The sequence below is a fragment of the Pseudomonas sp. EL_65y_Pfl1_R83 genome, assembly GCF_963970695.1.
GTDB classification, from domain to species: Bacteria; Pseudomonadota; Gammaproteobacteria; order Pseudomonadales; family Pseudomonadaceae; genus Aquipseudomonas; species Aquipseudomonas tritici.
In genome coordinates this window covers 1-113,651 of sequence record NZ_CAXAQI010000003.1, presented here as the reverse complement: position 1 = coordinate 113,651, position 113,651 = coordinate 1, and the positions used below count along the sequence as shown (strand labels likewise).

Below are 113,651 nucleotides of genomic sequence, written 5' to 3'. Positions count from 1 at the left end.
GCACATGCCGAGGATCATCGCCGCCTTGCCGGCTTCGCGTTCGGCCTGGGCGAACTTGCGTCGCGCCAGGAACGTAGCAATGCCCATGCCGATGGGCGGCACCATGCCGGCGGCCATGGTCGCGGCCATCGGTGCACCGCTGGACGCCGCCAGCAAGCCGACCGAGAACGCATACGCCGCCTTGTTGATCGGCCCGCCGAGGTCGACGCACATCATGCCGCCCAGCAGGATGCCCAGCAGCACCGCATTGGTGGTGCCCATGGTGCTGAGGAAGTCAGTAAGGCCCGTGAGCAGACGCGCCACCGGCGGGCCCACCAGGTAGATCATCGCCAGGCCGGTGAACAGGCTTGCCAGCAACGGGATGATCAGGATCGGCTTGAGCGCTTCCAGACTCTGCGGCAATTGCACCGCACGCGAGATGAACTTGACGCAGTAGCCTGCCAGGAAACCGGCGAGGATGCCGCCGATAAAACCCGCGCCCAAGGTGCCCGCCAACAGGCCGCCGATCATCCCCGGCGCAATGCCAGGACGGTCGGCAATCGAGTAGGCGATGTAGCCCGCCAGCAGCGGCACCATCAGCATGAAAGCGCGATCGCCAACGGTTTTCAGCGCAGCGGCGAGCGTGCCCTCTTGTTCAAACGCGTGAATACCGAAGACGAACGACAACGCAATCAACAACCCGCCCGCCACCACCATCGGCAACATGAACGACACGCCGGTCAGCAGGTGTTTGTACACACCGGTTTTTTCTTTCTTGGCCACCGCGCCGCTGGCGGCGCTTTCCACGGCACCTTCGGCGAGGGCCTTGTTGAGGGTGGCTTCGGACTGCTTGAGGGCAATACCGGTGCCGCAGCGGTAGATTTTCTTGCCGGCGAAGCGCTCGGTGGCCACTTCAATATCGGCCGCCAGCAGCACCACGTCGGCATTCGCAATCGCTTGCGGACTCAATGGCGTGCGTGCGCCGACCGAACCCTGGGTTTCGACCTGCAAGTCATAGCCCAAACGCTTGGCCGTCTGCTGCAAGGCTTCGGCGGCCATGAAGGTGTGGGCGACGCCCGTTGGGCAGGCCGTAATCGCGACGATGCGCGGTGTATCTTTGGCTACAGCTGCAGCCGCGACGTAGACCTGCGCCTCTTCGGCGCCGCGACGCAACACGGCGTCGACATCCGCCAGCGCCTGGGCCGGGGTGCTCTGGAACACGCGTTTGCCGACAAACCGTTGCATGTCGACGGGGGTGCTGCTGACCAGCAACACCCACTCAGCGTCATCAATCGTGGCCTGGGACAACTGGCGTTCCGGGCGCTGTACGTCCACCACCTCAACGCTGGTGCTCCAGCCCTGGCGCTGCGCGGCAGCGTCCAACAAGCGAGCGCACAGCACACTGGTGACCATACCGTTCGGGCAGGCAGTAACAATGGCTAATTTCATCACAAACCCTCTTATTGTTCTGTCAGCGGGCGTACGTGTACACCGCTTTCGAGACGCGCCAACTGCGCGTCATCGCTGATGCCGAAACCAATCTGCGTGACGGCCATGGCGGCAATCGCCGTGGCCCGGCGCAGGGTGTGCTCCGGCGCATTGCCACTGAGCACACCGTGCAGCATCCCGGCCAGCAGCGAGTCGCCGGCGCCGACGGTACTGGCGACCGTCACCTGTGGCGGCGTGGCATGCAGTGCCCCGGCCGGGCTGTACCAGCTCACGCCGGCGGCACCGTCGGAAACCACCACATGCTCCACGCCCTGCTGATGCAACTGACTGATCGCGTCCGTGGCATTTCCCAAGGCTTCGGCCAGCTCTTCGGTGTTGGGTTTGACCATCCACGGGCCAGCCTTCAAGCCGGCGCGCAGCGCTTCGCCACTGGTGTCCAGGGCGACTTTCAAACCGAGCGCCTTGAGTTCCTCGAGCAAGCCCTGAAACCACTGCGGGCTGACGCCGCGCGGTAAGCTGCCGGCCACCACCACCGCATCGAATTCAGGGCCGATCATCGCAATCCTCTTGAGCAGTTCTCGTTGCGCCTGCTCACTGACCACAGGCCCCGGCGCATTGATGTCGGTAACCCGGCCGTCTTGTTCGGCAATCTTGATGTTGCTCCGGGTTTCGCCCGGCACGCGAATGAACGCGTCGCCAAATCCACGACTGGCAATCAGTGCATCAAACGCCTCGGGGTTTGCCGCACCGAGAAAACCACCCACGCTCACGTGATGGCCCAAATCCGCCAGCACCTGCGCCACATTCACGCCCTTGCCGGCGGCATGGGTGAGCACGGCTTCGCTGCGGTTCACTTCACCCGGTTCCAGGCGCGCCAGGCGCACCGTGAGGTCCAACGCCGGGTTCAGCGTCAGGGTCAGAATCCTTGCCATCTACACGGCCTCCACTAGGGCACGCACTTCGGCGGGCGAGCCCACCGCGAGTGCTTTTTGCGCCAGGCCCTGGGCCTCGCTCAGACTGAATTCGCGCACCCGCGCCTTCACTTCAGGAATGCTGCGGGCCGACACACTCAACTCATCCACCCCCAGGCCGATCAGCACCGGCACTGCCAGCGGGTCCGCCGCCAATTCGCCGCACACCCCTACCCATTTGCCATGGGCATGGGCGGCGCGCACGGTGATGTCGATCAGTTGCAACACCGCCGGGTGCAGGCCATCAGCCTGGGCCGACAAGGTCGGGTGGCCGCGGTCGATGGCCAGGGTGTACTGGGTCAGGTCGTTGGTGCCGACGCTGAAGAAGTCGACTTCCTTGGCCAATACCGGCGCAAGCAAAGCGGCCGATGGCACTTCGATCATGATGCCCAATTGCAGGTCGGCCACCGGGATTTCCAGGCGCAGGCGCTCGGTCATGTCGCGGGCCGCGCGCCATTCGTCGACGCTGCCGACCATGGGGAACATGATGCGCAATGGGCGGTTGTCCGCCGAGCGCAGCAGCGCGCGCAGTTGCGCCTCCATAATCTGCGGGCGTTGCAAGGTGAGACGAATCCCGCGCACGCCGAGGAAGGGGTTTTCTTCCTGGGCAATCGGCCAATACGGCAGCGGCTTGTCACCACCGACATCAAGGGTACGAACGACCAATGGGCGACCACCGAGGCCATCGAGTACGCGGCGGTACTCGGCTTCCTGGGTGGTTTCGTCCGGCGCTTGCGGGTGGGCCATGAAAATCAGTTCGGTACGCAGCAAACCGATGCCTTCGGCACCCTGCTCTACTGCGCTGGCGACACCGGCGCTTTCGCCGATGTTGGCAAACACTTCTACGGCGTGGCCGTCACGGGTCAATGCAGGTTCATGACGCTGCGCGGAAGCGGCTTGCAGGCGTTGTTCACGGGTGTCGCGCTCAACCGTGGCGCGCTGCAGGGTGGCAGCGTCAGCGTCGACATGCAGGCGACCGCGCTGGCCATCCAGCAGCAACGGCGTACCGGAGGCCAGCAGCAATACGGCGGGCCCTGCACCGACCAGCGCTGGAATACCGAGGGCACGGGCGACAATGGCGCTGTGGGCGGTCGCGCCACCACGGGCGGTGAGGATGCCGGCGACGCGCGAGGGATCAAGCCGTGCAACGTCGGACGGGCCGACTTCGTCCATGACCAGAATGTAAGGTTCGCTTGGCGCCTGAACCGTTTCAACCCCGCACAGTTGAGCCAGCACGCGTCGGCCGACATCACGAAGGTCAGCCGCACGCTCGGCGAGCAAAGCGTCCTGCAAAGACTCCTGCTGCTTGGCGGCGGCTTCGATCACGCTCATCCACGCCGCTTCGGCGCTCTCGCCTTGCTTGAGGCGGGTGTCGACTTCGTCGGTCAGTTCCGGGTCGTCGAGCATTTCCTGGTGAGTGATGAAAATCTCGCGGATAGCCTTGGATTGGCTGCGTTCGATCAGGCCGTTGATATCACCGCGCACCTCGGCCAGTGCGCTTTGCAGGCGCTGGCGCTCAATGGCCGAGGATTCGCCGCGCAGCGGGTAATCGAACGTCTGCTGAACCTGGATATGCGCAGGGCCGATGGCAATGCCTGGCGCGGCGGCGATGGCCTGGATCTGGCTGCCGGCCAGCGGCGCGCTGAGCACCGGCTCGATGTCGAGGATTTCGGGCTGGGCACTCAGGGTCGGCAGCGGCTCGACGTCTTCGCCGAGGCCTTCTTGCACCGCCGCCAACAGCGCGGGCAGTGCATCACCGGCAATCGTCGGCTCGGCGACAAACTCCAGCACCTGACCGCGACGCGCGCCGAGGCTGAGCAGCTTGCTCAGGCTTTTCACCGACACGGCGCCCACCGGGCCATCGACGATGCGCACGCGAATGTCGCCTTCAAAACTTTTCGCCAACTGCGCGAGGATCTTTGCCGGGCGCGCATGCAGGCCGTGGGCATTGGCCAGGGTGATGCGCGCGCTGGGCCAGTCTGGCGGCAGTTCGCCGCCGAGCACTTCAAGCACCGCGCGGCTGCTGGTGGCGCGGCCAAGTTCCTGGCCGCGACCTTCAATCAGCAAGGCACATAAGCGTTCAAGCAGCGTTTGGTGGGCCTCACCCAGGCTCGCCAGGCAGAACAGGCCATTGAGCGGCTGGCCGAGGTAACGCATGGGTTTATCCGGAGTGACAAACGCCAGGCCCGGGCGCTTGACCGTTTGCTCGCTGTGCAACCACCACAGGCCATCGCCCAGGGGCAGTGCGTCGACCTGCTGCAGGACGGCGGCGAAACCGTTGCTGACACAATCGGCCTGGCGCAACAGGCGTGCGCCGCGCCACACCAACTCTTCGAAATCATCGACGGACACGCCGAGGCCGATCATCTGCGCATCCAGTGCCAACTCCTGCGGCGCACCTTGCAGCAGCTTCAGCAACGCTTCGGCAGTGCCGGCACGGCGCAGCGCCTGGCCCAGGTCGGTTTCGCCGAGGGCCCGGGTGAGCAGTTGCAACAGGCGCAGGTGTTCGTCGGATTTAGCGGCAATGCCGATCGCCAAGTACACGATCTGGCCGTCACCCCAGTCCACCCCTTCGGGGAACTGGAGCAGGCGCACACCGGTAGAAAATACGTGGTCACGGGTTTCAGGGGTGCCATGGGGGATGGCAATACCTTGGCCGAGGAAGGTCGAGCCCTGGGCTTCACGGGCTTGCAAACCGCTGAGGTAACCCTCGGCGACCAGGCCGTCGGCCACCAGTTTCTCAGCGAGCAGGTGCAAGGCAGCAGATTTATCCACAGCCACCTGGCCCATGGAAATCTGCTCTACAGTGAGCTCAAGCATGCCGTTCTCCTAGTTAGTGCGGTGGCGCACTAGGTATTGTTTTAAACAAACAGTGTAAGGGTTGTTTATGAACACTGACCGAGCAGTCAATTGGCAGTAGCTACTCAGACGCGATCTTCGTAAAAATACGCTGGCTGAAACGTTTAATCTAGACTTTATGGAAGACTACGCGTTAATTACTCATCCTTGAAGAACCGCTCGGCGCTTGAGCCAGGACATTGGTCGTGTACAGGAATCGGTTACGATTGGACAAAATGTCGGGGCAAGCTCCAAAAAACAAGGAAATCCCGGTTTGAAACTCAGTGATATCGCACGTCTCGCCGGTGTGTCCGTGACCACCGCCAGCTACGTCATCAATGGCAAGGCCGAACAGCAACGCATCAGCAACGCCACCGTCGAACGGGTGCGCGCTGTCGTCGAAGCCCATGGCTTTACCCCCAACCCCCAGGCCGCCGGGCTGCGCAGTCGGCACACGCGCACCTTGGGTTTTATCCTGCCCGACCTGGAAAACCCAAGTTACGCACGCATCGCCAAGCTCCTGGAGCAAGGCGCACGGGCGCGTGGCTATCAGTTGCTGATCGCCAGCTCCGACGATGACGCCGACAGCGAGCGCCAATTACTGCAACTGTTCCGCGCCCGCCGTTGTGATGCGTTGTTTGTGGCCAGTTGCCTGCCGGCCAGCGATGACAGTTATCGCGAGCTGCAAGTCAAGGGTTTGCCGGTGATTGCCATCGACCGGGTAATGGGCGCGGATCAATTCTGCTCAGTGGTCAGCGACGACCGCCAGGCGTGCCAGCAATTAACCAGCAGCCTGCTGCAACCATTGCCCAAGCAGATCGTGCTGATCGGCGCACGGCCCGAGCTGAGCATCAGCCAGGAACGTGCCGCTGGTTTCCGTGAAGCGCTCGAAGGCTTTACCGGTGAGGTGATCGTCGAACACGGCGATGCGTTCAGCCGCGACTGCGGCCGGCAGTTGATGGAGCAACTTCTGGGTCAACTGGGGCATTTGCCTGACGCGCTGGTGACCACGTCCTACGTGCTGCTGCAAGGCGTGTTCGATGCGTTGCATGACTTTCCGCTCAAATCACGCCCGCTGCGCCTGGGCACGTTTGGTGACACCCAGTTGCTGGACTTCCTGCCGCTGCCGGTCAACGCCATGGCCCAACAACATCAGCAGATCGCCGAAACCGCCCTGCGCCTGGCCCTGGCCGCTATTGAAGAAGAGCAGTACCAACCTGGTGTGCACGCCATTGGCCGGACGTTCAAGCAGCGTATTCACGAGGCCTGAACGTGGAGTTGATCGACACCCACACCCACCTGGACTTTGCGGATTTCGACAGCGATCGCCGGGACGTCCTCAGTCATTGCCGGGCGTTGGGTGTGCGACGCATGGTGCTGCTGGGGGTGTATCAGCAAAATTGGCAGCGCGTGTGGGATCTGGTGCAAGCGGACGAAGGTTTGTTCGCCGCCTTTGGCCTGCACCCGGTGTACCTTGATGAGCATCGTCCCGCCGACCTGTCGGAATTGGGCGACTGGCTGACTCGCCTGCACGGCCATCGGCAACTGTGTGCGGTCGGTGAGATCGGCCTGGATTACTTTCTCGAGCAACTGGACCGCGAACGCCAGCAGAGCCTGTTTGAAGCTCAACTGAAGCTGGCGGTGGACTTCCAATTGCCAGCGTTACTGCATGTACGTCGCAGCCACGCCGCTGTGATCGCCACCCTCAAGCGCATACGCCTACCCCGTGGCGGCATCATCCATGCGTTTGCCGGTAGCCAAGAAGAAGCCCGCGAGTACATTAAGCTCGGCTTCAAGCTGGGCTTGGGCGGCGCCCCTACCTGGCCCCAGGCACTGCGTATGCACAAGGTATTGGCGCAACTGCCGCTCGACGCGGTGGTGATGGAAACCGACTCGCCCGATATGGCACCGGCCATGTTCCCCGGCCAACGCAACAGCCCCGAGCACCTGCCAGCTATCTGCACCGCCCTGGCCGAGCGCATGGGTATCAGCCCGCTATTGCTGGCTGAGGCGAGCACACGCAATGCCTGCGAGCTGTTCAATTGGTAGGTTCGGCGTGACCCCTTGCAGGTCCAGCGTTAGCTGTTGGCGGTAACGGGCATAACGCAACGCCAGGAAATGCACCAGCAGCACCACCAGCGAGACGTTGAACTGGCCGATCACACTGATCAGCCCCAGCCACTCCGCGACCAGCACCACAATCAGCACAATACAGGTCAAGACCACCATGCTCGGGCGCACCAAGGCCCAATGGTCCAGGGACTTGAACTGACGCAGTTGCCGGGGGCAGTTCAATCGCAATACCCACTGGCAGTAAGGGCAATCGAATGGCTCTTCGATAGCAATGGCATTCAATTGCCAAGGCTTGAGCTCAAAGGTGATGTCGCAATGGGCGCAGTGCCCTTTGATGCCGATTGCAGCGATCATCGCTGTGCCTCCCCTGAACTTGAAATCGAGTGAAACAATTTTCACCCATTCAGGGGAACAGAAAAGGGACGCCGGAAAATCAGGACAAGCACCACGCCATCCGACGACAAATCCTACGCCCAGGTCTTACACGCGAAACGCACCGATCAATTGCTTCAACTCGTTCACCTGCATCGATAACTGCCGGCTCGCCGCTTCGGTCTGATGCGCGCCCTCGGCGGCATGTTCGCCGGCCCGATTGATTGCGACGATGTTCTGGTCGATATCGTGGGCGACGGCCGTCTGTTGCTCCACGGCCGCAGCGATCTGCTGGTTTTGATCGACGATCATGCCCACGGCACCGAGGATATTTTCCAAGGCCTGCTGGACCCTTTCCGACTGCTCAACGGTGCCATTGGCCATTTCATGGCTGCTGCCCATGGCCGTCACGGCGGCCGACACACCGCTGTGCAAGCGGCTGATCATCTGTTCGATTTCTTCTGTGGAGTGCTGCGTACGCCGGGCCAGGGTGCGCACCTCGTCGGCCACCACCGCAAAACCACGCCCCTGCTCACCGGCCCGCGCGGCCTCAATGGCGGCGTTGAGTGCCAGCAGGTTGGTTTGCTCGGCAATGCTCTTGATCACTTCCAACACGCTGCTGATGGACTGGCTGTCGGTGGCCAATTGGTTAATCACCCGCACCGACTGATCGATCTCCGAGGCCAGCCGCGCGATGCTGCCCTGCTGGGATTGCACCAGGCTACGGCCACTGACAGTTTCATCGTTGACGCTGTGGGCACTGCTGACCGCCGCCGCCGCACTGCGTGCGACTTCCTGGGCAGTGGACGACATCTGGTTCATGGCCGTCGCGACTTGCTCAATCTGCGTGCGCTGCCCGGACACCGCCTGATTGCTCTGGGCTGAGACCGTTTCCACCTGGCCGGCTTGGATTTCGACCTGGCTGACGGTGTGTCCGACACGTTCGATCAAGTCATGGATCTTCGCGACGGTGCCATTGAACACCTGGCCCAGGTCGCCCAACTCATCGCGGCTATCCGCGACAAAGGCGACCGTCATGTCGCCGGCCGCCACCTTGTCCATCATCGCCCCCAGGCGCCGCAGGGTTGTGCGCGTGGAGGCGTAAAACCCTGCGTACAAATAGAAGATCAGCAGGAACACCACCGTCAGGGCCAGGACCAGCACCACCATGTGCGTGCGGTTCTGCGCCAGGCGTTGCTCCAACTGCTGTCCGAGAAATGCCAGCGTGGCGTCGTCCAACTGGTAGGTCTGGGCCATCAGCTGGCTGACACCGTCATAGAAACCCTGCCAGGGCGCGTCAAGGGTTTGCGCCATCACCACCTGCTCTTCAAACAACTCGCTGCCTTGCTTCAAGCTGGCGTTGCTGGCCTTGGCCAGGCCATCGAGTGCGGCGTGCGCAGCCTTGCTGGCGCCCAAGGCATCCTGCAACTTCAAGCCATATTCGGCCTGGAGTTTTTCCAATTGCTGCAACAGTTCGTCAAAGCGCGTACTGGACGATGAATTAAGAAAGCCTTGGCCCAGGGAATACGCGCCGATTGCCCGACCTTCACCCAGGGTCTGCGTGACTTGCGGGGTCACGCTGGTGATCAATTCGCTGAGCTGGCGCAGATCGCTCTGGGGGTCGCGGCTCAAACCGGATTGGCTGGCGATGATCTGGCTGAGCATCTGTGCCTTGTTGAGCAACTTACCGATCAGTGCACTTTTGCTCAGCAGCGACGTTTCCTGCTGCTGGGCCTTGAAGGCCGCGATCAACTCGTCGCGCTTGCCGTCAAAAGCGGCGACTTGCTCGGGGTCGGTCGCCATGGCGCTGAGGCTTTGCAGGCGGCTCAGGACACTGTCTTCCAATGCGCTGATCTTGCCCTCAAGGTCGCCGGCCTTGCCGGACTGGCCGAGGGTGGCGTTGATTTGGACTTGGTTGTTGAGGGTTTCCAGGTCGCGGCGCAAGGCCAGGCTGCTGCCGAGCAAGTCGAGGCTTTGCAATTCCACGCGTGTGCCCTGGAATTCACGCCACGAATCGCGCACCAGGTAATAGTTGGTCGCCAGCATGGGCAGCAGGAACAGCACGCTGATCAAGCTGAACTTCATGCCGAAGCTCAGGCGGTTCATCAGCGCGACGGCGGGATAGAGCAAGCTCTTCACAGGTGAACTCCCTTTCTTTTTTTTATTGAGGCGCAGGGCGGCAGTTAGCCAGCATCTGTATAGCTCAATTTGAAAGGGAGTTTTGTAACTTAAGGTTAACGGCAGCGGGGCTGCCGAAAAATAATGTGCCCGCATTCACTCGACTAGGGCAACACTGCCCAGATGGCAAACCCGGCGTACCACAGCACAGCGGCGCGCAGCAGCAGTTCCCATATGCGATCCAGGCTGATGATGCCATCGGCGCCCACCGCCGGCGGCGGGATTTCGGCGGCGACCAGGCCGACTTTTTCCACCAATTGGGCAGCGCTGATGTCCCAGCTCAGCAGTTCGTGCAGCATCACGCGGCCAACCGCGACGAAATTGCCCACCAAGGCAAAGCTGGCCGCCAACAGGCGCACCGGCAGCCAGTCAAACGCGTGGCGCAGTTGCCCGGCGCGCTCAGCGACCAGCGGGTTCTTGCTGTGCTCACCGGCCAGGGCAAGCAGGCGATAGGCCAACGCAGCCACCGGGCCCAGCAGGAAGTACCAGAAAATCACCGCAAAAAAGCTCTGGTACGCCTGCCACAACAGATGGCCCTGAACGCATTCGAGCAGTTGTTCGCCACTGTCGGCGCTGAGGTTCAGGTCACGTTCGGCCACGTGCTCGGCAGCTTGCAGGTCGCCACGGCGCCAGGCATCGCGAAACGGACCGAGCCCAGCGAGCAGATCACCACGGCCCAGGCTGTAGATCAGCACTACCAGGTGCACCGGCAGCGCCAACAGGCCGTAGGCCACCGGCTCCAGCACCAGCAGCAACAACGCCAGCAATGCCACCGGCAACAACACCAGCACTACCAGAATCAGCCAGGGACGCTTGCCCATGCTCGGGCTCGATTCCAGCTTGGCCAGTTCGCGCAGCCAACCACCATCGCGCTGCAACCGCTGGCGCAGGGCCGAGAACTTCTCGATCCATACGGCCAGTACCAACACCAGAAAACTCATCGTGCGTGTCCTCCATCCTGCAGGGCGCTGCGAAAGCGCGTCCAATCAAAAGCGGGGCCGGGATCGGTCTTGCGTCCCGGCGCGATATCGCTGTGACCACAAATGCGCTGGGGGGTGATGCCTGGGTAGGCCGCCAGCAATTGGCGGGTCAGGTCGATCAGCGACCCATATTGTGCTTCGGTGAAGGGCTGATTATCCGTGCCTTCCAGCTCTACCCCCAGGGAAAAGTCATTACAGGTTTCCCGGCCCTCGAAATACGAAACCCCGGCATGCCAGGCGCGGTCGAGGCAGGAGACAAACTGCGTCACCGTGCCATCGCGCTCAATCAGAAAATGCGCAGACACCCGTAGGTCGGCAATCCCTTCAAAGTAGGGATGTTCCGTGACATCCAGGCGGTTCTGGAAAAACTCCTGCACTTTACCGGTGGCGAACTGCGCCGGTGGCAAGCTGATGTTATGCACCACCAACAGTGAGATTTCGCCTGCGGGGCGCTCGTTGAAGTTGGGCGAAGGGCAATGACGAATGCCCTGGCACCAACCGCTGGTGGGGTCCAACTGCATACAGGTTCCTTGAACGAGACAACGTATGACCAGTATGCCGCGTTCGACCCTCTGGTTGCGATCACTTGCCGCGATTGAGTTGACGCAGTTTATTCAACACCGCGGCCAGCGCGCGCTCGAACAGGGGGCCGTCGTCCAAGGAATGCAGCGTGCCGCGCTTGAACGCCAGCGCCAACTGGCCGGTACTCTTCTCCAGCACCTTGAGCCCCGTGCGGCTGGTGAAGATATACGTGTTGGCCGGTGCCATGATCGCCGTCAGCTTGCACCGCAGTGGGCTGGTCGCGTCCGTCTGGAACACCACCCAGCTACCCACCTTTAGTTCTTGAGCCCTGAGCAAGTCCGGGTCGTTGCCCGGCAGGTCGATGACCGGGGCGGGCGACGTCGCGCTGAGGACAAACGGCTCGCGCACTTCGATCAGATCTTCCATGCCTTCGGGCGCCTGGACGTGCAAGGCCTGCAAGCGCAGAAAGAATTCACGGGTGCTGAACGGGTCGAACGCGGCACTGGTCAACCCATCGCGCAAGGCCTTGAGCAAGCCAGGCAGTTGCTCCAGCAAATGGCGCCCGGCTTCGGTGTCTTGCTGCAGGCTGACGCTCCAGATCAGCTCATCCATGGTGCTCAACGCCGCTTGCCATTGCACCGACTGCTCACCATGCTTGAGACTGGCCAGCAACAACACCTGGCTCCATGCCTGCTGCAGGAACTGCACCACCGGACGCGGCAGGACCTTGCCCAACAACAGTCGATTAAGCACATCGGCCACGCGCTGGCGTACGGCTTCGGTGCGCACGTGTCCAGCTTCGGCATCGCGGGTGTGCTGTTCAAGCAGGTCGCTGCGCCGCCGTTCATCGGCGGTAAACGCGCTGAACTCTGCGAGCAATTGGGGGAAAATCGCCGGGTCTTCGACGAACTCATTGAGCAAACGCTGCACGACCTGCTCGATACGCAGATAAAGGTGGTCGCGCTGGTAGTCTTCACACGGACTGCTGCCCATGACGGCGGCCGCGATTTCATTGAGCAAGCGTCGTGCCGGGTGACCGGCGCGGCTGAAAAAGCTCTTGTCGAGCAACGCGACTTTCAGCATCGGGATCTGCAGGCGACCGATCACAGCCTTGAAGGCACCGGGCACGGTGAGGTCGTTGAGGATAAATTCGAATAACAGCGCGACCAGGTTGATTACGTCTTCGTCCGCATCCTCTACGACCCGCGACTTACCACTCTTGACGCTGACACGGGTGAGCAACTGTTCAAGCTGGTTACACAGGTCGAAATCGTCTTCGGCCTCAGGCTCCGGCACGTACTGCTGCAAGTGGGACAGCAGGCGTAACAGGTCACGGGTGGAAATAGGCAGCGGTTCGGCACTGGCCTCAAGCGTTGGCGCCACGCTGCCGCGTACCGCTGTGAGTAATTTCTGGAGCGCGGCGAAAGCTTCCTGGCCATTTTCGTCGACGGGCTGATCGGCGGCCGGCGAAGCCTCTTCGCGCGCGTGTTCGAGGGCCGCACGCGCCTCAAGCCGAGGGGACGGTACGGCCTTGAGTTCCGGCAATACGCCGGTCGCGACCAGCAATTGATTGGCTTCGCCATACAACTGGCCGGCGTCACTGAGCACGTATTTTTCAAAGAGCTTGAGCATGATCAGTTTGACGCGAATCTCCACACCGAGGCTGCGTCCCGCCTGCAGGAAAAACTCACACAGCAGCGCGGGCCCCAGCGGGTTCTCACGCTCATCCAGGCGATTGCCCAGTAATGCGCTCAATCGCGCAGTGAGTTGGCTAAGGGCCAGGCCGTCACGCTGTCGCACCCGGCCGAGCATGGCTTCAAGCGCCACGATTTTTTCCAGGGCATCCTTGGATGAACCAGGCGGCGCGTCATAGGAAACCACCGGCACCCGTTGCAGCTCTCCCTGCCCCGCCTGGCCCAGGCTGGCGAAGGCTTCAAACAGCTGCTCCAGGAACACGCGCTCAAAATTCTTGCGCTTAAGGCGCAGGTCGCGCATGGCTTCAAAGAAAATATGGTGGTCAAGCATGTTGCGCGACCTGTCGGCCATTTCGAACAACGTGTCATCGGCGTTATCGAACAGTTCCTGCAGCCCTTGCTGCAACTGTTGCACCGCCTTGTCGCGGACCTGCAGCAACACCACCGGAAGTCGGGCGAGCGGCGATGCCGTGGCGTGTGCCTTTTTGATTGGCACCACCTTTCCGTCATTGTGCATCCTGGCCTCCTGAAACGGCGGTATTTGTCTAAACGTCAAAGCTATGACGCCAATTGAAAGGCGCAAGATTATCTTGCAAATGAGGTGGGTTGCGCCAGCAAACTCTGCCATCGCACGGTAAATGAGGGGTGAGCCTGGGTTCAAACGCGCACTGCCCCTATAATCGGGGCACTTTGTTTGTGGAGCCTGTTATGCCGAATCTCCGTCTTGCCGACCTCACCGCCGAAATCGAAGCCAACGTGCGCCGCGCACTGCTGGAAGACATCGGCAGCGGCGACATCACTGCGCAGTTGATCCCGGCCGAACGACTGGCCACCGCCACCATCATCACGCGCGACGCCGCTGTTATCGCGGGTACGGCTTGGGTCGACTCGGTATTCCGTCAGTTGGACCCGCGGGTCGCCGTGCACTGGCAGGTCGCCGACGGTGAGCGCGTCAGCCCTAACCAAGCGCTGTTCCACCTGGAAGGTCCGGCACGCTCGCTGCTCAGCGGCGAACGTAGCGCGTTGAATTTTCTGCAGTTGCTGTCCGGGGTCGCGACCCGCGCCCAATTCCTGGCAGATTTTGTCGCCAGTACCCAGGTCAAGCTGCTCGATACCCGCAAAACTCTGCCGGGCCTGCGCCTGGCGCAGAAGTACGCGGTAACCTGCGGCGGCTGCCACAACCACCGTATCGGTTTATATGACGCGTTCCTGATCAAGGAAAATCATATCGCCGCCTGCGGGGGCATTGCCCAGGCGATCACGGCCGCCCACAAGATCGCACCCGGCAAGCCGGTGGAAGTCGAAGTGGAAAGCCTGCATGAACTGCGCGAAGCCCTGGCAGCGGGCGCGGATATCATCATGCTCGATGAGTTGAGCCTGGACGATATGCGTGAAGCCGTGCGCCTGAACGGCGGAAAGGCGAAGCTGGAGGCCAGTGGCGGGATCAACGAAAGCACCCTGCTGCCTATCGCAGAGACCGGGGTGGACTACATCTCAATCGGCGCCATGACCAAGGATGTGAAGGCGGTGGATTTGTCGATGCGGCTGAGTATCTAAAACACTCAGAAATGCTTGTGTAGTGAGCGGGCAAGCCCGCTCACTACACGCTCAGACCACTAAGTTATTCATCTCGCAGTACTCTTCCCAATCGACACCCAGCACCTCGGCCGCCTCTTTGTGCAAGACCAGCCGTGCCGCTTCGAATGCTTCCGGTGTCGAGGTGTACTTGAGGGTCAGCTCCCAAGGCTGAAGGCCCTGGCTCTCGGCCTCGTCCTCGAATGCCCACTGAATCTGATCGCGCTGATCATCGGCGCTCAGGTCCTTGATTTCTTCTTTAAGCTGCGGCGTGTCCTCAAGGTATTTCTTGAGTGCTTCTTCGTGCCGAGCTTCCTGGGTCATTTCAGTCGTGGTCATGTGTGTTCTCTTAGATCGAGGAATGGGGATGCATCTGGGTCATCAAGGTTTGCGCAGATACAAATGAGCGGGCGCGAATGCCGGCTCGTCTGGCCTTCAGAACCATTCTGGGATCAACTGAAAACGTGCTGCCTTTGTTGCCTTTTTGCCCGAGACAGGAATCGAACCTGCGACCTTCGCGTTACGAGTGCGCTGCTCTACCGGCTGAGCTACACGGGCGGTGGGCTAAAGCTAGCACTGCATCGGAAGTCCGGCAACTTGCCGGCGTCAACGGGCAATCACACCTTGGGCCCAGAAGCGCGGTTGCAGGAAGGTGTCATGGCCGTCCAGGTACTGCTGCTGCGCTTGCTTGATGTGAGGTACATCGCGCGCGACAATAAAAATCAACAGACCAACGGCCAGCACACTGAGCGTTTTCCAAGCACTCCGGGCCAATGGCAGCTCAGCGGTCGGCGGCGTTCGCCACACATGCAGCGCCATCAACCAGCCCACCACCAGCGCCAGCCAAACCTGGGAGTTGGGCATCACAATCACGCCATCGACCATGGACTGCACCAACGCGCCAACCACCGATGCAAACAGGCATAGCCGCAGCAGGTCCGCACGCTCGGCGCTCAGCGCGCGCTCACGCAATATACCGAATGTGGCCCAGCCGCCTCGCCACGCCAACACCGCGACGCACAGAGCCGATGGCACACCCCATTCACTGGCCCATTGCAGGATGGCCTGGTGGGGGTGAGCGGCAATCCTGTTGGTGATATCGGCAAAATGCATAGGCCCGAAACCCAGCCCTGGCCGCTCGGTGAGCATATGCCATCCCTGCCACCAGATCGGCCCGCGTCCCGACAACGAGAGGGTGAGGCGATCGCTGGCGCTACTGGCGAGTTCGATCCCCAGGTAATCCGCTAACACTGTAAACACCAGCCAGTACAACAACAGCCCGCCAAGCACTGCGGCCAGCTGCCACCCCAGCCAGCGCCGACCCCATGGCCCCAACACCGCCAACACCACACCCGCCGCGCCCATGCCAAGCCAGGTGCCGCGTGTGCCGCCACCAATTGCGATCAGCCACCACACGCACAGCAACGCAAACACCGCAACTTTGAGCGAGCGCGAGAGAGTCGGGATCAACAAGGGAAGCGCCAGCAATGGCAGGGTGAACGTCTGGAACTGGCCGTAGAATCGCTTGTTGGAAAAGCCAGAGAGCAGCAAGTCAGGGTCCAGCGTCCGCTCGGCGCTGGCGAACGCGAGTGCGCCCGCATACACGTATTGAATCGACTTGATCAGGCACAGCAGCACCACCACCAGGATCAAGGCGCGATCCAAAGGCTCACCGCCCTGGCGACGCAGCAAGGCAAATGCCACGGCAATCGCACCGCAGCTGACAAATAAAGCCACTTCGGCCAGTGCCCAGAGCGTCTGGTGGGCCAGCGTCGATGACACCAGGCCCAGCCCAATAATCAGCGCCAGGCCCAGGGCGGTAGGCCGGTCTACCAACCGTTCAACGGGGGCGACCAACAGCCCATACAGCACCGCACAAGCCCCGATGGCAATCTGCATCGCCCGCTGTAAATCATGCCCACTGAACGGTGCACAAATTCCGACAACCAGCAGACACACCACTGCTACCAGAAAAATACTGCCACGCTGCTGTACGGATAAATACATCGGCCACCTCAACTTCCCTGTGGAGGGTTTAGCAGTTATGCACCGTCGGCGCCGCAGCCCTTGGCGATATATTTCGCGTCAGCGGTGGTGGTGCATTTCCAACCAGTGGTGGCGTTGCGCGTCAGGCTGATGGTCTTGCCCAGTACTGGCGCGGGAGCGTCGAGTATTTCGCAACTGATGGAACCCGCGCCCGTCGCCACATCCCCTGCCACATCGATCTTGCAATTGGCGGTTGGGCTGACGCCACCGATCAACGCCAGCGTGGGTACGGTGCCTTGGTTGAGGGTGTCTTCATACCCAGGCTTCAACGCGGTGATTTCAGCCAACCCGGCGGTGAACTTGGCCTTGGCCTGGTGGGTGGTGTACATGGGCAGGCCGATGGTGGCCAAGATGCCGATGATTGCCACGACGATCAACAACTCGATCAAAGTAAAACCTTTCTGACGCATCACTTTCATTCTCCAGAATAGAACTCATGACAAGGCGCTTCCTGCGCCCCGTGTTGTGCAGCGGCGCCAGTGTACTCATCCGCAAGCGCTCAATCGCGCACTGGACGCACATTCTGACATTTTATCCTGCGCTGCCAGCCTGCCCGAATCCGTCACCTGACTAAGCTATAAATCTTCGACGACCTCTCTGCGGAACCCTGTCATGGATAACGCTTCAACGCTGTACGCCTGGGAAGGCATCAACCGTAAAGGACGTAAGGTGTCCGGGCAAACCGCAGGGCACAACCCCGCCTTGGTCAAGGCTCAGTTGCGCCGGCAAGGCATCAGCCCAGGCCTGGTGCGCAAGCAATCTGCCGTGTTGCCAAGCTTGGCACCGTCGATCAAATCGACAGACATCACCCTACTCACTCGCCAGCTGGCCACACTGCTGAAGGCCGGCATTCCTCTTCTGCAAGCCTTCGACATCATCGGCGAAGGCTTCGACAACCGAGCTGTGCGTGAGCAGGTGCAAGGGTTGAAACAGGCGATCGCCGCCGGCTCCAGCCTGGCCGAAGCGTTGCGCAAACAACCGCGCTATTTCGATGAGCTGTATTGCAACCTGGTGGCGGCCGGTGAACAGGCCGGGGCACTGGAAACACTGCTGGAGCGCGTGGCAATACATCGGGAAAAGAACGAGCAATTAAAGGCCAGGATCAAAAAGGCCATGACCTACCCGATCGCCGTGCTGGTGGTGGCCAGCGTTGTCACCGGCGTTCTATTGATCCACGTCGTACCGCAGTTCCAGAACCTGTTTGCCGGGGTCGACGGCAAGCTGCCCGGTTTTACCTTGCAGGTTATCGCTCTGTCCGAGTTCATCCAGAAAGCCTGGTGGATCATGGCGCTGGGCGCTCTTGCGGGAGCTCTGGGATTGCGCCACGCCTATCGTGCCTTGCCTGCTTTTCGTCTATGGCTGGACACCGGTTTGTTGAAAATGCCTCTGGCAGGCAAACTGCTGAGCAAATCAGCCGTGGCTCGCTATGCCCGCACGCTTTCCACCACCTTTGCCGCCGGCGTTCCGTTGGTGCAGGCACTGGAATCTGTGGCTGGTGCTGCCGGTTCAGGACCGTTCAAACAGGCAATCGAACATATGCGACACGATGTATCCACTGGCATGCAACTGAATCAATCCATGGTCGCCAGCGGACTGTTTCCCGCAATGGCGATCCAGATGACGGCCATCGGCGAAGAGTCGGGCACACTGGACTGCATGCTGGAAAAGGTCGCCAGCCATTACGAGGCCGATGTGGACAACTTGGTCGACAACCTCACCAGCCTGATGGAACCGCTGATCATGGTGGTATTGGGGGGTATCGTTGGCGCGCTGGTGATCGCCATGTACCTGCCGGTCTTCCAATTGGGGAGTGCCTTTTGAACCTGCTGCTGGGTGAACACCCATTGGCTTTTGTCATGATGGCATTGGTATTGGGGCTGGTGATTGGCAGTTTTCTCAATGTGGTGGTGTGGCGCTTGCCGAAAATGCTCGAGCGTGAATGGCGCGCCCAGGCCCATGAAGTGCTCGGTTTGCCCGCTGAGCCTGCCGGGCCGACTTACAATTTGATGCATCCCAACTCCTGCTGTCCGCACTGCAATCATCCGATACGTCCCTGGGAAAACATCCCGCTACTCAGTTATCTGCTTCTCAGAGGGCGTTGCGCCCATTGCCAGAGCGCGATCAGCGCCCGCTATCCACTTACAGAACTGGCGTGCGGGCTGATCTCGGCCTGGGTGGCCTGGCATTTCGGCTTTGGCTGGCAGGCGGGAGCGGTGATGGTGCTGAGTTGGGGATTGTTGGCGATGAGCCTGATCGATGCAGACCATCAACTGTTGCCCGATGCGTTGGTGATGCCGTTGTTATGGCTGGGTCTGATCATCAACGGGTTGGGCCTGTTGACGACATTGCCGGACGCCCTGTTGGGCGCGGTGATCGGGTATATGAGCCTATGGAGCGTGTTCTGGCTGTTCAAGTTGGTCACTGGCAAGGACGGCATGGGCCACGGCGACTTCAAGTTACTGGCGCTGCTCGGCGCCTGGGGTGGCTGGCAGATCCTGCCGATGACGCTGTTGATGTCGTCCCTGCTTGGGGTGTGCGCAGGCTTGATCCTGATGCGTCTGCGCAAGACCCAGGCATCGGCGCCCATGCCGTTTGGTCCGTATCTGGCAATTGCCGGCTGGATTGCATTGCTCTGGGGTGGTCAAATAACCGACTTCTATTTGCAGTCTGTCGGTTTCAGATGACCACTTCTGTTGCAGCACCCTGGATTCTCGGCCTCACCGGCGGCATCGGCAGCGGCAAAAGCGCGGCCGCCCAACACTTTATTGACCTGGGTATTGACCTGGTGGACGCCGACCACGCCGCCCGCTGGGTGGTCGAGCCTGGCCGGCCGGCACTGGCGCGCATCGCCGAGCACTTCGGTGCCAGCGTGCTGCAGCCTGACGGCCAGTTGGACCGCGCTGCATTGCGCAAGCTGATCTTTGAAGTACCCGAAGAGCGCCGCTGGCTTGAAGCCTTGCTACACCCGTTGATTGGCGAGGAGATTCGCAACCACCTGGCGCTCGCGCAGTCGCCTTACGCAATCCTGGTATCGCCGCTGCTGGTTGAGTCAGGCCAGAACAGCATGACCCAACGCATCCTGGTGATCGACGTGCCGCAATCGCTGCAGATTCAGCGTACCCTGCAGCGCGACGGCATCACCGAACAACAGGTACAGGCAATCCTCAAGGCGCAGTCAAGCCGTGAAGACCGCCTGAACCATGCCGATGACATACTGGTCAACGACAAGGACCTCGCCTGGCTGCACAGCGAGGTCGAGCGACTGCACCACTTTTACCTTACTTTGCGTGGAGGCCGAACATGAGCCAACCCTTGACCGTCGATTGCCCAACCTGCGGCGCACCCCTGGAATGGAAAGCGACCAACCTCAACCGGCCGTTCTGCTCGGACCGTTGCAAGCTCATCGACCTCGGCGCCTGGGCGGCCGAGGAACACAAAATCCCGGTGGCTCCGGATGCCGAAGACGAGCTGTTTTCCGAAGACCTGCCGCCGCGCCATTAAGGGCGCATAAAGGCGTATTCCTGCTGGTCGTCGAGGTTCTCTGCAAGGTATTGCAGCTCGTCGGCCAGGTCTTCAAAACTGCGCACACCCTTGCTCTGCTGCACCACCGCACTGAGCATGGCGCGCAGGGTCAAGCCTGGGTCAAAACCAATTTCCTGTGCCGCATCCTGGCTTCTGCGCAACTCCTGCCGTGCCCACTCGTACACACTCATGATCGTGCCCCCGCCTTGCCTAGGAAAACTTCGCAGAGCATGGGCCTGCTCGGCTACGCGGGATTTGATCTGGGTCAACGCTGTGAATCGTCGCCCTTCCAGGGCGCCGAGAGGTAGCGAGTACGGTTGAAGGTCTCCAGCCATTCCGGGCAAAACACCACCAAAGCGCTGATGACCATGCCGTTGATAAAGGCCTCTGGAAAGATGATCAACCACAGATAACCGACGAAATCCTCCAGCCATTCCGGCATGGCAAAAAGACCGTCGAACCACAACAGCCCAAGCCCGAACAACAGGCAGAGCAACGCCGACAGTGCGGCGGCAAAAAAGCCGGAGCAGAAGATATACACAAAGGGATTGCGCGGTTGCGCACGCTCGACCAGCAATGCGCAGCCCTCGGTAACCAACACTGGCAGCCCGATAAGCAGCAAGCCGTTGACACCAAGGGCGGCCAGGTCCTGGCGCCCCAACAACATCAGGCCCACCTGGGCAGCAAAGCCGCCGACGATCGCCAGAGGCCAATCCAGCAGCAGGGTGACGGCAGTCATGCCGATAAAGTGGTAGGACACACCGGTATCGAAATCCCGCCGTACCAGCCACAGCATGAACAACGCGAACACCGTGCCGAACAGCAAATGCTGACGCCGCCGGTCGGCAAACAACTCGACCCATGGCGAACGCAAGATTGCCCACAGCACCACCGGCGCGCACAACAGCCAGCCGATGCCAAGGGTTTGCGGCGCCAACACGGCCGCACTGATCACGGTTTCACCTGCTCCAGGGCTTGGCGCAGCTCAGCGCCAGAGCTGTATTCGCGTTGCGCGACCAGCTTGCCGTTATCCAGTTGCAGCCACAGCACCTTATCCACAGGGCCCGGATAACGCGGCGCGATGCGCGCGTCACGGTCCAGCATGACCCGGTAGTTATAGGACTGCATGGCCGGCACTGCGAACAGTTTGGCGATCAGTCGGGGCATGCGCTGGATATCGGCGACAAACACCCCGCGCCTTGCCTCCAGATACCCCTTGGGCTGCCCTTGCAGTGCCGTATCCACCCATTTGGCGGCTTCCATGCTGCGCGCCACCAGCAAGATCTGCGCTTGGTCATTCAGGGTGTAGGGCTGGTCGAATTGATCCAGCAACGTCCAGGGCGCCAGGCGCTCACCCACTTCAACGGCCTGGGACCACACGGGAAAAAGGCTGAGCATCAGCAACACTAAAAACTTCACTACGCACTCCTAAAGTACGATTTGACGATCGAGTGACCAGTCTACACCGAGCTTTTACAGCGGGACTTCCTGCGGTCATGATTTGAGCGCTAAGCTGCTACCTATGGATGACTCAGATTACTTGCGTCTGCTCACCGTGGCGGCCGAACAAGCCAACGCTTTCCTGTCCAATGCCCGCAAGTGGGAGCGTGAGCGTTGGGTCTGCCAGCGCCTGCTACAAGGCTTGAACGTGCCCTACCGGACTGAAGAGTTTCACGCCGCGGGGCAAGAACCGCCGGACGTGCTGTTTCGCGACGCCAGTTTCGAAGTGTTTTTTGTACTGGATGAAGGCCGTCGCCTGAACGACGAATGGCGTGACGAGTTGCTGCGCCGCCGCAGCGCTTTCTCCCTGAGCCAACTGGTACGACGTGAAGCCAAGCCGCGACGCATTCCGGCCCATGAGTTTTTAATGCGCTTGGCGCCCACGCTGCGCAAAAAGGCCCACAACTATAAAGAGCGCGGCATGGACCTGGGGGAGCTGGATATCGTCGCATTCTCCAGTCTCAAGCGCGAAGTACTCGACCTTAACAGCCACTTCCCGCCACCGACGGAATACCTGCGCCAGGGCTGGCGCTCGCTGTCACTGGTGGGGCCGACCTTTGCACGGGTGCTGTTCGCACACCCGGACGCGCCGGATTTCTTGCGCAACAACCTGGGCCGCAGCATAGTGTTCGACGTGGGCATCAGCCTCTGAGCCCCCGGACTGTAACGTGGCGCCCTTTTGCAACGTCTACCTGACGAGGCCTTTATGACCAGCCGCCTGAACCCCGATGACCAACAGCATGTCGAAGAGTATCTGCAACTCTCCCAACACCGAGTCGAGCGCAAGCCTTTCCGGCCATGGCTGCTCCTCTGTGTGGTGCTTGTAGTGGTGATCGGCCTCGGCCTGTTGAGTCGCCTTTTGAGTTACCTGACGCTATGAGCTGCCTGGCGCTCGCGGGGGTAACCGCTCAGATTTCTTTTAGCCTTGCGAGATATCCCCATGACCCATCGTATTATTATCGTCGGCGGCGGCGCCGGCGGCCTGGAGTTGGCTACCCGCCTGGGTAAGACTCTGGGCAAGCATGGCACCGCCAGCATCACGCTGGTGGACGCCAACCTGACCCATATCTGGAAGCCCTTGCTGCACGAAGTGGCCGCAGGTTCGCTGAACTCTTCGGAGGACGAACTCAATTATGTCGCCCAGGCCAAATGGAACCACTTCGAGTTCCAACTAGGGCGCATGAGCGGGCTTGACCGTGAACAAAAGAAGATCCAGCTCGCCGCCACTCTTGATGAAGAAGGCCGTGAGCTGGTGCCCGCACGCGTGCTCGGCTATGACAGCCTGGTGATCGCGGTCGGCAGCACCACCAATGACTTCGGCACCGAAGGCGCAGCGCGACACTGCCTGTTCCTCGACACCCGCAAGCAGGCCGAGCGCTTCCACCAGCAATTGCTCAACCATTACCTGCGTGCCCATGCCGGGCAGACCGATGTGGTGGAAAAAATCAGCGTCGCCATCGTCGGCGCCGGTGCGACCGGCGTCGAACTGGCCGCAGAGCTGCATAACGCCGCCCAAGAGTTGGCCGCCTATGGCCTGGACCGCATCAAGCCGGAAAACATGCACATCACCCTGATCGAAGCCGGGCCACGGGTGTTGCCTGCCCTGCCGGAGCGTATCGGCGGGCCTGTGCATAAAACCCTGGAAAAGCTCGGAGTGACGGTGCTGACTAACTCGGCGGTCAGTGAAGTGACGGCCGACGCCCTGATCACCAGCAGCGGCCAAGTGATTCCAGCCAGCCTCAAGGTGTGGGCCGCTGGCATTCGCGCACCAGGTTTCCTCAAGGATATCGACGGCCTGGAAACCAACCGTATCAATCAGCTGCAAGTGTTGCCGACGCTGCAAACCACACGCGACGAAAACATCTTCGCCTTTGGTGACTGCGCTGCTTGCCCACAAGTGGGCACCGACCGCAACGTACCGCCACGGGCCCAGGCGGCTCACCAACAGGCGTCGCTGCTGGCAAAATCGCTGAAGCTGCGCATTGAAGGCAAGGACCTACCGTCGTACAAGTACACCGACTATGGGTCGCTGATTTCGCTATCGCGGTTCTCGGCGGTGGGTAACTTGATGGGTAACCTCACTGGCAGCGTGATGCTGGAAGGCTGGTTGGCGCGGATGTTTTACGTGTCGCTGTACCGGATGCACCAGATGGCGCTGTACGGTTTCTTCCGTACGGCGATGCTGATGCTGGGCAGCAAAATCGGCCGAGGCACCGAGCCACGCCTGAAGTTGCACTAACAACACGGCCTCGGATGGGATCTGGTAAATGTGGGAGCCCGCTCCCACATTTATTTTGCGCTGAGTCAGGATTTGCGCGCAAAAAAAATCCCCGCATCTTTCGACACGAGGATTTTTAATATGGTCGGGGTAAGGGGATTCGAACTCCTGACATCCTGCTCCCAAAGCAGGCGCGCTACCGGACTGCGCTATACCCCGGTAATAAAAAGGCGACCTTTCAGTCGCCTTCTTCGATCAGTGCTTTTGGCCTCTGATCTTAAGATCTGATTCCAGCGTTAACTGGTCTCAAAAATGGTGGGTCGTGTGGGATTCGAACCTACGACCAATTGGTTAAAAGCCAACTGCTCTACCAACTGAGCTAACGACCCAAATATGGTCGGGGTAAGGGGATTCGAACTCCTGACATCCTGCTCCCAAAGCAGGCGCGCTACCGGACTGCGCTATACCCCGGCTTGAAATTGGCTCCGTGACCAGGACTCGAACCTGGGACCCAATGATTAACAGTCATTTGCTCTACCGACTGAGCTATCACGGAACTACATATTTCAAAGTGTTACTTATTTCAAAGCATTTTTACTGCGGTGTAACCTTCTCTTCGACTTTCCCGTATCGCTACGTTCATGTGTCTGAGGCGCGCTATTCTACAATCTTAAAAACCCCTGTCAACCCTTTAAATTGCTTTTAAGACAATGATTTGCGCTTGTTTCTGATTTCTTCTTGGGGAGAAGAAACCCGTGGGCTGACGTTGCTGCGGGGCGCACTTTACAAGCCTTTGCCTTACAGTTCAACGCCCTATCGAAAAAAAAAGCCCCGCAATGCGAGGCCTTGTCTTATCAGCCAACAGCCTGGGCTCAGTGGAAGACGATTTCGTCGTTTTCCACAGTCGCCGTGACGCTGGTGCCCGGCATGAAGCTACCCGACAGAATCAACTGGGCCAGCGGGTTCTCGATCCAGCGCTGGATCGCACGTTTCAACGGCCGTGCCCCATACACCGGGTCGTAACCGACCGCGATCAATTTCTCCAACGCGTCACTGCCCAGCTCCAGCGACAGTTCGCGCTCAGCCAGACGGCTGCGCAGACGGCCCAGCTGGATCTCGGTGATACCCGCGATCTGGTCACGTGCCAGAGGCTCAAAGATCACCACTTCGTCGACCCGGTTGATGAATTCCGGACGGAAGTGCGTGGTCAATGCATCCATTACCGCAGCGCGCTGGCCCTCACGATCACCTACCAGCTCCTGGATCTGCGCCGAGCCCAGGTTGGAGGTCATCACGATCACCGTGTTGCGGAAGTCCACGGTACGCCCGTGACTGTCCGTCAGGCGGCCATCTTCCAGCACTTGCAACAGGATGTTGAACACATCCGGGTGCGCCTTCTCGACCTCATCCAGCAGGATCACCGAGTAAGGCTTACGCCGCACGGCTTCGGTCAGGTAACCGCCCTCCTCGTAGCCCACATAGCCTGGTGGGGCGCCGATCAAGCGAGCCACCGAGTGCTTCTCCATGAATTCGGACATATCGATCCGCACCATGGCTTCTTCGGTATCAAAAAGGAACTCGGCCAAGGCTTTGCACAGCTCGGTCTTGCCCACGCCGGTCGGGCCGAGGAACATGAACGAACCACTTGGGCGATTCGGGTCGGACAACCCGGCACGGGAACGCCGTACTGCGTTGGACACCGCCACCACGGCCTCTTCCTGACCAATGACGCGCTGGTGCAACAGGCTTTCCATTTTCAACAATTTGTCGCGCTCGCCTTCGAGCATCTTCGACACCGGAATGCCGGTCCACTTGGAAACGACTTCGGCAATTTCTTCCTCGGTCACCTTGCTGCGCAGCAACTGGTTCTCGCTTTTACCGTGCTGATCGACCATCTGCAGGCTGCGCTCCAAGTCCGGGATCACCCCGTATTGCAACTCGGCCATGCGGTTCAGGTCGCCTTTACGACGCGCAGCTTCCAGTTCCTGGCGGGACTGCTCGATCTTTTGCTGGATCTGCGCAGAACCCTGCACTTCAGCTTTCTCCGAGGTCCAGATTTCCTCCAGGTCGGAATACTCGCGCTCCAGACGCACGATTTCTTCCTGAAGTTTTTCCAGACGCTTCTTCGCCGCTTCGTCTTCTTCTTTCTTAAGGGCCTGGGACTCGACTTTCAGTTGAATCAGACGCCGATCCAGACGGTCGAGTACTTCCGGCTTGGAATCGATTTCCATGCGGATACGGCTGGCCGCTTCGTCGATCAAGTCGATGGCCTTGTCCGGCAACTGACGGTCAGTGATATAGCGATGGCTCAACTTGGCCGCTGCAATGATCGCGCCGTCGGTGATCGCCACCTTGTGGTGAACCTCGTAGCGCTCTTTCAAGCCACGCAGGATCGCGATGGTATCTTCTTCGCTCGGCTCTTCCACCAGCACTTTCTGGAAGCGACGCTCAAGGGCGGCGTCTTTTTCGATGTACTGGCGATATTCGTTGAGCGTGGTAGCACCGACGCAGTGCAACTCACCCCGCGCCAAGGCAGGCTTGAGCATGTTGCCGGCATCCATGGACCCCTCACCTTTACCGGCGCCGACCATGGTGTGCAATTCGTCGATAAACAGAATGATCTGCCCTTCCTGCTTCGACAGTTCATTAAGCAGGGATTTGAGGCGTTCTTCGAACTCACCGCGAAACTTGGCACCTGCAATCAACGACCCCATATCCAAGGACAGCAGGCGCTTGCCTTTCAGGCCGTCTGGCACTTCGCCATTAATAATGCGCTGAGCCAGGCCTTCGGCAATCGCGGTCTTACCCACACCAGGCTCACCGATCAGCACCGGGTTGTTCTTGGTGCGGCGTTGCAGCACCTGGATAGTGCGACGAATTTCATCGTCACGGCCGATCACCGGGTCAAGCTTGCCCTCTTCGGCACGCTTGGTCAGGTCGACAGTGTATTTATCCAGGGCCTGACGCGACTCCTCATGGTTAGGGTCGTTTACCGCGTCACCGCCACGCAGGTTGTTGATGGCGTTTTCCAGGGCCTTCTTGCTCACGCCCTGGCCCAGCAACAATTTGCCAAGCTTACTGTTCTCGTCCATCGCGGCGAGCAACACCAGCTCACTGGAAATGAACTGGTCGCCTTTCTGCTGGGCCAGACGGTCTGCCTGATTGAGCAGACGCGCCAAGTCCTGGGACATATTCACGTCGCCGGTCGGGTTTTGGATTTTCGGCAGTTGGTCGAGCTCTTTGCTCAACTCCTTGCGCAAGCTGTTGACGTCAAAGCCCACCTGCATCAGCAAGGGCTTGATAGAACCACCTTGCTGTTCCAGAAGTGCCTGCATCAGGTGCGCAGGCTCAATGGCCGGATGGTCAAGGCCCACCGCCAAGGATTGGGAGTCTGATAAGGCCAACTGCAATTTGCTGGTTAAACGATCAATACGCATTAGTCACCTTCCTTTTGAGCAGGCCGGAGCTATAAAACATCCTGAATGAAGAAACCTGCCAGATACCCCTATAGATGCGGTCGATTCTGGGAGATTCAAGCTACGGGTAGTTGACGCAGATCAGAAGAGTCTAGCGCTCGAGCCAGATAAGGGAGGCGAACCGACCGGTGCGCGAACTGCGGCGGTAAGAAAAGAAGCGTGGATCGGTCACCGTGCAGAAACCGCCACCGTAAACAGCCGTGACACCCCGCGCGGCAAGGCGCAGACGGGCCAACTGATAGATGTCGGCCATGAACTTGCCGGGGGTGCGGCTGGGCACAAAGGCTTTGGCGGTAATCGGCAGTTGCTGCATAAAGGCTTCACGCACTTCAGGGCCGACTTCGAAGGCATGTGGGCCAATGGCCGGGCCGAGCCAGACCAACACGTCAGCGGGTTCGGCGTCCAGGCTGTCGAGAGCAGCTTCCAACACGCCTGCCGCCAACCCGCGCCAACCGGCATGGGCAGCCGCCACACGGGTGCCGGCGCGGTTGCAGAACAACGCGGGCAGGCAATCAGCAGTCATTGCGGTACAGGCAATGCCTGGAGTGCTTGTCCAACTGCCATCGGCTTCGGCAGTCTGGCCAGGGTCGGCCTCGACCACCTTGATACCGTGGACTTGGCGCAGCCAAGCCGGCTGTATAACGAAGGCATCGGTAAGCCGACGGCGATTTTCCAGGACGGCGTCCAGGCTGTCCTCGACATGATCGCCCAGGTTGAGGCTGTCGAACGGCGCTAGACTGACGCCGCCTGCACGAGTGGTGACGCAGGCCTTCACCTGAGCCGGCGCAGGCCAGTCAGGAATCAGCCAGTCACTCATCCGATAAATGCCTCGCGATCCTGCTTGAGCAGCGACAACAACCAGACCAGATCGTCCGGAAGAGGCGATTCCCAGCTCATCCGCTTACCGCTCGTCGGATGATCCAACTCCAGGAAGCGTGCATGCAGTGCCTGGCGCGGGAAGGATTTAAGCGATTCAACCATTGTCACACTGGCCGCCGGCGGAATACGGAAGCGACCGCCGTAGGCCGGATCTCCGACCAACGGGAAGTTGATGTGCGCCATGTGCACGCGAATCTGGTGCGTGCGGCCGGTTTCCAGCTTGACCCGCACATGCGTGTGGGAGCGGAAACGCTCAAGTACACGGTAATGACTGACAGCTTGCTTGCCGCCCTCCATCACCGCCATACGCTGGCGCTGTTGGCCGTGACGACCGATCGGGGCGTTGATCTTGCCACCTGCCACCACCACGCCGATCACGATGCACTCGTAGATTCGGCTGACGCTGCGGCTTTGCAATTGTGTGACCAACTGCGTCTGCGCCTGAATGGTCTTGGCCACCACCATCAAGCCGGTGGTGTCCTTGTCCAGACGGTGCACGATGCCGCAGCGCGGGACATTAATGATGTCCGGCACGTGGTGCAACAAGGCATTGAGCAAAGTGCCGTCAGCGTGCCCGGCAGCCGGATGAACCACCAGGCCTGCGGGTTTGTTGATGACCAGGATGTCGTCATCTTCATAGACGATGTCCAGCTCAATGTCCTGGGCGACCCATTCTCCCTGGGCTTCCTGCTCGGCAGTCAGCTCAAGAATCGCACCGCCATGGACTGTGTCTCGCGGGCGGATAACCGCTCCATCCACAGTCAGGCGGCCGTCTTTGATCCAGGCGGAAAGGCGCGAGCGCGAGTGCTCAGCGAATAATTGTGCGGCGACTTGATCGAGGCGTTGGCCGCCCAATTCGGACGGCACCTCTGCGCGAAGTTCAATTTTATCGGACATGCTCAGACTAGGCGTGGCACAGCCTTTGGTTTCGGCTGCGCGCTTGTGGTTAAATACGGCGTCTTTTGCCCCGAGGCTTTCAACGGGGCGCTCATCATAACAGGACGGCCCCGCCCAAGACAGCGGCCGTCATAGGGACGCAAGCCGCCATGCAAGTGAAACACCTGCTGCTGATCGCCATCCTCGCCATGACTGCTGCTTGCTCGTCAACAAAGGAAGTCGTCGACGAAAACCTGAGCGAAGTCGAGTTGTACCAACTGGCTCAGAAAGACTTGGACAATAATAGCTACACCAGCGCCACAGCGAAGCTGAAGGCACTGGAGTCGCGTTATCCGTTCGGGCGCTACGCCGACCAGGCTCAGCTCGAGCTGATCTACGCCAACTACAAGAACGCCGAGCCGGAAGCTGCCAAGTCCGCCGCCGAGCGTTTTATCCGCCTGCATCCGCAGCACCCGAACGTCGACTACGCCTACTACATGAAGGGCCTGACCTCGTTCGACCAGGACGTTGGCCTGCTGGCGCGCTTCCTGCCGCTGGACATGACCAAGCGTGACCCGGGCGCTGCCCGCGACTCCTACAACGAGTTCGCGCAGCTGACCAGCCGCTATCCCAACAGCCGCTACGCGCCGGACGCCAAGCAGCGCATGATCTACTTGCGCAACCTGCTGGCCTCCTACGAGATACATGTGGCTCACTACTACCTGACCCGTCAGGCCTATGTAGCTGCCGCCAACCGTGGCCGTTATGTTGTCGAGAACTTCCAGGAAACCCCTTCCGTCGGTGACGGCCTGGCGGTCATGACCGAGGCTTACCAGCGTCTGCACCTGGACGAACTGGCCAGCACCAGCCTGGAAACCCTGAAGCTCAACTACCCGGATCACCCGAGCCTGAAAGATGGCCAGTTCGTACCTCAGGTTGCCGAAGCCGACAACCGTTCGTGGCTGAGCAAGTACACCCTGGGCCTGATCGAGTCCCGTCCACCGCTGCCGCCGGGCGAAACCCGCGCCAACCAGGACGTGATCAAGCAGTACCAGGACGCCAAGGACGCTATCCCTTCGGACCTCAAGCCGCATGACGAGAACGGCGACGTGATCGAAGAGGAAGAGCCACAGGCCCTGGGCAACAACCAGGACCGCTCATGGTTCAGCTACATGACCTTTGGTGTGTTTGACTGATTGCACCCTGCGTCATCAAGAAGGAGCCTTTCGAGGCTCCTTTTTTGTGAGCGGTATTATTGCGCTGTGCGCCTGGCACGTCCTTGGCTAAACTGGCGCATTCCTTGTCGAGAAACTGCCCATCATGCTTCGTCTACTGTTCTGGATTGCCGTCATTGCCGCTGCAGTATGGTTCTGGCGCAAATTCAAAAGCCCGGCCGCCAAACAGCAACGCGCCAGTGAGCCCGACGCCGCCTTGATGGTGCGCTGCGCCCACTGCGGCGTGCACCTGCCGCAGGATCGCGCCTTGAGCTCGCGCCAGGAGTGGTATTGCACCCAGGCGCATCTTGAGCAGGGGCCGACGTCTATCCAGCGCTGATCCGCCCCTCAGGCGCATAAGGCGCCGGGTCGATGATCGGCGTACGCGCCAGCAGCAAGTCAGCAAACAATTGGCAGGACGCCGGCGCAAGCACCAGGCCGTTGCGGTAATGCCCGCAGTTGAGCCACAACCCGTTGAAGCCCGGCACGCGGCCGATGTAAGGGATCCCTTCCGGCGAACCTGGGCGCAATCCGGCCCAGTGCCCAACAACCTCGGCGTCCGCCAAGGCAGGAATCAACTCAACCGCTGACGCCTTGAGGCTTTCCAGCGCTGTTTCAGTAGGGGTCTTGTCGAAGCCTTCATGCTCCAGCGTACTGCCGATCAGGATATGCCCGTCACGCCGAGGGATCGCATATCGCCCCTTGGCCAGGACCATGCTCGACAGGAAGTCCGAAGCGCATTTGTACAGGATCATCTGGCCTTTGACCGGTTCCACCGGTAGCGCCAAGCCCAGCGTGCCCAGCAACTCACCGCTCCAGGCGCCCGCCGCAAGGACGACCTGATCACCGAAGATCGGGCCATCGGCCGTCTTCACGCCCACCACATTGCCAGCGTCCAGGACAAACCCGGTTACTTCACACTGTTCATGCAGGGTCACACCGGGCAACGCCAGCAGTGCAGCCTTGAGGGATTTGACCAGGCGCGGGTTGCGCACATTGGCGACGTTGGCCATGTAGATCGCCTGGGAGTACCCGCTGCCCAGCACCGGAACGGCATCATGGGCGGCTGATACATCCACTTTGCTCAATGGCCGGCCTTCACGTGCAGCCCAAGCCAAGGCTTCGGCTTCGTCGTCCAGGTCCAGCCAGTACAGCCCAGTGGTGTGCACCTCAGGGTCGACACCCGTCGCAGCAAACAAACGCTCTGCCAACTGTGGATAAAAATCCTGGGACCAATGCGCCAGCGCGGTGACTGCCGGGCTATAGCGCCACGGATACAGCGGCGAAACAATCCCGCCGCCCGCCCAGGAAGACTCCTGCCCCAACCCCGCACGCTCCAGCAGCACCACCGCTTGCCCTTGGGTCGCCAGGTTGAACGCCGTCAACAAGCCGATGACCCCGCCACCGACTATCACTACCTGCTGTTGCTCTGCCATGATTTGATCCAGCCGATAAATAGGAACAAGCGCACCCGGCGCCCAATCATCCAGCACCCTCATTATTGCCCCCAGCACAGCTTGCGCGACATGTCCGGCGCCGCGCCCGGATTGGACCGCGCAGCGGTGCTGGTCAGGCTGAAGTCGCCGCAAGGGTCGCCGACCATTATCGAGTCGACAGCAGGCGTAGCCACTAACTGGAAATCCTGAGGGTTCAATGCAGCGCTGATTCTATAGCGATCATTGCCCGCACTGACGCCGTTCGCGTCAATAAAAGTGCCATTCCTCGTATAAAAGCGCTCCAAGTGTTGAGCTTGCTCGGTCAACAACGCGACGATTTCAGCGCGATACACCTTTTTCATATGGCCGGTGTATCCGGGATAAGCGATCCCAGCGAGAACCGCGATGAGCGCCACAGCGATCAGTAACTCGATCAGGGTGAAACCCTGGCTATCCATGCCCATTACATTGCTCCTTATTGAAGTTGCCGCCATGCCACACGCCGAAAACGCGAGCCACCCTCCTCGTCCACCCGTACGTAGACGCTCTCGAGCACCGTGCGCAATTGGCCGCTCAGCCCCACAGCTGTCACTCGATACACCGCAGCGCGGGTTTGCGGCGGTAAATGGGCCACCCCTACTGCAGGGCCCAGGAATTGAATGCCGTATACACCGCCCTTAAGCGCAACCCAGATGACGCCAGAAACGGGGTCCACTCCCGCTCCGACCACTGACAATGCTGCTTGCGGCGGCGCGCAGGCAACCATCGACTGGCACAACGGCAGCGCCGCGAATGACTGCTGTATGGCCTGTTCACCGCGCCTCAAGCCACTCTCGGCACTTTGCAGCGACTGATTGCGCTGCCAGAGACTACCGGCGATCTTTTGCTGGGTGACTGCGCCTTGCATCGACGACAAACCGATCAGCGACACCAGCAACAGGAACACCAGACTGGTCAGCAGAACCATGCCCGCCTGGCGCAAACGAATACCCTCCGTGAGCATCATGGTGGCTTACCCCAGACGGTTTCGCAGCGCCGCCACGACGCTGTAGGTTTGATCTTTAACCCGTTCGGCCGGATCTCGCAGCGTCATCAGGATGCGAACACTGCGTATCAGGGATACATCGGCGGGACTCGAGTCGTAGCGCACTACCTCCGTTGATGCGGCTTTGGCCACCACGCCAAAGCTGATATCAAAAGCCTGCACGTTATCCACCAGCACTGTCTTGGCGGGTGCCGCAGGCGTGCTGACCTTTAATTGGCCTGTTTCGAAGATGTACGTGAGCTGGCGCAGTGCAAAACGGATCTGTCCGGGTGCAGGCACAGGGGAATTTCCGGCATACGCTTGGGCGCTGCCTGTGCAGTCAGATAGCACCGTCCAATCGGGTTTGCCACTCTCATTGCCGACATCCGCGGTCACCAGCGTCAGCGACTTTGCACCCGCCCCGGCACTCCAACTGACAGGCCGATCAAAGGCCGGAGGAGCGTTGTCGATAAACTCCGCGGCCAAACAGCCAAACATGCCCGCCTGACGGATATCCTGGGTCATCTTGCCCAGCAAGAACCGCGCATCATCCTGCAGCATCATGGCGGCCTGCTGGCTGTCGTGGGTGGTCCTGGAACTGATCGCCACCTGGCTGACCCCTAGCACGAGCACCAAGCCCATCGCCAAAGCCAACAGCAATTCCACCAAGCTGAAACCTCGAGTGCGATGCCTCATTGCGTCACCCCCGGCTTATCACTGACGCGACTGGTCAGAATGAATGTTTCCCGAGCACCCGGGCTGATAGCGCCTCGGCTGTCATCCCAACTGATACGGACAGTGGCTTCGTTTGCACTGATCGACACCACGCCCTTCGCGCTATCCCCAGCGAAGCCGAGAATATTAGCCTCGAAATCATGCAGGTCCTGGTCGCGTACACTGGCGGTAGCGCTGCTCGCCGGGGCATGCTCGGACCGCTCCCATGCGTAGTCGGCAGCGGAATTGGCGCGGATTCGGTCGAGCATGTCGTAGGCAATGAAACTGGCCTGGCTGGTCATCCTGGAACTGTCGGTGTATTTCAGCGCATTGAGCTGGATCACCGCCGCACCCAACAGCCCGATGGTGAGAATCAGCACCGCAACCAACACCTCGATCAGCGTCATGCCGAGCTGATGCCGCGCTAAGGCGTGGGAAAAGCGGGTGTTTGGGCAGGCAAGCATTACCGTCGTCATCCGTGTCGAAGGCCAGAAAAAAGCAGCTGAAATCTGCTGTACGGCCCAAGACTAGCGTCGGTTTTTCGCCCGCGCTGCTCCCGGAACAAAGCGAAATACTTTGGACATAAAGGCCACCATCCAGCACCACAGCACGGGCGCTATACCTATGGCTGTACTCAAATCCATGGAGGGATGGCATATGCAACAACGAGGTTTCACCCTGATTGAACTGCTACTCGGACTGATCGTGAGCAGCATCCTGGCTAACCTGGCAGTGCCCAGTTTCAAGAGCCTGCTGGAGTCACAGCAAAGACATAGCGCGGCACAGTCCTTAGCGGGAGGGCTGCGCTACGCACGCACCGAAGCCGTCGCACGCAACCGAGCGGTGGTCATTCACGCGCTGGACGACGACTGGAGCCGGGGTTGGCGGGTGATCGTGGATGAGAGCGGACGCGGCCACTTGGACGATAAAAACCCGGTATTGCTGGAGCGTCAGGACAGCGGGAAGGTACCGATCGTCGGCAATGGCCCGCTCAAGAACCAGGTGCGCTTCAGCAGGCTGGGCGAGCCAATATTTTCAGGGGGAGGATTTCGTGCAGGTACTGTGCATGTGTGCAACTCGGAGCAGCCACAGAGCTTGTATCAGATCGTACTGGCGCCCAGCGGGCGCATCAGCCTGCGCAGCGACCGTGCCGAGCAGGCATTGTGCCGGAGCTACTCCGGCACCCGGGTAATTAGAGCAGCGAGCGAACCCGCAGCTCCTTGGGCATGGAGAACGTGATGTTTTCTTCGCGCCCAGCCAGTTCGTCCGCACCGGTGGCCCCCCACGCATGCAACTGCTGGATAACGCCGCGCACCAGCACTTCCGGGGCCGAAGCGCCCGCCGTGATACCAATGCGCCCGACGCCATCGAACCAGCTGCGCTGCATGTCTTCGGCGCCGTCGATCAGGTACGCAGGGGTTGCCATGCGCTCAGCAAGCTCACGCAGGCGGTTGGAGTTGGAGCTGTTAGGGCTGCCGACCACCAGGACCACGTCACATTCATTGGCCAGTTGCTTGACCGCGTCCTGCCGGTTTTGGGTGGCGTAGCAGATGTCGTCCTTGCGCGGCCCGCCAATGGCCGGGAAGCGACTGCGCAGCGCGTCGATAACACGGCTGGTGTCGTCCATGGACAAAGTGGTCTGGGTCACGAACGCCAGGCGTTCAGGGTTTTGCACCTGAAGATTGGCAACATCCTTTTCGTCTTCGACCAGGTAGATAGCCCCGCCATTGCTGGCATCGTACTGGCCCATGGTGCCTTCAACTTCCGGGTGGCCGGCATGGCCGATCAGGATGCACTCTCGACCGTCACGGCTGTAGCGCGCGACTTCGATGTGTACCTTGGTGACCAACGGGCAGGTGGCATCGAAGACTTTCAGGCCACGGCCTGCCGCTTCGGTACGCACGGCCTGGGAAACACCGTGGGCGCTGAAGATGACGATTACGTCGTCCGGCACCTGGTCCAGCTCTTCGACAAAGATGGCACCACGCGCGCGCAGGTCCTCGACCACGAATTTGTTGTGGACGACTTCATGGCGCACGTAAATCGGCGGCCCGAAGACTTCCAGGGCGCGATTGACGATTTCGATCGCCCGGTCCACACCAGCGCAGAAGCCACGGGGGTTGGCGAGTTTGATTTGCATGCTGTGCCTCGTGTCTTGCAGCCACTTAGGGTCAAGTTTGACGCTAACTCAACTGACAATGAAGATCAAAGGTGGGAGCGGGCTTGCTCGCGAAAGCGGTGGGTCAGTCGACATATGCATAACTGACAGAGCGCATTCGCGAGCAAGTCGAAACGTCGCACCGCCCCTCCCACATTTTTAACCGCGTCCTCGGTCAGAGCGCTTTAACGTCGATGATTTCAACGTCAAAGGTCAAGGTTTTACCGGCCAGCGGGTGGTTGAAGTCGATGGTCACTTGCGCGTCATCGAAGGTTTTCACCACGCCGGGCAGCTCGGTATTCGCCGCATCGTTGAAGATCACCAGCAGGCCTTCCGACAGGTCCATGCCCTGGAACTGCGAACGCGGGATGATTTGCACGTTTTGCGGGTTAGGCTGGCCAAAGGCGTTTTCCGGCAGGATCTGCAGGGTACGCTTGTCACCCGCCTTGAAGCCGAACAGGGCCGCTTCGAAACCCGGCAGCAGGTTGCCGTCGCCCACCTTGAAGGTAGCCGGGGCTTTGTCGAACGTGCTGTCGACCGTGTCGCCATTCTCCAGGCGCAGTGCGAAATGCAAGGTGACTTCCGTGTTCTGGCCGATGCGTTGCTCAGCCAATACCTGATCAGTCATTGACGGTCTCTCCGGTTTTCTTACTTTTGAACATGTCCAACGCCAGCATGATTGCACCGACGGTGATGGCGCTGTCGGCAAAATTGAACGCTGGGAAGTACCAACGGTTCTGCCAATGCACCAAGATGAAGTCAATCACATGGCCCAGGGCAATGCGATCGTACAGGTTGCCTAGCGCGCCACCCAACACCAGAGCCAAGGCGATCGCCAACCAGGTGTCATCGCGACCAAGACGCTTGAGCCACACTACCAGCACCGCACTGACCACCACCGCGATCATGGCGAACAGCCAGCGCTGCCAGCCGCCTCCTTCAGCGAGGAAGCTGAAGGCCGCGCCGGTGTTGTAGGCCAGGGTCCAGCTGAAGTAATCCGGGATGACTACGATCTGCTGGAACATTTCCAGAGTGCCCTCGAAATGAGCCTTGCTGATCTGGTCAATGACCAGCACCAGCAAGCTCAATACGAGCCAGCCCAGACGTCCGAAACGACCGGCATTAGGCATAGTGGCGAACCTCACCAGCACCGCTGATGTTGTCGACACAACGACCGCAGATTTCCGGATGCTCCGGGTTCACGCCGACGTCTTCACGGCAGTGCCAGCAACGGGCGCACTTGGCGAAGGCCGACTTGACCACTTTGAGCTTGAGGCCCGGGACTTCGGTGGCAACCGCGTCTGCCGGAGCCTGGGCAAACGGTGCCAGGCTCGCGGTGGAGGTGATCAGCACGAAGCGCAGTTCGTTGCTCAGCTTGGCCAGGTCGGCGGTCAGGCCTTCCTCGGCAAACAGCGTGACTTCGGCTTGCAGGTTGCCACCGACAGCCTTGGCCGCACGTTGCACTTCCAGCTCCTTGTTCACCGCAACCTTGACGGCCATTACACCTTCCCAATACTCGCGGCCCAGTTCGAAGTCGGCCGGCAGTTCGGTCAGGCCTTCGTACCAGGTGTTGAGCATCACGGACTCGTTACGCTCGCCCGGCAGGTATTCCCACAGTTCGTCGGCGGTGAACGCCAGGATCGGCGCGATCCAGCGCACCAGCGCTTCGCTGATGTGATACAGCGCAGTCTGCGCCGAGCGGCGTGCCTTGCTGTTGGCGCCAGTGGTGTACTGGCGATCCTTGATGATGTCGAGGTAGAAACCACCCAGTTCCTGCACGCAGAAGTTGTGGATCTTCGAATAGACGTTCCAGAAGCGGTATTCGCCGTAGCTCTCCTGCAACTCACGCTGCAGCAACAGGGTACGGTCCACAGCCCAACGGTCCAGGGCGAGCATGTCCTCGGCCGGCAGGATATCGGTGGCCGGGTTGAAACCGGTCAGGTTTGACAGCAGGAAGCGTGCGGTATTTCGGATACGGCGGTAGGCATCGGCGCTACGAGCCAAGATCTGATCCGACACGGCGATCTCGCCCGAATAGTCGGTCGACGCTACCCACAGACGCATGATGTCGGCGCCCAGGGTGTCGTTGATCTTTTTCGGCTCGATCACATTCTTCAACGACTTGGACATCTTGCGGCCCGTCTCGTCGACGGTGAAGCCGTGGGTCAGCAGTTCGCGGTACGGCGCATGGTCGTCGATGGCGCAACCGGTCAGAAGCGACGAGTGGAACCAGCCACGGTGTTGGTCCGAACCTTCCAGGTACAAGTCGGCACGCGGGCCAGTCTCGTGGCCCATGGGGTGTGAGCCGCGCAGGACGTGCCAATGGGTGGTGCCGGAGTCGAACCACACGTCGAGGGTGTCGCTGATCTTGTCGTACTGCGGCGCTTCATCACCCAGCAGTTCAGCGGCGTCCATTTTGAACCAGGCTTCAATACCTTGCTGTTCAACGCGCTGGGCGACGATTTCCATCAGTTCAACGGTACGTGGGTGCAGCTCGCCGCTTTCCTTGTTCAGGAAGAACGGGATCGGCACGCCCCAGTTACGCTGGCGGGAGATGCACCAGTCCGGACGATTGGCGATCATCGAGTGCAGGCGCGCCTGGCCCCAGGCCGGGACGAACTTGGTTTCTTCGATAGCCTTGATCGCGCGGTTACGCAGGGTGTCGCCGCGGGTCGGCTCTTTGTCCATGCCGATGAACCACTGCGCGGTGGCGCGGTAGATCAGCGGAGTCTTGTGGCGCCAGCAATGCATGTAGCTGTGCTGGATGGTGGCGGTTTGCATCAGCGCACCGACTTCACGCAGCTTTTCGATGATCGGCTGGTCGGCCTTGAAGATGAACTGGCCGCCGAAGAACTCCAGCGACGGCACGTAGACGCCGTTGCTCTGCACCGGGTTGATAATGTCGTCGTTGACCAGGCCGTACTTCTTGCAGATCACGAAGTCGTCCACACCATAGGCAGGCGAGCAGTGAACAACGCCAGTACCCGAACCCAGTTCGACGTAGTCAGCCAGGTACACCGGCGACAGGCGGTCATAGAATGGGTGACGGAAGTTGATCAGTTCCAGCGCAGAGCCGGTGGTGGTGGCGATCACCGAACCTTGCAGCTCGTAACGCGCCAGGCAAGCCTCGACCATTTCTTCAGCGAGCACGAGCAGGCGGTCACCGACGTCTACCAAGGCGTAGGTGAATTCCGGGTGCACGTTCAGCGCCTGGTTGGCCGGGATGGTCCACGGGGTGGTGGTCCAGATCACGATGGCAGCCGGTTTGCTCAGGCTTGCCAGGCCGAAAGCCTGGGCCAACTTGGCGTCTTCGGCGATCGGGAAGGCCACGTCGATGGTCGAGGACTTCTTGTCTTCGTACTCGACTTCCGCCTCAGCCAGGGCCGAACCACAGTCGAAGCACCAGTTCACAGGCTTGAGGCCCTTGAACACGAAACCGCCTTTGACGATTTCGGCCAAGGCGCGGATTTCACCGGCCTCGTTCTTGAAGTTCATGGTCTTGTACGGGTTGTCCCACTCGCCCAACACACCCAGGCGGATGAATTCGGACTTCTGCCCTTCGATCTGCTCGGTGGCGTAGGCACGGCACAGTTCACGGGTTTTATCCGCGCCCAGGTTCTTGCCGTAGGTCACTTCGACTTTGTGTTCGATCGGCAGGCCGTGGCAGTCCCAACCCGGGACGTACGGCGCGTCGAAGCCCGACAGGGTTTTCGAGCGCAGGATCATGTCTTTGAGAATTTTATTCAGCGCATGACCGATGTGAATCGTGCCATTGGCATAAGGAGGGCCGTCGTGCAGGACGAACTTCGGACGATCCTTGCCAATTTCGCGCAACTTTCCGTACAGGCCAATACTGTCCCAGCGCTGCAGGATCTGCGGTTCGCGCTGTGGCAGGCCGGCCTTCATTGGGAAGGCGGTGTCCGGAAGGTTTAGCGTGGCTTTATAGTCGGTCATTTAAGGCTCTTCGGTTAGCGATGGGCGCTAGGTGCGGCTAGTGCACGGGCGGCGGCGACATCCGCATTGATCGCCGTTTTCAACGCCTCAAGGGAGGCGAAACGCTGCTCTTCACGCAGCTTCTGGTGGAAAACCACCGTCAAACGCCGGTCATACAGATCACCGGCAAAATCCAAAAGGTGAACTTCCAGGTGGGCCTTGCCATCACCTGCAACCGTGGGCCTGACGCCTATGTTGGCGACTCCCGGCCACGCTTGGCCGTCGATGTCGACGCTCACCAGATACACCCCGGTCAGCGGCACACGACGACGTTTGAGTTGCACGTTGGCGGTTGGCGTGCCCAATTGGCGCGCCAGCTTCTGGCCGTGCAGGACCCGACCGGCAATGCGGAACGGGCGACCGAGCAAACGCCCGGCCAAGGCGAAGTCGGCAGCGGCCAGGGCGTTACGCACCTGGGTACTGCTCACGCGCAGGCCATCCAGTTCGACGGTTTGCGCGGCTTCGACGGTAAACCCCTGGTTGGCGCCGGCCTGTTGCAGGAAATCGAAATCCCCGACGCGGTCGCAACCAAAGCGGAAGTCGTCACCGACCTCCAAATGCTGCACGCCCAGACCATCGACCAGGATGCGTTCGACAAACTCGGCGGCGCTCAGGCCTTGCAAGCGCTGGTTGAAAGCCAGGCAAAGGACGCGGTCCACACCTTCTTCAGCCAGCAATTGCAGCTTGTCCCGCAAGCGGGCAAGACGCGCCGGCGCTGTCTCGGGGGTAAAGTATTCACGCGGCTGCGGCTCAAAAATCACCACGCAGCTGGGCACGCCCAACTCGACTGCACGCTCGCGCAGCCGGGCCAGGATAGCCTGGTGACCACGGTGAACACCGTCAAAGTTGCCAATAGTGGCGACGCAGCCCCGATGTCCAGGGCGCAGGTTGTGGAGACCTCGAACCAGCTGCATAACGCGCTTCTTGCTCATAAAGTGGTCGATTATAACCACACCCGGCTCCGGACGACAGGCAACAGCACAGGCCAAATGGATCGAATCGATAAAACAACCGTTTTATTGCGACAAACTCTCTAGCTCAGTGACTTGCGATTGAAATCCCGCAGGCGGAAGCCTTGCAGCAGCAACATCCCGAAGTACACCGCCACGCCGGCGACTACCAGCACGCCAAGGCGCATAAAGCGTTGCAGCATCTGGCCCTCGTCCCATGCGGGCATATAGTGCATCAAGCCCAGTAGCACGGCCGACATCACCGCCACCGCTACCAGCAATTTGAGGGCAAACAGGCCCCAACCGGGCTGCGGCAGGAACATTTGCTGCTTGCGCAGCTGGTAAAACAACAGCCCGGCATTGATGCACGCACCGACACTGATCGCCAGCGCCAGGCCGGCATGGGCCAGCGGGCCGATAAATACCAGGTTGAGCAGTTGCGTGACGATCAGCGTGAAAATCGCGATTTTCACCGGTGTACGAATGTTTTGCTGGGCGTAGAAGCCTGGGGCCAGCACCTTGATCACGATAATGCCGAGCAACCCTACGGAATAGGCGACCAGTGCGTACTGCGTCATCAATGCATCGTGGGCATCGAATTGGCCGTATTGAAACAGCGACACGGTCAGCGGCTCCGCCAGAATCCCCAGGGCCAGGGCACATGGCAGTACCAACACGAAGCACAGGCGCAGGCCCCAGTCGAGGATGCGCGAGTATTCCTGGCGGTCCTTGCTGGCATAGGTGCGCGCCAGGGTCGGCAGCAAAATCGTGCCCAGCGCCACGCCGAGCACGCCGGACGGCAATTCCATCAAGCGATCGGCGTAGTACATCCACGACACCGAGCCGGACACCAGCAGCGAAGCGAACGCCGTGTTGATAATCAGGGAAATCTGGCTGACTGAGACGCCGAGGATCGCCGGCAGCATATTGCGCATCACGCGCCAGACGCCTGTGTCCTTGAGGTTCAGGCGCGGCAACACGAGCATGCCGATCTTTTTCAGGTGGGGCAGTTGGTAGAGCAATTGCGCCAAGCCGCCGGCCAGCACTGCCCAGCCCAGCGCCATCACAGGAGGATCGAAGTACGGCGTGAGAAACAGCGCGAAGATGATCATGCTGACGTTCAGCAGGGTCGGCACGAAGGCCGGCACCGAGAAGCGGTTCCAGGTATTGAGGATCGCCCCGGCCAGCGATGAAAGGGAGATCAGCAATATATAAGGAAAGGTCACGCGCAGCAGGTCAGTGGTCAGCGCGAATTTTTCCGGCGTATTGGCGAAACCCGGGGCCGTGGCCCAGATGACCCAGGGAGCAGCAAGCATGCCGAGCACGGTCACCAGCATCAGCACCAGGGTCAACAGGCCCGAGACATAGGCAATAAAGGTGCGCGTCGCTTCCTCTCCCTGCAGGGTCTTGTATTCCGCCAGGATGGGCACGAACGCCTGGGAAAACGCGCCTTCGGCGAAGATCCGCCGCAACAGGTTGGGCAATTTGAAGGCAATAAAGAAGGCATCCGTGGCCATGCTGGCGCCGAAAATGCGCGCCAGCAGGGTGTCACGCACAAACCCCAAAACCCGGGAGATCATTGTGATAGAGCTGACGGCGGCCAGCGATTTGAGCAGATTCATTGAAAGAGTTTGCGCCTATAGATAAACAGCAGGCGAAAGAAGCGCCCACTTATGCGATACTGCGCGCCTGCAACAGCACAGAGCCAAAGCTCGCGAGTTTACAGGTCAAGCGCCGGAAATAAATCACCCGCCTCTTCAGATCGACCACTCAGCAGTTCGCATCAGCCGCTCTTGACAACACATCAAGTGATCGGCATGATTCGCGGCCTATTTTGTTTGCTATTTCCTAAAAAGTCTTTCGAGGAGCTCGACGGTGGCCAACACACCTTCCGCCAAAAAACGTGCAAAACAGGCTGAGAAGCGTCGCAGCCACAACGCCAGCCTGCGTTCCATGGTTCGTACCTACATCAAGAATGTAGTTAAAGCCATCGACACCAAAGACGCTGAAAAAGCCCAAGCTGCTTACGTTCTGGCTGTGCCAGTTATCGACCGTATGGCCGATAAAGGCATCATCCACAAGAACAAGGCCGCTCGTCATAAGAGCCGCCTGAATGGCCACATCAAGGCTCTGAGCGTTCCTGCTGCAGCCTAAGTGGTAACAACTGCAACGCAACCCAGGTTGTGAAACAGTTAAGAAATGCCCCGTACCGAAAGGTACGGGGCATTTTTGTGTGTGCCCCAAAATTACCACTGCCTCCTGTGTGAGCGGGCTTGTCGAATCGTCGCACCGCACGCTCACTACAAAAGCCCGGCAATCCGACTGAACGCTTTCAGACAGACAAAAAAACGCCCCGAACCAGTCGGGGCGTTTTTGCTAGCAACTGATCAATGCATCAATCAGTGGTGATGACCGCCTTCACCGTGGACGTGGCCGTGAGCCACTTCTTCCTCAGAAGCGTCGCGGATGGCAACGATCTTCACTTGGAAGTTCAGGCGCTGGCCAGCCAGAGGGTGGTTGCCGTCGACGGTAACGTCGTCGCCGTCCAGGTCACGGATGGTGACGATCTGCATTTGGCCGTCCGGAGCGGAGGCGTGGAACTGCATGCCTACTTCCAGTTCGTCAACGCCTTCGAACATGCTGCGGCTCAGCGTGCTGACCAACTCGGCCGAGTATTCGCCGTAGGCATCTTCAGGTTCTACGGCAACAGTCAGCTCATCACCGACGCTCTTGCCTTCCAGCGCCTTTTCCAGGCCTGGGATAATGTTACCTGCGCCTTGCAGGTAGACCAGCGGCGCGCCGCCGGCGGAACTGTCGATGACCTCACCAGCGTCATTGGTCAGGGTATAGTCGATGGAGACAGCCTTGTTAGCGGCGATCGTCATGGGGCGAGACCTTTTGCATAAGAATGAAGAACGGACAAGTCTAAACAAGGATTTGCCCGAAAGCGAACAGAACCCGGACGGACGGGGTCAGACAAGCCACTCGGCGATCACCGGCTTTCATCAGGATGAAGACCGGCACTGGGTTGCCGAGCTTTCCTGCGGCCACACTCAGCACCTGCGCCACCAGCCGCCCTGGCAGTCGCGCGCCTGGGTGCTTGACCCCGCGCAACGTATTGAAAAAATAGGCCAGCCCTTTGCCTGCGGCTGGTGTGCGCAAGTGCACGAATAACGATAACCTTGGCATCTGATTCGCGGTAGACGCTCAGCCATAGAGCGCCACCCAAGCCATGCAACTCCAGAGAATTCGCATGCAAACTTTTTTTATCGCGCCCACCGATTTTGGTGTGGGTCTGACCTCCATCAGCCTTGGGCTGGTGCGTACCCTTGAGCGAGCCGGGCTGAAAGTCGGCTTTTTCAAACCGATTGCTCAACCACACCCGGGCGACACTGGCCCTGAACGCTCCACCGAACTGATAGCGCGCACCCACGGCCTCAAGCCGCCACAACCCCTGGGCCTGGCCCATGTCGAGCGGATGCTTGGCGACGGCCAGCTCGACGAGTTGCTGGAAGAAATCATCACGCTGTACCAACAGGCCGCTGTGGGAAAGGACGTGCTGATCGTCGAAGGCATGGTGCCGACCCGCAGCGCCAGCTATGCAGCGCGGGTCAACCTGCACCTGGCGAAGAGCCTGGATGCGGAAGTGATCTTGGTCTCGGCTCCGGAAAACGAAGTGCTCACCGAACTCTCCGGCCGCGTGGAATTGCAGGCGCAACTGTTCGGCGGCCCGAAAGACCCGAAAGTACTCGGCGTGATCCTTAACAAGGTGCGCACCGACGAAAGCATGGAAGCCTTCTCCGCGCGCCTCAAGGAACATTCGCCCCTGTTGCGCAGCGGTGATTTCCGCCTGCTGGGCTGCATCCCCTACCAGCCCGAACTCAACGCCCCACGCACCCGCGACGTGGCCGACCTGATGGGCGCGCAGATCCTCAACGCCGGCGACTACGAAACCCGCCGCATGACCAAAATCATCATCTGCGCCCGCACCATGCGAAATACCGTGGAATTGCTCAAGCCCGGCGTGCTGGTGGTCACACCCGGCGACCGCGACGACATCATCCTCGCCGTCAGCCTGGCCGCGATCAATGGCGTGCCGCTGGCAGGCCTGTTGCTCACCAGCGACACCCTGCCAGACCCGCGCATCATGGATTTATGCCGAGGCGCATTCCAGGCCGGCCTGCCGGTGCTGTCGGTGAGCACCGGTTCCTACGACACTGCCAACCAGCTCAACAGCCTCAATAAAGAAATTCCCATCGATGACCGCGAGCGCGCGGAAATCATCACCGATTTCGTCGCCAGTCACCTCGATGCGCGCTGGCTGCACCAGCGTTGCGGCACGCCGCGGGAGATGCGCCTGTCGCCGGCGGTGTTCCGCTACCAGCTGATCCAGCGTGCCCAGGCCGCCAACAAGCGCATTGTGTTGCCGGAAGGCAGCGAACCGCTGACCGTACAAGCCGCCGCCATCTGCCAGGCACGCGGCATTGCTCGCTGCGTGTTGCTGGCCAAGCCGGCGGATGTGGAAGCGGTCGCCCGCGCCCAAGGCATCGAATTGCCCGAAGGGCTGGAGATTCTCGACCCGGACCTGATCCGCCAGCGCTATGTGGAACCGATGGTCGCGCTGCGTAAGAGCAAGAGCCTCAACGCGCCGATGGCCGAGCAGCAACTGGAAGACACCGTGGTGATCGCCACCATGATGCTCGCGCTGGATGAAGTGGACGGGCTGGTTTCCGGCGTTATCCACTCCACCGCCAATACCATCCGCCCTGCCCTGCAGTTGATCAAGACCGCACCGGGTTGCACGCTGGTGTCGTCGGTGTTTTTCATGCTGTTCCCTGAGCAGGTGCTGGTGTACGGCGACTGTGTGATGAACCCGCACCCGAGCGCCGCCGAACTGGCGGAGATCGCCCTGCAAAGCGCTGACTCGGCCGCTGCCTTCGGCATCACGCCGCGCGTGGCGATGATCAGCTATTCCAGCGGCGACTCGGCCAGCGGCGAGGAAGTGGAGAAAGTCCGCGAAGCCACCCTGCTCGCCCATGAACAGCAAAGCTCACTGCTGATCGACGGCCCGCTGCAATACGATGCCGCGGCCAACGAAGCCGTGGCCCGCCAACTGGCCCCCGACAGCCTGGTTGCCGGCAAGGCCACGGTGTTCGTGTTCCCCGACCTGAACACCGGCAACACCACCCACAAAGCGGTACAACGCAGCGCCGATTGCGTGAGCCTGGGGCCGATGCTCCAAGGCCTGCGCAAACCTGTCAACGACCTGCCGCGTGGCGCCCAGGTGGACGACATTGTGTACACGATCGCGCTCACCGCGATCCAAGCCGCCAACCGACCTATGGATATCTAAATGCTGGATTTTCTACCTGCCGCCGTGCGCGGGGTGATCGCATCGCTGTTGCTGGCGCTGAACACGATCCTGCTGTGCTCGTTCTTGTTTATCGTCGCACTGTTCAAGGCGCTGCCGTTTGCCAAGGGTTTCAGCGAATGGCTGATGAACCACACACATGAGGCCTGGGTCACCAACAACAAGGGCTGGATGAACCTGGTCCGGCGCACGCGCTGGCACCTTAAAGGCCTCGAGGGCCTGGATTACCAGCACTCCTACCTGGTGACCAGCAATCACCAGAGCTGGGTCGACATCATGGTGCTGCAATATGTGCTGAACCGTCGGATCCGCCCGCTGAAGTTCTTCCTCAAGCAGGAGCTGATCTGGGTGCCGGTCATCGGCCTGGCATGGTGGGCGCTGGGCTTCCCGTTCATGAAGCGCTACACCAAGGCTTATCTGGAAAAACACCCGGAGAAAAAAGGCAAGGACCTGGAAACTACGCGCAAGACTTGTGCGAAGTTTCGCGACAACCCGGTGGGAATTTTCAACTTTGCCGAAGGCACGCGGTTTACCCCCGGTAAGCATGCGCAGCAGAACTCGCCGTTTCGCTATTTGCTCAAGCCCAAGGCCGGCGGTATCGCGTTTGTGCTGGACGCGATGGGTGAGCAATTGAAGTCATTGGTCAACGTGACCATTCACTACCCTACCGGGCGCCCTGGGTATTGGGATTTGCTGTGCGGGAATGTGAAGGACGTGGTGGTGCAGTTTGAAGAGGTGCAGATCCCGGCTGAGTTCATTGGAAAGAATTATGAGCAGGAGGGGGAGTATCGGCTGGCGTTCCAGGGGTGGATCAATCGGTTGTGGGAAGAGAAGGATCAATTGCTGGAGAAACTGCACACAGAATTCCCAGGCAAACAGTGATCAAAATGGGGGAGCGGGCTTGATAATGTAAAAAGCCCGCCACCGATGACTCGGTGGCGGGCTTTTTCTTGCCGCTTGAAACTAGCAGCTTGTCACTGCTCCCCTCTTAGATCGCGCCGCGCTGACGCAACAACTCCAGCACTTGCTTGACGCTGTCTTCCAGCGACAGGGCCTGGGTGTCGATGACCAGATCGGCATTCAACGGCACGTCATACGGGAAGGACTCGCCAGGGATGTTATCCCCACCCGCCGCGTACAGGCCTTGCGGATCACGCTCGGCACACACCAGCGGTGACGCTTGCACGTACACCGTCAGCAGACGGTCATCGCCGATCAGCGCCTTGGCCTGTTCACGGCCTTCGGCATCGGGTGCGACGAACGCGGCCAGGGTCAGCAGGCCCGCTTCGTTGAACTGACGCGCCACGTGAGCGGCACGACGCCAGTTCTCGGTGCGCCCGGCACGGTCCTGCGGCAAACCTTTGTTGAGGTCGTGACGCAGGTTCTGGCCGTCCAGTACAAACACCGCACGGCCCATGTCGAACAGCTTGCGCTCAACTGCGTAGGCCAAGGTGCTCTTGCCGGCGCCGGACAGGCCGCTGAACAAAACGGTGGCCGGCTGCTGGCCGAAGCGCAGGGCACGTTCTTCGGTGGCCACGTGGGCCAGCCTGCCGTGCTGCGACGCGCTGCCGTGAGTGACTGGCGGTGCGATGATCATGCCCGCGGCCACAGTGCCGTTGGTCAAGCGGTCGATGACGATGAACGCACCGGTGGTGCGGTTGCTGTCGTAACCGTCCAGGGCGATGGCCGCGTCGAGGCTGACCTTGACCCGGCCAATCTCGTTCAACTGCAGCGAACTCGCCGGGCCTTCGGCCAAGGTGTTCACATCCACACGGTGCACGATGCTGGTGATGGAACCCGGCACGTAGCTTGTGGCGCGCTTGATGTCGTATTTCTTGCCCGGCAGCATCGGTTCTTCGGCCATCCACACCAGCATGGCGTCGAAAGCGTCGGTCACTTGCGGCACGTTGTCGGCATGTACCAACAGGTCGCCACGGGAAATGTCGATCTCGTCTTCCATGGTCAGCGTCACTGCTTGACCAGGGCCGGCGTGCTCCAACTCCCCTTCAAAGGTGACAATGGATTTGACGCGGCTGCTCTTGCCCGACGGCAGCACCACGACTTCGTCGCCCTTGTGCACGATGCCGCTGGCCAGGGTGCCGGCGAAACCACGGAAGTTCAGGTTCGGACGGTTGACGTACTGCACCGGGAAACGCAGGTCAGTGTAGTTGCGGTCGTTGGCGATCTCGACGGTTTCGAGGATCTCCATCAGCGACTGCCCGGTGTACCAGGGCGAACGCTCGCTCTTGTTGACCACGTTATCGCCTTTGAGCGCCGACATCGGCACAAAGGCCATGGTGCTCGGCTTGAAGGCAATGCCATCGGCAAACTTCAGGTAATCGGCCTTGATCGACTCGAATACGCTTTGGTCAAAGCCATTGATGTCCATCTTGTTGACGGCGATCACGATGTGCTTGATGCCCAGCAACGAGGCGATATAGCTGTGGCGTCGGGTCTGGGTCTGCACGCCGTAGCGGGCGTCGATCAGGATGATCGCCAGGTCACAGGTGGACGCTCCGGTGGCCATGTTGCGGGTGTACTGCTCATGGCCGGGGGTGTCGGCGATGATGAATTTGCGCTTGGCGGTAGAGAAGTAGCGATAGGCAACATCAATGGTGATGCCTTGCTCACGCTCAGCCTGCAGGCCGTCGACCAGCAACGCCAGGTCGATGTCGTCCCCAGTGGTGCCGGACTTCTTCGAATCGCGGGTGATGGCTTCCAGGTGATCTTCGTAGATCATCTTGGAGTCGTGCAGCAGGCGCCCGATCAGGGTGCTCTTGCCGTCGTCGACGTTGCCGCAGGTCAGGAAGCGCAACATTTCCTTGCGCTCGTGCTGGCCCAGGTAAGCGAGGATGTCCTCGCTGATCAAATCAGATTGATGGCTCATTGTGTTTAAGCTCCGAGCTGTAAGCTTCAAGCGGCAAGCTTGTCGGCGTACAGCTAGTCAGAAATTTTGTTGATCAGGCCGCAGAGCATTTTTGAGAGCTCGCGAGTTTCTGTAATCCAGTTATCAGCCAGCGGCTGGGCGATGTAGGCAATGTCACTACCGATGAGAATCTGCGTACGCAACTCTCCATAAGAGGCCTTCGCAATCCAAAGAAAACGGATCTTTTCTTTGTCACTGCAACGCTCCATGCCTTCAGCAATGTTGGAGGGCACTGAAAGCGCTGAGCGGGTAATCTGATCCTTGAAGCCCAGATCCCGGCACTGCGCAAACTCTCGATAGATTCCCACCGCTAAACTCTTGCTTCTCTGCCAAACAACCAACTTCTCGAAATCCATTACGAGTCACTCAATCGCGGCTCGCAACAACCGGCTGCAAGCACCAAGCTACAAAATTACGTATACCGCCCTTAACTTGCAGCTTGGAGCTTGTAACTCGAAGCTTAGAAATACCCCTGCCGTTTTTTATCTTCCATCGAGCCTGCGCCATCGTGGTCGATGACACGGCCCTGGCGCTCGGAAGTTCGCGTCAGGAGCATTTCCTGAATGATGTCCGTCAGCGTCTCGGCTTCGGACTCCACCGCGCCCGTCAATGGGTAGCAGCCAAGGGTACGGAAACGGACTTTCTTTTTGACGATTCGGGCTTTGTCTTCGTCGGACAGGTGTTCGAGGATGCGGTCGTCGTCGATCATGATCAACGTGCCGTTCTTCTCGATCACGTCGCGCTCGGCGGCGAAGTACAGCGGTACGATCGGGATGCCTTCCAGGTAGATGTACTGCCAGATGTCCAGCTCGGTCCAGTTGGACAGCGGGAACACGCGGATGGATTCGCCCTTGTTGACGTTGCCGTTGTAGACGTTCCACAGCTCCGGGCGCTGGTTTTTCGGGTCCCAGCGGTGCTTGCTGTCGCGGAACGAGTACACGCGCTCTTTGGCGCGGGATTTCTCTTCATCGCGACGGGCACCGCCGAATGCTGCGTCGAAACCATGCTTGTCCAGGGCCTGCTTGAGGCCTTCGGTCTTCATGATGTCGGTGTGCTTGGCGCTGCCGTGGGTGAACGGGTTGATGCCCTGCGCCACGCCATCCGGGTTGATGTGGGTGATCAGGTCCAGGCCAAGCTCTTCGACCATTTTGTCGCGGAACTTGTACATTTCCTGGAATTTCCAGCGGGTGTCGACGTGCATCACTGGGAACGGCAGTTTGCCCGGGAAGAAGGCCTTGCGTGCCAGATGCAGCATCACGGCGGAGTCTTTACCGATCGAGTAGAGCATCACCGGGTTGTCGAACTCGGCGGCGACCTCGCGGATGATGTGGATGCTTTCCGCCTCCAGCTGTTTCAGATGCGTCAGTTTGTCGACCATGGTTACTCACGGAAAAACGATCTTGTGGACGGCCAGCGGGCCGTGTTCGAGCGGGGCATGCTAGCACAGCACCTGCTTCTATTCAGGGCGCCAGCTAGATCGAAACGGTATATGAATATGCCCCCAAGTTTGGGCTTCCTGTGGCTGCTGGCTTGCCTGTGATGCAAGCACCGCGGTCAGTCAGGTGAACCGCAGCGATGCGTTCGCAGGTAAGCCAGCGCCCACAGTTTGTCCCGTGGTGAGGCTCAGATCGGGTTAGGGCAATCGATGAAAATATGTTCCAGCGCGAAGCGCCGCGCCAGGTAATCGCCCAGCGCCTGCACACCATAGCGCTCAGTCGCATGGTGGCCGGCGGCGATGAAGCTGATGTCGTTTTCGCGGGCGCTGTGGAAGGTCTGCTCCGAGGCCTCGCCGCTCAGGAACAGGTCGACGCCGACAGCAATCGCGTTGTCGATATAGCCCTGACCACCGCCGGTGCACCAGCCGACGCGGCGGATCATTTCGCTGCCTTCGATCAACAGCGGCTCGCGCCCCATGACTTCTTGCACCCGGCGGGCAAAGTCGCGGGGCAACAGGGGCTCGGCAAGGGAGCCGACCAGGCCGACGACTTTGGGGTTGTTCGGGTCCATTGGGCCTTCGACGGTGATGTCGAGCTGACGCGCCAACTGCACGTTGTTGCCGACGTCGGGGTGCAGGTCCAGTGGCAGATGGTAGGCCAACAGGCTGATATCGTGCTTGAGCAGCGTCTTCAAGCGGCGCTGTTTCATGCCGGTGATACAAGGGTTTTCGCCTTTCCAGAAATAGCCGTGGTGCACCAGGATCAGGTCGGCCTGGGCTTCAACCGCCGCGTCCAGCAAGGCTTGGCTTGCGGTCACGCCGCTCACGATGCGCATCACCTGCGGGCGGCCCTCGACCTGCAGGCCATTGGGGCAATAATCAGCAATTTTTGCGCTGCCGAGGTAGCGGTCTGCTTCCTCGACGAGGGTGGTAAGGGGGACGGCCATAAAAGACTCCTAAATATCCCGTTCGAAGGCGCTCGCAGCCTCGTATAATGCGCGACATTATGGGCGCTCTCCCGCCCCCTGCAACCTGTCAGGACTTACTTGATGCTCAAGGCGCTGCGTTTTTTTGGATGGCCATTGTTGGCTGGCGTGCTGATCGCGATGCTGATTATTCAGCGTTTCCCCGAGCTGGTGGGTCTACCCAGCCTTGATGTGAACCTGCAACAGGCGCCGCAAACCAACGCGGTGGTGCAAGGTCCGGTGACTTATGCCGATGCGGTGGTTATTGCCGCCCCTGCCGTGGTTAACCTGTACACCACCAAGGTCATCAACAAACCGGCGCACCCACTGTTTGAGGACCCGCAGTTCCGCCGCTATTTCGGTGACAACGGGCCCAAGCAACGCCGCATGGAATCCAGCCTGGGTTCCGGGGTGATCATGAGCCCGGAAGGCTACATCCTTACCAACAACCACGTGACAACCGGCGCCGACCAGATCGTCGTGGCCCTGCGTGACGGCCGTGAAACCCTGGCGCGCGTAGTGGGCAGCGACCCGGAAACCGACCTCGCGGTCCTGAAGATCGATTTGAAAAGCCTGCCCTCCATCACCCTCGGCCGTTCCGACGGCTTGCGAGTAGGTGACGTGGCGCTGGCCATCGGCAACCCGTTCGGGGTGGGCCAGACGGTGACCATGGGCATTATCAGCGCTACCGGGCGTAACCAATTGGGCCTCAACAGCTACGAAGACTTCATCCAGACCGACGCCGCGATCAACCCGGGCAACTCGGGCGGTGCACTGGTGGATGCCAATGGCAACCTGACCGGCATCAACACGGCGATTTTCTCCAAGTCTGGCGGGTCACAGGGCATCGGGTTTGCGATCCCGGTAAAGCTGGCGATGGAAGTGATGAAATCGATCATCGAGCACGGCCAAGTGATTCGCGGCTGGTTGGGGATTGAAGTACAGCCGTTGACCAAGGAGCTGGCCGAATCGTTTGGCTTGACCGGGCGCCCAGGCATTGTGGTCGCCGGGATCTTCCGCGATGGCCCGGCGCAGAAAGCCGGCCTGCATCTGGGCGATGTGATCCTCAGCATCAACGGCGAACCGGCAGGCGATGGCCGCAAGTCGATGAACCAGGTCGCGCGGATCAAGCCGACCGACAAGGTGGCGATCCAGGTCATGCGCAACGGCAAGGAGATCAAGCTACTGGCAGAAATAGGCCTGCGCCCTCCGCCCGCGCCGGTTAAAGAAGAGGAATAAGCCGACTCATACAGGTGTCCGCTAGAGGACACCTGTAAGTTTATGTTTCAAAGCAATCCACTCTCATTGGTCATGTTATATTGTTTCAATATCGCTATTGGAACGCTCTATCATGCCGTCTCGAAAAATCGCGCCCTTGGCTGGCCTGGCCTTAGGCTTGCTGCTCGAACCCGCTTTCGCTGAAGAAAACACCCTGGAACTCGACACCATCAGTGTCACCACCGATGCCTATGAATCCGCCACCGGCCCGGTCAACGGCTACCGCGCCACCCGCTCCGCCAGCGCGACAAAAACCGACACTGCCATTCGTGACATCCCACAATCCATCAGCGTGATTCCCGCCACAGTGCTCAACGACCTGGGCAGTAACAACGTGGAACGTGCCTTGGAATTTGCCGGCGGTGTGTCCAAGCAAAACAACTTCGGCGGCCTCACCCTCTACGAATACAGTGTGCGCGGCTTCACCACGTCAGAGTTCTACCAGGACGGCTTCAGCGCCAACCGCGGCTACCCGAGCACACCGGATACGGCCAACATCGAGCGCATTGAAGTACTCAAGGGTCCCGCCGCCAGCCTGTATGGACGTGGCGACCCCGGCGGCACAGTGAATATCGTCACCAAGAAGCCTCAACCGGAAGCCTTCACCACCGTGCAAACCAGCGCCGGCAGTTGGGACCGCTACCGCACCGCCGTGGATGTGAACACCCCGCTGGACAGCGAAGGCAACGTGCTATCGCGGGTCAACCTGGCCGTGGAAGACAACCACAGCTTCCGCGATCACGTGCAGAGCAAGCGGGTATTCGTCGCGCCCTCGTTCAGTTGGCAACTGGACCCGGATACGAGCTTGCTGGTGGAAAGCGAATTCGTCCGCCACAGCTCTACCTTCGACCGCGGCATCGTCGACGCCAGCGGCGTATCGCGCTCCACCTTCCTCGGCGAGCCCAATGATGGCGACATCGACAACCACAACAACCGCATCCAGGCCACGCTGGAACATCACCTCAGCGACGCCTGGAAACTGCGCCTGGCCAGCCACTACAAACAAGGCAGCCTGTGGGGCGACGCTTCGGAAAACCGCACACTGAACCCCGACGGCCACACTATCAACCGCCGCTATCGCGAACGCTCCATGGGTTGGCACGACAGCATTACCCAGCTTGAACTGCGTGGGTTGTTCGACATTGGCAGCTGGCAGCATGAGCTGCTGGTCGGCACTGAATACGAGGACTACCGCAAGAAGGAACGCGTGATGGCTATCGGCGGCAGCGACTATGCCATCGACATCTACAACCCGGTCTACGGCAAGGCCAAACCCAACGGCGTGCGCTCCGGCACCGACTTCTTCGAACAGACCAAAAGCCAGGCACTGAACCTGCAAGACCAGATCATCTTCACCGATCGCTTGCGCGGCATGGTTGGCGCGCGCTTCGAGCATTTCGAACAAAGCACCGACGACTTCACACGCAATCACGCCAAGAGCCGGCAAACCCACGACGCCTTTACCCAACGCGCTGGCCTGCTCTACCAGCTAACGCCCGACGTCGGCGTGTTCGCCAACGCCTCTACCTCGTTCAAACCCAACAGCGGCCTGGATGCCAATGGCAGAACCTTCAAGCCGGAAGAAGGCGTGGGTTATGAAGTGGGGATCAAGAGCGAGCTGTTCGACGACCGCCTCAGCGCCACCCTCGCCGCGTTCCATATCGAAAAGGAAAACGTGCTGGCCCTGGACCCTGCCACCAACCTGAATCGCGCCATGGGCAAAGCGCGCAGCCAGGGCTTTGACCTGCAACTGACCGGGCAAGTGACCGATGCGGTACGGGTGATCGGCGCGTTTGCCTACATCGACGCCCAAGTCACCAAGGGCGACAAAGCCATTCCAGCCGGCAGCCGGATTCTCGGCGTGGCCAAGCGCAGCGGCAGTCTGTTGGGGGTGTATGAGTTTCAGGATGGCGCGTTGCGCGGATCCGATGTGGGTGCAGCGTTTACCTACGTGGGCGATCGTTCCGGTGAAGCTGGTACGCGTTTCGAACTGCCGGCTTACCACACGGTGGATCTGCTGGCCCATTACAAAGCCACGGAGAATGTCACCGTGGGTTTGAACTTAAACAACCTGTTTGATGAGAAGTACTACGAGCGGTCCTACAGCAGCTATTGGATCAATCCGGGTGAGCCGCGCAATCTCACGGTCAGCCTGACCCTCAAGCTGTAAACACAGTAAAAAATGTGGGAGCGCCGGAGCGACGATTCGCGAGCAAGCCCGCTCCCACAGTTTGATGTCATTCGGCTTAAGTTATAGCGTCGTGGGCGCTCTTTCACACAAGGTATTGAGCGCCTTCGCCCACTGCGGATCATCATTCAGGCACGGCACCAGCACCAACTCTTCGCCCCCAGCCTCGCGGAACTGCTCCAGCCCGCGATCGCCGATCTCTTCCAGCGTCTCGATGCAATCGGCGACAAACGCCGGGCACATCACCAGCAGCTTTTTCACACCTTGCTGGGCCAAGGCTTCCAGGCGGGCTTCGGTGTAGGGTTCGATCCACTTCGCCCGACCCAGGCGCGATTGGAAGGCCACCGACCATTTGCCCTCCGGCAAGCCCAGCCGTTCGGCGAAATCGCGGGCGACGCTGAAGCATTGCGCGCGGTAGCATGTCTGCAGCACCTCAGCCGATGCGTTCTTGCAGCAATCGGCGTCCTTGAAGCAATGCTGGCCCGTCGGGTCGAGCTTGGTCAGATGGCGCTCGGGCAGGCCGTGAAAACTCAGCAGCAGGTGATCGTAATCCTGCTCCACATAGGACCGCACGCTCGCCGCGAGAGCATCAAGGTATTCCGGCTGATCGTAGAACGGCTGCAAGATCGAGAATTGCACGTCCAACTGTTTATCGCGTACAACCCGCTTGGCCTCTTCAATCACAGTGGTCACCGTGCTGTCGGCAAACTGCGGATACAACGGCGCCAAGGTCACTTTGCGGATGCCTTGGGCGGCGAGGCGCGTCAGCACAGTTCCAATGGACGGCTCGCCGTAGCGCATCGCCAACTCCACCGGGCCTTGGGTCCACTGCGTGGTCATCTGCTGTTGCAGACGGCGGCTGAGCACCACCAGCGGCGAGCCCTCGTCCCACCAGATGGAGGCGTAGGCGTGCGCCGACTGCTCGGGGCGCTTGATCAGGATCAGCGACACCAGCAAGCGCCGCACCGGCCACGGCAGGTCGATCACATAAGGGTCCATCAGGAATTGATTGAGGTAGCTGCGCACATCGGCCACCGAAGTGGACTTTGGCGAGCCCAGATTGACCAGTAACAACGCGTGATCCGTCATGCAACATCCTATCTCTAGAGGCGGCTGGACAAGTCGTCCAGAGCCGCGCGCAACTCAGTGAACTGGAAAGTGAAACCAGCGGCCAGTAACCGTTCGGGCACCGCCTTCTGCCCACCCAACAAAAGGCCGGACAACTCGCCCAGGCCCACCTTCAACGCAAAGGCCGGCATCGGCATGAACGCCGGGCGGTGCAGCACCTGGCCCAGGGTTTTCGCAAACTCGCGATTGCGCACCGGGTGTGGCGCGCAGGCATTATAAGGACCGCCGGCGTCAGGCTTGTGCAGAAGAAAATCAATCAGGGCGATTTGATCCTTTATATGGACCCACGGCATCCACTGCCGACCATTACCGATAGGCCCGCCCAGCGCCAGTTTGAAAGGCAGCAACAGCCGCGACAAAAAGCCGCCCTCAGCCGCCAGCACCAGCCCGGTACGTACCAGCACTACGCGAATGCCCAAGACTTCGGCGCGCTGGGCGGTTTCCTCCCAGGCGATGCACAGCTGGCTGGAGAAATCGTCCTGCACGGGGCCGCTGGCTTCGGTCAATTCGCGTTCACCGCCATCGCCATACCAGCCCACCGCCGAGCCGGAAATCAACACCGCTGGTTTTTGTGCCAGGCCTTCAAGCCACGCCAGCAAGGTTTCGGTGAGGCTGATACGACTGCTCCACAGCAAGGCCTTGCGCTTGTGGGTCCAGGGGCGATCGGCGATGGCGGCGCCGGCGAGGTTAATGACCGCATCCACCGGGCCGATAACCTCTTGTAGGCGACCAACCCCCGACACCTGGTCGCCACACGACTTGGCGACCTGGTCCGGATGACGACTCCACACCGTCAGGCGATGGCCCTGTGCAAGCCAGTGTTGGCAGAGTTGGCGGCCGATCAGGCCAGTACCGCCGGTCAGCAAAATGTGCATGGGACGCTCCTCATGTAACGTTCGCCGCCGATCACTGGTCTATTTTATAAGCAGGGATCAATTTGAACGGGCGTAACGTTGGATTAAGCCTCTGGGTTAACCATAGGTCACGCCGTAAGAACAGGTAAGCCAAAACTTATACCAAAAAACAATATTGTACAGCTATTGGTGTCGGCGTAGTCTGTACCCAACGGTAAAACGAGGCCTCCCATGACTGTTCCCATCGCGATCATCGGCACCGGCATCGCCGGTCTCTCCGCCGCCCGAGCGTTACAAGACGCGGGGCACGTTGTACAACTCTTCGATAAAAGCCGCGGCAGCGGTGGCCGCATGTCCAGCAAGCGCAGCGATGCCGGTGCCCTGGACATGGGTGCGCAGTACTTCACCGCCCGCGACCGGCGCTTCGTCAACGAAGTCCAGCGCTGGCAAAGTAACGGTTGGGCCGAGCAATGGAAGCCCCAGCTGTACAACTTCAAGTCCGGCCAACTCACACCCTCCCCCGATGAACAGATCCGCTGGGTCGGCACTCCCCGCATGAGCGCGATCACCCGCGCCCTGCTCGACGACCTGCCGGTGGCGTTTGGTTGCCGCATCACCGAAGTGTTCCAGGGCAAACAACACTGGAACCTGTTGGACGCCGACGGCGAGAACCACGGCCCGTTCAGCCACGTGATCATCGCCACCCCGGCTCCGCAAGCCACCGCGCTGCTGGCCGCCGCTCCCAAGCTGGCGAGCGCCGCCGCCGGGGTGAAAATGGACCCGACCTGGGCCATCGCCCTGGCGTTCGACACCCCACTGGATACGCCCATGCAAGGCTGCTTTGTACAAGATAGCCCCCTCGATTGGCTGGCGCGCAACCGCAGCAAACCAGGGCGCGACGCCACACTCGACACCTGGGTATTGCACGCCACCAGTGCCTGGAGCAAGGCCCACCTGGACCTGTCCAGAGAGGCCGTGATCGAGCACCTGCACGGTGCTTTCGCCGAACTGCTGCACAGCGCCATGCCCGCGCCGTCGTTCAGCCTGGCGCACCGCTGGCTCTACGCACGACCATCCAGCAGCCACGAATTCGGCGTGCTGGCTGATGCCGACCTCGGCCTATATGTGTGTGGCGACTGGTGCCTGTCGGGCCGCGTCGAGGGCGCATGGCTCAGCGGCCAGGAAGCCGCGCGACGCCTGATCGAGCACCTGCAATGAACCGTATCAATCCCGCCAAATTGCTGCTGTCGAAGTGGACAGCAGCACGCCCCCGAAACAAGGAAAAACACTTTCTGGTCACCGAATTGTTTCGCGACGATGAAGGCACCGTACTGGAAATCGAACTGCAAGCCGTCATGACCCGGCGCAGCGAACGCCTGCCCTGGCAAACCCTGCAAGATATCGACGCCTGGAAAATCGGCTGGAAATAGACCGCACGCAAAACTTGTACAAATAATTTGACTTGTACAGCACCGAACCTATGATGAGGTTTAGTTGTACAACATTTTTATCTTGTACAGGAACCTTGCAGAGGGTTGGTTTATGTCCAGCACTACCAAACCGAAGATCGCCATCAGCGCCTGCCTGCTGGGCGAAAACGTGCGCTTCAACGGCGGCCATAAACAATCACTGCTGTGCAGTCAGACCCTCGCTGACTATTTCGACTTTGTGCCGTTGTGCCCTGAAGTGGCGATCGGCCTGGGTATCCCCCGCGAACCGATCCGCCTGGTGGGCGACGCGGCCAATCCGCAAGCCGTCGGCACCGTTAATCGCGCACTGAACGTGACCCAACCGCTGGACGACTACGGCCAGCAAATGGCCGCGGAACACACCGACCTGTGTGGCTACATCTTTATGCAAAAATCGCCGTCCTGTGGCCTGGAGCGGGTCAAGGTGTACCGCGACAACGGCACCCCGGTGGACGGAGGCGGGCGTGGCATCTACGCCCAGGCATTTTGTGCACGCCACCCTAACCTGCCGGTGGAAGAAGACGGTCGGCTGAATGACCCCGTGCTGCGGGAAAACTTCCTGGCCCGTGTATTCGTCTACGCCAGTTGGCAACAACTGCTGGCCGTAGGACTGACCCGCCACCGTTTGCTGGCCTTTCATTCGCGCTACAAATACTTGTTGATGGCCCACAGCCCGGCGCATTACAAAAGCCTTGGCCACCTGCTGGGCAGCATGACCAAGGGCGCCAACCTCGACGAATTGGCCAGCTGTTATTTCAGCGACCTGATGACCGGCCTGAGCAAATGCGCGACCCGTGGCACCCACACAAATGTATTGCAACACATCAGCGGCTACCTCAAGCAGGCCATCAGCGCCGACGATAAGCAGGAAATGCAAACCGTCATCGGCCAATACCGCCACGGTATCGTACCGCTGGTGGTGCCGTTGACCCTGCTAAAGCACCACTTCCGCCAACACCCGGACCGCTACATCGCGCAGCAGGCCTACCTGCAACCGCACCCGGAAAACCTCAGCCTGCGAAATGCGATCTAGACCATGAGAGCCGCCCTGCTAGACGAACCCGGCGAAGACATCGCCCAAGCCCTCCAGGAAGGCTGGCTGCCAATCCGCGAAGTGGCGCGCCAGACCGGCGTTAATGCCGTGACCCTGCGCGCCTGGGAGCGCCGTTACGGCCTGATCGTGCCCCAGCGCACGCCCAAGGGCCACCGGCTGTTCAGCGCCGAGCATGTGCAACGCATCCACACCATTCTCACCTGGCTCAATCGTGGCGTGCCGGTCAGCCAAGTCAAAGGCCTGATCGACTCCGCCCAGGCCACTCCCAATGCCGTAGAAAATGAATGGCACACCCTGCGCCAGAACCTGGTGCACGCCATCAGTGAATTGACTGAGCGCCGGGTCGACGACGCCTTCAACCAGGCCATGGCACTGTACCCGCCACGCACCTTGTGCGAGCAACTGCTGTTACCGCTGTTGCAGGAGCTGGAGCAGCGTTGGCAAGGTCAATTCCGCGCGCAGATGGAACGGGTATTTTTCTTGTCCTGGCTGCGCAGCAAGTTTGGTGCGCGCATCTACCACAACAATCGCCAGCTGCAGGGTGCGCCATTGCTGCTGGTCAACCAGTCCGACCTGCCGCTGGAACCGCATTTGTGGCTCAGCGCCTGGCTGGCCAGCAGTGCCGACTGCCCGGTGGAAGTGTTCGACTGGCCGCTGCCCGTCGGCGAGCTGGCCCTGGCGGTGGAACACCTGCGGCCGCGCGCGGTGTTGCTGTATTCGAGCAAGGCGCTGCAGTTGTCGACGTTCGCGAAACTTCTGGGCGGCATCAGTTGCCCTAAGTTGATCGTCGGACCAACGGTGTGCATCCATCAGGCGGAGTTGGCGGTATTAACCCATGACATCCCTGAGTTGCTCGTCGCCGAAGAGCCGTTGTCGGCTCATCAGCTACTGATCCAGCGTGGACTTCTTTAAATGCATCTGATCTGGCTGCGCACAGACTTGCGCCAACACGACAACACCGCCCTGACCGCCGCGAGCCAGCGGGGTCCGATGGCGGCCGTCTACCTGATCACACCCGAGCAATGGCTGGCCCACGACGATGCGCCGTGCAAAGTGGATTTCTGGCTGCGCAACCTGCAGGCGCTGAGTAAAACGCTGGGCGAGCTGAACATTCCCCTGCTAATTCGCACCGCCGCCACCTGGGACCAGGCGCCCAGCGTGCTGAGCACGCTGTGCCGCGAACTCTCGGTGGAGTCGGTGCACGTCAACGAGGAATACGGCATTCATGAAAGCCGTCGCGATGCGGCAGTGTCCAAGGCGTTGGAAGAGGCAGGCGTCACTTTCCACAGCTACTTGGATCAATTGTTCTTCCAGCCTGGCAGTGTGCTGACCAAGACCGGCACTTACTTTCAGGTGTACAGCCAGTTCCGCAAGGTCTGCTACACCCGCCTGCACAGCGCGTTACCCCAGAGGGTCGCTGCGCCAAAGGCCCAGGCTGCGCTCAAGCTGAAAAGCGACCCCATCCCGAACACGGTCGAAGGTTTCGAGCCGCCCAGCGACACGCTGCGTGCGCTCTGGCCCGCCGGTGAAGACGAGGCCCAGCGGCGCCTCGACGCCTTCGCCGACCAGCAGATCAGCTACTACAAGGACGAGCGTGACTTCCCGGCCAAGCCCGGCACCAGCCAGCTCTCTGCCTACCTCGCGGCGGGGGTGATTTCGCCGCGCCAATGCCTGCACGCCGCGTTACAAACCAACGGTGGCGAGTTCGAGAGTGGCGACATGGGCGCCATCACCTGGATCAACGAATTGCTGTGGCGCGAGTTCTACAAGCACATCCTGGTGGGTTACCCACGGGTGTCGCGCCACCGTGCGTTCCGCCCCGAAACCGAAGCCGTGGCCTGGCGCAATGCACCCAAAGATCTCGCCGCGTGGCAGGCAGCGCGCACCGGCCTGCCGATCATCGACGCGGCCATGCGTCAACTGCTTGAAACTGGCTGGATGCACAACCGCCTGCGCATGGTCGTGGCGATGTTCCTGACTAAAAATCTGCTGATCGATTGGCGCGAAGGCGAGCGCTTCTTTATGCGCCATCTGATTGATGGTGACCTGGCCGCTAATAACGGCGGCTGGCAGTGGAGTTCATCCACCGGCACCGACTCGGCGCCGTACTTCCGGATTTTCAGCCCTTTGAGCCAGTCGGAAAAATTCGACAGCGAAGGCGTCTTCATCAAGCACTGGCTGCCGGAACTTGCCGCACTGAATAAAAAGGACGTGCACAACCCGGATGCCGCCGGTGGTTTGTTCGGCGTGGCCGACTACCCAAGATCGATTGTCGACCTGAAAAAATCCCGCGAACGCGCCCTGGCCGCCTTCCGTAGCCTGCCCTCGCGACAAGCCGCAGGGGGCGAATATGAGTGATTTCCTGCGCCGCTTCGCCCAGGCCTTTGCCACGCTGGACAAGCACAACCTGCACCTGCTCGACAGCTTGTACAGCAAGGACATCGCCTTTACCGACCCGCTCCACGAAGTCCATGGGCTGCCCGACTTGCACCGTTACTTCAGCGAGTTGTATGGCAACGTCAGCCAGCTACGCTTCGACTTCCACGGTTTCGACCAAGTGGCCGAGGGCGAAGGTTACCTGCGCTGGAAAATGAGTTTCTGCCACCCGCGCCTGGCCAAGGGCAAGGTGATTCGGGTGGAAGGCTGCTCGCACTTGATGTGGCGTGACAAGGTGTACCGCCACCGTGACTACTTCGATGCCGGCGCCATGCTGTACGAACATTTGCCGGTACTGGGCAGACTCGTCAGCTGGCTGAAAAGGAGAGTGGGATGAACGCAGTACCGCCCCGTCGTTATTGGCTGACCGGCGCCAGCAGTGGTATCGGTGCAGCGCTGGCCGTGGAGCTGCTCAACAGCGGCGCACACGTCGCACTCAGCTCCCGCACCAAAGAGCCTTTGGAAGCGCTCGCCCAACGTTACCCGGGCCAAGTGCTGGTGGTGGCCGGCGACCTGACCAACAGCCAGACCGTGCGCGAGATCGGCGAACATATCGGCGTGGCCTGGGGTTCCCTGGACACGGTGATCCTCAATGCCGGCACCTGTGAATATGTGGACGCCAAGCAGTTTGATTCATCAATCATCGAGCACGTGGTGCGCACCAATCTACTGGCAAGCAGCTATTGCATCGAAGCAGCCCTGCCGCTTTTGCGGGCAGGGCGCAGCCCCCATCTGGTGGGTGTCGCCAGCGCCGTGACTTACCTGCCGATGCCTCGCGCTGAAGCCTATGGCGCGTCCAAGGCCGGCTTGCGCTACCTGTTCGAGGCACTGCGCATCAGCCTTTCGCCGGAAAACATCGACGTTACCGTGATCAGCCCAGGCTTTGTCGACACGCCGCTGACCGAACGCAACGACTTCCCCATGCCCCTCAGTTGGTCGGCGGACAAAGCCGCGCGGCACATCTTCGCCAAGCTGGAAAAACGCCCGCTGGAAATCGCCTTTCCTGCACTCTTTATCGCCACCCTCTGGCCGCTGTCGAAATTGCCGAATCGCGCGCAGTTGATCATCGGTAAACGCATGTTGCGCAGCCCGCCGCCGAAAAAGGACGACCTGTGAAGATCGCCATCATCGGCAGCGGCATCGCGGGGCTGACCAGTGCTTACCTGCTCAGCCGCCAGCATGAGATTACGCTGTTCGAAGCGGGTGATCGTATTGGCGGGCATACCCACACGGTCAACGTGACCGTCGAGGGCAAAAGCTACGCGGTAGACACCGGCTTCATCGTGTTTAACGACTGGACCTACCCCAACTTCATCCGCCTGCTGGAGCAGATAGGGGTAACGTTCAAACCTACCGAGATGAGCTTTTCGGTGTGCGATGAGCAGACGGGGTTCGAGTACAACGGCAACAACCTCAACAGCCTGTTTGCCCAGCGTCGCAATATCCTTTCGCCGGGCTTCTGGGGCATGTTGCGCGACATCTTGCGCTTCAATCGCCAGGCACCGCTGGACCTGCAAGACCAACGCATCAGCGCCGAAATGACCCTGGGTGACTACCTCAACGCCGGTCACTACGGCGAGCGGTTTATCCGGCACTACATCGTGCCGATGGGCGCGGCGATCTGGTCGATGTCCCTGGCTGACATGCTTGCCTTCCCCTTGCAGTTCTTTGTGCGCTTCTTTAAGAATCACGGCTTGCTCTCGGTGAATAACCGCCCGCAATGGTGCGTGATCGAGGGTGGCTCCAGCCGTTACATCGAACCGCTGACCCGCAGCTTCCGCGAACAGATCCGCCTCAATTGCCCTGTGCATAACGTTGAGCGTACCGACGAAGGCGTGGTTATCCACAGCCCGGCCGGCAGCGAGGCATTTGATCGAGTGGTCTTCGCCTGCCACAGCGACCAGGCCCTGGCGCTGCTGGCCGATCCAAGCCCAGCCGAACAAGCGGTCCTTGGCGCCCTGCCCTATGCCGATAACGAAGTGGTGCTGCACACCGACACCCGCCTGCTGCCCGACCGCAAACTGGCCTGGGCCAGCTGGAATTATCGGCTGACCGGCAATGGGCAGGCGCCGGCGGCGGTGACCTATGACATGAACATCCTGCAAGGCATCGACAGCGCCACGACCTTTTGCGTGAGCCTGAACCAGACGTCGACGATCAACCCGCTGAAGGTCCTGGCGCGCTACACCTACGCCCATCCGCAATACAGCCTGGCAGCGGTGGCGGCCCAAGGCCGTTGGGAGGAAGTGTCTGGCGTGCGTAACACCTTCTATTGCGGTGCCTACTGGGCCAACGGTTTCCACGAAGACGGCGTGGTCAGCGCTTTGCGCGTCGCCCAGGCGTTTGGGGAAACCCTGTGAACAGCGCCCTGTACAGCGGCTGGATTGCCCATCGCCGATTTGCGCCCAAGGCCCACGCCTTTCGCTACCGCATCGGCCTGCTGTACCTGGACTTGAGCGAAGAACACGAAGTGCTTGGGCTGTCGCCCCTGGCCGGGCGCAGTTGGCTGGCGCCCTTTGGTTTTCGCCAACAGGATTACCTGCGTGAATTGACGCGCACCGGCATGAGCTTGAGCGATGCCGTGCGCCAGGAAGTCGGCAAGGCACTGGGGCGTACACCTCAGGGCGTTATCTGCCTACTGACCCAGGCTCGCAGTTGGGGCCTGGCTTTTAACCCTGTGAGTTTCTTCTACTGCTTCGAGGCCGACGGACGTCTGGCCGCGATCCTGTGTGAAGTGACCAACACCCCATGGCGCGAGCGCTATCACTACGTGCTGCCCGCCCAGACCCTCGGCGCAGATGAACACCAGCACTTCGCCGTGGCCAAGGCCTTCCATGTGTCGCCGTTTTTGCCGCGCGATCTGGAATACCGCATGAGCTTCAGCGCACCCGCCGCCAAACTCGGCGTGCACATGGCCGACTGGCAGGGCGAGCTGAAAGTGTTCGACGCCACCTTGAGCCTGCACAAGGAAGCGCTGAACCGCACCAGTTTGCATCGTTACCTAAGGCGCTTCCCCTGGATGACCGCCAAGACCTGCCTGGCGATCTACTGGCAAGCCATGCGCCTGTTGCTTAAACGCACACCGATTTTTCCTCACCGGGCCGCCGATGGCGCCTCCCGCACCGCAGTCGGTTATTCCAAGGATCGCCGCCATGAAATCCCCTAACGTATCGGTCAAGGCCAACCGCCTGAACGTCAACGGCATGACCACCGCACTGTTGCGCAAAGGCGTACTGCGCCAACTCAGCCAATTGCGCCATGGCCAGTTGGTGGTGATCGAGGATGGCGAGCAGCAAGTATTCGGCGCGCGCGAAGCGCACTTGCTGGGAGAGATCCAGATCCTCGACCCCGCCGTGTGGGGCCTGGTGGCGGCCAACGGTTCTATTGGCGCTGGCGAGGCGTTTATTCACGGTTACTGGAGCAGCCCGGACCTGACCGCCGTGGTGCGCGTGATGGTCAGCAACCTGGATGTGCTGGATGCGATGGAAGGCGGCCTCGCACGCCTGGCCCGGCCGTTCACCCAAGGCCTGCACTGGCTCAATCGCAACACACACAAGGGTTCGCAAAAAAACATCGCCGCCCACTACGACCTCGGCAACGACCTGTTCGAAGAATTCCTCGACCCAACCATGATGTACTCGGCGGCGCAATTCTTGACCCCCGACGACACGCTGGAGCAGGCGCAACTGAACAAGCTTGAGCGCATCTGCCAGAAGCTGGCGCTCAAGCCCAGCGACCACCTGCTGGAAATCGGCACCGGCTGGGGCAGCATGGCGCTGTATGCGGCGCAGCATTACGGCTGCAAGGTCACCACCACGACCTTGTCCAAGGAACAGTTTGCCTACACTGAAAAACGCATCGAGGCCCTGGGGCTGCAAAGCCAAGTCACCTTGTTGCTGAAGGATTACCGCGACCTGACCGGCCAGTACGACAAGCTGGTGTCCATCGAGATGATCGAAGCAGTGGGCCATCGCTTTCTGCCGACCTACTTCAAACAGTGCGCGCACCTGCTCAAAAGTGACGGCCTGATGTTGCTGCAAGCCATCACCATTCGTGAGCAACGCTTTGAACAGGCCAAGCGCAGTGTGGATTTCATCCAGCGCTATATCTTCCCAGGCGGCGCTTTGCCCTGTGTGCAGAACATGCTGCACATCGTCAGCCGCGACACCGATATGAACCTGCTGCACATGGAGGATTTCGGCCTGCATTACGCGCGAACCTTGCGCCTGTGGCATGAGAATTTTCGCCGCGCCCATGGCCGCCTCGCCGAATTGGGCTACGACGAATACTTCCTTCGGCTGTGGGAGTTTTACCTGTGTTACTGCGAAGGCGGCTTTATGGAGCGCACCATTGGCACCGCGCAATTGCTGCTGGCCAAACCGTCGGCGATCAACCCGCCGTTGCTTGGGCGCTTCAGTGCTTAAGACATTGGCCAATGCCGTGCTGTTTCAGTGCGGCTGGTTCGCCTGTGTGCTCGGCGGTGACAGCTTATGGTTACTGGTAGGGCTGGCTGTACTGGGCATTCATCTGCTGTGGATAAGTTCATGGGCGCAAGACGGCAGGTTGATCCTGGGCGTGACCTTGCTGGGCACGTTGGTCGATACGTCGTTACGCACCGTCGGCTTTTTTCAGTTCAGTGAGCCTGGTCCGTTGATTCCGCTGTGGTTAGTGATGCTATGGGCGCTGTTGGCAACCACGCTGCGTCATTGCCTGGCTTGGAGCACCCAACCTCGGTGGCTCGCAGCGTTACTGGGGGCCGTCGGCGGTCCGATGTCTTATTTCGCAGGCAGTCAGCTGGCCGGGGTAAGCTTCGGTTACGCCCTGTGGCCAAGCCTGGTCGGGCTGGCCCTGCTGTGGGCTTTGCTCTTTACGCTGCTCGCAACCGCTGCAAAAAAAACCTGAACCCGGTCGGCTTTTACTTGCAGCTTGCCGCTCAAAGCTTGAAGCTGCCGCCATGCCCAACATCCCCCACACCCAAATCGCTGAACCCGCCGTCACCTGCTCGACGTGCGCGGCCTGCTGCTGCCAGTTGGAAGTGATGCTGATTACCGACACCGGCGTGCCGGAGCGCTATATCGATACCGACGATTGGGGCGGCGAAGTGATGCTGCGCCTGGAAGACGGCTGGTGCGCAGCGCTGGATCGGGACACGATGATGTGCACGATCTATGAGCGACGGCCGTTGATTTGCCGAGAGTTCGAGATGGGTGCGCCGGAGTGTTTGACCGAACGCGAAGGGATTGCGACGGCGTATCGCTGACCTTGAAACAAGTAGAAATCCAAATGTGGAAGCGAGCAAGCCCGCCCCCACAGCGGGATCAGTGGCCTGAAGATTACAGCGCCATGGTGTAATGCAGCGAGTAGCTCTCTACCCCGTCGTTATTGCTGCTGATCCCGGCGTTGGAATAGTGCGTGGCACGAATGCCCACTTCATGCCCACCGGTAAACCGCAGACCAAAACCCAGGCGGTCTTCGAACTGAAAGGCCTGGCCAATGTTGTTGTCTTCCAGCTGGGTACGGGAGAACACCGCTACGCCGATCCCGGCTTCGATGTAGGGTTTGACCGACTGCCCGGCAAACTCATACACAAACACGGGCGAGAACGACAGGCTGCTGGCACCGGCGCGATCGTCACCCTCCCAGTAAGTGTAAGCACCGCTCCAATAGCCCGTCAGGCGACCCATATCGCTCTGCATCCAGCTCTTGTCCCAATCCGACGTCAACCCCAACCGATAGGTCAGCGTTGAATCACTGGTTGCCCCCAGACCAAACTCCAACCCGGCGGCTTGCGCCGAAAAAGAGTGCCCCATTACCGTGGCCGCAAGCGCAGCCAAACAGAGAAAACGCTTCATATGAAACATCCCTTCAAACGACGTTGTAAGATTTATGTACAGGCTAACGTGCTATAGAAGTCGCCGTTAATGCAGAAGTTCAGTCGAAAACCGTGATTTTTTCACGAATTTTTCACAAGCTGAAATCACTCACATTTCCGGAAGTTTTCCATAATGTAGGTAGGATGTTTCTGAAATGTTGCAGATCGCCACTGGTCCAGAACTGTGCAGGTTCAGGATCGCCGACGGCCAGAAGATCGCGCTCACTCAGTAAACGCTTGAGCTGGCGGGCCACGGCGGCACCGGTGTCGATAAGGATGATGCTGGGGGGCAGCATCTGCGCCAGGAGCGGCTTGAGGAAGGGATAGTGGGTGCAGCCGAGGATGATGGTGTCGCAACCGGCGCTGAGCAGCGGTTCGATGTAACCCTGCAATAACTGGCCCAGGGCGGGGCTGTTCAGGTCGCCGGTTTCAATCAGCTCCACCAGGCCCGGGCAGGGTTGGGTGATGACCCGAACATCAGTGGCGAAGCGGTCCAGCAGCGCAGCGAACTTGGCGCTTTGCAGGGTGCCGGTAGTGGCAAGCACACCGACCACGCCGCTGCGGGTGGCGGCGGCAGCAGGTTTGACGGCGGGCTCCATGCCCACCAATGGCCAGTCGGGATAGTCTTGGCGCAAGTCGGCGACGGCCGCGACGGTCGCGGTGTTGCAGGCAATCACAAATGCCTTGGCGCCCTTGTCGCAGAGAAACGCCGCAACCTGCCGCGAACGCTCACGAATAAACGACGGGGTTTTCTCGCCATAGGGGATATGCCCGCAGTCGGCCACGTACAGCAACGACTCATGGGGCAGCAATTGCTGAATTTCGGCCAGTACCGACAAGCCGCCAACACCGGAATCGAACACACCGATGGGCGCGCCCTTAACCATGTTGGGTCCCGCACACGCTGCAGCCGGGGTCACGCTTCACGCGCAGCTCGCGAAAACGCGTGGTCAAGGCATCGATGAGCAACAGGCGGCCCACCAAGGGTTCGCCGAAACCGGCCAGCAGTTTCAAGGCTTCCAGCGCCTGCAGGCTGCCCACCACGCCCACCAGCGGACCAACTACGCCGGCTTCGCTGCAGGTGAGTTCGGTGTCGCTGCCGTGCCCATATAAACAGTGGTAACACGGGCTTTCGGCGCGACGCGGGTCGAACACTGACAATTGGCCTTCAAGGCGAATCGCCGCGCCGCTGATCAGTGGCTTGCCGGCGGCAACGCAAGCAACGTTGACCGCCTCGCGCGTGGAGAAGTTGTCGCTGCAATCGAGCACAACATCGACCGCACCTACCGCGGCGGCCAAGGAATCGGCATCCAGCGCAGCGCGGTGGGCAGTCAGCTTGATTTCGGGGTTGATGGCGCTCAGGCGGCGCAGGGCCGAGTCGACCTTGGTCTGCCCAACGCTGTCGGTGTCATGGATGATCTGGCGTTGCAGGTTGGTCAGGTCGACCGTGTCGAAGTCCGCCAGATGCAACTCACCCACACCCGCGGCCGCCAGGTACAGCGCAACGGGTGCGCCCAGCCCACCAAGACCAACGATCAATGCACGGCCGTTTTTCAGGCGCAACTGGCCGTCGATGTCGACATGCTGCAACAGAATCTGTCGGCTATAGCGCAACAGCTCCTGATCGCTCAGCACGGCCGGCGTCCCAGCGTGATGCGCTCGTGTCCGCCGAGATCGATACGGCTGTGTACCTCTTCAAAGCCTTCACTCAACAGCAGATCGCGCACAGCCGGGGCCTGGTCGTAACCGTGCTCCAGCAACAGCCGGCCGCCAGCATTCAGGTGAGCGGGGGCTTCTTTGATGATCAGGCGCAGGTCATCCAAGCCGTCATGACCGGCCACCAATGCGCTGGCCGGCTCGAAGCGCACGTCACCGGCCACCAGGTGTGGATCATTGTCGGCAATATACGGCGGGTTGCTAATGATCAGGTCATAGGTATGACCCTGCAGCGCGCTGAACCAGTGGCTGTTCAGCACCGCTGCGTTATTGAGGTGCAGGCGCTGGCGATTGCGCTCGGCCAGGGCCACAGCTTCCAATACTCGGTCGACAGCGGTGATCTGCCAGGCTGGGCGCTCGCTGGCCAGGGCCAACGCGATGGCCCCGCTGCCGGTGCCCAGGTCGAGGACCGTGGCGGGCGTGGCTGGCAACAGTTCCAGGGCGGTTTCCACCAGCAGTTCGGTGTCCGGACGCGGGATCAGCGTGTGCGGCGCGACCTCCAGGTCCAGCTTCCAGAAGCCTTGCTGGCCGAGGATATACGCCACCGGCTCACCGCCGCGACGGCGTTGCAGGTAGCCGGCAAAGGTCAACGCGTCTTCACTGCTGACAATTTTTTCCGGCCAGGTGTGCAGGTAGCTGCGGGACTTGCCCAGCGCAGCCGCCAGCAACAATTCAGCATCCAGGCGCGCGGTGGGCGAATCGGGCAGATCAGCGGCGCGCAGCAGGCTGGCAATGATGGTCATTTACTCACCTATCGCCGCTAATTGATCGGCCTGATACTCGGCGAGTAACGGCTCGATCACCGCGTCGACGCCACCCGCGAGAATTTCGTCAAGGGAATAAAGGGTGAGGTTAACCCGGTGGTCGGTGACCCGGCCCTGGGCAAAGTTGTAGGTGCGGATACGCTCGGAACGGTCGCCAGAACCCACCAGCAACTTGCGCTCGCTGGCAATTGCGTTCGCGGCGGCGCTGGTCTGCTGGTCATTGAGCTTGGCCGACAACCACGACATCGCCCGCGCACGGTTTTTGTGCTGGGAACGCTCCTCCTGGCACTCCACCACGATACCCGACGGCAAGTGGGTGATACGGATCGCCGAATCAGTCTTGTTGACGTGCTGGCCACCGGCGCCCGACGAGCGGTAGGTATCGACACGCAAGTCAGCCGGGTTGATCTCGATGGCTTCCTGCTCGTCCGGCTCAGGCAACACCGCGACGGTGCACGCCGAGGTGTGGATGCGGCCTTGGGATTCAGTCGCCGGAACGCGCTGCACGCGATGTGCACCGGACTCAAACTTGAGCTTGCCGTAGACGTTATCGCCTTCAACCCGCGCGATGACTTCTTTATAGCCGCCGTGTTCGCCTTCGTTCTCGGACAGGATTTCGACCCGCCAGCCGCGACGCTCGGCATAACGCGAATACATGCGGAACAGGTCGCCGGAGAAGATCGCCGCCTCATCGCCGCCAGTGCCGGCACGGATTTCTAGGAACACGTTGCGCCCGTCGTTCGGATCCTTGGGCAGCAACATGCGTTGCAGGTCGCCTTCCAGCTCGGCCAGCTTTTCCTTGGCCTCGCGGACTTCTTCCACGGCCATTTCACGCATGTCCGGGTCGCTGTCCTTGAGCAGCGCCTGGGCGCCTTCAAGATCGGCCTGCACTTTCAGCAAGTTTTTGTAGGTGGCCACAACCGGCTCAACTTCGGCGTATTCCTTGGAATAGGCGCGGAACTTGGTCTGATCGGAAATGACCTCGCCATCGCCGAGCAAGGCGGTCAGTTCTTCGAAACGGTCCTGGAGCACGTCCAGTTTATTGAGCAGTGACGCTTTCATTGCGGTTTTTTATCCGAAGAGCTTTCTGACGCGCCCTCACCGAGGGCAAAGAGTTCCTGGGCCATGGCCAGCGCATCGAGGCGGCCTTCGGCAGTTAGCTTTTTTAATTGTACGCTGGGGGCGTGGAGTAACTTGTTGGTGAGGCCACGGGCCAGTTGCATCAGCACCTCTTCAGCGCTGCTGCCATTGGCCAGCAGGCGCTGGGCTTTGATCAGCTCCTCGTCGCGCAGGCGTTCGCCTTGCTGACGATACGCCTTGAGCACATCCACCGCCGCCAATTCACGCAAGCGCACCATGAAATCTTCGGCGCCGGTGCTCACCATTTCCTCAGCAGCCTGGGCTGCACCCTGGCGGCTCTTGAGATTTTCGGCGACCACTTCGTGCAGATCGTCAACGCTATAGAGGTAAACGTCGTCCAAGTCGCCGACTTCGGGCTCGATATCGCGGGGAACGGCGATGTCCACCATAAAGATCGGTTTGTGCTTGCGCAGCTTCAGCGCGCTTTCGACCGCGCCTTTGCCAAGGATCGGCAACTGGCTGGCAGTGGAACTGATGACGATATCGCTGCGCACCAGTTCGGCCGGGATGTCAGACAACAACACGGCATGCGCGCCGAACTGTTCGGCAAGGATGCTGGCGCGCTCAAGCGTGCGGTTGGCGACCACGATCCGCTTGACCCCCAGGTCATGCAGGTGACGGGCGACCAGGGTGATGGTCTCCCCCGCGCCAATCAACAAGGCCTGGCTGCGTTGCAAGTCACTGAAAATCTGCTTGGCCAGGCTCACCGCAGCAAACGCCACGGACACCGGGTTTTCTCCGATGGCAGTGTCGGTGCGCACCTGCTTGGCGGAGTTGAACGTGGCCTGGAACAAGCGCCCCAGCAGCGGGCCGACGGTTCCGGCTTCGCGCGCTACGGCGTAGGCGGACTTCATCTGGCCGAGGATCTGCGGCTCACCCAACACCAGCGAATCGAGGCCGGACGCCACACGCATCATGTGACGAACTGCCGCATCCTCTTCATGCACATAAGCGCAGGCACGCAGGTCATCGAGACTCAAATGGTGATAATCGGCCAGCCAGCGCAGCACCACATCCGCTGAAAGATGTTCCTGCTCTATATAAAGCTCGCTGCGATTGCAGGTTGAAAGGATCGCAGCTTCGCGACTGTCGGTGAGCCGGCAGAGCTGCTGCAAGGCCTCAACCAACTGCTCTGGCGTAAACGCAACGCGCTCGCGCACGTCTACGGAGGCAGTCTTGTGGTTAATACCGAGTGCGAGGAAGGCCATTCAATATCGCTGATGATGTCGGGAAGCCGACAATTGTCCTACTTCGAAAGATTCAGAACAACCACCGTCGTCTATTGTCCCTATATGTTGTGCCTATGAAAGGCGTCCACTGAGTCTCGGTTATGTTTGGCCGAAGGCTTGTGTCATGATGATCCGACCGCAGGTTAGTCGTCCTCTTCCTATATGAATACATCTTCCGCGTTGCTCCTTGCTTTTGTCTTCCTCAGCGGCTGCCAGGCCATGGCACCCGTGTCGCCGGACGGTACACCGCCCGTAGAAGACAGCACCCCCGCCCCTGAAAAGCCCAAGGTTTATTCATCGTTCAGTGAAGAAACGGTGTTCAGCCTGCTGAGCGCGGAGCTGGCCGGCCAGCGCAATCGCTTCGATATTGCGCTGGACAACTACGTGACCCAGGCCATCAACACACAGGATCCGGGGATTTCCGAGCGGGCGTTTCGCATCGCCGAGTACCTGGGCGCCGACCAGGCTGCGCTGGACACGTCGCTGATCTGGGCGAAAAACGCACCGGACGACCTGGAAGCACAGCGCGCGGCGGCGATCCAACTGGCGCGCGCCGAGCGCTATGACGACTCCATGGTCTACATGGAGAAAGTCCTGCAGGGCAAAGGCGACACCCATTTCGACTTCCTCGCGCTGTCAGCTGCCGACACCGACCAGGACACGCGCAATGGCCTGATGAAGAGTTTCGACCGCCTGCTGCAAAAACATCCGAAAAACAGCCAGCTGATTTTCGGCAAGGCCTTGCTGCTGCAGCAGGGTGACGAAGCCGACGCAGCGCTCAAACTGCTGGAACAGAATCCGCCGGAAGAAGGCGAGGTTGCACCGATCCTGTTACGCGCACGTCTGTTGCAGAACCTCAATCGCGGCAAGGAAGCGATTCCGCTGCTGGAAAAAAGTATCAAGAAGTACCCGGACGACAAGCGTCTGCGCCTGACTTACGCACGCATGCTGGTAGAGCAGGACCGCATGGAGGACGCCAAAGTGCAGTTCGCCAATCTGGTCCAGCAATACCCGGACGACGACGAATTGCGTTATTCCCTGGCGCTGGTATGCCTGGAAGCCAAGGCGTGGGACGAGGCCAAGGGTTACCTGGAAGAGCTGATCCAGCGCGAAAGCCATGTGGACTCGGCGCGCCTGAACCTCGGCCGCATCGCCGAAGAACGCAATGATCCGCAGGCCGCCCTGCTCGAATATGCCCAGGTCGGCCCCGGCAATGACTACCTGCCAGCCCAATTGCGCCAGGCCGATATCCTGATGAGCAACGGTCGCACCGATGAGGCGGAAAAACGCCTGACCGCCGCGCGCGATGCCGAGCCGGACTACGCCATCCAGCTTTACCTGATCCAGGCCGAGACTTTGTCGGCCAACAATCAGGGTGAGCGCGCCTGGAAATTGCTGCAACAAGCCTTGTTGCAATTCCCTGACGATTTGAACCTGTTGTACACCCGCGCCATGCAGGCGGAAAAACGCAATGACTTGGGGCAGATGGAAAAAGACCTGCGCCTGATCATCAAGCGCGACCCGGACAATGCGATGGCCCTCAATGCCTTGGGTTACACCTTGTCCGACCGTACTACCCGTTACGACGAAGCCAAGGCACTGATCGAACAAGCCCACAAGCTCAACCCTGAAGACCCGGCCGTACTCGACAGCCTGGGCTGGGTGAATTACCGCCTGGGCAACCTGGACGAAGCCGAACGCTTGCTGCGCCTGGCGCTGGAACGCTTCCCCGACCAGGAAGTCGCCGCTCACCTGGGCGAAGTGTTGTGGGCCAATGGCAAACAGCGCGAAGCACGACAAATCTGGGAAAAATTCCTCAAGGAACAACCCGAAAGCACCATCCTGCGCAGCACCATCAAGCGCCTGACCGGTTCCGAGACCCTTTAAGCTTATGTTCTTGCGCCACATCGTAGTGTTCAGTTTTATCGCCCTGCTCGCCGGTTGCGCGGGTTTCGGCGCCCGTGAATCCGTTGAGGGCCAGGGCAACCCGGCGCAATGGAAACAGCACAAAGACCAGCTCAGCAGCATCGATGGCTGGCAGATCGAAGGCAAAGTAGGGGTTCGCGCCCCCAAAGATTCCGGCAGCGGCACGCTGTTCTGGCTGCAACGCCAGGATTACTATGACATTCGTCTTTCCGGCCCGCTGGGCCGGGGTGCCGCACGCCTGACCGGCCGTCCGGGGCAAGTCAGCCTCGAAGTGGCCAACCAGGGGCGCTATGAGGCGACCTCGCCGGAAGTACTGCTTGAAGAACAGATTGGCTGGAAGCTGCCAGTGTCCCATCTGGTCTGGTGGGTACGCGGCCTGCCAGCGCCTGACAGCAAAAGCCGTCTGAGCCTGAATGGCGACAGCCGCCTGGCTACCCTGGAACAGGATGGCTGGCAAGTCGAATACCTAAGCTACGTAGAACAAAGCGGTTACTGGTTGCCCGAGCGCATCAAACTGCACGGTACCGACCTTGACGTCACGCTGGTGATCAAGGACTGGCAACCGCGCAAGCTGGGGCAATAACGTGACAGTACAAACGCTGACCCTGCCCTCCCCGGCCAAACTCAATTTGATGCTGCATATTCTGGGTCGCCGCGAAGACGGTTATCACGAGTTGCAGACGCTGTTTCAATTTCTCGACTACGGCGATGAACTGACTTTCGCCGTCCGCGACGACGGCGTGATTCAGTTGCACACCGAGTTCGAAGGCGTTCCTCACGACAGCAACCTGATTGTGAAGGCCGCCAAAAAAATTAAGGAACAATCCGGCTGCCCGCTCGGCATCGATATCTGGATCGATAAAATCCTGCCCATGGGCGGTGGTATCGGTGGCGGCAGCTCGAATGCCGCGACCACACTGCTGGGACTGAATCATTTGTGGCAACTGGGTTGGGACCACGATCGCCTGGCTGCGCTGGGTTTGGCGCTGGGCGCTGACGTCCCGGTTTTCGTGCGTGGGCACGCGGCTTTCGCCGAGGGTGTGGGGGAGAAACTCAGCCCGGAATACCCCGAAGAACCGTGGTACGTTGTGCTTGTTCCGCAAGTATCTGTAAGTACAGCAGAAATTTTTTCAGATCCACTGTTGACACGTAACTCTCCTCCCATTAAAGTGCGCCCCGTTCCCAAGGGAAACAGTCGAAATGACTGCTTACCGGTTGTAGCAAGGCGTTATCCAGAGGTACGTAACGCTTTGAATTTGTTAGGTAAATTTACCGAAGCAAAATTAACCGGAACTGGAAGTTGTGTGTTTGGGGGCTTCCCAAGCAAAGCTGAAGCTGATAAAGTCTCGGCCCTTCTTACAGAGACCCTTACAGGGTTTGTAGCAAAAGGAAGCAACGTTTCGATGTTGCATCGTAAGCTGCAAAGTCTGCTCTAAAAGGAATCGAGTGTTAGGCACTCGTTGCAACAGATACAGGGGCGTCGCCAAGCGGTAAGGCAGCAGGTTTTGATCCTGCCATGCGTTGGTTCGAATCCAGCCGCCCCTGCCATTTTCCTATACTCATCCAGGTTACCCTCAGCCTCTAGGTACTGCGCGTGTCCAAGATGATGGTCTTTACGGGGAACGCCAACCCCGATCTGGCTCGACGTGTCGTACGTCAGCTGCATATCCCTCTCGGTGACATCTCTGTCGGTAAATTCTCCGACGGCGAAATTACAGCCGAGATCAATGAAAATGTCCGCGGTAAAGACGTCTTCATTATTCAGCCGACCTGCGCTCCGACCAACGATAACCTGATGGAACTCGTCGTGATGGCTGATGCCTTCCGCCGCTCCTCAGCGACTCGAATCACAGCTGTAATCCCTTACTTTGGTTATGCCCGTCAGGATCGCCGTCCGCGTTCCGCACGTGTGGCTATCAGCGCGAAAGTCGTTGCTGACATGCTGACCGTGGTAGGTATCGACCGTGTTCTCACGGTTGACCTGCACGCTGACCAAATCCAGGGGTTCTTCGATATTCCGGTAGATAACATCTACGGCTCCCCAGTCTTGGTGGATGACATTGAAGACCAGCGCTTTGAAAACCTGATGATCGTGTCCCCGGACATTGGTGGCGTCGTGCGTGCACGGGCCGTTGCCAAATCCCTGGGCGTTGATCTCGGGATCATCGACAAACGCCGTGAGAAAGCCAATCACTCTGAAGTGATGCATATCATCGGTGATGTCGAAGGGCGTACCTGTATTCTGGTTGATGACATGGTCGACACCGCCGGCACCCTGTGCCACGCGGCCAAAGCCTTGAAAGAGCACGGTGCAGCTAAAGTCTTCGCCTACTGCACACACCCTGTGCTGTCGGGTCGAGCGATCGAGAACATCGAGAATTCCATGCTGGACGAACTGGTGGTGACTAACACCATCCCGTTGTCCGCTGCTGCTCAAGCCTGTTCGCGTATCCGTCAACTGGATATCGCACCGGTAGTTGCCGAAGCGGTTCGCCGTATCAGCAACGAAGAATCGATCAGCGCGATGTTCCGTTAAGGGTCAAACCTTCGGTACACCTCACTGACGAAAAGCGCCCCGCCCCAGCATTTTGTTGGGGCGGGGCTTTTTTGCCCATATCGCCTTTAGCGCTGGTCGCAAACGCTGGGGCGAATGTGGTTATTTTGGAGATACAACATGAACGATTTTACTCTGAATGCTGAAGTGCGTTCCGACCTGGGGAAAGGTGCGAGCCGCCGCCTGCGTCGTCTCGCAAGCCTGGTTCCAGCTGTAGTTTACGGTGGCGAAAAAGCCCCTGAATCCATCAGCATGCTGGCTAAAGAAATTGCCAAACTGCTCGAAAACGATGCGGCCTACAGCCACATCATCGAGCTGAACGTCGGTGGCAAAAAGCAGAACGTCATCATCAAGGCTCTGCAACGCCACCCAGCCAAAGGCCACGTGCTGCACGCTGACTTCATCCGCGTTGTAGCCGGTCAAAAGCTGAACGCTATCGTACCTGTGCACTTCGTCGGTGAAGAAGCACCGATCAAGAAAGGTGGCGTTGTTTCCCACACTGCCACTGAGCTGGAAGTAAGCTGCCTGCCGAAAGATCTGCCTGAGTTCATCGAAGTCGACCTGTCGGCTGCTGAAATCGGCACCATCATTCACTTGTCCGACCTCAAAGCCCCTAAAGGCGTTGAATTCGTCGCTCTGGCTCACGATGACGACAAGGCTGTTGCCAACGTCCACGCTCCACGTGTTGTCGTAGAAGCTGACGAAGCTGAAGAACCCGCTGCAGAGTAATTTCTCTCTGTAACGTCGGAGCTTGAGGAAACATCGCGGACCGAAACGTAGCGAGAAAGCGGGCGATAACGCGAAGTTTATCTCTGGATAAGTTAGCTTCTGTCGTCCACTTTCGCCGCAACCAGGTTGCGGCGATGTTATTCACAACTCCAAAGGAAGGGCTCCTGTCGTGACTGCCATTAAACTGATCGTTGGCCTGGGAAATCCAGGCGCCGAATACGAACAGACCCGGCATAACGCGGGGGCCCTTTTTGTTGAGCGCATCGCCCACGCACAAGGTGTAAACCTTGCGGCCGATCGCAAATATTTTGGCCTGACCGGGCGCTTCTCGCATCAGGGTCAGGATGTTCGTCTGCTGATTCCCACCACCTACATGAACCGCAGCGGCCAATCTGTCGCGGCGCTTGCGGGCTTCTTCCGGATCAAACCCGAGGAAATCCTGGTGGCCCATGACGAACTGGACCTGCCACCCGGCGTTGCCAAGCTCAAGCTCGGCGGCGGGCATGGCGGGCACAATGGCCTGCGCGACATCATTGCGCAGCTGGGTAATCAGAATAATTTTTACCGTCTGCGGCTCGGCATTGGCCACCCAGGCGTTGCCAGTATGGTTTCAAATTTCGTCCTGGGTCGTGCGCCACGCGCCGAACAGGAAAAACTCGATGCCAGCATCGATTTTGCCCTCGGCGTGCTGCCGGATATCTTCGCCGGTGAATGGAACCGCGCGATGAAAAACCTGCACAGCCAGAAGGCCTGACTCTTACCGAGGGGAAACACCATGGGATTCAATTGCGGCATCGTCGGCCTGCCCAACGTCGGCAAATCCACCCTGTTCAACGCCTTGACCAAGTCCGGTATTGCAGCGGAGAACTTCCCCTTCTGCACCATCGAACCCAACAGCGGTATCGTGGCTATGCCGGACCCGCGCCTTGCGGCATTGGCGGCCATCGTCAATCCCAAGCGCATCCTGCCGACCACCATGGAATTCGTCGACATCGCCGGCCTGGTAGCCGGTGCGTCGAAAGGTGAAGGCCTGGGTAACAAGTTCCTGGCCAACATCCGCGAGACCGATGCCATCGCCCACGTGGTCCGCTGCTTTGAAGACGAGAACGTGATTCACGTCTCCAACAGCGTTGACCCGAAGCGTGACATCGAGATCATCGACCTGGAACTGATCTTCGCCGACCTCGACAGCTGCGAAAAGCAACTGCAGAAGGTTGCGCGTAACGCCAAGGGCGGTGACAAGGATGCAGTGGTCCAGAAAGGCCTGCTGGAGCAGCTGATTGCCCATTTTACCGAAGGCAAGCCTGCGCGCAGCCTGATGAAGAACATGAGCTCCGACGAAAAAGCGGTGATCAAGGGCTTCCATCTGCTGACGACCAAGCCTGTGATGTACATCGCCAACGTTGCTGAAGACGGCTTCGAGAACAACCCGCTGCTCGACGTGGTCAAGGCTATCGCCGACGAAGAAGGCGCGATCGTGGTTCCGGTGTGCAACAAGATCGAAGCGGAAATCGCCGAGCTGGATGACGGCGAAGAGAAAGACATGTTCCTCGAGGCCCTGGGCCTGGAAGAGCCTGGCCTGAACCGAGTGATCCGCGCTGGCTACGAAATGCTGCACCTACAGACTTACTTCACCGCCGGTGTCGAAGAAGTCCGCGCCTGGACCGTCAAAGTCGGCGCCACCGCGCCACAGGCTGCCGGCGTGATCCACACCGACTTCGAGAAGGGCTTCATCCGCGCCGAAGTGATCGCCTACAACGACTTCATCCAGTACAAGGGCGAAGCCGGTACCAAGGAAGCCGGTAAGTGGCGCTTGGAAGGTAAGGAATACATCGTTAAAGATGGCGATGTGATGCACTTCCGCTTTAACGTATAAGTACCACCCGCGATTTACACCGCCCACAAAAAAACCGATGCAGTTGCATCGGTTTTTTTGTGGGCGCTCTCTCGTCAAATTTAAAATCTTTTCTGTTCACGGACGCACCTATGAACAGGACACTGCCTGAAAATTTTAAATAAAAAAGTTCGGCATACTCCTTACCTTTTACCGAAAAAACCCGCGCCCACCAAAGCTATTCCTTATTATTTTAAGACTTCTCTTACACCCCTCTTGTATAAACAAGCCAATAAAACCTTGATAAGTTTTAACACCTACTGCTTAAGCCTTAAGCATGACTTTATGCATTGACGGAATCGTGACATCAGAAAAAATTCCTGTTTAACTGAGTGCATACGGAGATAGGCCCCACATAACTCAGCCACTACATTGGAGCAAAGCGCCATGTCGACGCTCAGTCAGAATAGACTTATAACAAATATATCTTTTTCTGATTGCCCGAGTATCGAAACCACGGTAAATAGCACAGCGGCTCTCGATGTAGATATTCTGCTACTGGGAGAAACAGGTACTGGTAAAGATACCTTGGCGCACCATATACACCACCTCTCCCGCCGCAAAGGAAACTTCGTCGCGGTCAACTGTGCTGCCATTCCGGAAAGCCTTGCCGAAAGCCAGCTATTCGGCGTAAACAGTGGCGCCTACACGGGCGCCATGCAATCTCGGGCTGGCTTCATTGAAGCGGCCCATCTGGGCACCTTATACCTAGATGAAATCGACAGCATGCCGTTGACGCTGCAAGCAAAGCTTTTACGCGTATTGGAATCCCGTGGGGTGGAACGTTTAGGCTCTACCCGATTCATCCCAGTAGACATGCGCGTGATTGCATCTGCCCAGCACGCCCTGCACGACATGGTCGAGCAAGGTACCTTCCGTCGCGACCTATACTTTCGCTTGAATGTCGTAGGTATCCACCTCCCAACGTTGCGGGATCAGCCAGGGCGGATCATACCTATGTTCCTTGAGATGATTGAGCAAGAGGCTGATCACTTCAAATGCCAGCCCCCTCCCTCTCCCAGTAACCAGCTGTTACAGCAGTTGCTGTGCCACTCCTGGAGAGGCAATGTCCGCGAGCTACGCTCCACGGCGAAGCGCTTCGTACTCGGCCTGCCACCGCTCTCTACAACAGTGATGATCCGCCAGGAACTAGACATGAGCCTGAAGACACGCTTGCATCAGATGGAGAAGTCGCTGATTGAGGAGTCGCTTCGTCAAAACAGCCACTGTGTCGACAGTGTGGCGAATGAGCTGGGTGTTGCCAAAAGAACGCTCTACCACCGAATGAAGCATCTAGGCGTATCACTGAACTGAGAATGCCCTGAACGTGCGCCGAGCAAAAAGGTAGCACATCTTTTGAAACATACCTTCCAGTGCTGCTGGGAACGCATACATCTCTTGAACCACATAAATAGTGGAACAGCATTGCGGTGATAACCCCGTCTTAAAGTATCGCTGAATCCAGTAAACCTAACGTTATACAAGGAGAAACAACATGGCTATTCCTAGCAGCTCATCCTTTTCACCTTATTCGGGCGGTTTCGGCAATAACAGCAGCATGTCTGCTCAAGATGCCGACGCAGGCCTTGAAGCCACAGAAGCAAAAAAACGGGCGGATGGCGTAAAAAACGCATTCAAAGCGGCAGAAAACGCTAATACCAGCGGTATCAAATCAGCCGTTGACGCCCTGCGTTTGTAATTACACGACAGCGTCTTGGCCTTTCCGACATCCCCTGCGGAGAGGCCATCTAAGTGAACATTGTTATTCCCACTAAACACTGCAAATCCATACCACTCAGCGGCGGGGCTCCATGATGATAAACGTTATAAATCCTGCTGAAATCAGACTGTCTGGTGTCTCCAGAACAGACGACGTGCGCGCCTCAAGTACAGATGTAAACTTTTTCAACTCGGCCTTGACTCCCTCTTCATTCCCGAACATGGCGGTTAGTCATTTCAATCCACAAACCCCGTTTGCCGACGCCGCCGGCAAGCTAACTTCTGTCACTGATCGCATGACCAAGAGTCTGCGCGCACTCAGCGGCACAAACAAATTCGACGAGGCTAGAAAATATCCAAGTCAGCTTTCCGACGCCTTGCTACTGACGCACATGTTGACGAAGAGCGTCGGCAAGACGGCCCAATGCATCGATAAAATCAGCAACCTCCAGTAGGTTAAAATGAATCGCCCGCTATTTATCGCATTCATCCTGTTTTTCTCGTTCCTATTGAATGCCTGCAGTGAACGTGTCGAGCTTCATCGCCAACTCACTGAACAGGAGGCCAATGAAGTCGTAGCAGAACTGGCAGACAAACATATCCGCGCCACGAAAGTCCCCGCAAAAGATGGCGTCATCGTGGTTGTCAATGCATCCGACATGGCGCGTGCCGTACGAACACTGGAGGCCGTCGGGCTCCCTCGAGCAGCACGCGCTACGCTGGGCGACACCTTTCGTAAAGAAGGCGTGATTTCAACGCCGCTGGAAGAAAGAGCCCGCTACATCTACGCGTTATCCCAAGAGCTGGAAACAACTTTATCGAACATTGACGGCGTTGTCGTGGCCCGCGTACATGTGGTATTGCCGGAGCGCATTGCTCCGGGGGAGCCAGTACAACCCGCCTCCGCGTCCGTGTTCATTAAACATGATCCGCGGCTTGACCCGGACAAAATCAGGGCGCGTGTTCGCAGGATGGTTGCAAGTAGCATTCCGGGGATGGCCGCAGCCGTCGACAACCCGCAAAAACTGACAGTCGTCTTCGTGCCCGCGACAGCTTATCTGGACCAACAACGGCTGGCCTACTTGGGGCCGTTTCTGGTTCCTGGAGATGACATCTTTTTTTGGCAAACCCTAGTGACGGTCACGCTGCTTACCTTAGTGCTTTTGATATCGGCAGGCGTGTTCTGGCATAAGCGAACGCAACAAGTCCTGAACGACTCTGTATTACCGGCTCAAACACATGGGCCATCCCATGACCTGCCGGCTCATTCAAACAATGAGTAATCTTTTATGGGCCCAATGGTGGGCAGCCCCCTGGTTACATGCGCATGAAGACTGGAAAACGGTAAAAAAATACGCCGCGCTTGTGGAGCTTCATCGCAGTGGGCAGGTAGTCACGGGTACACATTACGGCGTTGCCCCCTGCCTACCGCCAGTACCTGACCCCACGGTACTTCAATTGGCAGTTGCTTCAATGAAACAACTGGACCTGGGCCTCGCCCTGATCGACGGCATCTGCCGTCCTACCTACGCAACGGCACTGGATGAGCACCATCACCAGTGGTGTAACAGTCTGTCCAAAGCGTTGCCCGTTGATATCCTGCAACCCGATAACGATCCGTTGCAATTACTACGCGTCTGGATCAGCCCTGCTACCTGGCAACGAATCAGGCTGCGCTTTCCTCGCCGACGCGTCCTTGACCTGGAAGAAAAAACACTGACGCTCAACGGCTCTCATAGCCGTCTCGATACCCTCTGGCATGCGGTGATATGGCGGATGGGCGCGAACGGCAACAGTGGCGCTTTTGATTCATGGGAACAGGGAGATTAATGATGTTATGCCGACGCAAAATCGACTCGCTTGGCGCAACACCTCCCGTCCCGGGAAGCCTGGTCTCGTGCGAAGCACTCGCACGTTACACCCTGGCCGGTGACGTGGTGGAACAGGCAAAGGCAGCGGCTAGGCAATTACTTCGAGAGGCACACGAACAACGTGAAGACTTGCTCGAAAAAGCCGGCCTGGAAATATGGCAGCGTGTGAATACCCAACTTCAACGTTGGGAAGTCGAGCGTCAGGCGTTATGTGACAGCCTCGAACGACACGCTACGTCGATTGCCAACCAGACTATCTATTTGCTCCTTGAAGAAACGCCCGCCCCACACCGCATTGCCGCCCTTATCAAGCAACTGGTGGCATGCCACGTTCCCGCAATCAAAGCAACACTGGTGTGCAACCCACATGAACTTGAGACTGTAAGGCGATGCCTGGACAGCGGCGGTAATAATCACTGGACGCTGCGCGCAGAAAATTCGATCGAACCGCAAGTGCTCCTATTGAATACCGAAGAGGGCGACTTCCGCATTGACTGGATCTCCATGGTCAACACCCTCATGAAAAATGATGACAGCCCTTTGAAATAAGGCGAATGAATACATTTCATGAAATAAAACCGGAGCCCCATGGAACCAATTTGAAATATTTACCAAAAAGGGATGTACGCCTAGAGGAAATCCCATGAATTATTTCGACGGTTTTAAAAGCAGACTCTTAAGTGATGCACGCCACGTTAAACGAGACCTCACTTACGCACTAGAAAACAACTCCGGTTCTGCGGAAGACATGGAATTTTTTTTCGACCTCATCACTCAACACCGCAAATCTGAATATGTACTGAATGAGCAGACCCGCGTGCAGTTCATGCTACTCAAATCCGGCCTGGACAGCGCGCAGTAAATTGGAAGCGTTACTTGCCGAGTATTTGAGTCGTGGCACTGGGGAATTCAGATTATTCGAGAATGATGACGAAGTTGTCCTGAGTCTCTGTTCGACCACTCTGTTGCTCAGTGTCCAATTGACCCAATCCCCCCCAAATAAATCAACGCTGATGACCTGGATGCGACTCGGAGCGATCAGCCTGGCACATTTTCAGGGTGCTCTCGCTCAGTCTCCAGTGAGTGGTGACCTCTGGCTGATTCATTGCGTGCACGACAGACACGACGCACAGCATCTGCAGCGCTGTATCGAGTCCCTGCTCAACCAACGCGATACCTGGCGCGCCACTGTCGCGCGCCTGAACAAGCCGGTCCATCCGTTCAAACCTACGTCGCTACGCTCGTTACAGCACTAGATAGGGAAGCTTTTATGTATAACAAGATCCTCAAGCGCAGCAGCTTGCGCCTCAACCCGCCTGAAATTCCTTGCAAACGGCCTGACTGGCGATGCCTGGTCGCATTTGCCTGCTTGCTGGCCCCGGTGCACAACAGCCTTGCCGCCATCCCCGCCGAATGGAAAAACACCGCCTACGCCTATGAAGCTGAACACAAACCCTTACGGGAAGTGCTCGAAGACTTCGCCCAGACCTTCGGCACGCAACTGCAAATCGAGGGCCTGCTGGAAGGCGACGTCAACGGCAAGATCCGCGCGAACACCCCGCAATCGATGCTGGACAGGCTGGGCGTCGAGCACCGTTTTCAGTGGTATCTCTACAACAACACCCTCTTCATCAGTACGCTGGACCAGCAGGAGTCCGCGCGCCTGGAAGTCTCCTCGGAAACGATTGCTGACCTTAAGCAGGCGCTGACCGATATCGGATTGCTCGACAGCCGTTTCGGGTGGGGCGAGTTGCCGGAAGACGGCGTGGTACTTGTCTCCGGCCCCAAGCGCTATATCGATCAGATCAAGCAGTTCAGCAGTCAGCGCCGCTCGCCGGATGAGAAGCAGAGCGTGCTGAGTTACCCGCTGAAGTTTGCCAGTGCGGCGGACCGTCATGTGGATTATCGCGGAGAAAAGCTCACCGTACCTGGCGTCGCCACTATTCTGCGGGGGCTGCTGGAACCACGTTCTGCCTCTGCGCTCACTGGACTGAGCCAGCGCCCGACGTCCCAGCCTGCCCCGCTCACCCCCAACGTTCCTCGGCTGGGCAACCCACTGCTAGGCCAAATGCTCGGTGCAAATGGCAATAGCGGGCAGTTCGACGCAGCCCCCGCATTGACCCCGCGCGCTCCGGTCTCAAACAGCCGGATACGCGTCGAAGCCGATCTGCGCAACAACGCGGTGCTGATCTACGACTTGCCGGAACGCCAGGCCATGTACCGTGAGTTGATCACGCAACTTGACGTCGCGCGCAAGCTGATCGAAATCGATGCGATCATTCTGGATATCGAGCGCACGCAATTGCGCGAATTCGGGGTGAACTGGGGTTTCCAGAACAGTCGTTTCCGGGGTGGCGCGAACATGGCACCCGGCACCTCGTCGCAGTTATCGATCGAGAACCGTGATCGTTTCTACGCAGATATCCGCGCGCTGGAAGCCAAAGGGCTAGCAACCATGGTCTCAAACCCCTCGGTGCTCACCCTGGAAAACCAACCCGCGGTGATTGACTTCAACCGCACCCAATACCTGACCCCCGGCAGCGAATACGCAACTATCTTACCGGTCACCGTGGGCACCAGCTTTCAGGTCGTGCCCAGGGTCACCACCAGCTGCGGCGTTCACCAGATCCATTTGGCAGTGGATATTGAGGATGGCAATTTCGACGAGACCAACCCCGACCCCAATCACTTGGATGTGCGCCGGGGCAAGGTCAGCACACAAGCTGTGATGGAAGAAAAACGCTCGCTGGTGGTCGGCGGTTTCCACGTCACTGAGAGTTCTGACAGGCAAAAAAAGATACCCTTGCTGGGGGATATTCCACTGTTGGGCAAGGCGCTGTTTTCATCGACTGAACGCCAGAATAATCGGCGTGAGCGCTTATTTATCCTCACACCACGCGTCATCGGCGACCAGGACGACCCGTCACGCTACTTGCCGCAAGCCGATCAGGCCGAGTTACAAGCCGCTCTCACACCACTGGCCAGGCGCTATTCCCCCCATGAGCCGGTGATCAAGCGCAGTGACATCATCAGCACCCTGGCACGCCTCGTCAGCGGGGAAGTGCCCCAGGCGTTCAACCCGGCACCGATGCCTCTGGGGCTGAACACCTTGTGCAGCACACGAGACTTGTTGGCATTGAATACCGAACGTAGCCAGTGGTACGCCGGACCGGAATACAACGTGGCGGTCGTGGTGTTGCGCAACCAGTTCAAGCGCAATGTGCGTATCGATGAAAAGGAATGCAGCAACTCGCAGACCCTCGCGGTCACCGTGTGGCCACGCGCCTGGCTCAAGCCAGGTGAAGAAGCCGAGGTATTTATCGCCATGCGCCCTGTGTTGAAGGATGAACATATCAGTGTGCCCCGTCCGTCCTTGATCACTTCCGATAAAAAGGCTACGCCATGAAACTCAGACTTTTGTGCATGACCCTGATCGGCGCAGCGGTGCTCATCACCGGCTGTACGCCCACCTGCAAAGGTGATTCGTGCTCACGCCCGCAATCGACCAAGGGCAAGATGGTGATCTGGTGGCCGCCGCAGATGCGCGTCGAACCTGGCCCCGCCGGTGAGCGGGCGGATTACCAGACTGTGTCGCTGGAACGATGAGGACCCAGGAAATGCCCGACGATAAACGCCAGGTATTTCTGGACAACCTAGTGAGCGGCGCTGCTGCTCACTTGTCCCTCGCGCCCGGTATCAAGGTGTGCGCACTGCCCGCCGGAAATCGCCCAGGGCTGGCCCTGCAAGTCGCTCGCGAAACGTTGCAGGCCGGGCAATTGCAGCGAGCGTTGGAGCGACGTTTTGAACAGGCGGTGGCGTTCGATGGCTGTTTTATCTACCTCGACGCCAAAGGCCATTTGGTGATCTGGCATGCATTGCCGGCAACGAACAGCACCCTCGACAGGGTCCTCAGCCGGATGCTGTCGCTGGCCAATCTGCAAGCCTTGGACAGATGATTAACGCTGCTCGAGTTCCGGCAGTTCCAGAGTTTCGCGCTTGGCTTCATCATCGAGCTCGCGCAAGGTGCGGTAAATCAGCGCCACAGCCTGCAAGGTTTCGCGGGGTATGCTGGCTCCCAGTTTTTTCGTGTAAAGCGTGCGTGCCAGCCATACGCACTGGATCACCGGCACATCGGCCGCCTTGGCGCGCCGGATCAATTTGCGCGCTTCGTCATCTGTGCCCTTGCTGACCAGCAGGGGCAGCGCCGTTTTACCGGGCCGGTAGTAAAGGGCCACGGCAAAGTGAGTCGGGTTGACCACCAGCATATCGGCCTCTTCCAGCTTGGGCAGCTTGACCTTGGGTTCTTCCTGGGCCATCTGATGCGCCAGTGCACGTCGCTGCCCCTTTACGTGAGGGTCACCTTCCATGTCCTTGTACTCTTTGACGACCTCCACTTGGGTCATGCGCATGCGTTTGGCAAAGAAGTGCTTGACCATCACCAGGTCGATAAGCGCCAGCACCAGCAGCATGCCGAGGCAGGCATGCAGCAGATGACGAAACAGCGCAATCAACGCCAGGATGTAACTTTGCAGATCGCTGGTGGCCAGGTTGATCAGCGTGCCCAATGAGGGCCAGATCACCCCATACACAATCAAAGCGATAAGGAATGCTTTCGCAACGCTCATCAATAGGTTCATCAATTGCTGGGCAGAGAACATTTGCTTGATTTGGCTGATCGGGTTGAGGCGGTTGAAATCCAGCTTCAGGGTCTGCGGAGCAAACAGCAACCCGAACTGCATCCAACTGCTGATCAGCTTGGCGGCAATCGCAACCCCGACCATCAACAGGGCGAATGAGAAAAACACCACCAAACCCTCGGACAGCACTTCTTCCAGTGCTCGCGCAAAGGGCTGCGTCAGGCGTGACATCGGCAAGAGCATCAATTGCTGGAAGCGTTGCAGGCTGGTCTCGGCGGTGAACAACGCAATCTCGCTGATGGCGGTCAGCACCAGTAACTTTGCGACATCCTGGCTTTGGGCGACCTGGCCTTTCTTGCGTTGGTCACGCAGCTTTTTGGCTGAGGCCGGGTGTTTTTTTTCGCCTGAATCACTCATGGGGTGGCGACCTTTATCAAGAGACCGAGTGAGTGTTTCAAGTCGCCCAGCAGGCTCATGCGCCCGACGATCAGGTCCTGCAGCAGTGCAAAGTACAGCAACAAAATACCGATACCCGCCAGGCATTTGACCGGTGGCGCAAGCGTGCTCACTTGTAACTGTTGGCTGTAGACCCCCAGCAGCGCGATACCAAACTCCAGCAACAGCAGTACCGCAATAAAAGGCGCCGCGTAGAGCATCATGTGTGTAAAGGTATCGCCCAGCAGATCGACAAACAGGCTCATTCCATTCGCCGCCGGCAGCGGGAACCACACCGTGGGAGGCCAGATCAGGTAGCTGTCCCAGATCACCTGGGTCAACGCGCCCAACCCCAGGGTGGTCATCAGCAGAAAAATGGCCAATTGCTTGAACAAATGCCCCATCGGGGTGGCATCCGGCCCCAACGAAGGGTTGAGCTGGCCACCGGCCAAGGCACCGCGCTGGTTATCCAGCAACGCTCCCACTGCCTCGAACATCCAGAACGGCATCGACAGCAGCACCCCCAGCAACAATCCCAGGGCAATCTCCTTGAGCACCAGCCCAGCGAGTATGAGCGCCGAGTAGTCGTGCCCCTCCAGCGCCGCGTGAATACCCGGCGCAGGCAGGAGCGCCAGGACCATTACAATAGTGCCGCGGAGCCTGCCGCGAATATGCTGAAAACAGAACGCTGCCACCAGAATGGCGCAGGGATAAATACGCGCCATGCCGATGAGCAAGCTGGGCAGATACTCCAGGTACAGCAGCACAGGCGCTACCTCAGTTCAGGGCCGAGCGGCCGATCATGTCGAAGGTCAGATTGATCAGTTGGATCAACTCCACGCCGATCCAGCGCCCGGTCATGATCAAGGTGATACCCACCGCCACTAATTTGATACCGAAGGGCAGCGTCTGGTCCTGTATCTGCATCAGGGCCTGCACCAGCGATGTCAACACACCCACCACCACCGCCACAATCAACGGCGGTGCCGTCAGTACTACCACCAGCAGCATGCCCTGCTTGAACAACACAATCGGTTCCATAAGCCCCTCAGAGATAGGAAAGGAACAGACTGTCGAGCAGACGCGACCAACCGGACACCATCACGAACAACAGCAGTTTGAGCGGCAGGGAAATAGTCATCGGCGAAACCATTTGCATACCCAGCGCCAGCAGCAGGTTGGAGACAATAAGATCGATGACGATAAAGGGGATGTAGATCAAAAAACCGATCTCGAACCCCGCCTGCAGTTGCGACAGGACAAACGCCGGGATCAACAGGATCAGGTCCTCGCGTTGTACCTCTTGGGCCATTTTCGCCGGCCAAAGGCGTGCGGTATTTTCCAGCAGATGAGTCAGCACATCCGGGTCCACGTTGCGCAGCATGAAGGCACTCAACGGTTGGATGGCCTCACGCCCTGTCTGCAGAAACAATTGCACGTTGGACGTGTCCAGGGGGGAAACCTTGAGGCGCTCGGCGATCGCGTAGCCCACTGGCGCCATGATGAACAGGGTGGCCGCCAACGCTATGCCATTGATGGCCATGCTCGGCGGCACTTGCTGCACACCGATGGCATTGCGGGTGATCATCAACACAATGACAATCTTCAAGAACGATGTGCAGATGATCAACAGCATCGGCATCAACGACAACGCAGCAACGAATATCGCCAGGATGAGGGGGTCTACCCCCTGAAATGTCATCGACCGAACATCACGCGGGACAACTGCAAGCCCAGGCGGCCGTCAATTTCCACCAACTGCCCCTGACCTATAGGCCGGTCCCCGTAATAGAGGCCAGCCATGCCCGGCGCGTAACCGGCAATACCCAAAACCGCGCCGGGCGAGAGGTTGCGTAACTCACCCAGGGTAAGGTTCAGCGTGCCGCAGCGTACGTTCAGCGCCATGCTCAGCTCATCGAACGGTTCGTGGCCGAATACATCCATCACGGGTGCATCCTCCTCTTCCCCTGAGTAGTGGGGGGCTATGAAATCCTCGTCCACAGACGTGTCCTCAATTGAAGTTAGGGTCAAGCGCAACGGTCCACTGTCATCGTCGATACAACCGCGCAGTCGCTGGGTACCAACCTGTAAATAGCCACTGCCCTGGGCTAGAAAAAAGATCTGTTCAAGCACCAGCACATCACCGGGCCTCAGGCTGCGTGCCTGCGCGATCGGTAACTGCAGACGTCCAACGGTCACCGCAATGGCCAATCGAAACGAGGCGGGCATCGGCACCGCCGTAGCACGCCATGGCCCGGCATCGCACAACGCCAGGAAGCTCAAGGCGCTCAGCCACACATACCCCTCGACCCGAGTCTTCCCCAGGGTCACACTGAGTCGGCAGCCAAACGCTGTGGGTCGATCGATCTCCAGCAATCGCACAAAGCCGAACAGCGCTCTCACCTGAGGACTCAGGTGATGCTGGAACACCGCCCAGAACCACGAATCCGGATCATTACCGGACGGGGCCAGCGTCACCGGGCATTCACCCAGCAGGCTAAGCAACGGTCCTGCCTCGGCGAGCGCAAGCACACCACACACGGTTTCAAAGCACACAGCCTCGCCACCCGCGGGCGCACGTCCAGGCTCAAGCCGCAACTGGCCGCCCTGCCCCGCCACCTCAAACGCCAGGAACAGCCCACGTCCCAGTCGACGCCGGGCGGCAACCGTATCGCCGTTGACCAAAGGGAGTGTCAGCAACGGCACTATCATGCGAAGCCGACATTGGCCATTAACACGCTGGCTGGCCGCCCCAGCGTTTGCGTAAACCGGCCCTCAACCTGTTGCCGCACGCTGCTGAGCCAGCGCGCAGTAGCCTCTTCCTCCGCTTCCAGGTCGATACTCCAGGCACCCTGCTCGCGGCGCACACTGGCGTTGATCCGCCCCAGGCGAGGCAGGTACAACACTGCCTGAAGCGGCCACTGCGAAGCGGCCTGCAGACGAGGTGCCAGTTGTTCGGCAAGCGCCTCGATCATGGCTGCACCCTCCACGCCCTTCGTTCCCGACAGAGAAGTTCCCGCACCCGAGCCGTCACCGTCATAGGCCCAAAACTGGGCGAATAACCGCGTCAACTCCGCAGGCACTACGCCTGCAATTCCCGACTCTCGCTCCTCGTGTGTTTCGCGCAGGCGCGGGCGTTCTGCGGGTTTATCTGAAACCTGGGTCATATCGGCTCCTGCGCCAGTAAAAGGGATAACTCCTGAAGTTTTTCCACCTGCCGCAGGCATTCCGTGACCTGTTTCTGGGCACTGCCAACACGGGTCTGCTTTTCTTCCCGCTGGCTCCGCAAGGCCTCCAACTGCCCCATGTCTCGTCGGGTGCTGGCCGACAAGGAACGCTCCTGGGTTCCCCAGGATTTCAGGGCCTGCAGGGTCAGTACCTGCCCCTGGTGCTGGCTGAGTAACTGAGCACTTTGCAGGGCCTCCTCCTGCCGGGTTTGCTCAAGCGCATCCTGGGCCTGCTGGATATGCGCGAACAGTGCCTGCTGGGCTCGCTTCGCCTCACGCAAGGCACGTTCGGCCCGGTCTGCCCGGTGCCGACGCAGGCGCCGCAACGTCTCGACTTCACCGAGCAACACATCAGAAAGGGACATAGGCCGTCAGCTCCTTGAGTTGCGCCAGCGTCGCCACCATCGGTGCAGGCTCACGCAAGTCCTGGCGCAAGAAATTGTCGACCGCCTGGCGACTGTCCACCGCCAGGTCAGTCAAGGCATCGCTGCCAGGTTGGTATTCACCTAGCTTGAGCATCAGCTCGATTTGCTGATAGGCGGACAACAAACGCCGCAACGCCGTACCCGCCTGGATATCCGCAGGCTCGGCGACGTTACTCAAGATCCGCGACAGGCTCGCCAGCACATCCACTGCGGGGTAGTGCCCGCGCTCGGCCAACTTGCGGGACAGCACGATATGACCGTCGAGCAGCGAGCGAACCTCATCAGCCACCGGGTCGTTCATGGAGTCTTGCTCGATCAACACGGTATAGATCGCCGTGATCACCCCCTCACGCGTCAACCCGGCGCGCTCCACCAGCCGCGGCAACAGGCTGTACACCGAAGGCGGCAGGCCGCCACGACCGAGGGGTTCGCCGGCGGCCAGGCCGATTTCGCGCTGGGCCCTGGCGAACCGGGTCAGGGAGTCGATCAGCAGCAACACGCGAAGCCCCTTGCGCCGATACCCTTCAGCCAATGCCGTCGCCGTGAAGGCCGCACGGGCGCGCTCCATGCTGGAGCGATCGGACGTGGCACACACCAGTACCGCTTTGGAACGCAGTTGCTCATCAAGCTCATGATCGAGGAACTCACGCAGCTCCCGACCCCGCTCGCCGATCAGGCCGAACACGATGACATCGCACTCAACGTTACGGGCGATCTCGGCCAACAGGGTGGTCTTGCCGCAGCCCGCCCCCGCGAACAGACCCACGCGCTGACCCTCGCCCAGCGTCAACAGGCCATCGATAGAGCGCACCCCGGTGGCCAGCGCGCGGTTGATCCGCGGGCGCTCGGTGGGCAACGGCGCCTCACACAACACCGCACTCGTGTCCGGCAAGTCGGCCTCGACAAACGCACTGGGGCCTTCTCCCGTGATCGGCCGCCCGAAGCCATCCAGCACCTGGCCCAACAATGCGTCGCTGACCTGGACCCGATGCGCTACACCAAGACGCTCCACGCCAGCGCCCACCCGCACCCCTTCCAGGTTGCCCAAGGCACTGAGCACGGCATCCTGCTGATCAAAACCAATGATCTCGGCCAACATGTAGTCGCCAGGTTTTTTCTCCACCCGACACAAATCACCGATACGCGCCTGAGGCAGCCGGCACTGTAGCAACATGCCATTGACTCGCTGGATGCGACCTCGCATCGTCACAGGCGCAAAAGTGGCCAACGACTGGGCTTGGCGCTGCTGCCAGGCGTCGAGGCGTGCTTGCAGTTCCGCGCTCACCAGCGCACCTCATAACGCTGCACGCCATCGAAGACCACCTTGCTGTTGTCGATCAACACTAGGCGCAGGCCGTCCACCTCATCCCCGACAAAAAGTCGACTGCCCTCCTCCAGGACCACATGACCATTGGGCCCACCTACGATCTGCACGATCTTGAACGGCAACGTCCCATCGCGTACGCGTACACGGCTGATCACCGGCACCACGCTGTCGAACTGCTCGCCAAAGCGGCTGAGCATGCGCGCGACCAGGTCCACTTCATCCTGTGAGACGTCCCCACTGAGCGCGACCTGCCCATTGATCACTTGCAAACCGACTCGCTGGCTCAATTCACGTTCGCGGAGCATCTTCAACAACTGCTGGCGTACCTCAAACGGTGAGGCCAGTTCCTGTTTCTGCACCACAGGTGGCATCAAGGAAGCCAGGGCCTCGGGCTTCCCGGTGGACGCCATGCCCACCAGAACAAAGATGACCGTCACCACCAGCACCAGTGTAATCAGACGCTTCTGCTGCGAATGCGAGATGGCCGATAACTTAAGCGCCCGTGCCGGCTCATTGACCCGTGGCGACGCTGTCGCTACGGGGGCGGGCGCCTGGGGCCAGGGTTCATCGGCCAACGTCACACACAGCCGCACACTGCCGACCAAAAACGTGACGTTGAGCACCAGGCGTGCGATCTGTGCCAACACCTGACCATCGGCATCCTGCAAAAGCCCCGCTTCAGCCTGCACCGACCAGTTCGAGTCGATGAGTCGTAGCCGCGCATGCTGCTCGGCGATGCCCGGGTCGTTCAGCACCAAGTCAGCATCGGCGTGTGCACCGATGCTCCACTGCTCCCCAAACAATGGCAACGCAGCGCCTTGATGCAGCCCATCAAGCACTCGCAGCTCGAACATCATCGAGCCCTCCGTGCTGAACCCAGACCAACCCTCATGCCACCGCATCGCGCATTAATTCATCCTGGCCCAGGTCGAAGCGCCCCAGTACTTTGACCTTGGACGTGCTGCTCAGCTCGGCAAAGGACAGCACCGGCACGTGGTTGAATTCTTCCAGCAACAAGGTACGCAGCGGGCTGCGCAAATCCTGCGCCACCAACATCACGCTCTTGAGTTTTGGACGCACCGAGAAGGCTTGGTTGAGCAGCCCGACCAACGCCGCGCTATGTTCGTCGTCAAGTGCGAAGAACACCCCGGTCTGTGTCTGGCGTAGCGCTTCACGCAGGATGTTTTCGGTCTGCGGCGACAGCAACCAGGCATGCAGACCGTCGGCTTCGCTGTACTGATGGTAGATCTGTGCCTTGAGCGCAATGCGCGCGTAGTCGGCCAGCGCGTCCGGCTCACGTTCATGCTGGCCGTACTCGATCAGTGACTCGACAATCAGTCGTACAGCCCGCAACGGCACACCTTCGCTGGCCAAGCGTTGCAACACCGCTGAAAAACGCGACAGCGGCATGATCCGCTGCAGCTCCTGAACCAATTCCGGCTGGTTGTGCTCCAGCCAACTAAGGATCGACTTGCTCTCCTGAATCCCCAGGAACTGAGGCCCGCTGAGCATCATTGCCTGCTTCATCCGCTCAACGATCAGGCTCGACGCGGTGAAGCGTTCCACCTGTGGATCATCGAGCAGCGGATCATTCGGCGTCAGCCAAACCCAATGCTGTTCATCGCGATCTGCCAAACCCGGTATCGCGTGTGCAGGCTCGACCGTCAGCGCCTTACGCTCAACCGCCACATGATTGACCACCGAGGCCTTGACCATCGGTACCTCATGCACACAAAAGCGCATTTCATCATCGGCGAGCGAATCATCGAGCTCCACCTCGAACGGTGGCAGTGTCAAGCCGATATTGGCGACCAGTGCGTTCCGGGCCTGGCGAATCGAGTGGACAAGATCCGTCACCTCAGGCGTCCCTCGCAGCACCGGAGAGAACTGCAACAGGTACGGCCTTGACGGATCAAACCCACGCAAGTCCTCACGACCGTTTTCTTCGGGACGCACCGCTTCTGCGGCTTCAGCTTCGGGTTGCTCCTGCCGTTGACGCTGGCGCATCAGGTAGTACCCCAAGCTACCGGTTATCGTCGCGATGAGGATAAACACCCCGGTAGGCATGCCGGGTACTGCGGCAAATGCAAGCATCCCCACCGAGGCGATCATCCAACTCTTGGGTTCGCTGGTCATTTGCCGGGCAATTTCGGCGCCCATGTTGCTGGCACCCTTGCGTCCGTCCGGTGCCACACGGGTAATGATCATGCCGGCGGTGAGAGAAATCAGAAGCGCCGGAATCTGCGCAATCAGGCCGTCGCCGATGGTCAGCACCGAATACAGTGCCATTGAATCCGCAGCACTCAAACCATGTTGGAACATGCCCGTGGAGAAGCCACCCAACAGGTTGACCACAACGATAATCAAGCCCGCGATGGCATCACCCTTGACGAACTTCATGGCCCCGTCCATAGCCCCGAACAATTGACTCTCGCGCGACAACTGCTCGCGTTTGTCCCGAGCCTGCATGCCGTCAATCAGGCCGGCACGCAGGTCGCTGTCGATCGACATCTGCTTGCCGGGCATCGCATCCAGGCTGAACCGCGCCGCGACTTCGGCCACCCGCTCCGAGCCCTTGGTGATCACCAGGAAGTTGACCAGTGTCAGGATCAGGAAGATCACCATCCCCACGGCCAGGTTGCCGCCGACCACAAAATTGCCGAAGGCTTCGACGATGTCACCGGCGTCTTGCTCCAGCAGGATCAGGCGCGTGGTCGCGATCGATAGCGCCAGGCGAAACATGGTGGTCAACAGCAGGATCGAGGGGAACGAAGAGAACGCCAGGGGACCCGGCAGGTACAGTGCCAACACGATCAGCAGGCACGAGATGCAGATGTTGAGCGCGATCAGAATGTCCACCAACCAGGTGGGCAACGGCACGATAAAAATGAAGACGATGGCCAGCACCACCACAGCGCCCAGCACTTCGGCGCGCTGCGCAACCTTGAGCAAAAAGCGGTTGATGGCCGAAAGTGCCGTCACGCCATGGCCCCCAGTTCACTTGGAAAACGTGCAGGGCCACGCGCGAGCCGATCCAGTTCCCCCATCACCGCCAGGAAGCCACGAAGGGTTTCTTCACGCACTCGACTGTCGAGCCATAACGCTAATGGCAATTGCTGGACCAAGGGGTAAAGAGCATTGAGCGCCACCAATTGCTGGGCATTCGGACCACCCGCCAGTTCATCGCCGATCCGTAGAATCTCAGCAGAGGTGATACCAGTACCGGCGAAACTCAGCATGCGCTGCAGCAAGCTCACTGCGTCGTGATTGATGCCCAGGCGCTGGAGCAGCGCATGACACCCCGCCAGCACCCCGCTCAATTGCCCACAGCTCTGCAGGCCCAGTAACAAAGTGCGCAACAGCGGTGTCGGCATTGACGACACCTTGGCCGCTATATCGTCCGCCAGCGCTTTGCGCATCACGATGAGCCCGTCGGCAAACCGTTCGCCGCCGTACACGCCGAGCAACGCCTGCATCATCGTCGACAACGATTGGCGCGTGACCACACTGGCGTAGTAGAGCGTACGCAGCGCCTGGCGCTCCTGCGGATCGACACTGGCCGCCTGCAGTGCCACGGCGATGTTCAGGCCGGCCTGAATCTCCCCTTTGAAGCGGGCCTGCAGCTTGGCCATGGCATCACGCGCCAATGCCGCCTCGGACGGGCGCACTTCAGTGTCTGCCTGGGCCGACACATATTTGAGCACGACAAACGCGCGCGCGGGGTCTCCCTCGGAAAGCCTCAGCAATTCTCCAACATCAGCCCGCTGCCGTAACGCGTCCCTGACCAGCAAAGCAATCATTGCCAGGGTCTTCTTGGCCGGATGACCTAGCTGACGATAAAGCTCCGCCATGTGCTCGATCGGAGGCACGCGCACGCTCATCTTCCGCTGGCTCAAGGGCTGGCTATTGTTTTCCACTTCCAGGTTGAACAGGTAGGCGAGCTCATCCACGCCATTGACGGGCGCAGGCGTAGAGGTCTGGATGACAGCAGGTTGATCCAGAGGACGGACCGTTTGCACATCGGGGGAGGATTCGACTTTCATGGACAGACCTGAACAGGAAGAGTGTTTCCCTGTGTGGCAAGGCCTGCTCAAACGGTTCCATCCAGCCGGATCCCGCGACACATTTGAAAAGACTTGCACAGATCTTCAGAGCTCTGCGCAAGGCGCTGCACAAAAACGCGTCATTTCAAAATATTTATCTATATTAATCAATGAGTTAGAAAAGATTTTTTCTTGGCACAGCCAGTGCAAAAGGGGTTCCCGTCGACACACTTTCGACGGCGTCTACCCCAAGGAAACAATCATGAATATCCCTATTGAAGCTTTAGCGCACCTCGTTGGCAGCTCGCCTCAATTCATGCTTCACCTGACAGACGATCAACAAAAAAAACTCCGGCGCTTCATTCACAAGCGCGTCCTCAACCCGGAAGATGCAGACGACCTTCTGCAATTGACGTACCTGGAAGCCTGGCGCAACCGAGAGCGTTTCAGCGGCAATGCCACACTCAGCACCTGGATGTGTGGTATCGCGCAAAACCTTATCCGCAATCACTTCAGGCGCCTGTACGCCAAGCCTGTGCATTGCGAATTTGATGAGTCGCTGTGGCATGGCCAGGAAGACAACCACAACCTGGATTGGGAGTTTGAGGTGAACCGTCGCCTGGAAAAAACCCTGAGCGCCATCGACCACCTGCCGCTGGAAATGCGCAAGACGCTATACGCCTCACTGGAAACCGACGGCAGCTACCAGGACACAGCCGACGCACTGGACATTCCTATCGGCACTGTTCGCTCGCGCCTTTCAAGGGCGCGCGAACAGCTTAAACGCGCCACTCACAACTCGCAGTTTCCCTAAAGCCAGACCACGCGTTGGGCGGCAGGGATATCTGCCCAACGCGATCAGGCTTTTTTGGTACTCGACAGGGTGAATCACGAACCACTCGTCGCCAGATCCGGTGATTTCGCTTAAACAGTTGAAAGCGTAGATAAAAATTCAAAATAAATGCTTGACGCATTTCCGTTCTACGCGAATAATGCGCGCCACTTGGCTACATAGCTCAGTTGGTTAGAGCATAGCATTCATAATGCTGGGGTCCGGGGTTCAAGTCCCTGTGTAGCCACCAAGTACCGATCCATAGATGTCTACAGCAGTCTATGAATCACCTCAAGAAGCCCGCCTAGTGCGGGCTTTCTTGTTTCTGGCTGTTCACCTCTATCTACCCCTATCCTTCCCCACCGTGTATGCCCACGTGTATGCTTCATAAATAATTGAACTGAAGGCATACAAGGATGAAACGCACAGATATTAAGCGGCGCCCTCTCGCTGACACTACGCTTTCCAGCCTGGAGCCTGAGGCCGGGGCATACCGCGAGCTAGACAGCCCAGGGCTGTATTTCAGGGTCAAGCCGAACGGCCAAAAGTCTTGGGAGTTACGCTACAAGAAGCCAGACGGCAAATGGTCGTGGCTTGGCCTCGGCGGCTATCCGGAAGTGGGCGGTGCTTTCGCTCGCCTGAAAGCGGCTGATCTACGCGCAGACGCATCGGAAGGTAAGAACCCGATCACATCCAAGAAAGCTCGCCAAGCCGCCGAGATCGATGCAGCCAACGATACCTTTGAAGCATTGGCAAGGGAGTGGCACACGTCTCGCCTGAGCGGCTGGGATGCTGGTACGGCCAAAAGGATACTTGGCGCACTCGAACGCCATGTATTCCCCTCACTCGGTAAACGCCCCTACACCTCTATCATGTCGATGGAGTGGATGGAGCTATTGAGAGGGCTTGAGCGTCAGGGGATTCTGGAGCAGATGAGCCGTGTGAGGGCCTACTGTAAAGATATCTATGACCTGGCTCGCGTAACAGGCAGAGCCGTCAACAACCCGTTGGAGGGTGTGCATAAATTTCTGTCCTCGGGAAAAGCAGAGAACTACGCCCACGTCTCCCCCGATGAGCTTCCGGGGTTACTTCGAGCGATACGCTCCTACCCCCACGCCAAAGATGTTCAGCTCGGCCTGAGGCTGTTGACCCTGATGGCTGTACGCCCCAGCGAACTCCGAGAGGCACAATGGGTAGAGTTCGATTTCGACAAAAGACTGTGGACCGTTCCAGTCGAGCGCAAGGGTCGCAAGAAAGGTCGTGAGCACCTGGTGCCACTCTGCACTCAAGCAGTGGAAGCACTGATAGAGCTTCGGCAACTAACCGGCGCTTACCCACTCCTGTTTCCAGGTCGAAGCGACCGCACCAAACCCCGAAGTGATACCGTTTTCCTTATGGCACTCCGGCGCCTTGGTTACGAAGGCCGCCAGACAGGTCATGGCTTCCGCCACATCGCCAGCACAATCCTCAACGAGCATGGCTATCCTGCTGACCATATCGAGGCCCAACTCAGCCACAAGGCACAAGGTGTTCGAGGGATTTACAACAAGGCTCAGTACCTTGAGCAGCGCACACAGATGATGCAATGGTACGCCGACCATCTCGATTCCCTAGAGACAGGAAATGTGGTGCAAGGTCAATTTGGGAAGGTTGTATGAAGTTGTTAACCCTACACCCCCTCAAAAATCGTGTTACGGGTGTTACGCGTGTTACACCAACCAATAACCCATTGTATTTATTGAATATATTTAGCGTTACACGCACTGCAAAGCTTCTGAGCGCCACGTGTTACATCGAGCAGTCGTGTTACAGAAAAGCCACACCCGCAACCCTGCTGGCATCGGCGTTTGCGTTTGCGAATCGCTGTAACGGCCTATCGCCTTCGGGGCGGCGGGGAGATCTAAATGGACTTTGAGCAGGACATCGATGCAGAAGAGCTTGAGCTCGAAATCGCAGGCTTCGATGTAACGTGCCTGGTGTGGGATCAAGACGACGTTGAGGCAGCCGTTCGCAGTCTTGCGCTGTTTCCGCAGTTCAAAGAACACTTCAAAGGTGCCTTCGATCTGATCAACACCACCACATCGTTCTGGCTTGAGGAGGGTTCCTACTCCCCAGGTGCAGAGTTGATTACACGAACCCTTTACTCCCGACGTGATGCCATCTACGACCATGCCGACTCTGCGGAAGCAGGCTCATTGCCAAGCGTGATTCGAGGGCTCCTTAGGGTCAGCTGTTCCGCAGAAGATTCACAGCTCGTGGCTACCTACGCCCTGGTACTTGGAACACAGGCCGTTGAGATGCTCGCAAATTGGCTATTCGACCTTGAACTCGCGACCTACGACATTGATGCAGACCTGATAGAGCAACTGAGACATGACTCACCCCGCCAGTACCTTGCCCTGATCAAAAAGGAGCGGGATCGCAGCAGCGGGAATGAGATCAGGGCACGAGAAGAATTCGCGACGTTACTAGGCGAGGCGAATCAAGCGCTGCTGATGGCGAGTCTTTATCGCCAGGTGGAGCAGATGGATGTGTTCAAAAAAGGCTTCAACACATCAAGCCTGATGCATCGAATTCTCGACGACGCTTTCTCGACAAAGGCGACGAAGCGGGGCCAGGAAGCAGGCAACGGGAACCGCAATCCAGACTCAGCAATACAGATGTCCGCGATGGATAGGCGAGCAAAAATTAAAGCAGCCGCAGAGCAAATCATTAGCGGCCGGAAAAGTGAAAAGCGCAGTCTCACCGATGCTGAACTGACCAATCTGCTTTTCGACCAAGCGGGCAACGGCACTAAAAAAACCATTCGAGAACACTTGATCGCTCTGGGCCTTAGACCTCTGAAATAAAAGGGAGCAGACACAGTCCACTCCCCCTCCCCTGCGTAGCGTATGACCCGTTGTCTCAATTAACAAAGGGTTAGCTCGCTATGACTACCGTATTAAAAGCAATTCCCTCGCATGATCCCTCAATGACCCTCATCCGCATGCCCGAGGTCATTTCAATCGTAGGGCTCGCACGCCCGACTATCTACAAGCTGATGCGTCAACCTGAAAGCGGATTCCCGTTGCCGGTAAAGCTGAGCAACAGCAATGCCCGAAGCGCTCCGGTTGCGTGGGTATTGGGGGAAGTTCAGGCATGGACACGGGCACGCATCGCAGCCCGCGATCAGGTGGCAGCATGAAAAGTCGTGTTGCCAACAGGGCAATCTTGCAGCCCTTTTCTGTACTCAGAAAAGTCGGGTTCTCATCACGCGGCATGCAGCGTTTTGAGCGTTACCGCACAGAGCAAAAACGCCTGAATCGGGACGTCATGGTGATGCGATGGAGAGATGGCATCTGGTGCGCATTGTCGGTTCCCTGCCAAGCCCCTCAAGCAATCATCGTCGACGAAGGCCAACAAATCGACGCCTACGAGGATGCACGCGCCTGCCTCGAAGGCGACCTGTTGCCTTTTGTCTCCCTACGCTGGGACATCCATGCCTGAAACGAAAACGCCCCCGGCGGCAACCGGAGGCGTTGAGGTAAATCTACATGCCTGATCAATTTATGCCGCATCGAAAAAATCCGCAAGTGATCTGCACAGTTGCACTTTCAAAAAACGGGCGTTACTCTCTGGCCGTCGCTGCAAATTCAGCGAACGGGTTTGGCGACCCGAGCACATACAGGCGCACAGGCGCCCCCATACCGATTGCAGGCGCTTTTTTTGTGCCCGCATTCCTGCTTTATGGCGGCTGTGCGTGGGAGACCTTCGGGTCTGCCGGGGTCCTGTATGCCCGGTTCGCCAACCCGCGCACAGCTGCCACCCTAATTCGTTTGGCGACGATCAGTGGCAGCTCCTCACATACAGGAGCTTCACCAAATGCACGCCCTCAATCCGTCCAAAATTCGCGCCGCCGCTCATCGAGCAATGGCTCTCGCCGCTTTACACGCCAACTCCAGCCTCGCTACACGCCTTTCCCGTTACAACGCCCATATGTCCAAGGCTCGCGCCCTGGAAGCCGCAGGGGGTGCCCAATGAGCATGCTCCCAGGCTTTTCACTGCCCGAGGACCTGCTCTGCGTCAGCCAGGAAGCCGAAGCAGGTATTCCCATCGATGCCATCACCTGCGCCCTCGACCGTGCCGATTCAGTTCTGATGCTGCTGGAAGATCACTTAGACGGCGATAAACCCGCGCTCTCTAACCGCGTGCTGTCATCCGTCATTTGGGACGTGCGCGGCACCTTGGGCTTGATCAAAACACTCGCCTTGTACGGTGACGCCTCCTCTGTGCCAATGGGCCAGAAAGGCGGTGCCCTGTGAACACTGCCACGACTCTCGGGCGTGCCGAATTATCATGTGCCAATGCCACCCATCAGAAACTATTCCGGGTGAATGCAGGCGTGCCGCTTGAGGATGCGCTTGAAGCAATTTCACTGTTTCAGCACTACGCCAATCAACTGACCCTTGATGCCGCCATGAGTGACAAAGGCGAGCGGTTTAGTTGGCCGGCGTTCTACCTGGGCGAGATGGCTAAAGCGCTGATCGATGACGTGAACGATGCACTGTGTGCAGCGAGTACAGCGCCGTGACCCAACGCATCGGCAACACCTCAAAACGTCCCAGCTTTGCCGACGTGAAAAGCGTCGCTCTTAAGAACATAGACCGTGTGCTTGCTCACTGGCTGCCAAACGGCAAACGCGTCGACGGCGGCAAGGAATACACCGCACCAAACCCGACGCGCACGGACAAACGCGCGGGCTCACTCAAGGTCAATTTGAGCAAAGGCACCTGGGCGGATTTTGCCACCGGCGATAAGGGCGGTGACCTGATCGACCTGGTGCGCTACATCGACGGAGGCACGGACGTTGAGGCGTGCAAAAAGCTGGCGGATCTGCTCAATGTTACCGCTGGCTCTGCGACTGCCAAAAGCGCACCGACGAAAAGCGCAGTGCCTGAGTGGGTCGCGATTCAGCCGATCCCGGCCGAGGCCATGAACAAGTGCCCGGCCAAACATCGGCAACACGGCACCCCTTCCAAGGTATGGATCTATCGCGATGCTCAGAGCCAGCCAGTCATGGCGCTGTATCGCTTCGACTTGGGCCCCGATGAAGACGGCAAACCACGAAAGGTCTTTGCGCCGTTGACCTGGTGCAAGCGCTCCGATGGGCAAACCACACAATGGCGCTGGCAAGGCTTACCGGAACCTCGGCCATTGCTGCGCCTGGATGAGCTGGTACAGCGTGCAGATGCGCCTGTGGTGTTGTGTGAAGGCGAAAAGGCCGCGGACGCCGCTGCTGAACTGATGCCGGACTATGTAGCCACCTGCTGGCCGAACGGCTCGAATTCCTGGCACAAGGCCGATCTGATGCCGCTCAAAGGGCGCACCGTAGTGCTGTGGCCGGATAACGACGCCAGCGGTAAGACTTGCATGGAGGCTATCGAGCTCAAGTTGATTGAGCTGGGCGTCGCTTCGGTGCAACGAATCTCGCTCGACGTGTTCAAGCTCAAGCCCAGCAGCAAAGGTGGCAAGCCTACGCTGATCAAGGGTGGAAAATGGGCAGACGGCGATGACGCAGCGGATGCGTTAGCCAAAGGCTGGACCGCTGGTCACGTCGCCGAGCTGGAGCGCAGCGGTGAGTTTTTCGGCGGTGCCGCTGAGCCAACTGAACCCCAAGAACAGACGGCCAAGGCGCCCGCCAAACGCCCCGCGAAATCGAAAAATGATCTGTTGCCGGGCGGCTTTCGCCTGACGCCTGAAGGGGTGTTTTATTCCGGCGATGATGGCGAGGCGCGTCCCGTGTGTTCGCCTTTGGAAATCATCGCTCGCACTCGCGACGACAAGGGTCACAACTGGGGCTTGTTGGTCGAGTTCGATGACCCGGACGGCGCCAAAAAGCGCTGGAACATTCCAGCCCGAACCATGACCGGCGACTTCGGCAAGGACGTACTTGGGCCACTGGTAGACATGGGCCTACGCCTCGCTGGAAGTCGGTCGGGGCGCAATGCCCGTAATGACCTGCAGAGCTATCTCGGCGGCTTCGATAGCGCCCAGCGCGCACGATTGGTGACGCGCCTGGGCTGGCACGACAACGCCTTCCTTTTGCCCGAACAGCAAATCGGCTCGCACGCCGAACACCTGCATTTTTATGAAGCCGGTGCGCAGCTTCCACCAATCAGCGAAGCGGGCACCCTGGAGCAATGGCAGCAGCAAATCGGCGCGCTATGCGTTGGTAACCATCGCTTGGCGTTTGTCGTCTCTGTGGCCTTTGCAGGGCCTTTGCTAAACCTGCTGGGGCATGAGTCAGGCGGCTTCCACCTGTATGGCGACAGCTCCGGGGGCAAGACCACTCACCTGCAAGTCGCTGCATCGGTTTATGGCGGGCCGCGTCTGGTGCGTTCATGGCGCTCGACAGATAACGCCTTGGAATCCATCGCAGCCGCCCATTCAGACGGGCTACTGGTGCTGGATGAAATTGGCATGTGTGACCCGCGCATTATTGGCGAGACGGTTTACATGCTCGGTAACGGCACCGGTAAGGCCCGGGCTAATGATCGAGGACAAGCGGGCCGACAGGTGCAAGAGTGGCGCTTGCTGTTTCTCTCGACCGGGGAGAAGACGTTGGCGCAGCACATGGCGGATGCCAACAAGGAGCTGAAAGCGGGTATGGAGGTGCGCATGCTCGCCGTCCCAGCCGACGCGAGCAAAGGTCTCGGCATGTTTGATGTACTGAACGGTTTTGAAGACGCAGCCGCCCTCTCCGATGCGCTCAAAGCCCGTGTAGCCAAATACTACGGCACACCCCTCGCCGCCTTCCTGAACGCGCTGTGCGCGCCTGGAGAAAAGCTCAGATGGTCGGTGATCATTCGCCGCACGGTGGAGCAGTTCATCACCCAAAACCTACCTGCATCGGCCAGTGGGCAAGCCCAACGTGCAGCCCTTCGCTTTGGCCTCGCAGCAGCGGCCGGAGAGTTGGCCACCGCCTTTGGCGTCACCGGTTGGCCTGATGGTACGGCCACGACTGCTGCGCGGGTTTGCCTGCATGCATGGCTGGCTGAGCGTGGCGGCGCCGGAAACTTCGAGGGCGATGCGATTTTGGCGCGGCTGAGACAGGTCATCGAGCGCTTTGGAGAAAGTCGCTTTACCCGCTGGGAATCTGCCGCCGCCAAGATCGATGAGCACGGCCCACGCACGATTGATCGGCTGGGCTTTCGCAAGACGATGGAACACGGCATGGGTGATGCCCTGCACACCACCAACACCTACTACGTGCTGCCGGAAGCCTGGAGGGCCGAGATCTTCAAGGGCATGAATATCAGTGCGGTGAACAAGGAGCTGCTGCAACGGGGTGTACTCGAGCCGGGAGCCGACGGAAAGGCGTACAGCTTGATTCGCCTGCCCGGGTTAGGGCCTCAACGCTGCTATGTGGTGAAGACAGTTCCCGGAACGGATGAAGGCGAGGCCAAGGCCGCTTGACGGCATGCCTGCTGATCGAGGTAGCGCCGGCTGATTACCGGCCTCGCCAGCCGTTCGACAACCATCCCTATCAACCGCAACACCGCAGAGACAATACAGATGAACACTATCCAAGAAATGAAAGACCGTCGCGAAAATCTGACCATCGAAATGGAGAGTATTCAGCGCGACCTACCGCCGTTGGAAGAAGCACTCGATAGTCCAGAGGTAATCCAACAGGACCGCCAGAGAGCCGTTCAGGATGAAATCAATGATCACAACAGTCGCATCAGCTCACTAAAGCTCCAGATCCACATATTGAATAAAAAGATCCATCGTCTCGAGGCGCTGGCCAACCGTGAAAGTTTGACTGCGGGCTACATCAGCGCCATGGCGACCTGGAAAGCCGACGAGATAGAACTCAACGAAAAGCGCAACACCATCGAGATCCGACTACAGCAGGTCCGTCAGAGCGATCAGGAAGACATGGCAAAAGCTCGACAAGCTGAAACGGACGCGGCCACTGCTTACGCACAGGCTGTCGCCTGGGGCGATGTGGAGGGAGAGAACGCCGCTAACGCGGAAGCTCAAAAAGCAGCAAAAAACCTCACGACTGCGGTTGAGCATCACCGCCGCCAACAACTACTCATCACCGCGCTGGAGCAAGAGCTGGTGACGATTGATCAGCACATTACGGAGGCCCGAAAAGAATACGCAAAGGTGGAAAACGACGCGTCATACCTGGCTAACCTCGTGCTGGAAGAAAAGTGGAATGAAGCGGCAAAAGCGCTGGTGGAGACCGGCGGCAAGCTCTGGGCTGCACGAAAGCTAATTAAACGGGACCAAGTTGCACTCATGGACTTGGACGTACCAGAACAGGGCGAAAACGTCAGAAGCTGGACCTGGCGAGAACTCGCAGATCGATCACACCAACATAGCCTGCTTGACCTGTTGGCAGCCTAACTTGAACCCTCCCCGAAGCAACCGGCGAAGGCCGGTTGCTTCGGGCCTACCATCGGTCTAACCATGAATAAACCACCACAGAACAGCGCTCAGATGCCAGATTACCTAAAAGCCCGTAAGCTGCATTTAAACGGGATAATCGTCGGCATGGCTGGGGTGAAAAAGCTCAACGCAAGAGCAAACAAAAACACCAAGGTTGAGACGCTCACGATTGATGCAATCAAGGCAGAGCTTGATTTCATTGACGTCCAACTCAAAAGAAAGGGAGGGTGATGAAGAAGCGGAAGCCTAAGGAGCTTCCGCCTCGCTAGATCCTTCCATTATAAAAAGGCTTCATATTTTTCTGGCTTCGGTCTGTGGCGGCTGCGAATTTATAACCGCTTCCGACCACTATCAGCCGATCAGCAATTATTCTTGATAGGATTCCCCCAGAGCTGCTAACCACTGGGGATGATGAGTGACTGAATTAAAGCTTAGAGACTTGTTACGACCGCCCGATAAGGCTGATCGCTATTGGTTTCAGCAACGAGGAAGAACCTTTGAGCGTGTGCTCACGCAGCTCCTATCACGCGAGAACATGGAGCCTCGTTCAAGTATGCGCCCGAGTGGCGAGGAAATTGACGGCTCGTTTGCAATAGGGGATCGTTTCTTCCTGTTAGAAGCAAAATGGCACGCCACCCCCATTCCGGCGTCAGCCCTTTATGCCTTCAAGGGCAAGGTGGATGGCAAGCTCATAGGCACGATCGGCGCATTTCTTTCCATGTCTGACTACAGCGCTGAAGCTGTAGACGCCTTGCTCTATGGTAAAGAGCTGAACCTAATCCTCTTCGGTCGAGAAGACCTCCTCCTGATCGACGACGGGAAGATCACCATGCGCGAGGCCATGCGCGTGAAGCTGCGTTATGCGGTCGATTATGGGCAGCCCTTCTTCGCGTTGGAAACTCACCTGGCAGAGAGAGCAAGGCTAGGGCTGGAGACTTCCACACCTAAGCTTCAGCAAGAATGGATCATCTTGGTCGAAAGCGTAGAAGATGTTCGTACAATCGAAGAATTGCTGAGACGTTTTGAGACCTCTGCCAAGATCACAATCTTTCCCGCTGGCGGTCAACTCTCCGTCGCGCCCCTTGCACAGCACCTGAGAAGAACAGGGAACAAGAATCTGGCAGCCATCGTTACACCTATCTCAGACTCCGAAAGCCAGCAAAAGCACCTTCAGGAGCTTAAAGACAGCGACGTAGAACTGATCAGTTTGCACGAGCCCTTGGAAGATTGGCTTGGTAACTACGTTCCAACCGATGTCTACAACGCCACCATAATGTTGTCCAATGGCAATGGAAAAATGGCGCGGCGATATGCGCGCAGTACAGAATTAGCTGGACTGCTTAACGCAACACCGTCATTTTCTGCTCTAATCGACAAGCTAGAAGCTCACCCCAATCCTTCATGACTGGCAGCAATCGGCCAAAAGCTGTCACTCAGACGCATAGCGAAAGTAGGAGAGACTTAGAGCCTTGAAACCATAAATCTCTCTCTGACAGCTTGCTTAATGATATCCGGAATATGCTGGGTGAGTCATTTCGGCGCGAGAGCAATGCCCTCGGAATTCACGGACAATCTCCAACCGCTGACTGAACAAGTATAGCCAGCCAAGCGGCCATCTTATTTCTGATAACTCAAACTAGAAAGGAAACTGTACAATTTCATCCCTTAATCTTTTCAAAGTCTTAGGAAATCGCTTAAGATGGGCTCGAGAAAAAGAAACAAACTTAGCACTAGGTCGAACTTTAAACTTAATCATTTCCCCTTGATATGCGCGAGCTTCTGGATCCTCCTCGGAATTTTCGAAGTTCATTACGTGCATATTAAGCTCGAGAAGCTGAAGAGCGATACTTTTACGAAGAATGCTTGACTCTATCTTCTTCAGCACAGTAGTTCCGTTATATATATTTAAAAGCAGTTCCGCAGTCTTTATAGATTCCGCGCTCCCTTGCAAGTCATTGATCACCACGTCTTCAGATGGAAAAGAAGAAAAAACATAATCAAGCTTGCTTTCAATATCAGTATCAGTGACACAGTTTAAAATATCATCAAAGCCGCCCCCTTTTATGTTATTGCAATGCCCGCAAGCCCAAAACAGATTTTCCCACGAAAATTTTAGATCTAAGTTTTTTTTATGAGGCAAGAAGTGCTCAATGTTTATGAAGTGAGGGGAATCCTCACACAAATAGCACTTATTGTAAAAGTCGCTTTTCAGTTGTAGAATTACCGATGCAATTCGATACGTACCAGTTAATTTATTTTTTTCGGCTTGAAGCTCAGCTTCCGGGCCAGGCATTGTTTTAGGTAAATGTAACATATGATCACTCTATGTTATTTAGGGCTAACTTGATAGAACTCAGCTCAAGCGCTAACTCTGCGGATGCTTGAACTGAGAATTCAGACACCGTTAGCTTTGCGAGCAAATCATCAAGCCCGGCCTGAGCTCCTTGTTTATCCCCCGAAGTTAAAAGACCCTTAATACTCTCAACCTCCCTCTTAACATCGATTGAGTATTTATCTACTTGCATATACTCTTCCAGAATAGCCTCGTAGGAAAATGAGGAAAAGTCTTCATAGGTTTTCCCATCTTCGAGGTTCAGTATCTTAGTGTTCTTCAGGGAGGATATAATGAATGGAGAGTGGGTTGTAACAATAAACTGAAATTGTGGGAATGTTTTAACAAGAAAGGACAAGATTTTCTTTTGAAGTGATGCATGAAGATGCGTTTCTGGCTCGTCAATTAGAATCAAACCACCTACATTTTTCTTCCCATTGGCCGCTGCCTCAACACGCAGCAACAGCTCAGCGTATATACTAAGAATCGCTGACTGACCACTGGACAAGGAGTTGAAAGTATACTTTTTATTGCCATCAACAATTAAAAAACTTAATGCTTGCCTATCAAACTCCAAATTAAGCTCTCGATTCTCAAACACATCCCGCAATGCTTCCTTGAATGAATCAAACCAAACATCAATAATTTGTACTGATTCAATATCTCCATCATCACGAGCAAAAGCGCGTTGAGCTTTGAGGTTAACCAAATACTGCAAAATCATCGAGTTAACAACTGGCAGGTCGCCCGCAGCACTTGGCAGAGTCGAAGTTGTAATTGAAGAAGGAATGCTCGCCTCCAACGCACGACTTGCGGAAAAAAAGATACAAATTTCCTCATCACTTTTAAAGTCAAATCCTCCACCGTAAGCTAGGGATACTTTTCCATCCTTGAAATTTCTGTAAGTATTTAAGTTGGCCATCGTTTCAGGTGTAGAGTTATCCGCGTAAGCTTGTTCTGCTTTTCTCCTGGCAGACCGGAGCATGTGAATATTTCCGCCGGAAGATTTGATTGTACTTAACTCTTCCTGTATAGCCTTTAAAATCGAGGTTTTCCCACTTCCGTTGCGACCAGTAATTATTAGATGCGTTTTAGTTTCACCTAAAAAAACAGAAATGGGACTTACATTCTCTATAGCATCTACAGTGAATGATTTTATAAATGTAGAATCTGACACTTTAACTCCTTACCTTTCAAAACCAGATTAATAATTTGCTCGCCAGATAATGACACAACGGAGTTGCGCGTACCGACAGCTAAACGCGCAAACAGCTTTCCTGCATCGAGTCTGGATAAATTTTTTTGGCTATGCGCGATACTCATTTGAAATAGTAGTCACCGCTTTGGCCTTTTACTGCAAGTGATAGAGAGCAACTCAGGGTCGATGCGGCCAGTGGGCAGCCAACGCAACAATAGGGATTCGTCCCCCTCCCAACGTCATCATAGCCCGTAAGAATCAGAGGCCGCAGCTTACGTGATCAGCCTTTTACGGCCTACAGCGGCCTCGGTGATGCCCTAAATTTACCCTAACGTGATACCCGCCTAGCAGCATAGAAGTCGACTATGCCTCACTCCCGCCCAATTGATCACCAGGTGCGTTCTTAGCGGTAGAAGAGGCTAAGACGAACATGTCATCGAAATGATTCAAAAACGTTTCGGTTAAGTGTCCATGGTAGTAACCGAACACGACAATAGGCATAACGACACTCTTCGTACCAAGTATGTTAAACACTAAGGCTCCTTCAACAATACTTGGACGAAACCAAGCTTTGTTCGTCCAATCCTTAGCTACATGGGTGTAGTCACCATCTTTATCCCTAGCCCAAGTGGTGATCTTCCCCTTCGGCTCTACCTGGTCGATGCGCTTATTGAACGCTGCCAACAAAGCTTTTGGGTTGCCCGTATAAAAATGAACTGCCATTGGTCGCTATTCCTTGCTCGTGGTGAAAGCATTTTGATAGCACGCCAAGCACGCCAAATCAAGTACATCCGATTGTGTAGGGGTATGCAGCCGATTTCAAGGGATAGCCCGTAGTTGGCGACCTCACTCCCACCAAAGATCGACATACGTTTTGTAACCATTCACTGATACCGCCAGCGCAATATTATCGAAATGCAGATCAATTTTTCTCAGTTGCGACCCGAGGTCGCATATCAATAAAAACCTCATAAATGGTATTGGAAGCTCTCGACATATTAGATATCAACCCCTCTCCATTATTTTTTACTCGTGCGTCGAGAACCAAAAGATAGCCGATACTTGAGGAGCGGTTACTCATATAGTGTTGAATTTGATCTTCGCCCTCCGCAGCATAGGTACTTGAATATCCGCCGCCACACATCTTTAGCTCTACGATTACTGCTAGCCCCCCATCCATCTTCAAATAAACATCTAAACGACCGGCGCCGGTGTCTAACTCCTCAAAAATGGAAATCCGATCTAGAAAGCGTGCCTTCAAAAAAGTGTGAAATAAATCCTGCGCACGTTTTTCAGGATGCGACACCCACTTATGTTCACCTTTGATCTCGGGGCGCCGCCAAAACGTCATTCGCTTATCCCCGCTAATGAATCTTGAGAACTGGTCAAAAGCCTGCTGCAACTCCTCTTTAAGTATCGGTCCAACTTCCCCACCCCTTGACGTGATTGTGGGGAGTGTTGCACCTAAAGCAAGAGCTTTTTCACGACACTCTAAGATGGCAGCGCGGATAGGATTGTCGGAATCAACTATATTTAATGCCCGCATAAAGACCGAGAGGGCGCCATTAAAATCACCAGCTTCAAGTAACGACTTACCATAAGCCCATAAAATACCTGGGAGTTCTCCGTGCAAAGCGATTTGTTCTTTAGTAAAAATCGCCGCATCGCCCCAAGCCTCCTCATCCCATAGAACCTGCAGCAAGGTATCTCTCGCGTTGAGATTTAGAGGTTGGTCGGCCAGTATTTTTCTCAACATCAGCGCGGCACGATCAAGCCACCCTTCCTTTCGCAGCACTTGTACAATGGCAAACATAGCGGGGTGCTTTGCTTCTGGTCGAGCACCCTCATTAGTAAGTTTGACCAATACAGACTCCAACTTTCGTAGTCTAACGGTACCACTAAGATCTGGATCACAAACTGCTATAGCTACTCCACATACAGAGATAAGTTCCGGATCACCAAATTCATTGAGCGCTATACGAAGATCCTCAGCTTCATCGGCGTCATATTCACCGAACATTTTTTGGATCCTGCGAGCCAAGATATATCTCTCGACAGCTCCGCTTTTCTCCAAGCCGATAGCTTCTGAGTCCAACTCTTTTGAAAGTTTTACTTCTGAACAGTTATCCGCTAGCGCAGATGCGAGATTTAATGAGGCTATGAGGTCTTTCTCCGCTCCGGAGATACCTCTTATCAACCTCACTGCTTCAAGTGCCGCGTCTAACCCAGACCTAAAAGATCGTAGGTTAAGAAATTGCACAGCCAGAGAGTGAAATATTGAAGAGCGCAACGTGTCCTCCATAAGCCCATTTACTTCAATTAAATCCAGCATGTTATTTAATTGTTTAATGGCTCTGACAGGCCCTTCGAACTCTAATAACTTTGATAGGAGAAGCATGCTGGTTGCTGCATCACGCTTTTTACCTGCCTCGAGAAATGCATCAACGGATCGGCGGGCAGCCCGGACCGCCTCTGGGCTGGTTTTGGGGAGCGCGTTTGCTAAATTGCGGCAAATCCAGCCTCGATCAGCAGCGTAAATCTTGTGTTTCGAAAAAAGTAAACCTTTCCACATCCCTATTGCGGTTTCAATCTCGCCCCTTTTAAAACAAGCAAAAGCTACAACATTAGTAAAACTAACACTATCCTCAAATTTTTCGAAATCTGCTGCATCTAAAATTGCCTGCGCATCTATTTCGGCGTCATCGAACCTCTGAACATGTGCCGCCACTGCCATTCGGCAAGCTCGAACTTCCCTTCCTAGTTGCGACGGTAACTCCTGAACATTGATTCTTTGAAGCGCTTCAAATAGAGTTTGATGCAAAACCCCAAAAAAACCCAAGTTACTTCTCCCATCCAACACAGCGATGGCAGCTCCAAAGTTGTCACCAATATCAATTAAGCGGTTAACTTCAGCAGCCAGATTACTAGGCCCGCTTTGAAGAGCCTCTTGCACAGCTTGGCTAACGCGCTTTGCAATCTCCGCATCCAGAGGCACAACATCATGCATTGCCTGCTGTCGCCCCACCACTCGACCAGTGTCTAAATCAAGGACTGCGGTGACTTGAAAATCCCCGGCCGGCAAGTCCCTCACCAAATAACCGTCATCTTCATATTTAGAACGAAGTGCAGTTGACACCAAAGACAACCGCTCACCCAAGGGCAGATTCTTAGCAATGGACGCGCCTACCTTATTAGCCGTCGCGACGAGGTCTGGCGTAGCGGGCGAGTCCCCGGAGATGGTGAATTTTATAAGCCCTTCTGGATCCTCAGATAGCGAGACTATGGCAGCCGACAAGGGCTCGCCTACACCACTAACCGCGAATCGAATAGTAGGGAGCGGTCGTTCTTCTATAGTGATAGGGATAGTCATTTTTTGGAGTGGCCGTTGGACTTTCTTTGATCGTAGCCTTACCTTCAACATTAGTTAACAAAAATCGAGAGTTACGGCACTGCTGCGCAATGATGCGCTCTCCCTGTAGTGGTCTAATGAAACCGGACACCCATTTAGGCGAGAATGCTCGCCAGAACGAGGTGTCAGATGACCAAACAACGCCGTACCTTTTCCCCTGAATTCAAACGCGAGGCTGCCGACCTCGTTATC

115 protein-coding genes, 7 tRNA genes and 1 pseudogene (1 of these 123 running past the window's edge) are annotated in these 113,651 nt (G+C 58.5%); 61 read left to right on the top strand and 62 right to left on the bottom strand.

Translation table 11 applies throughout. The features are described 5' to 3' along the window. The 3 genes in view from AACY08_RS04945 to ptsP are tightly spaced (at most 11 nt apart) and all read right to left on the bottom strand, a layout consistent with a single transcriptional unit that may run on beyond the window. Positions 1-1,428, bottom strand: the 5' portion of a protein-coding gene (locus AACY08_RS04945; protein WP_339468411.1) for a PTS fructose-like transporter subunit IIB. The gene continues 279 nt to the left of window position 1, outside the view; only the first 1,428 of its 1,707 coding nucleotides appear in the window; its start codon is at positions 1,426-1,428; the stop codon falls past the left edge of the window. Between the two features lie 11 nt (positions 1,429-1,439). Continuing rightward, a complete protein-coding gene (gene pfkB / locus AACY08_RS04940) occupies positions 1,440-2,360 on the bottom strand; it encodes a 1-phosphofructokinase (protein WP_339468410.1) in 921 nt (306 codons plus the stop codon). Continuing rightward, positions 2,361-5,219, bottom strand: coding sequence for a phosphoenolpyruvate--protein phosphotransferase (gene ptsP, locus AACY08_RS04935; RefSeq protein ID WP_339468408.1), 2,859 nt, complete (start codon positions 5,217-5,219; stop codon positions 2,361-2,363). It lies immediately after the preceding gene. Between the two features lie 292 nt (positions 5,220-5,511). Here ptsP and cra point away from each other — a divergent pair, with 292 nt between their 5' ends. Further along, positions 5,512-6,507: a catabolite repressor/activator gene (cra, locus tag AACY08_RS04930; RefSeq protein WP_339468406.1), complete on the top strand. Its 996-nt coding sequence runs from the start codon at positions 5,512-5,514 to the stop codon at positions 6,505-6,507. Between the two features lie 2 nt (positions 6,508-6,509). Next, positions 6,510-7,286 (top strand): TatD family hydrolase, encoded by a 777-nt coding sequence (locus AACY08_RS04925; protein ID WP_339468404.1) that lies wholly within the window; start codon positions 6,510-6,512, stop codon positions 7,284-7,286. Here AACY08_RS04925 and AACY08_RS04920 read toward each other — a convergent pair. From AACY08_RS04920 to AACY08_RS04900, 6 genes and pseudogenes are all read right to left on the bottom strand, one after another. After that, positions 7,233-7,664, bottom strand: coding sequence for a hypothetical protein (locus tag AACY08_RS04920; RefSeq protein ID WP_339468403.1), 432 nt, complete (start codon positions 7,662-7,664; stop codon positions 7,233-7,235). The two genes, AACY08_RS04925 and AACY08_RS04920, sit on opposite strands and share 54 nt — an antisense overlap. Positions 7,665-7,790: 126 nt before the next feature. Further along, a complete protein-coding gene (locus AACY08_RS30350; protein WP_445262018.1) occupies positions 7,791-8,495 on the bottom strand; it encodes a methyl-accepting chemotaxis protein in 705 nt (234 codons plus the stop codon). Positions 8,496-8,648: 153 nt separating this feature from the next. Further along, a pseudogene (locus AACY08_RS30345) lies at positions 8,649-8,852 on the bottom strand (HAMP domain-containing protein); the annotation flags it as partial. 1,112 nt (positions 8,853-9,964) lie between these two features. Then, a complete protein-coding gene (gene ampE, locus AACY08_RS04910) occupies positions 9,965-10,801 on the bottom strand; it encodes a regulatory signaling modulator protein AmpE (RefSeq protein WP_339468401.1) in 837 nt (278 codons plus the stop codon). Continuing rightward, positions 10,798-11,361 carry a 1,6-anhydro-N-acetylmuramyl-L-alanine amidase AmpD gene (gene ampD, locus AACY08_RS04905; RefSeq protein ID WP_339468399.1) on the bottom strand — a complete coding sequence of 188 codons (564 nt, stop codon included), beginning with the start codon at positions 11,359-11,361 and terminating at the stop codon, positions 10,798-10,800. The genes ampE and ampD overlap by 4 nt, the downstream gene beginning before the upstream one ends. A 61-nt stretch (positions 11,362-11,422) precedes the next feature. Continuing rightward, positions 11,423-13,573, bottom strand: a complete 2,151-nt coding sequence (locus AACY08_RS04900; protein ID WP_339468398.1) for a DUF1631 domain-containing protein — start codon at positions 13,571-13,573, stop codon at positions 11,423-11,425. Positions 13,574-13,764: 191 nt separating this feature from the next. Here AACY08_RS04900 and nadC point away from each other — a divergent pair, with 191 nt between their 5' ends. Continuing rightward, positions 13,765-14,613, top strand: a complete 849-nt coding sequence (gene nadC / locus AACY08_RS04895; protein ID WP_339427177.1) for a carboxylating nicotinate-nucleotide diphosphorylase — start codon at positions 13,765-13,767, stop codon at positions 14,611-14,613. 51 nt (positions 14,614-14,664) lie between these two features. Here the strand turns inward: nadC and AACY08_RS04890 are convergent, their stop codons facing one another. From AACY08_RS04890 to AACY08_RS04875, 4 genes are all read right to left on the bottom strand, one after another. Continuing rightward, a complete protein-coding gene (locus tag AACY08_RS04890; protein WP_339468396.1) occupies positions 14,665-14,970 on the bottom strand; it encodes a DUF6388 family protein in 306 nt (101 codons plus the stop codon). Positions 14,971-15,116: 146 nt separating this feature from the next. Next, positions 15,117-15,189 (bottom strand) — tRNA-Thr (locus AACY08_RS04885). A gap of 48 nt (positions 15,190-15,237) precedes the next feature. After that, complete coding sequence (locus AACY08_RS04880; protein ID WP_339468395.1) at positions 15,238-16,638, bottom strand: O-antigen ligase family protein; 1,401 nt, start codon at positions 16,636-16,638, stop codon at positions 15,238-15,240. 35 nt (positions 16,639-16,673) lie between these two features. Then, complete coding sequence (locus tag AACY08_RS04875; RefSeq protein WP_339417595.1) at positions 16,674-17,087, bottom strand: pilin; 414 nt, start codon at positions 17,085-17,087, stop codon at positions 16,674-16,676. 202 nt (positions 17,088-17,289) lie between these two features. Here AACY08_RS04875 and AACY08_RS04870 point away from each other — a divergent pair, with 202 nt between their 5' ends. From AACY08_RS04870 to yacG, 4 genes are read left to right on the top strand one after another with little or no spacing between them, the layout of a single operon-like run. Beyond that, a complete protein-coding gene (locus AACY08_RS04870) occupies positions 17,290-18,498 on the top strand; it encodes a type II secretion system F family protein (protein WP_339468394.1) in 1,209 nt (402 codons plus the stop codon). Next, positions 18,495-19,361 carry a prepilin peptidase gene (locus AACY08_RS04865; protein ID WP_339468392.1) on the top strand — a complete coding sequence of 289 codons (867 nt, stop codon included), beginning with the start codon at positions 18,495-18,497 and terminating at the stop codon, positions 19,359-19,361. The genes AACY08_RS04870 and AACY08_RS04865 overlap by 4 nt, the downstream gene beginning before the upstream one ends. Further along, positions 19,358-19,981 carry a dephospho-CoA kinase gene (coaE, locus tag AACY08_RS04860; protein ID WP_339468390.1) on the top strand — a complete coding sequence of 208 codons (624 nt, stop codon included), beginning with the start codon at positions 19,358-19,360 and terminating at the stop codon, positions 19,979-19,981. Before AACY08_RS04865 ends, coaE begins: the two co-directional genes overlap by 4 nt. After that, positions 19,978-20,178, top strand: a complete 201-nt coding sequence (yacG, locus tag AACY08_RS04855) for a DNA gyrase inhibitor YacG (protein ID WP_339468388.1) — start codon at positions 19,978-19,980, stop codon at positions 20,176-20,178. The genes coaE and yacG overlap by 4 nt, the downstream gene beginning before the upstream one ends. Here the strand turns inward: yacG and AACY08_RS04850 are convergent. The 3 genes from AACY08_RS04850 to AACY08_RS04840 form a co-directional block, all read right to left on the bottom strand. Next, entirely contained in the window at positions 20,175-20,390 is a 216-nt protein-coding gene (locus AACY08_RS04850) for a hypothetical protein (protein WP_003171680.1), read from the bottom strand. The genes yacG and AACY08_RS04850 overlap by 4 nt on opposite strands. Before the next feature lie 74 nt (positions 20,391-20,464). Then, positions 20,465-21,154: an energy-coupling factor ABC transporter permease gene (locus AACY08_RS04845; RefSeq protein ID WP_339468386.1), complete on the bottom strand. Its 690-nt coding sequence runs from the start codon at positions 21,152-21,154 to the stop codon at positions 20,465-20,467. Continuing rightward, complete coding sequence (locus tag AACY08_RS04840) at positions 21,151-21,618, bottom strand: FAD/FMN-containing dehydrogenase (RefSeq protein WP_339468385.1); 468 nt, start codon at positions 21,616-21,618, stop codon at positions 21,151-21,153. The genes AACY08_RS04845 and AACY08_RS04840 overlap by 4 nt, the downstream gene beginning before the upstream one ends. Before the next feature lie 103 nt (positions 21,619-21,721). Between AACY08_RS04840 and AACY08_RS04835 the strand changes: the two genes are divergently transcribed. The 3 genes from AACY08_RS04835 to AACY08_RS04825 are packed head-to-tail and all read left to right on the top strand — an operon-like array spanning position 21,722 to position 23,938. Further along, on the top strand, positions 21,722-22,351 hold the full coding sequence (locus AACY08_RS04835) for a DUF1780 domain-containing protein (protein WP_339417397.1): 630 nt from the start codon (positions 21,722-21,724) through the stop codon (positions 22,349-22,351). A 54-nt stretch (positions 22,352-22,405) separates the two neighbouring features. Then, the gene (locus tag AACY08_RS04830; protein ID WP_339417395.1) at positions 22,406-22,579 is read left to right on the top strand and encodes a DUF3094 family protein; all 174 of its coding nucleotides are present in this window, start codon (positions 22,406-22,408) and stop codon (positions 22,577-22,579) included. 60 nt (positions 22,580-22,639) lie between these two features. Continuing rightward, entirely contained in the window at positions 22,640-23,938 is a 1,299-nt protein-coding gene (locus AACY08_RS04825) for an NAD(P)/FAD-dependent oxidoreductase (RefSeq protein WP_339468384.1), read from the top strand. A gap of 121 nt (positions 23,939-24,059) precedes the next feature. On the opposite strand, the gene AACY08_RS04820 is transcribed toward AACY08_RS04825, so the two are convergent. The 7 genes from AACY08_RS04820 to rluD all read right to left on the bottom strand — a co-directional run bounded on the left by AACY08_RS04820 (position 24,060) and on the right by rluD (position 29,169). Then, positions 24,060-24,136, bottom strand: a tRNA-Pro gene (locus AACY08_RS04820). Positions 24,137-24,230: 94 nt separating this feature from the next. After that, positions 24,231-24,306, bottom strand: a tRNA-Lys gene (locus AACY08_RS04815). A 5-nt stretch (positions 24,307-24,311) separates the two neighbouring features. Continuing rightward, positions 24,312-24,388, bottom strand: a tRNA-Pro gene (locus AACY08_RS04810). Positions 24,389-24,397: 9 nt separating this feature from the next. Further along, positions 24,398-24,473: transfer RNA gene (locus AACY08_RS04805), tRNA-Asn, on the bottom strand. A gap of 316 nt (positions 24,474-24,789) precedes the next feature. After that, positions 24,790-27,354 carry an ATP-dependent chaperone ClpB gene (gene clpB, locus AACY08_RS04800; protein ID WP_065875161.1) on the bottom strand — a complete coding sequence of 855 codons (2,565 nt, stop codon included), beginning with the start codon at positions 27,352-27,354 and terminating at the stop codon, positions 24,790-24,792. 130 nt (positions 27,355-27,484) lie between these two features. Then, positions 27,485-28,210, bottom strand: coding sequence for a peptidoglycan editing factor PgeF (pgeF, locus tag AACY08_RS04795; protein ID WP_339468383.1), 726 nt, complete (start codon positions 28,208-28,210; stop codon positions 27,485-27,487). Then, entirely contained in the window at positions 28,207-29,169 is a 963-nt protein-coding gene (gene rluD, locus AACY08_RS04790; RefSeq protein ID WP_049710064.1) for a 23S rRNA pseudouridine(1911/1915/1917) synthase RluD, read from the bottom strand. Before rluD ends, pgeF begins: the two co-directional genes overlap by 4 nt. A gap of 149 nt (positions 29,170-29,318) precedes the next feature. Here rluD and AACY08_RS04785 point away from each other — a divergent pair, with 149 nt between their 5' ends. Together AACY08_RS04785 and AACY08_RS04780 are read left to right on the top strand one after the other, a co-directional pair. Further along, positions 29,319-30,344 (top strand): outer membrane protein assembly factor BamD, encoded by a 1,026-nt coding sequence (locus AACY08_RS04785; RefSeq protein ID WP_339468382.1) that lies wholly within the window; start codon positions 29,319-29,321, stop codon positions 30,342-30,344. A gap of 124 nt (positions 30,345-30,468) precedes the next feature. Further along, a complete protein-coding gene (locus AACY08_RS04780; RefSeq protein WP_339419518.1) occupies positions 30,469-30,702 on the top strand; it encodes a PP0621 family protein in 234 nt (77 codons plus the stop codon). Here the strand turns inward: AACY08_RS04780 and thiO are convergent. From thiO to pilV, 5 genes are all read right to left on the bottom strand, one after another. After that, complete coding sequence (gene thiO, locus AACY08_RS04775) at positions 30,689-31,798, bottom strand: glycine oxidase ThiO (protein ID WP_339427182.1); 1,110 nt, start codon at positions 31,796-31,798, stop codon at positions 30,689-30,691. The genes AACY08_RS04780 and thiO overlap by 14 nt on opposite strands. Before the next feature lie 62 nt (positions 31,799-31,860). Next, entirely contained in the window at positions 31,861-32,262 is a 402-nt protein-coding gene (locus AACY08_RS04770) for a type IV pilin protein (protein WP_339468669.1), read from the bottom strand. An 11-nt stretch (positions 32,263-32,273) separates the two neighbouring features. Next, positions 32,274-32,804, bottom strand: a complete 531-nt coding sequence (locus AACY08_RS04765; RefSeq protein ID WP_339468381.1) for a pilus assembly PilX family protein — start codon at positions 32,802-32,804, stop codon at positions 32,274-32,276. A gap of 6 nt (positions 32,805-32,810) precedes the next feature. Beyond that, positions 32,811-33,518 (bottom strand): PilW family protein, encoded by a 708-nt coding sequence (locus tag AACY08_RS04760; protein WP_339468379.1) that lies wholly within the window; start codon positions 33,516-33,518, stop codon positions 32,811-32,813. Beyond that, positions 33,515-34,000, bottom strand: a complete 486-nt coding sequence (gene pilV, locus AACY08_RS04755) for a type IV pilus modification protein PilV (RefSeq protein ID WP_339468378.1) — start codon at positions 33,998-34,000, stop codon at positions 33,515-33,517. Before pilV ends, AACY08_RS04760 begins: the two co-directional genes overlap by 4 nt. 193 nt (positions 34,001-34,193) lie before the next feature. Here pilV and AACY08_RS04750 point away from each other — a divergent pair, with 193 nt between their 5' ends. Beyond that, positions 34,194-34,775 carry a GspH/FimT family pseudopilin gene (locus AACY08_RS04750; RefSeq protein WP_339468377.1) on the top strand — a complete coding sequence of 194 codons (582 nt, stop codon included), beginning with the start codon at positions 34,194-34,196 and terminating at the stop codon, positions 34,773-34,775. Here the strand turns inward: AACY08_RS04750 and ispH are convergent. From ispH to murJ, 6 genes are all read right to left on the bottom strand, one after another. After that, complete coding sequence (gene ispH / locus AACY08_RS04745) at positions 34,729-35,676, bottom strand: 4-hydroxy-3-methylbut-2-enyl diphosphate reductase (RefSeq protein WP_339468375.1); 948 nt, start codon at positions 35,674-35,676, stop codon at positions 34,729-34,731. The genes AACY08_RS04750 and ispH overlap by 47 nt on opposite strands. Before the next feature lie 193 nt (positions 35,677-35,869). Further along, a complete protein-coding gene (locus AACY08_RS04740; RefSeq protein WP_179678478.1) occupies positions 35,870-36,307 on the bottom strand; it encodes an FKBP-type peptidyl-prolyl cis-trans isomerase in 438 nt (145 codons plus the stop codon). A gap of 7 nt (positions 36,308-36,314) precedes the next feature. Continuing rightward, positions 36,315-36,824: a signal peptidase II gene (gene lspA / locus AACY08_RS04735; protein ID WP_339468374.1), complete on the bottom strand. Its 510-nt coding sequence runs from the start codon at positions 36,822-36,824 to the stop codon at positions 36,315-36,317. Beyond that, positions 36,817-39,648, bottom strand: coding sequence for an isoleucine--tRNA ligase (ileS, locus tag AACY08_RS04730; RefSeq protein ID WP_339468373.1), 2,832 nt, complete (start codon positions 39,646-39,648; stop codon positions 36,817-36,819). Before ileS ends, lspA begins: the two co-directional genes overlap by 8 nt. A gap of 14 nt (positions 39,649-39,662) precedes the next feature. Beyond that, entirely contained in the window at positions 39,663-40,601 is a 939-nt protein-coding gene (ribF, locus tag AACY08_RS04725) for a bifunctional riboflavin kinase/FAD synthetase (protein ID WP_339468372.1), read from the bottom strand. Positions 40,602-40,720: 119 nt separating this feature from the next. Next, the gene (murJ, locus tag AACY08_RS04720; protein WP_339468371.1) at positions 40,721-42,259 is read right to left on the bottom strand and encodes a murein biosynthesis integral membrane protein MurJ; all 1,539 of its coding nucleotides are present in this window, start codon (positions 42,257-42,259) and stop codon (positions 40,721-40,723) included. Positions 42,260-42,512: 253 nt separating this feature from the next. On the opposite strand from murJ, the gene rpsT reads away from it, so the two are divergent. Beyond that, entirely contained in the window at positions 42,513-42,791 is a 279-nt protein-coding gene (gene rpsT, locus AACY08_RS04715; protein WP_003188401.1) for a 30S ribosomal protein S20, read from the top strand. A gap of 245 nt (positions 42,792-43,036) precedes the next feature. Here rpsT and AACY08_RS04710 read toward each other — a convergent pair whose 3' ends face one another. Further along, positions 43,037-43,522: an FKBP-type peptidyl-prolyl cis-trans isomerase gene (locus AACY08_RS04710; RefSeq protein WP_058412780.1), complete on the bottom strand. Its 486-nt coding sequence runs from the start codon at positions 43,520-43,522 to the stop codon at positions 43,037-43,039. Between AACY08_RS04710 and AACY08_RS04705 the strand changes: the two genes are divergently transcribed. The 3 genes from AACY08_RS04705 (at position 43,521) to AACY08_RS04695 (ending at position 46,890) form a co-directional block, all read left to right on the top strand. After that, positions 43,521-43,811 (top strand): DUF3565 domain-containing protein, encoded by a 291-nt coding sequence (locus AACY08_RS04705; RefSeq protein ID WP_339419699.1) that lies wholly within the window; start codon positions 43,521-43,523, stop codon positions 43,809-43,811. The two genes, AACY08_RS04710 and AACY08_RS04705, sit on opposite strands and share 2 nt — an antisense overlap. A 79-nt stretch (positions 43,812-43,890) precedes the next feature. Beyond that, a complete protein-coding gene (gene pta / locus AACY08_RS04700; protein ID WP_049710079.1) occupies positions 43,891-45,990 on the top strand; it encodes a phosphate acetyltransferase in 2,100 nt (699 codons plus the stop codon). After that, positions 45,991-46,890, top strand: coding sequence for an acyltransferase (locus tag AACY08_RS04695; RefSeq protein WP_339468370.1), 900 nt, complete (start codon positions 45,991-45,993; stop codon positions 46,888-46,890). 106 nt (positions 46,891-46,996) lie between these two features. Here the strand turns inward: AACY08_RS04695 and cysN are convergent, their stop codons facing one another. From cysN to AACY08_RS04675, 4 genes are all read right to left on the bottom strand, one after another. Then, complete coding sequence (cysN, locus tag AACY08_RS04690) at positions 46,997-48,895, bottom strand: sulfate adenylyltransferase subunit CysN (RefSeq protein ID WP_339468369.1); 1,899 nt, start codon at positions 48,893-48,895, stop codon at positions 46,997-46,999. Between the two features lie 53 nt (positions 48,896-48,948). Beyond that, on the bottom strand, positions 48,949-49,290 hold the full coding sequence (locus AACY08_RS04685; protein WP_339468368.1) for a four helix bundle protein: 342 nt from the start codon (positions 49,288-49,290) through the stop codon (positions 48,949-48,951). A 104-nt stretch (positions 49,291-49,394) separates the two neighbouring features. Next, positions 49,395-50,312: a sulfate adenylyltransferase subunit CysD gene (cysD, locus tag AACY08_RS04680; RefSeq protein WP_049710083.1), complete on the bottom strand. Its 918-nt coding sequence runs from the start codon at positions 50,310-50,312 to the stop codon at positions 49,395-49,397. Positions 50,313-50,557: 245 nt separating this feature from the next. Beyond that, complete coding sequence (locus AACY08_RS04675; protein ID WP_339468367.1) at positions 50,558-51,316, bottom strand: Nif3-like dinuclear metal center hexameric protein; 759 nt, start codon at positions 51,314-51,316, stop codon at positions 50,558-50,560. Between the two features lie 102 nt (positions 51,317-51,418). Here AACY08_RS04675 and algW point away from each other — a divergent pair, with 102 nt between their 5' ends. Continuing rightward, on the top strand, positions 51,419-52,573 hold the full coding sequence (gene algW / locus AACY08_RS04670) for a Do family serine endopeptidase AlgW (protein WP_339468366.1): 1,155 nt from the start codon (positions 51,419-51,421) through the stop codon (positions 52,571-52,573). Between the two features lie 112 nt (positions 52,574-52,685). Then, positions 52,686-54,782 carry a TonB-dependent siderophore receptor gene (locus AACY08_RS04665; RefSeq protein WP_339468365.1) on the top strand — a complete coding sequence of 699 codons (2,097 nt, stop codon included), beginning with the start codon at positions 52,686-52,688 and terminating at the stop codon, positions 54,780-54,782. Positions 54,783-54,863: 81 nt separating this feature from the next. Here AACY08_RS04665 and hemH read toward each other — a convergent pair whose 3' ends face one another. Continuing rightward, positions 54,864-55,889, bottom strand: coding sequence for a ferrochelatase (gene hemH / locus AACY08_RS04660; RefSeq protein ID WP_339468364.1), 1,026 nt, complete (start codon positions 55,887-55,889; stop codon positions 54,864-54,866). Positions 55,890-55,903: 14 nt separating this feature from the next. Then, positions 55,904-56,803, bottom strand: coding sequence for a TIGR01777 family oxidoreductase (locus AACY08_RS04655; RefSeq protein ID WP_339468363.1), 900 nt, complete (start codon positions 56,801-56,803; stop codon positions 55,904-55,906). A 210-nt stretch (positions 56,804-57,013) separates the two neighbouring features. Between AACY08_RS04655 and AACY08_RS04650 the strand changes: the two genes are divergently transcribed. From AACY08_RS04650 to AACY08_RS04595, 12 genes are all read left to right on the top strand, one after another. Beyond that, on the top strand, positions 57,014-58,000 hold the full coding sequence (locus tag AACY08_RS04650) for an NAD(P)/FAD-dependent oxidoreductase (protein ID WP_339419564.1): 987 nt from the start codon (positions 57,014-57,016) through the stop codon (positions 57,998-58,000). Beyond that, a complete protein-coding gene (locus AACY08_RS04645) occupies positions 57,997-58,212 on the top strand; it encodes a TIGR02450 family Trp-rich protein (protein WP_049710090.1) in 216 nt (71 codons plus the stop codon). Before AACY08_RS04650 ends, AACY08_RS04645 begins: the two co-directional genes overlap by 4 nt. A 112-nt stretch (positions 58,213-58,324) precedes the next feature. Continuing rightward, entirely contained in the window at positions 58,325-59,284 is a 960-nt protein-coding gene (locus tag AACY08_RS04640; RefSeq protein WP_339468362.1) for a YbgA family protein, read from the top strand. 3 nt (positions 59,285-59,287) lie between these two features. Continuing rightward, positions 59,288-60,217, top strand: coding sequence for a MerR family transcriptional regulator (locus tag AACY08_RS04635; RefSeq protein WP_339468361.1), 930 nt, complete (start codon positions 59,288-59,290; stop codon positions 60,215-60,217). Next, positions 60,218-61,663 (top strand): deoxyribodipyrimidine photo-lyase, encoded by a 1,446-nt coding sequence (phrB, locus tag AACY08_RS04630; protein WP_339468360.1) that lies wholly within the window; start codon positions 60,218-60,220, stop codon positions 61,661-61,663. It abuts the gene before it with no gap. After that, positions 61,656-62,078 (top strand): nuclear transport factor 2 family protein, encoded by a 423-nt coding sequence (locus tag AACY08_RS04625; protein ID WP_339468359.1) that lies wholly within the window; start codon positions 61,656-61,658, stop codon positions 62,076-62,078. Before phrB ends, AACY08_RS04625 begins: the two co-directional genes overlap by 8 nt. Next, entirely contained in the window at positions 62,075-62,857 is a 783-nt protein-coding gene (locus AACY08_RS04620) for an SDR family NAD(P)-dependent oxidoreductase (protein ID WP_339419575.1), read from the top strand. The genes AACY08_RS04625 and AACY08_RS04620 overlap by 4 nt, the downstream gene beginning before the upstream one ends. Then, positions 62,854-64,101, top strand: coding sequence for an NAD(P)/FAD-dependent oxidoreductase (locus AACY08_RS04615; protein WP_339468358.1), 1,248 nt, complete (start codon positions 62,854-62,856; stop codon positions 64,099-64,101). Before AACY08_RS04620 ends, AACY08_RS04615 begins: the two co-directional genes overlap by 4 nt. Beyond that, positions 64,098-64,907: a DUF1365 domain-containing protein gene (locus tag AACY08_RS04610; RefSeq protein WP_339427188.1), complete on the top strand. Its 810-nt coding sequence runs from the start codon at positions 64,098-64,100 to the stop codon at positions 64,905-64,907. Before AACY08_RS04615 ends, AACY08_RS04610 begins: the two co-directional genes overlap by 4 nt. Then, on the top strand, positions 64,894-66,165 hold the full coding sequence (locus tag AACY08_RS04605) for a cyclopropane-fatty-acyl-phospholipid synthase family protein (RefSeq protein ID WP_339468357.1): 1,272 nt from the start codon (positions 64,894-64,896) through the stop codon (positions 66,163-66,165). The genes AACY08_RS04610 and AACY08_RS04605 overlap by 14 nt, the downstream gene beginning before the upstream one ends. Then, entirely contained in the window at positions 66,158-66,643 is a 486-nt protein-coding gene (locus AACY08_RS04600) for a DUF2878 domain-containing protein (RefSeq protein ID WP_339456662.1), read from the top strand. The genes AACY08_RS04605 and AACY08_RS04600 overlap by 8 nt, the downstream gene beginning before the upstream one ends. A 52-nt stretch (positions 66,644-66,695) precedes the next feature. Continuing rightward, complete coding sequence (locus AACY08_RS04595) at positions 66,696-67,001, top strand: YkgJ family cysteine cluster protein (RefSeq protein WP_339456660.1); 306 nt, start codon at positions 66,696-66,698, stop codon at positions 66,999-67,001. A gap of 73 nt (positions 67,002-67,074) precedes the next feature. Here AACY08_RS04595 and AACY08_RS04590 read toward each other — a convergent pair whose 3' ends face one another. The 6 genes from AACY08_RS04590 to hemA form a co-directional block, all read right to left on the bottom strand. Further along, complete coding sequence (locus tag AACY08_RS04590; RefSeq protein WP_339468356.1) at positions 67,075-67,593, bottom strand: acyloxyacyl hydrolase; 519 nt, start codon at positions 67,591-67,593, stop codon at positions 67,075-67,077. 112 nt (positions 67,594-67,705) lie between these two features. Next, positions 67,706-68,500, bottom strand: a complete 795-nt coding sequence (murI, locus tag AACY08_RS04585; protein WP_339468355.1) for a glutamate racemase — start codon at positions 68,498-68,500, stop codon at positions 67,706-67,708. Beyond that, the gene (locus AACY08_RS04580; protein ID WP_339456657.1) at positions 68,493-69,248 is read right to left on the bottom strand and encodes a molybdopterin-synthase adenylyltransferase MoeB; all 756 of its coding nucleotides are present in this window, start codon (positions 69,246-69,248) and stop codon (positions 68,493-68,495) included. The genes murI and AACY08_RS04580 overlap by 8 nt, the downstream gene beginning before the upstream one ends. Further along, positions 69,242-70,072, bottom strand: a complete 831-nt coding sequence (gene prmC, locus AACY08_RS04575) for a peptide chain release factor N(5)-glutamine methyltransferase (protein ID WP_339468354.1) — start codon at positions 70,070-70,072, stop codon at positions 69,242-69,244. The genes AACY08_RS04580 and prmC overlap by 7 nt, the downstream gene beginning before the upstream one ends. Next, positions 70,073-71,155 (bottom strand): peptide chain release factor 1, encoded by a 1,083-nt coding sequence (gene prfA / locus AACY08_RS04570; RefSeq protein ID WP_010565625.1) that lies wholly within the window; start codon positions 71,153-71,155, stop codon positions 70,073-70,075. Continuing rightward, the gene (hemA, locus tag AACY08_RS04565; protein WP_339468353.1) at positions 71,152-72,441 is read right to left on the bottom strand and encodes a glutamyl-tRNA reductase; all 1,290 of its coding nucleotides are present in this window, start codon (positions 72,439-72,441) and stop codon (positions 71,152-71,154) included. Before hemA ends, prfA begins: the two co-directional genes overlap by 4 nt. A gap of 183 nt (positions 72,442-72,624) precedes the next feature. On the opposite strand from hemA, the gene AACY08_RS04560 reads away from it, so the two are divergent. The 18 genes from AACY08_RS04560 (at position 72,625) to AACY08_RS04475 (ending at position 87,111) form a co-directional block, all read left to right on the top strand. Next, on the top strand, positions 72,625-74,349 hold the full coding sequence (locus tag AACY08_RS04560; protein WP_339468351.1) for a tetratricopeptide repeat protein: 1,725 nt from the start codon (positions 72,625-72,627) through the stop codon (positions 74,347-74,349). A 4-nt stretch (positions 74,350-74,353) separates the two neighbouring features. Beyond that, positions 74,354-74,971 (top strand): lipoprotein insertase outer membrane protein LolB, encoded by a 618-nt coding sequence (lolB, locus tag AACY08_RS04555; protein WP_049710107.1) that lies wholly within the window; start codon positions 74,354-74,356, stop codon positions 74,969-74,971. A gap of 49 nt (positions 74,972-75,020) precedes the next feature. Beyond that, positions 75,021-75,824: a 4-(cytidine 5'-diphospho)-2-C-methyl-D-erythritol kinase gene (gene ispE, locus AACY08_RS04550; RefSeq protein WP_370467897.1), complete on the top strand. Its 804-nt coding sequence runs from the start codon at positions 75,021-75,023 to the stop codon at positions 75,822-75,824. Between the two features lie 37 nt (positions 75,825-75,861). Further along, positions 75,862-75,936, top strand: a tRNA-Gln gene (locus AACY08_RS04545). 46 nt (positions 75,937-75,982) lie between these two features. After that, entirely contained in the window at positions 75,983-76,924 is a 942-nt protein-coding gene (locus AACY08_RS04540; protein WP_003208392.1) for a ribose-phosphate pyrophosphokinase, read from the top strand. Positions 76,925-77,062: 138 nt separating this feature from the next. Then, positions 77,063-77,671, top strand: coding sequence for a 50S ribosomal protein L25/general stress protein Ctc (locus AACY08_RS04535; RefSeq protein WP_339468347.1), 609 nt, complete (start codon positions 77,063-77,065; stop codon positions 77,669-77,671). Positions 77,672-77,840: 169 nt separating this feature from the next. After that, a complete protein-coding gene (pth, locus tag AACY08_RS04530; protein WP_017529915.1) occupies positions 77,841-78,425 on the top strand; it encodes an aminoacyl-tRNA hydrolase in 585 nt (194 codons plus the stop codon). A gap of 21 nt (positions 78,426-78,446) precedes the next feature. Beyond that, positions 78,447-79,547: a redox-regulated ATPase YchF gene (gene ychF, locus AACY08_RS04525; RefSeq protein WP_339468346.1), complete on the top strand. Its 1,101-nt coding sequence runs from the start codon at positions 78,447-78,449 to the stop codon at positions 79,545-79,547. Between the two features lie 405 nt (positions 79,548-79,952). Then, positions 79,953-80,879, top strand: coding sequence for a sigma 54-interacting transcriptional regulator (locus tag AACY08_RS04520; protein WP_339468345.1), 927 nt, complete (start codon positions 79,953-79,955; stop codon positions 80,877-80,879). Positions 80,880-81,060: 181 nt separating this feature from the next. Beyond that, positions 81,061-81,264, top strand: coding sequence for a hypothetical protein (locus tag AACY08_RS04515; RefSeq protein ID WP_339468344.1), 204 nt, complete (start codon positions 81,061-81,063; stop codon positions 81,262-81,264). Between the two features lie 112 nt (positions 81,265-81,376). Next, positions 81,377-81,739: a hypothetical protein gene (locus AACY08_RS04510; protein ID WP_339468343.1), complete on the top strand. Its 363-nt coding sequence runs from the start codon at positions 81,377-81,379 to the stop codon at positions 81,737-81,739. 6 nt (positions 81,740-81,745) lie between these two features. Then, the gene (gene sctJ / locus AACY08_RS04505; protein WP_339468342.1) at positions 81,746-82,567 is read left to right on the top strand and encodes a type III secretion system inner membrane ring lipoprotein SctJ; all 822 of its coding nucleotides are present in this window, start codon (positions 81,746-81,748) and stop codon (positions 82,565-82,567) included. Continuing rightward, on the top strand, positions 82,560-83,114 hold the full coding sequence (locus AACY08_RS04500) for a type III secretion protein (RefSeq protein ID WP_339468341.1): 555 nt from the start codon (positions 82,560-82,562) through the stop codon (positions 83,112-83,114). The genes sctJ and AACY08_RS04500 overlap by 8 nt, the downstream gene beginning before the upstream one ends. Before the next feature lie 2 nt (positions 83,115-83,116). Beyond that, the gene (gene sctL, locus AACY08_RS04495) at positions 83,117-83,704 is read left to right on the top strand and encodes a type III secretion system stator protein SctL (protein ID WP_339468339.1); all 588 of its coding nucleotides are present in this window, start codon (positions 83,117-83,119) and stop codon (positions 83,702-83,704) included. A 94-nt stretch (positions 83,705-83,798) separates the two neighbouring features. Next, positions 83,799-84,017 (top strand): hypothetical protein, encoded by a 219-nt coding sequence (locus tag AACY08_RS04490; protein ID WP_339468338.1) that lies wholly within the window; start codon positions 83,799-83,801, stop codon positions 84,015-84,017. Positions 84,018-84,425: 408 nt separating this feature from the next. Continuing rightward, positions 84,426-86,561 (top strand): type III secretion system outer membrane ring subunit SctC, encoded by a 2,136-nt coding sequence (sctC, locus tag AACY08_RS04485; RefSeq protein WP_339468336.1) that lies wholly within the window; start codon positions 84,426-84,428, stop codon positions 86,559-86,561. Further along, positions 86,558-86,761 (top strand): HrpT family type III secretion system protein, encoded by a 204-nt coding sequence (gene hrpT / locus AACY08_RS04480; protein WP_339468335.1) that lies wholly within the window; start codon positions 86,558-86,560, stop codon positions 86,759-86,761. Before sctC ends, hrpT begins: the two co-directional genes overlap by 4 nt. 11 nt (positions 86,762-86,772) lie before the next feature. Beyond that, positions 86,773-87,111, top strand: a complete 339-nt coding sequence (locus AACY08_RS04475) for a transcriptional regulator (protein ID WP_339468333.1) — start codon at positions 86,773-86,775, stop codon at positions 87,109-87,111. Here the strand turns inward: AACY08_RS04475 and sctU are convergent, their stop codons facing one another. Genes sctU through sctW form a run of 11 tightly spaced genes read right to left on the bottom strand, consistent with a single transcriptional unit; the run spans position 87,112 to position 97,249 of the window. Then, entirely contained in the window at positions 87,112-88,209 is a 1,098-nt protein-coding gene (sctU, locus tag AACY08_RS04470) for a type III secretion system export apparatus subunit SctU (RefSeq protein ID WP_339468331.1), read from the bottom strand. After that, positions 88,206-88,994, bottom strand: a complete 789-nt coding sequence (sctT, locus tag AACY08_RS04465; RefSeq protein ID WP_314560936.1) for a type III secretion system export apparatus subunit SctT — start codon at positions 88,992-88,994, stop codon at positions 88,206-88,208. The genes sctU and sctT overlap by 4 nt, the downstream gene beginning before the upstream one ends. Positions 88,995-89,004: 10 nt before the next feature. After that, on the bottom strand, positions 89,005-89,268 hold the full coding sequence (sctS, locus tag AACY08_RS04460) for a type III secretion system export apparatus subunit SctS (protein WP_314560937.1): 264 nt from the start codon (positions 89,266-89,268) through the stop codon (positions 89,005-89,007). A gap of 7 nt (positions 89,269-89,275) precedes the next feature. Beyond that, positions 89,276-89,929 (bottom strand): type III secretion system export apparatus subunit SctR, encoded by a 654-nt coding sequence (gene sctR / locus AACY08_RS04455; RefSeq protein ID WP_339419623.1) that lies wholly within the window; start codon positions 89,927-89,929, stop codon positions 89,276-89,278. Beyond that, positions 89,926-90,939, bottom strand: coding sequence for a FliM/FliN family flagellar motor switch protein (locus tag AACY08_RS04450; protein WP_339468327.1), 1,014 nt, complete (start codon positions 90,937-90,939; stop codon positions 89,926-89,928). Before AACY08_RS04450 ends, sctR begins: the two co-directional genes overlap by 4 nt. Then, entirely contained in the window at positions 90,936-91,394 is a 459-nt protein-coding gene (locus tag AACY08_RS04445; protein ID WP_339468325.1) for a type III secretion system HrpP C-terminal domain-containing protein, read from the bottom strand. The genes AACY08_RS04450 and AACY08_RS04445 overlap by 4 nt, the downstream gene beginning before the upstream one ends. Continuing rightward, the gene (gene sctO, locus AACY08_RS04440) at positions 91,391-91,819 is read right to left on the bottom strand and encodes a type III secretion system stalk subunit SctO (RefSeq protein ID WP_339468323.1); all 429 of its coding nucleotides are present in this window, start codon (positions 91,817-91,819) and stop codon (positions 91,391-91,393) included. Before sctO ends, AACY08_RS04445 begins: the two co-directional genes overlap by 4 nt. Further along, positions 91,806-93,164, bottom strand: a complete 1,359-nt coding sequence (locus AACY08_RS04435; RefSeq protein ID WP_339468322.1) for a FliI/YscN family ATPase — start codon at positions 93,162-93,164, stop codon at positions 91,806-91,808. Before AACY08_RS04435 ends, sctO begins: the two co-directional genes overlap by 14 nt. Next, on the bottom strand, positions 93,161-94,060 hold the full coding sequence (locus AACY08_RS04430) for an FHA domain-containing protein (protein WP_339468668.1): 900 nt from the start codon (positions 94,058-94,060) through the stop codon (positions 93,161-93,163). Before AACY08_RS04430 ends, AACY08_RS04435 begins: the two co-directional genes overlap by 4 nt. A 34-nt stretch (positions 94,061-94,094) precedes the next feature. Then, entirely contained in the window at positions 94,095-96,188 is a 2,094-nt protein-coding gene (gene sctV, locus AACY08_RS04425) for a type III secretion system export apparatus subunit SctV (RefSeq protein ID WP_339468320.1), read from the bottom strand. Then, a complete protein-coding gene (gene sctW, locus AACY08_RS04420; protein WP_339468319.1) occupies positions 96,185-97,249 on the bottom strand; it encodes a type III secretion system gatekeeper subunit SctW in 1,065 nt (354 codons plus the stop codon). The genes sctV and sctW overlap by 4 nt, the downstream gene beginning before the upstream one ends. A 262-nt stretch (positions 97,250-97,511) precedes the next feature. On the opposite strand from sctW, the gene AACY08_RS04415 reads away from it, so the two are divergent. The 12 genes from AACY08_RS04415 (at position 97,512) to AACY08_RS04360 (ending at position 107,925) form a co-directional block, all read left to right on the top strand. Next, positions 97,512-98,063 carry an RNA polymerase sigma factor gene (locus tag AACY08_RS04415; RefSeq protein ID WP_339468667.1) on the top strand — a complete coding sequence of 184 codons (552 nt, stop codon included), beginning with the start codon at positions 97,512-97,514 and terminating at the stop codon, positions 98,061-98,063. Between the two features lie 191 nt (positions 98,064-98,254). After that, a tRNA-Met gene (locus AACY08_RS04410) sits at positions 98,255-98,331 on the top strand. A 166-nt stretch (positions 98,332-98,497) separates the two neighbouring features. Then, positions 98,498-99,739, top strand: a complete 1,242-nt coding sequence (locus AACY08_RS04405) for a tyrosine-type recombinase/integrase (RefSeq protein ID WP_339468318.1) — start codon at positions 98,498-98,500, stop codon at positions 99,737-99,739. A gap of 246 nt (positions 99,740-99,985) precedes the next feature. Continuing rightward, complete coding sequence (locus AACY08_RS04400) at positions 99,986-100,930, top strand: hypothetical protein (RefSeq protein WP_339468316.1); 945 nt, start codon at positions 99,986-99,988, stop codon at positions 100,928-100,930. Between the two features lie 80 nt (positions 100,931-101,010). Continuing rightward, on the top strand, positions 101,011-101,265 hold the full coding sequence (locus tag AACY08_RS04395) for a helix-turn-helix transcriptional regulator (RefSeq protein ID WP_026078127.1): 255 nt from the start codon (positions 101,011-101,013) through the stop codon (positions 101,263-101,265). Continuing rightward, positions 101,262-101,567, top strand: a complete 306-nt coding sequence (locus AACY08_RS04390) for a hypothetical protein (protein WP_106805475.1) — start codon at positions 101,262-101,264, stop codon at positions 101,565-101,567. The genes AACY08_RS04395 and AACY08_RS04390 overlap by 4 nt, the downstream gene beginning before the upstream one ends. A 530-nt stretch (positions 101,568-102,097) precedes the next feature. Beyond that, positions 102,098-102,382: a hypothetical protein gene (locus tag AACY08_RS04385; RefSeq protein WP_339468315.1), complete on the top strand. Its 285-nt coding sequence runs from the start codon at positions 102,098-102,100 to the stop codon at positions 102,380-102,382. Continuing rightward, on the top strand, positions 102,379-102,651 hold the full coding sequence (locus AACY08_RS04380) for a DUF3077 domain-containing protein (RefSeq protein WP_339468314.1): 273 nt from the start codon (positions 102,379-102,381) through the stop codon (positions 102,649-102,651). The genes AACY08_RS04385 and AACY08_RS04380 overlap by 4 nt, the downstream gene beginning before the upstream one ends. After that, positions 102,648-105,536 carry a DUF927 domain-containing protein gene (locus AACY08_RS04375; protein ID WP_339468313.1) on the top strand — a complete coding sequence of 963 codons (2,889 nt, stop codon included), beginning with the start codon at positions 102,648-102,650 and terminating at the stop codon, positions 105,534-105,536. Before AACY08_RS04380 ends, AACY08_RS04375 begins: the two co-directional genes overlap by 4 nt. Positions 105,537-105,635: 99 nt before the next feature. Then, positions 105,636-106,478, top strand: coding sequence for a chromosome segregation protein SMC (locus AACY08_RS04370; RefSeq protein ID WP_339468312.1), 843 nt, complete (start codon positions 105,636-105,638; stop codon positions 106,476-106,478). Between the two features lie 93 nt (positions 106,479-106,571). Further along, a complete protein-coding gene (locus AACY08_RS04365) occupies positions 106,572-106,751 on the top strand; it encodes a hypothetical protein (protein ID WP_445262017.1) in 180 nt (59 codons plus the stop codon). A gap of 184 nt (positions 106,752-106,935) precedes the next feature. Then, entirely contained in the window at positions 106,936-107,925 is a 990-nt protein-coding gene (locus AACY08_RS04360; protein ID WP_177132762.1) for a hypothetical protein, read from the top strand. A 231-nt stretch (positions 107,926-108,156) separates the two neighbouring features. On the opposite strand, the gene AACY08_RS04355 is transcribed toward AACY08_RS04360, so the two are convergent. From AACY08_RS04355 to AACY08_RS04340, 4 genes are all read right to left on the bottom strand, one after another. Further along, positions 108,157-108,834 carry an HNH endonuclease gene (locus AACY08_RS04355; RefSeq protein ID WP_177132760.1) on the bottom strand — a complete coding sequence of 226 codons (678 nt, stop codon included), beginning with the start codon at positions 108,832-108,834 and terminating at the stop codon, positions 108,157-108,159. A 4-nt stretch (positions 108,835-108,838) separates the two neighbouring features. Continuing rightward, entirely contained in the window at positions 108,839-110,029 is a 1,191-nt protein-coding gene (locus tag AACY08_RS04350) for an AAA family ATPase (protein WP_339468306.1), read from the bottom strand. A gap of 384 nt (positions 110,030-110,413) precedes the next feature. Then, on the bottom strand, positions 110,414-110,773 hold the full coding sequence (locus tag AACY08_RS04345) for a hypothetical protein (RefSeq protein WP_339468304.1): 360 nt from the start codon (positions 110,771-110,773) through the stop codon (positions 110,414-110,416). Positions 110,774-110,972: 199 nt separating this feature from the next. Continuing rightward, positions 110,973-113,186 carry a tetratricopeptide repeat protein gene (locus AACY08_RS04340; RefSeq protein ID WP_339468302.1) on the bottom strand — a complete coding sequence of 738 codons (2,214 nt, stop codon included), beginning with the start codon at positions 113,184-113,186 and terminating at the stop codon, positions 110,973-110,975. Between the last annotated feature and the right edge of the window lie 465 nt (positions 113,187-113,651).

What these genes read in the sequence shown, in the direction of transcription:
- pfkB (WP_339468410.1), bottom strand. Translation starts at nt 2,360, where the DNA reads ATGGCAAGGATTCTGACCCTGACGCTGAACCCGGCGTTGGACCTCACG.
- ptsP (WP_339468408.1), bottom strand. Translation starts at nt 5,219, where the DNA reads ATGCTTGAGCTCACTGTAGAGCAGATTTCCATGGGCCAGGTGGCTGTG.
- AACY08_RS04920 (WP_339468403.1), bottom strand. Translation starts at nt 7,664, where the DNA reads ATGATCGCTGCAATCGGCATCAAAGGGCACTGCGCCCATTGCGACATC.
- AACY08_RS30350 (WP_445262018.1), bottom strand. Translation starts at nt 8,495, where the DNA reads ATGTCGTCCACTGCCCAGGAAGTCGCACGCAGTGCGGCGGCGGCGGTC.
- ampE (WP_339468401.1), bottom strand. Translation starts at nt 10,801, where the DNA reads ATGAGTTTTCTGGTGTTGGTACTGGCCGTATGGATCGAGAAGTTCTCG.
- ampD (WP_339468399.1), bottom strand. Translation starts at nt 11,361, where the DNA reads ATGCAGTTGGACCCCACCAGCGGTTGGTGCCAGGGCATTCGTCATTGC.
- AACY08_RS04900 (WP_339468398.1), bottom strand. Translation starts at nt 13,573, where the DNA reads ATGCACAATGACGGAAAGGTGGTGCCAATCAAAAAGGCACACGCCACG.
- nadC (WP_339427177.1), top strand. Translation starts at nt 13,765, where the DNA reads ATGCCGAATCTCCGTCTTGCCGACCTCACCGCCGAAATCGAAGCCAAC.
- AACY08_RS04890 (WP_339468396.1), bottom strand. Translation starts at nt 14,970, where the DNA reads ATGACCACGACTGAAATGACCCAGGAAGCTCGGCACGAAGAAGCACTC.
- AACY08_RS04880 (WP_339468395.1), bottom strand. Translation starts at nt 16,638, where the DNA reads ATGTATTTATCCGTACAGCAGCGTGGCAGTATTTTTCTGGTAGCAGTG.
- AACY08_RS04875 (WP_339417595.1), bottom strand. Translation starts at nt 17,087, where the DNA reads ATGCGTCAGAAAGGTTTTACTTTGATCGAGTTGTTGATCGTCGTGGCA.
- AACY08_RS04870 (WP_339468394.1), top strand. Translation starts at nt 17,290, where the DNA reads ATGGATAACGCTTCAACGCTGTACGCCTGGGAAGGCATCAACCGTAAA.
- coaE (WP_339468390.1), top strand. Translation starts at nt 19,358, where the DNA reads ATGACCACTTCTGTTGCAGCACCCTGGATTCTCGGCCTCACCGGCGGC.
- yacG (WP_339468388.1), top strand. Translation starts at nt 19,978, where the DNA reads ATGAGCCAACCCTTGACCGTCGATTGCCCAACCTGCGGCGCACCCCTG.
- AACY08_RS04850 (WP_003171680.1), bottom strand. Translation starts at nt 20,390, where the DNA reads ATGAGTGTGTACGAGTGGGCACGGCAGGAGTTGCGCAGAAGCCAGGAT.
- AACY08_RS04835 (WP_339417397.1), top strand. Translation starts at nt 21,722, where the DNA reads ATGGATGACTCAGATTACTTGCGTCTGCTCACCGTGGCGGCCGAACAA.
- AACY08_RS04830 (WP_339417395.1), top strand. Translation starts at nt 22,406, where the DNA reads ATGACCAGCCGCCTGAACCCCGATGACCAACAGCATGTCGAAGAGTAT.
- AACY08_RS04825 (WP_339468384.1), top strand. Translation starts at nt 22,640, where the DNA reads ATGACCCATCGTATTATTATCGTCGGCGGCGGCGCCGGCGGCCTGGAG.
- clpB (WP_065875161.1), bottom strand. Translation starts at nt 27,354, where the DNA reads ATGCGTATTGATCGTTTAACCAGCAAATTGCAGTTGGCCTTATCAGAC.
- pgeF (WP_339468383.1), bottom strand. Translation starts at nt 28,210, where the DNA reads ATGAGTGACTGGCTGATTCCTGACTGGCCTGCGCCGGCTCAGGTGAAG.
- rluD (WP_049710064.1), bottom strand. Translation starts at nt 29,169, where the DNA reads ATGTCCGATAAAATTGAACTTCGCGCAGAGGTGCCGTCCGAATTGGGC.
- AACY08_RS04785 (WP_339468382.1), top strand. Translation starts at nt 29,319, where the DNA reads ATGCAAGTGAAACACCTGCTGCTGATCGCCATCCTCGCCATGACTGCT.
- AACY08_RS04780 (WP_339419518.1), top strand. Translation starts at nt 30,469, where the DNA reads ATGCTTCGTCTACTGTTCTGGATTGCCGTCATTGCCGCTGCAGTATGG.
- thiO (WP_339427182.1), bottom strand. Translation starts at nt 31,798, where the DNA reads ATGGCAGAGCAACAGCAGGTAGTGATAGTCGGTGGCGGGGTCATCGGC.
- AACY08_RS04770 (WP_339468669.1), bottom strand. Translation starts at nt 32,262, where the DNA reads ATGGGCATGGATAGCCAGGGTTTCACCCTGATCGAGTTACTGATCGCT.
- AACY08_RS04765 (WP_339468381.1), bottom strand. Translation starts at nt 32,804, where the DNA reads ATGATGCTCACGGAGGGTATTCGTTTGCGCCAGGCGGGCATGGTTCTG.
- AACY08_RS04760 (WP_339468379.1), bottom strand. Translation starts at nt 33,518, where the DNA reads ATGAGGCATCGCACTCGAGGTTTCAGCTTGGTGGAATTGCTGTTGGCT.
- pilV (WP_339468378.1), bottom strand. Translation starts at nt 34,000, where the DNA reads ATGCTTGCCTGCCCAAACACCCGCTTTTCCCACGCCTTAGCGCGGCAT.
- AACY08_RS04750 (WP_339468377.1), top strand. Translation starts at nt 34,194, where the DNA reads ATGCAACAACGAGGTTTCACCCTGATTGAACTGCTACTCGGACTGATC.
- ispH (WP_339468375.1), bottom strand. Translation starts at nt 35,676, where the DNA reads ATGCAAATCAAACTCGCCAACCCCCGTGGCTTCTGCGCTGGTGTGGAC.
- lspA (WP_339468374.1), bottom strand. Translation starts at nt 36,824, where the DNA reads ATGCCTAATGCCGGTCGTTTCGGACGTCTGGGCTGGCTCGTATTGAGC.
- ileS (WP_339468373.1), bottom strand. Translation starts at nt 39,648, where the DNA reads ATGACCGACTATAAAGCCACGCTAAACCTTCCGGACACCGCCTTCCCA.
- ribF (WP_339468372.1), bottom strand. Translation starts at nt 40,601, where the DNA reads ATGCAGCTGGTTCGAGGTCTCCACAACCTGCGCCCTGGACATCGGGGC.
- murJ (WP_339468371.1), bottom strand. Translation starts at nt 42,259, where the DNA reads ATGAATCTGCTCAAATCGCTGGCCGCCGTCAGCTCTATCACAATGATC.
- AACY08_RS04705 (WP_339419699.1), top strand. Translation starts at nt 43,521, where the DNA reads ATGGGGCGAGACCTTTTGCATAAGAATGAAGAACGGACAAGTCTAAAC.
- AACY08_RS04710 (WP_058412780.1), bottom strand. Translation starts at nt 43,522, where the DNA reads ATGACGATCGCCGCTAACAAGGCTGTCTCCATCGACTATACCCTGACC.
- pta (WP_049710079.1), top strand. Translation starts at nt 43,891, where the DNA reads ATGCAAACTTTTTTTATCGCGCCCACCGATTTTGGTGTGGGTCTGACC.
- AACY08_RS04695 (WP_339468370.1), top strand. Translation starts at nt 45,991, where the DNA reads ATGCTGGATTTTCTACCTGCCGCCGTGCGCGGGGTGATCGCATCGCTG.
- cysN (WP_339468369.1), bottom strand. Translation starts at nt 48,895, where the DNA reads ATGAGCCATCAATCTGATTTGATCAGCGAGGACATCCTCGCTTACCTG.
- AACY08_RS04685 (WP_339468368.1), bottom strand. Translation starts at nt 49,290, where the DNA reads ATGGATTTCGAGAAGTTGGTTGTTTGGCAGAGAAGCAAGAGTTTAGCG.
- cysD (WP_049710083.1), bottom strand. Translation starts at nt 50,312, where the DNA reads ATGGTCGACAAACTGACGCATCTGAAACAGCTGGAGGCGGAAAGCATC.
- AACY08_RS04675 (WP_339468367.1), bottom strand. Translation starts at nt 51,316, where the DNA reads ATGGCCGTCCCCCTTACCACCCTCGTCGAGGAAGCAGACCGCTACCTC.
- algW (WP_339468366.1), top strand. Translation starts at nt 51,419, where the DNA reads ATGCTCAAGGCGCTGCGTTTTTTTGGATGGCCATTGTTGGCTGGCGTG.
- AACY08_RS04665 (WP_339468365.1), top strand. Translation starts at nt 52,686, where the DNA reads ATGCCGTCTCGAAAAATCGCGCCCTTGGCTGGCCTGGCCTTAGGCTTG.
- hemH (WP_339468364.1), bottom strand. Translation starts at nt 55,889, where the DNA reads ATGACGGATCACGCGTTGTTACTGGTCAATCTGGGCTCGCCAAAGTCC.
- AACY08_RS04655 (WP_339468363.1), bottom strand. Translation starts at nt 56,803, where the DNA reads ATGCACATTTTGCTGACCGGCGGTACTGGCCTGATCGGCCGCCAACTC.
- AACY08_RS04650 (WP_339419564.1), top strand. Translation starts at nt 57,014, where the DNA reads ATGACTGTTCCCATCGCGATCATCGGCACCGGCATCGCCGGTCTCTCC.
- AACY08_RS04645 (WP_049710090.1), top strand. Translation starts at nt 57,997, where the DNA reads ATGAACCGTATCAATCCCGCCAAATTGCTGCTGTCGAAGTGGACAGCA.
- AACY08_RS04640 (WP_339468362.1), top strand. Translation starts at nt 58,325, where the DNA reads ATGTCCAGCACTACCAAACCGAAGATCGCCATCAGCGCCTGCCTGCTG.
- AACY08_RS04635 (WP_339468361.1), top strand. Translation starts at nt 59,288, where the DNA reads ATGAGAGCCGCCCTGCTAGACGAACCCGGCGAAGACATCGCCCAAGCC.
- phrB (WP_339468360.1), top strand. Translation starts at nt 60,218, where the DNA reads ATGCATCTGATCTGGCTGCGCACAGACTTGCGCCAACACGACAACACC.
- AACY08_RS04625 (WP_339468359.1), top strand. Translation starts at nt 61,656, where the DNA reads ATGAGTGATTTCCTGCGCCGCTTCGCCCAGGCCTTTGCCACGCTGGAC.
- AACY08_RS04620 (WP_339419575.1), top strand. Translation starts at nt 62,075, where the DNA reads ATGAACGCAGTACCGCCCCGTCGTTATTGGCTGACCGGCGCCAGCAGT.
- AACY08_RS04605 (WP_339468357.1), top strand. Translation starts at nt 64,894, where the DNA reads ATGAAATCCCCTAACGTATCGGTCAAGGCCAACCGCCTGAACGTCAAC.
- AACY08_RS04595 (WP_339456660.1), top strand. Translation starts at nt 66,696, where the DNA reads ATGCCCAACATCCCCCACACCCAAATCGCTGAACCCGCCGTCACCTGC.
- AACY08_RS04590 (WP_339468356.1), bottom strand. Translation starts at nt 67,593, where the DNA reads ATGAAGCGTTTTCTCTGTTTGGCTGCGCTTGCGGCCACGGTAATGGGG.
- murI (WP_339468355.1), bottom strand. Translation starts at nt 68,500, where the DNA reads ATGGTTAAGGGCGCGCCCATCGGTGTGTTCGATTCCGGTGTTGGCGGC.
- prmC (WP_339468354.1), bottom strand. Translation starts at nt 70,072, where the DNA reads ATGACCATCATTGCCAGCCTGCTGCGCGCCGCTGATCTGCCCGATTCG.
- prfA (WP_010565625.1), bottom strand. Translation starts at nt 71,155, where the DNA reads ATGAAAGCGTCACTGCTCAATAAACTGGACGTGCTCCAGGACCGTTTC.
- hemA (WP_339468353.1), bottom strand. Translation starts at nt 72,441, where the DNA reads ATGGCCTTCCTCGCACTCGGTATTAACCACAAGACTGCCTCCGTAGAC.
- AACY08_RS04560 (WP_339468351.1), top strand. Translation starts at nt 72,625, where the DNA reads ATGAATACATCTTCCGCGTTGCTCCTTGCTTTTGTCTTCCTCAGCGGC.
- lolB (WP_049710107.1), top strand. Translation starts at nt 74,354, where the DNA reads ATGTTCTTGCGCCACATCGTAGTGTTCAGTTTTATCGCCCTGCTCGCC.
- ispE (WP_370467897.1), top strand. Translation starts at nt 75,021, where the DNA reads ATGCTGCATATTCTGGGTCGCCGCGAAGACGGTTATCACGAGTTGCAG.
- AACY08_RS04535 (WP_339468347.1), top strand. Translation starts at nt 77,063, where the DNA reads ATGAACGATTTTACTCTGAATGCTGAAGTGCGTTCCGACCTGGGGAAA.
- ychF (WP_339468346.1), top strand. Translation starts at nt 78,447, where the DNA reads ATGGGATTCAATTGCGGCATCGTCGGCCTGCCCAACGTCGGCAAATCC.
- AACY08_RS04520 (WP_339468345.1), top strand. Translation starts at nt 79,953, where the DNA reads ATGTCGACGCTCAGTCAGAATAGACTTATAACAAATATATCTTTTTCT.
- AACY08_RS04515 (WP_339468344.1), top strand. Translation starts at nt 81,061, where the DNA reads ATGGCTATTCCTAGCAGCTCATCCTTTTCACCTTATTCGGGCGGTTTC.
- AACY08_RS04510 (WP_339468343.1), top strand. Translation starts at nt 81,377, where the DNA reads ATGATGATAAACGTTATAAATCCTGCTGAAATCAGACTGTCTGGTGTC.
- sctJ (WP_339468342.1), top strand. Translation starts at nt 81,746, where the DNA reads ATGAATCGCCCGCTATTTATCGCATTCATCCTGTTTTTCTCGTTCCTA.
- AACY08_RS04500 (WP_339468341.1), top strand. Translation starts at nt 82,560, where the DNA reads ATGAGTAATCTTTTATGGGCCCAATGGTGGGCAGCCCCCTGGTTACAT.
- sctL (WP_339468339.1), top strand. Translation starts at nt 83,117, where the DNA reads ATGTTATGCCGACGCAAAATCGACTCGCTTGGCGCAACACCTCCCGTC.
- AACY08_RS04490 (WP_339468338.1), top strand. Translation starts at nt 83,799, where the DNA reads ATGAATTATTTCGACGGTTTTAAAAGCAGACTCTTAAGTGATGCACGC.
- sctC (WP_339468336.1), top strand. Translation starts at nt 84,426, where the DNA reads ATGTATAACAAGATCCTCAAGCGCAGCAGCTTGCGCCTCAACCCGCCT.
- hrpT (WP_339468335.1), top strand. Translation starts at nt 86,558, where the DNA reads ATGAAACTCAGACTTTTGTGCATGACCCTGATCGGCGCAGCGGTGCTC.
- AACY08_RS04475 (WP_339468333.1), top strand. Translation starts at nt 86,773, where the DNA reads ATGCCCGACGATAAACGCCAGGTATTTCTGGACAACCTAGTGAGCGGC.
- sctU (WP_339468331.1), bottom strand. Translation starts at nt 88,209, where the DNA reads ATGAGTGATTCAGGCGAAAAAAAACACCCGGCCTCAGCCAAAAAGCTG.
- sctS (WP_314560937.1), bottom strand. Translation starts at nt 89,268, where the DNA reads ATGGAACCGATTGTGTTGTTCAAGCAGGGCATGCTGCTGGTGGTAGTA.
- sctR (WP_339419623.1), bottom strand. Translation starts at nt 89,929, where the DNA reads ATGACATTTCAGGGGGTAGACCCCCTCATCCTGGCGATATTCGTTGCT.
- AACY08_RS04450 (WP_339468327.1), bottom strand. Translation starts at nt 90,939, where the DNA reads ATGATAGTGCCGTTGCTGACACTCCCTTTGGTCAACGGCGATACGGTT.
- AACY08_RS04445 (WP_339468325.1), bottom strand. Translation starts at nt 91,394, where the DNA reads ATGACCCAGGTTTCAGATAAACCCGCAGAACGCCCGCGCCTGCGCGAA.
- sctO (WP_339468323.1), bottom strand. Translation starts at nt 91,819, where the DNA reads ATGTCCCTTTCTGATGTGTTGCTCGGTGAAGTCGAGACGTTGCGGCGC.
- AACY08_RS04430 (WP_339468668.1), bottom strand. Translation starts at nt 94,060, where the DNA reads ATGTTCGAGCTGCGAGTGCTTGATGGGCTGCATCAAGGCGCTGCGTTG.
- sctW (WP_339468319.1), bottom strand. Translation starts at nt 97,249, where the DNA reads ATGAAAGTCGAATCCTCCCCCGATGTGCAAACGGTCCGTCCTCTGGAT.
- AACY08_RS04415 (WP_339468667.1), top strand. Translation starts at nt 97,512, where the DNA reads ATGAATATCCCTATTGAAGCTTTAGCGCACCTCGTTGGCAGCTCGCCT.
- AACY08_RS04405 (WP_339468318.1), top strand. Translation starts at nt 98,498, where the DNA reads ATGAAACGCACAGATATTAAGCGGCGCCCTCTCGCTGACACTACGCTT.
- AACY08_RS04400 (WP_339468316.1), top strand. Translation starts at nt 99,986, where the DNA reads ATGGACTTTGAGCAGGACATCGATGCAGAAGAGCTTGAGCTCGAAATC.
- AACY08_RS04395 (WP_026078127.1), top strand. Translation starts at nt 101,011, where the DNA reads ATGACTACCGTATTAAAAGCAATTCCCTCGCATGATCCCTCAATGACC.
- AACY08_RS04390 (WP_106805475.1), top strand. Translation starts at nt 101,262, where the DNA reads ATGAAAAGTCGTGTTGCCAACAGGGCAATCTTGCAGCCCTTTTCTGTA.
- AACY08_RS04385 (WP_339468315.1), top strand. Translation starts at nt 102,098, where the DNA reads ATGAGCATGCTCCCAGGCTTTTCACTGCCCGAGGACCTGCTCTGCGTC.
- AACY08_RS04370 (WP_339468312.1), top strand. Translation starts at nt 105,636, where the DNA reads ATGAACACTATCCAAGAAATGAAAGACCGTCGCGAAAATCTGACCATC.
- AACY08_RS04365 (WP_445262017.1), top strand. Translation starts at nt 106,572, where the DNA reads ATGCCAGATTACCTAAAAGCCCGTAAGCTGCATTTAAACGGGATAATC.
- AACY08_RS04355 (WP_177132760.1), bottom strand. Translation starts at nt 108,834, where the DNA reads ATGTTACATTTACCTAAAACAATGCCTGGCCCGGAAGCTGAGCTTCAA.
- AACY08_RS04345 (WP_339468304.1), bottom strand. Translation starts at nt 110,773, where the DNA reads ATGGCAGTTCATTTTTATACGGGCAACCCAAAAGCTTTGTTGGCAGCG.